Source organism: Acidimicrobiales bacterium (assembly GCA_033344915.1).
Lineage (GTDB): Bacteria > Actinomycetota > Acidimicrobiia > Acidimicrobiales > Aldehydirespiratoraceae > JAJRXC01.
Genome location: JAWPML010000001.1, coordinates 3,204,811 through 3,316,960 on the forward strand (window position 1 = coordinate 3,204,811; position 112,150 = coordinate 3,316,960).

General features: G+C 69.1%; 118 protein-coding genes and 4 tRNA genes (2 of these 122 running past the window's edge). 54 read left to right on the forward strand and 68 right to left on the reverse strand.

What is annotated here, in order from left to right; all coding sequences use genetic code 11:
* Window positions 1-896, forward strand: partial view of an SDR family NAD(P)-dependent oxidoreductase gene (locus R8F63_15355; GenBank protein ID MDW3219990.1) — the 3' portion only. It extends 40 nt beyond the left edge of the window; only the last 896 of its 936 coding nucleotides appear in the window; its start codon lies beyond the left edge, outside the window; it ends in the stop codon at window positions 894-896.
* A gap of 4 nt (window positions 897-900) precedes the next feature.
* Here the strand turns inward: R8F63_15355 and msrA are convergent, their stop codons facing one another.
* Complete coding sequence (gene msrA / locus R8F63_15360) at window positions 901-1,548, reverse strand: peptide-methionine (S)-S-oxide reductase MsrA (protein MDW3219991.1); 648 nt, start codon at window positions 1,546-1,548, stop codon at window positions 901-903.
* A gap of 197 nt (window positions 1,549-1,745) precedes the next feature.
* On the opposite strand from msrA, the gene R8F63_15365 reads away from it, so the two are divergent.
* Together R8F63_15365 and R8F63_15370 are read left to right on the forward strand one after the other, a co-directional pair.
* Window positions 1,746-2,300 (forward strand): hypothetical protein, encoded by a 555-nt coding sequence (locus R8F63_15365; GenBank protein ID MDW3219992.1) that lies wholly within the window; start codon window positions 1,746-1,748, stop codon window positions 2,298-2,300.
* 57 nt (window positions 2,301-2,357) lie between these two features.
* A complete protein-coding gene (locus R8F63_15370; GenBank protein MDW3219993.1) occupies window positions 2,358-3,143 on the forward strand; it encodes a hypothetical protein in 786 nt (261 codons plus the stop codon).
* Between the two features lie 16 nt (window positions 3,144-3,159).
* Here the strand turns inward: R8F63_15370 and R8F63_15375 are convergent, their stop codons facing one another.
* Window positions 3,160-5,688, reverse strand: coding sequence for a glycoside hydrolase family 3 N-terminal domain-containing protein (locus R8F63_15375; GenBank protein MDW3219994.1), 2,529 nt, complete (start codon window positions 5,686-5,688; stop codon window positions 3,160-3,162).
* Between the two features lie 112 nt (window positions 5,689-5,800).
* On the opposite strand from R8F63_15375, the gene R8F63_15380 reads away from it, so the two are divergent.
* On the forward strand, window positions 5,801-7,573 hold the full coding sequence (locus R8F63_15380) for an amidohydrolase family protein (GenBank protein ID MDW3219995.1): 1,773 nt from the start codon (window positions 5,801-5,803) through the stop codon (window positions 7,571-7,573).
* 38 nt (window positions 7,574-7,611) lie between these two features.
* The gene (locus R8F63_15385) at window positions 7,612-8,025 is read left to right on the forward strand and encodes a VOC family protein (GenBank protein ID MDW3219996.1); all 414 of its coding nucleotides are present in this window, start codon (window positions 7,612-7,614) and stop codon (window positions 8,023-8,025) included.
* A 33-nt stretch (window positions 8,026-8,058) separates the two neighbouring features.
* On the opposite strand, the gene R8F63_15390 is transcribed toward R8F63_15385, so the two are convergent.
* Window positions 8,059-8,499, reverse strand: coding sequence for a hypothetical protein (locus tag R8F63_15390; protein ID MDW3219997.1), 441 nt, complete (start codon window positions 8,497-8,499; stop codon window positions 8,059-8,061).
* Window position 8,500: 1 nt separating this feature from the next.
* Window positions 8,501-8,866 carry a nuclear transport factor 2 family protein gene (locus R8F63_15395; protein MDW3219998.1) on the reverse strand — a complete coding sequence of 122 codons (366 nt, stop codon included), beginning with the start codon at window positions 8,864-8,866 and terminating at the stop codon, window positions 8,501-8,503.
* A gap of 203 nt (window positions 8,867-9,069) precedes the next feature.
* On the opposite strand from R8F63_15395, the gene R8F63_15400 reads away from it, so the two are divergent.
* A complete protein-coding gene (locus R8F63_15400; GenBank protein ID MDW3219999.1) occupies window positions 9,070-10,110 on the forward strand; it encodes a hypothetical protein in 1,041 nt (346 codons plus the stop codon).
* A gap of 22 nt (window positions 10,111-10,132) precedes the next feature.
* On the opposite strand, the gene R8F63_15405 is transcribed toward R8F63_15400, so the two are convergent.
* From R8F63_15405 to R8F63_15420, 4 genes are read right to left on the reverse strand one after another with little or no spacing between them, the layout of a single operon-like run.
* Window positions 10,133-11,272, reverse strand: a complete 1,140-nt coding sequence (locus R8F63_15405) for a serine hydrolase domain-containing protein (protein MDW3220000.1) — start codon at window positions 11,270-11,272, stop codon at window positions 10,133-10,135.
* Window positions 11,269-12,099, reverse strand: a complete 831-nt coding sequence (locus tag R8F63_15410; protein MDW3220001.1) for an SDR family oxidoreductase — start codon at window positions 12,097-12,099, stop codon at window positions 11,269-11,271. The genes R8F63_15405 and R8F63_15410 overlap by 4 nt, the downstream gene beginning before the upstream one ends.
* A gap of 22 nt (window positions 12,100-12,121) precedes the next feature.
* Window positions 12,122-13,357 (reverse strand): aspartate kinase, encoded by a 1,236-nt coding sequence (locus R8F63_15415; GenBank protein MDW3220002.1) that lies wholly within the window; start codon window positions 13,355-13,357, stop codon window positions 12,122-12,124.
* A gap of 41 nt (window positions 13,358-13,398) precedes the next feature.
* Window positions 13,399-13,920, reverse strand: coding sequence for a DUF4031 domain-containing protein (locus tag R8F63_15420; GenBank protein MDW3220003.1), 522 nt, complete (start codon window positions 13,918-13,920; stop codon window positions 13,399-13,401).
* 53 nt (window positions 13,921-13,973) lie between these two features.
* On the opposite strand from R8F63_15420, the gene R8F63_15425 reads away from it, so the two are divergent.
* Entirely contained in the window at window positions 13,974-14,378 is a 405-nt protein-coding gene (locus tag R8F63_15425; protein ID MDW3220004.1) for a hypothetical protein, read from the forward strand.
* Window positions 14,379-14,405: 27 nt separating this feature from the next.
* Here R8F63_15425 and dut read toward each other — a convergent pair whose 3' ends face one another.
* A complete protein-coding gene (gene dut, locus R8F63_15430; protein MDW3220005.1) occupies window positions 14,406-14,843 on the reverse strand; it encodes a dUTP diphosphatase in 438 nt (145 codons plus the stop codon).
* 54 nt (window positions 14,844-14,897) lie between these two features.
* Between dut and orn the strand changes: the two genes are divergently transcribed.
* Together orn and R8F63_15440 are read left to right on the forward strand one after the other, a co-directional pair.
* Window positions 14,898-15,446: an oligoribonuclease gene (gene orn, locus R8F63_15435; protein ID MDW3220006.1), complete on the forward strand. Its 549-nt coding sequence runs from the start codon at window positions 14,898-14,900 to the stop codon at window positions 15,444-15,446.
* A gap of 9 nt (window positions 15,447-15,455) precedes the next feature.
* A complete protein-coding gene (locus tag R8F63_15440; GenBank protein ID MDW3220007.1) occupies window positions 15,456-16,535 on the forward strand; it encodes an MBL fold metallo-hydrolase in 1,080 nt (359 codons plus the stop codon).
* Here R8F63_15440 and R8F63_15445 read toward each other — a convergent pair.
* Window positions 16,532-17,278: a thioesterase gene (locus R8F63_15445; protein MDW3220008.1), complete on the reverse strand. Its 747-nt coding sequence runs from the start codon at window positions 17,276-17,278 to the stop codon at window positions 16,532-16,534. The two genes, R8F63_15440 and R8F63_15445, sit on opposite strands and share 4 nt — an antisense overlap.
* A 172-nt stretch (window positions 17,279-17,450) precedes the next feature.
* On the opposite strand from R8F63_15445, the gene R8F63_15450 reads away from it, so the two are divergent.
* The 6 genes from R8F63_15450 to R8F63_15475 all read left to right on the forward strand — a co-directional run bounded on the left by R8F63_15450 (window position 17,451) and on the right by R8F63_15475 (window position 21,698).
* Window positions 17,451-17,606 (forward strand): hypothetical protein, encoded by a 156-nt coding sequence (locus R8F63_15450; GenBank protein MDW3220009.1) that lies wholly within the window; start codon window positions 17,451-17,453, stop codon window positions 17,604-17,606.
* A gap of 167 nt (window positions 17,607-17,773) precedes the next feature.
* Window positions 17,774-18,187: a WhiB family transcriptional regulator gene (locus tag R8F63_15455; protein ID MDW3220010.1), complete on the forward strand. Its 414-nt coding sequence runs from the start codon at window positions 17,774-17,776 to the stop codon at window positions 18,185-18,187.
* 278 nt (window positions 18,188-18,465) lie between these two features.
* Window positions 18,466-19,032: a TlpA disulfide reductase family protein gene (locus tag R8F63_15460; GenBank protein MDW3220011.1), complete on the forward strand. Its 567-nt coding sequence runs from the start codon at window positions 18,466-18,468 to the stop codon at window positions 19,030-19,032.
* Complete coding sequence (locus tag R8F63_15465; protein ID MDW3220012.1) at window positions 19,032-20,150, forward strand: cytochrome c biogenesis CcdA family protein; 1,119 nt, start codon at window positions 19,032-19,034, stop codon at window positions 20,148-20,150. Before R8F63_15460 ends, R8F63_15465 begins: the two co-directional genes overlap by 1 nt.
* Complete coding sequence (locus R8F63_15470; protein MDW3220013.1) at window positions 20,122-20,727, forward strand: poly-gamma-glutamate hydrolase family protein; 606 nt, start codon at window positions 20,122-20,124, stop codon at window positions 20,725-20,727. Before R8F63_15465 ends, R8F63_15470 begins: the two co-directional genes overlap by 29 nt.
* A 38-nt stretch (window positions 20,728-20,765) precedes the next feature.
* A complete protein-coding gene (locus R8F63_15475) occupies window positions 20,766-21,698 on the forward strand; it encodes an LLM class F420-dependent oxidoreductase (GenBank protein MDW3220014.1) in 933 nt (310 codons plus the stop codon).
* On the opposite strand, the gene R8F63_15480 is transcribed toward R8F63_15475, so the two are convergent.
* Both R8F63_15480 and pdxH read right to left on the reverse strand, forming a co-directional pair.
* Entirely contained in the window at window positions 21,695-22,096 is a 402-nt protein-coding gene (locus R8F63_15480; protein ID MDW3220015.1) for a hypothetical protein, read from the reverse strand. The two genes, R8F63_15475 and R8F63_15480, sit on opposite strands and share 4 nt — an antisense overlap.
* A gap of 62 nt (window positions 22,097-22,158) precedes the next feature.
* Window positions 22,159-22,791: a pyridoxamine 5'-phosphate oxidase gene (pdxH, locus tag R8F63_15485; GenBank protein ID MDW3220016.1), complete on the reverse strand. Its 633-nt coding sequence runs from the start codon at window positions 22,789-22,791 to the stop codon at window positions 22,159-22,161.
* 22 nt (window positions 22,792-22,813) lie between these two features.
* On the opposite strand from pdxH, the gene R8F63_15490 reads away from it, so the two are divergent.
* The gene (locus R8F63_15490) at window positions 22,814-23,173 is read left to right on the forward strand and encodes a CrcB family protein (protein MDW3220017.1); all 360 of its coding nucleotides are present in this window, start codon (window positions 22,814-22,816) and stop codon (window positions 23,171-23,173) included.
* A complete protein-coding gene (locus R8F63_15495) occupies window positions 23,170-23,490 on the forward strand; it encodes a CrcB family protein (protein MDW3220018.1) in 321 nt (106 codons plus the stop codon). Before R8F63_15490 ends, R8F63_15495 begins: the two co-directional genes overlap by 4 nt.
* A 52-nt stretch (window positions 23,491-23,542) precedes the next feature.
* Here the strand turns inward: R8F63_15495 and R8F63_15500 are convergent, their stop codons facing one another.
* The 11 genes from R8F63_15500 to R8F63_15550 form a co-directional block, all read right to left on the reverse strand.
* Window positions 23,543-24,181: a methyltransferase domain-containing protein gene (locus R8F63_15500; GenBank protein MDW3220019.1), complete on the reverse strand. Its 639-nt coding sequence runs from the start codon at window positions 24,179-24,181 to the stop codon at window positions 23,543-23,545.
* A 1-nt stretch (window position 24,182) separates the two neighbouring features.
* The gene (gene serS / locus R8F63_15505) at window positions 24,183-25,472 is read right to left on the reverse strand and encodes a serine--tRNA ligase (protein ID MDW3220020.1); all 1,290 of its coding nucleotides are present in this window, start codon (window positions 25,470-25,472) and stop codon (window positions 24,183-24,185) included.
* Window positions 25,473-25,497: 25 nt separating this feature from the next.
* Complete coding sequence (locus tag R8F63_15510) at window positions 25,498-26,400, reverse strand: cytochrome c oxidase assembly protein (GenBank protein MDW3220021.1); 903 nt, start codon at window positions 26,398-26,400, stop codon at window positions 25,498-25,500.
* A 4-nt stretch (window positions 26,401-26,404) separates the two neighbouring features.
* Window positions 26,405-26,743 (reverse strand): cytochrome C oxidase subunit IV family protein, encoded by a 339-nt coding sequence (locus R8F63_15515; protein ID MDW3220022.1) that lies wholly within the window; start codon window positions 26,741-26,743, stop codon window positions 26,405-26,407.
* A 13-nt stretch (window positions 26,744-26,756) separates the two neighbouring features.
* Window positions 26,757-27,383: a heme-copper oxidase subunit III gene (locus tag R8F63_15520; protein ID MDW3220023.1), complete on the reverse strand. Its 627-nt coding sequence runs from the start codon at window positions 27,381-27,383 to the stop codon at window positions 26,757-26,759.
* Window position 27,384: 1 nt separating this feature from the next.
* Window positions 27,385-29,388, reverse strand: a complete 2,004-nt coding sequence (ctaD, locus tag R8F63_15525; protein MDW3220024.1) for a cytochrome c oxidase subunit I — start codon at window positions 29,386-29,388, stop codon at window positions 27,385-27,387.
* Window position 29,389: 1 nt separating this feature from the next.
* A complete protein-coding gene (coxB, locus tag R8F63_15530) occupies window positions 29,390-30,682 on the reverse strand; it encodes a cytochrome c oxidase subunit II (GenBank protein ID MDW3220025.1) in 1,293 nt (430 codons plus the stop codon).
* Window positions 30,682-31,476 (reverse strand): hypothetical protein, encoded by a 795-nt coding sequence (locus tag R8F63_15535; protein MDW3220026.1) that lies wholly within the window; start codon window positions 31,474-31,476, stop codon window positions 30,682-30,684. The genes coxB and R8F63_15535 overlap by 1 nt, the downstream gene beginning before the upstream one ends.
* A gap of 7 nt (window positions 31,477-31,483) precedes the next feature.
* The gene (locus tag R8F63_15540) at window positions 31,484-32,062 is read right to left on the reverse strand and encodes a hypothetical protein (protein MDW3220027.1); all 579 of its coding nucleotides are present in this window, start codon (window positions 32,060-32,062) and stop codon (window positions 31,484-31,486) included.
* Window positions 32,062-33,654, reverse strand: coding sequence for a cbb3-type cytochrome c oxidase subunit I (locus R8F63_15545; GenBank protein ID MDW3220028.1), 1,593 nt, complete (start codon window positions 33,652-33,654; stop codon window positions 32,062-32,064). Before R8F63_15545 ends, R8F63_15540 begins: the two co-directional genes overlap by 1 nt.
* Before the next feature lie 212 nt (window positions 33,655-33,866).
* Window positions 33,867-34,763 (reverse strand): heme o synthase, encoded by an 897-nt coding sequence (locus R8F63_15550; protein ID MDW3220029.1) that lies wholly within the window; start codon window positions 34,761-34,763, stop codon window positions 33,867-33,869.
* A 60-nt stretch (window positions 34,764-34,823) separates the two neighbouring features.
* Here R8F63_15550 and R8F63_15555 point away from each other — a divergent pair, with 60 nt between their 5' ends.
* The 4 genes from R8F63_15555 to R8F63_15570 all read left to right on the forward strand — a co-directional run bounded on the left by R8F63_15555 (window position 34,824) and on the right by R8F63_15570 (window position 37,690).
* Entirely contained in the window at window positions 34,824-35,684 is an 861-nt protein-coding gene (locus R8F63_15555; protein MDW3220030.1) for a COX15/CtaA family protein, read from the forward strand.
* Entirely contained in the window at window positions 35,681-35,968 is a 288-nt protein-coding gene (clpS, locus tag R8F63_15560) for an ATP-dependent Clp protease adapter ClpS (GenBank protein ID MDW3220031.1), read from the forward strand. Before R8F63_15555 ends, clpS begins: the two co-directional genes overlap by 4 nt.
* Complete coding sequence (locus R8F63_15565) at window positions 35,965-36,423, forward strand: DUF2017 family protein (GenBank protein ID MDW3220032.1); 459 nt, start codon at window positions 35,965-35,967, stop codon at window positions 36,421-36,423. The genes clpS and R8F63_15565 overlap by 4 nt, the downstream gene beginning before the upstream one ends.
* A 154-nt stretch (window positions 36,424-36,577) precedes the next feature.
* Window positions 36,578-37,690 carry a thrombospondin type 3 repeat-containing protein gene (locus R8F63_15570; GenBank protein ID MDW3220033.1) on the forward strand — a complete coding sequence of 371 codons (1,113 nt, stop codon included), beginning with the start codon at window positions 36,578-36,580 and terminating at the stop codon, window positions 37,688-37,690.
* A gap of 77 nt (window positions 37,691-37,767) precedes the next feature.
* On the opposite strand, the gene R8F63_15575 is transcribed toward R8F63_15570, so the two are convergent.
* From R8F63_15575 to R8F63_15590, 4 genes are read right to left on the reverse strand one after another with little or no spacing between them, the layout of a single operon-like run.
* Window positions 37,768-39,243 (reverse strand): PH domain-containing protein, encoded by a 1,476-nt coding sequence (locus R8F63_15575; GenBank protein ID MDW3220034.1) that lies wholly within the window; start codon window positions 39,241-39,243, stop codon window positions 37,768-37,770.
* Window positions 39,240-39,683, reverse strand: coding sequence for a PH domain-containing protein (locus tag R8F63_15580; protein ID MDW3220035.1), 444 nt, complete (start codon window positions 39,681-39,683; stop codon window positions 39,240-39,242). Before R8F63_15580 ends, R8F63_15575 begins: the two co-directional genes overlap by 4 nt.
* A 36-nt stretch (window positions 39,684-39,719) precedes the next feature.
* Window positions 39,720-40,553 (reverse strand): DegV family protein, encoded by an 834-nt coding sequence (locus R8F63_15585; GenBank protein ID MDW3220036.1) that lies wholly within the window; start codon window positions 40,551-40,553, stop codon window positions 39,720-39,722.
* Window positions 40,550-41,191, reverse strand: coding sequence for a glycerol-3-phosphate acyltransferase (locus tag R8F63_15590; protein MDW3220037.1), 642 nt, complete (start codon window positions 41,189-41,191; stop codon window positions 40,550-40,552). Before R8F63_15590 ends, R8F63_15585 begins: the two co-directional genes overlap by 4 nt.
* 90 nt (window positions 41,192-41,281) lie before the next feature.
* Here R8F63_15590 and R8F63_15595 point away from each other — a divergent pair.
* From R8F63_15595 to R8F63_15605, 3 genes are all read left to right on the forward strand, one after another.
* Window positions 41,282-41,357 (forward strand) — tRNA-Glu (locus R8F63_15595).
* A gap of 102 nt (window positions 41,358-41,459) precedes the next feature.
* Complete coding sequence (locus R8F63_15600; GenBank protein MDW3220038.1) at window positions 41,460-41,840, forward strand: metalloregulator ArsR/SmtB family transcription factor; 381 nt, start codon at window positions 41,460-41,462, stop codon at window positions 41,838-41,840.
* Window positions 41,837-42,316 carry an SRPBCC domain-containing protein gene (locus R8F63_15605; GenBank protein ID MDW3220039.1) on the forward strand — a complete coding sequence of 160 codons (480 nt, stop codon included), beginning with the start codon at window positions 41,837-41,839 and terminating at the stop codon, window positions 42,314-42,316. Before R8F63_15600 ends, R8F63_15605 begins: the two co-directional genes overlap by 4 nt.
* 3 nt (window positions 42,317-42,319) lie before the next feature.
* Here R8F63_15605 and R8F63_15610 read toward each other — a convergent pair whose 3' ends face one another.
* Both R8F63_15610 and R8F63_15615 read right to left on the reverse strand, forming a co-directional pair.
* Window positions 42,320-42,835 (reverse strand): hypothetical protein, encoded by a 516-nt coding sequence (locus R8F63_15610; protein MDW3220040.1) that lies wholly within the window; start codon window positions 42,833-42,835, stop codon window positions 42,320-42,322.
* Entirely contained in the window at window positions 42,763-43,035 is a 273-nt protein-coding gene (locus R8F63_15615; GenBank protein ID MDW3220041.1) for a hypothetical protein, read from the reverse strand. The genes R8F63_15610 and R8F63_15615 overlap by 73 nt, the downstream gene beginning before the upstream one ends.
* Window positions 43,036-43,164: 129 nt before the next feature.
* Here R8F63_15615 and R8F63_15620 point away from each other — a divergent pair.
* Window positions 43,165-43,242: transfer RNA gene (locus R8F63_15620), tRNA-Asp, on the forward strand.
* A 32-nt stretch (window positions 43,243-43,274) separates the two neighbouring features.
* Window positions 43,275-43,350: transfer RNA gene (locus R8F63_15625), tRNA-Phe, on the forward strand.
* Between the two features lie 53 nt (window positions 43,351-43,403).
* Here the strand turns inward: R8F63_15625 and R8F63_15630 are convergent.
* The 3 genes from R8F63_15630 to pyrE form a co-directional block, all read right to left on the reverse strand.
* On the reverse strand, window positions 43,404-45,563 hold the full coding sequence (locus R8F63_15630) for an FAD-dependent oxidoreductase (protein MDW3220042.1): 2,160 nt from the start codon (window positions 45,561-45,563) through the stop codon (window positions 43,404-43,406).
* A 41-nt stretch (window positions 45,564-45,604) separates the two neighbouring features.
* Entirely contained in the window at window positions 45,605-47,008 is a 1,404-nt protein-coding gene (locus R8F63_15635; protein ID MDW3220043.1) for an NAD-dependent malic enzyme, read from the reverse strand.
* A gap of 157 nt (window positions 47,009-47,165) precedes the next feature.
* Window positions 47,166-47,711 (reverse strand): orotate phosphoribosyltransferase, encoded by a 546-nt coding sequence (gene pyrE, locus R8F63_15640; GenBank protein MDW3220044.1) that lies wholly within the window; start codon window positions 47,709-47,711, stop codon window positions 47,166-47,168.
* A 196-nt stretch (window positions 47,712-47,907) separates the two neighbouring features.
* On the opposite strand from pyrE, the gene R8F63_15645 reads away from it, so the two are divergent.
* Entirely contained in the window at window positions 47,908-48,294 is a 387-nt protein-coding gene (locus R8F63_15645) for a hypothetical protein (GenBank protein ID MDW3220045.1), read from the forward strand.
* A 3-nt stretch (window positions 48,295-48,297) separates the two neighbouring features.
* Here the strand turns inward: R8F63_15645 and purB are convergent, their stop codons facing one another.
* Window positions 48,298-49,719 (reverse strand): adenylosuccinate lyase, encoded by a 1,422-nt coding sequence (gene purB / locus R8F63_15650; GenBank protein MDW3220046.1) that lies wholly within the window; start codon window positions 49,717-49,719, stop codon window positions 48,298-48,300.
* Window positions 49,720-49,806: 87 nt separating this feature from the next.
* Between purB and R8F63_15655 the strand changes: the two genes are divergently transcribed.
* Complete coding sequence (locus tag R8F63_15655; GenBank protein MDW3220047.1) at window positions 49,807-50,298, forward strand: hypothetical protein; 492 nt, start codon at window positions 49,807-49,809, stop codon at window positions 50,296-50,298.
* Between the two features lie 22 nt (window positions 50,299-50,320).
* On the opposite strand, the gene R8F63_15660 is transcribed toward R8F63_15655, so the two are convergent.
* The 5 genes from R8F63_15660 to R8F63_15680 all read right to left on the reverse strand — a co-directional run bounded on the left by R8F63_15660 (window position 50,321) and on the right by R8F63_15680 (window position 57,628).
* Window positions 50,321-51,601, reverse strand: coding sequence for an adenylosuccinate synthase (locus R8F63_15660; protein MDW3220048.1), 1,281 nt, complete (start codon window positions 51,599-51,601; stop codon window positions 50,321-50,323).
* Window positions 51,602-51,762: 161 nt separating this feature from the next.
* Window positions 51,763-52,605, reverse strand: a complete 843-nt coding sequence (locus tag R8F63_15665) for a hypothetical protein (protein MDW3220049.1) — start codon at window positions 52,603-52,605, stop codon at window positions 51,763-51,765.
* A gap of 204 nt (window positions 52,606-52,809) precedes the next feature.
* Entirely contained in the window at window positions 52,810-54,702 is a 1,893-nt protein-coding gene (locus R8F63_15670; GenBank protein MDW3220050.1) for a hypothetical protein, read from the reverse strand.
* A gap of 91 nt (window positions 54,703-54,793) precedes the next feature.
* Entirely contained in the window at window positions 54,794-57,286 is a 2,493-nt protein-coding gene (locus R8F63_15675; GenBank protein MDW3220051.1) for an AAA family ATPase, read from the reverse strand.
* Between the two features lie 111 nt (window positions 57,287-57,397).
* On the reverse strand, window positions 57,398-57,628 hold the full coding sequence (locus R8F63_15680) for a hypothetical protein (protein ID MDW3220052.1): 231 nt from the start codon (window positions 57,626-57,628) through the stop codon (window positions 57,398-57,400).
* Between R8F63_15680 and R8F63_15685 the strand changes: the two genes are divergently transcribed.
* A complete protein-coding gene (locus R8F63_15685; GenBank protein ID MDW3220053.1) occupies window positions 57,618-60,704 on the forward strand; it encodes a tandem-95 repeat protein in 3,087 nt (1,028 codons plus the stop codon). The genes R8F63_15680 and R8F63_15685 overlap by 11 nt on opposite strands.
* Before the next feature lie 115 nt (window positions 60,705-60,819).
* Here R8F63_15685 and R8F63_15690 read toward each other — a convergent pair whose 3' ends face one another.
* The 5 genes from R8F63_15690 to R8F63_15710 all read right to left on the reverse strand — a co-directional run bounded on the left by R8F63_15690 (window position 60,820) and on the right by R8F63_15710 (window position 66,184).
* Window positions 60,820-61,206, reverse strand: a complete 387-nt coding sequence (locus R8F63_15690) for a helix-turn-helix transcriptional regulator (protein MDW3220054.1) — start codon at window positions 61,204-61,206, stop codon at window positions 60,820-60,822.
* A gap of 2 nt (window positions 61,207-61,208) precedes the next feature.
* Window positions 61,209-62,330, reverse strand: a complete 1,122-nt coding sequence (dnaJ, locus tag R8F63_15695; protein MDW3220055.1) for a molecular chaperone DnaJ — start codon at window positions 62,328-62,330, stop codon at window positions 61,209-61,211.
* Between the two features lie 53 nt (window positions 62,331-62,383).
* Window positions 62,384-62,929 (reverse strand): nucleotide exchange factor GrpE, encoded by a 546-nt coding sequence (locus R8F63_15700; GenBank protein MDW3220056.1) that lies wholly within the window; start codon window positions 62,927-62,929, stop codon window positions 62,384-62,386.
* The gene (dnaK, locus tag R8F63_15705) at window positions 62,926-64,761 is read right to left on the reverse strand and encodes a molecular chaperone DnaK (GenBank protein MDW3220057.1); all 1,836 of its coding nucleotides are present in this window, start codon (window positions 64,759-64,761) and stop codon (window positions 62,926-62,928) included. Before dnaK ends, R8F63_15700 begins: the two co-directional genes overlap by 4 nt.
* A 127-nt stretch (window positions 64,762-64,888) precedes the next feature.
* Window positions 64,889-66,184: an NfeD family protein gene (locus R8F63_15710; protein MDW3220058.1), complete on the reverse strand. Its 1,296-nt coding sequence runs from the start codon at window positions 66,182-66,184 to the stop codon at window positions 64,889-64,891.
* A 56-nt stretch (window positions 66,185-66,240) separates the two neighbouring features.
* On the opposite strand from R8F63_15710, the gene R8F63_15715 reads away from it, so the two are divergent.
* Together R8F63_15715 and R8F63_15720 are read left to right on the forward strand one after the other, a co-directional pair.
* Window positions 66,241-67,179 carry an ArsA-related P-loop ATPase gene (locus R8F63_15715; protein ID MDW3220059.1) on the forward strand — a complete coding sequence of 313 codons (939 nt, stop codon included), beginning with the start codon at window positions 66,241-66,243 and terminating at the stop codon, window positions 67,177-67,179.
* The gene (locus tag R8F63_15720; GenBank protein MDW3220060.1) at window positions 67,176-68,258 is read left to right on the forward strand and encodes an ArsA-related P-loop ATPase; all 1,083 of its coding nucleotides are present in this window, start codon (window positions 67,176-67,178) and stop codon (window positions 68,256-68,258) included. The genes R8F63_15715 and R8F63_15720 overlap by 4 nt, the downstream gene beginning before the upstream one ends.
* A 16-nt stretch (window positions 68,259-68,274) precedes the next feature.
* On the opposite strand, the gene R8F63_15725 is transcribed toward R8F63_15720, so the two are convergent.
* Complete coding sequence (locus R8F63_15725; GenBank protein MDW3220061.1) at window positions 68,275-68,628, reverse strand: STAS domain-containing protein; 354 nt, start codon at window positions 68,626-68,628, stop codon at window positions 68,275-68,277.
* A gap of 90 nt (window positions 68,629-68,718) precedes the next feature.
* On the opposite strand from R8F63_15725, the gene R8F63_15730 reads away from it, so the two are divergent.
* On the forward strand, window positions 68,719-69,108 hold the full coding sequence (locus tag R8F63_15730; protein ID MDW3220062.1) for a hypothetical protein: 390 nt from the start codon (window positions 68,719-68,721) through the stop codon (window positions 69,106-69,108).
* A gap of 49 nt (window positions 69,109-69,157) precedes the next feature.
* A tRNA-Pro gene (locus tag R8F63_15735) sits at window positions 69,158-69,234 on the forward strand.
* 148 nt (window positions 69,235-69,382) lie between these two features.
* Here the strand turns inward: R8F63_15735 and R8F63_15740 are convergent.
* Window positions 69,383-69,823 (reverse strand): hypothetical protein, encoded by a 441-nt coding sequence (locus R8F63_15740; GenBank protein ID MDW3220063.1) that lies wholly within the window; start codon window positions 69,821-69,823, stop codon window positions 69,383-69,385.
* Between the two features lie 373 nt (window positions 69,824-70,196).
* Between R8F63_15740 and R8F63_15745 the strand changes: the two genes are divergently transcribed.
* Both R8F63_15745 and R8F63_15750 read left to right on the forward strand, forming a co-directional pair.
* Entirely contained in the window at window positions 70,197-71,135 is a 939-nt protein-coding gene (locus R8F63_15745; protein ID MDW3220064.1) for an alpha/beta hydrolase, read from the forward strand.
* Window positions 71,135-71,581: a GNAT family N-acetyltransferase gene (locus R8F63_15750; GenBank protein MDW3220065.1), complete on the forward strand. Its 447-nt coding sequence runs from the start codon at window positions 71,135-71,137 to the stop codon at window positions 71,579-71,581. Before R8F63_15745 ends, R8F63_15750 begins: the two co-directional genes overlap by 1 nt.
* 6 nt (window positions 71,582-71,587) lie before the next feature.
* On the opposite strand, the gene R8F63_15755 is transcribed toward R8F63_15750, so the two are convergent.
* Window positions 71,588-71,893, reverse strand: a complete 306-nt coding sequence (locus R8F63_15755) for a putative quinol monooxygenase (GenBank protein MDW3220066.1) — start codon at window positions 71,891-71,893, stop codon at window positions 71,588-71,590.
* A gap of 171 nt (window positions 71,894-72,064) precedes the next feature.
* Between R8F63_15755 and R8F63_15760 the strand changes: the two genes are divergently transcribed.
* The 3 genes from R8F63_15760 to R8F63_15770 are packed head-to-tail and all read left to right on the forward strand — an operon-like array spanning window position 72,065 to window position 74,875.
* Window positions 72,065-73,252, forward strand: a complete 1,188-nt coding sequence (locus tag R8F63_15760; GenBank protein ID MDW3220067.1) for a DUF839 domain-containing protein — start codon at window positions 72,065-72,067, stop codon at window positions 73,250-73,252.
* 34 nt (window positions 73,253-73,286) lie between these two features.
* The gene (locus tag R8F63_15765) at window positions 73,287-74,138 is read left to right on the forward strand and encodes an amidohydrolase family protein (protein MDW3220068.1); all 852 of its coding nucleotides are present in this window, start codon (window positions 73,287-73,289) and stop codon (window positions 74,136-74,138) included.
* Entirely contained in the window at window positions 74,135-74,875 is a 741-nt protein-coding gene (locus R8F63_15770) for an SDR family oxidoreductase (GenBank protein MDW3220069.1), read from the forward strand. Before R8F63_15765 ends, R8F63_15770 begins: the two co-directional genes overlap by 4 nt.
* A 19-nt stretch (window positions 74,876-74,894) precedes the next feature.
* Here the strand turns inward: R8F63_15770 and R8F63_15775 are convergent, their stop codons facing one another.
* Window positions 74,895-77,963: a glycoside hydrolase family 2 TIM barrel-domain containing protein gene (locus tag R8F63_15775; protein MDW3220070.1), complete on the reverse strand. Its 3,069-nt coding sequence runs from the start codon at window positions 77,961-77,963 to the stop codon at window positions 74,895-74,897.
* 88 nt (window positions 77,964-78,051) lie between these two features.
* Between R8F63_15775 and R8F63_15780 the strand changes: the two genes are divergently transcribed.
* The 6 genes from R8F63_15780 to R8F63_15805 all read left to right on the forward strand — a co-directional run bounded on the left by R8F63_15780 (window position 78,052) and on the right by R8F63_15805 (window position 84,439).
* Window positions 78,052-79,284, forward strand: a complete 1,233-nt coding sequence (locus R8F63_15780) for a DUF222 domain-containing protein (GenBank protein ID MDW3220071.1) — start codon at window positions 78,052-78,054, stop codon at window positions 79,282-79,284.
* Between the two features lie 104 nt (window positions 79,285-79,388).
* Window positions 79,389-80,300 (forward strand): phytanoyl-CoA dioxygenase family protein, encoded by a 912-nt coding sequence (locus tag R8F63_15785; GenBank protein MDW3220072.1) that lies wholly within the window; start codon window positions 79,389-79,391, stop codon window positions 80,298-80,300.
* On the forward strand, window positions 80,297-80,578 hold the full coding sequence (locus tag R8F63_15790; GenBank protein ID MDW3220073.1) for a hypothetical protein: 282 nt from the start codon (window positions 80,297-80,299) through the stop codon (window positions 80,576-80,578). Before R8F63_15785 ends, R8F63_15790 begins: the two co-directional genes overlap by 4 nt.
* Entirely contained in the window at window positions 80,575-81,495 is a 921-nt protein-coding gene (locus R8F63_15795; GenBank protein ID MDW3220074.1) for a hypothetical protein, read from the forward strand. The genes R8F63_15790 and R8F63_15795 overlap by 4 nt, the downstream gene beginning before the upstream one ends.
* Window positions 81,492-83,108 carry a sulfatase gene (locus R8F63_15800; protein MDW3220075.1) on the forward strand — a complete coding sequence of 539 codons (1,617 nt, stop codon included), beginning with the start codon at window positions 81,492-81,494 and terminating at the stop codon, window positions 83,106-83,108. The genes R8F63_15795 and R8F63_15800 overlap by 4 nt, the downstream gene beginning before the upstream one ends.
* 5 nt (window positions 83,109-83,113) lie before the next feature.
* A complete protein-coding gene (locus R8F63_15805; protein MDW3220076.1) occupies window positions 83,114-84,439 on the forward strand; it encodes a sulfatase-like hydrolase/transferase in 1,326 nt (441 codons plus the stop codon).
* A gap of 2 nt (window positions 84,440-84,441) precedes the next feature.
* On the opposite strand, the gene R8F63_15810 is transcribed toward R8F63_15805, so the two are convergent.
* Together R8F63_15810 and R8F63_15815 are read right to left on the reverse strand one after the other, a co-directional pair.
* Entirely contained in the window at window positions 84,442-85,641 is a 1,200-nt protein-coding gene (locus R8F63_15810; protein ID MDW3220077.1) for a cytochrome P450, read from the reverse strand.
* The gene (locus R8F63_15815) at window positions 85,641-86,633 is read right to left on the reverse strand and encodes an NADPH:quinone oxidoreductase family protein (GenBank protein ID MDW3220078.1); all 993 of its coding nucleotides are present in this window, start codon (window positions 86,631-86,633) and stop codon (window positions 85,641-85,643) included. The genes R8F63_15810 and R8F63_15815 overlap by 1 nt, the downstream gene beginning before the upstream one ends.
* Before the next feature lie 53 nt (window positions 86,634-86,686).
* Here R8F63_15815 and R8F63_15820 point away from each other — a divergent pair, with 53 nt between their 5' ends.
* Genes R8F63_15820 through R8F63_15835 form a run of 4 tightly spaced genes read left to right on the forward strand, consistent with a single transcriptional unit; the run spans window position 86,687 to window position 89,787 of the window.
* Window positions 86,687-87,445, forward strand: coding sequence for an SDR family oxidoreductase (locus tag R8F63_15820; GenBank protein ID MDW3220079.1), 759 nt, complete (start codon window positions 86,687-86,689; stop codon window positions 87,443-87,445).
* 32 nt (window positions 87,446-87,477) lie between these two features.
* The gene (locus tag R8F63_15825; protein MDW3220080.1) at window positions 87,478-88,326 is read left to right on the forward strand and encodes a TauD/TfdA family dioxygenase; all 849 of its coding nucleotides are present in this window, start codon (window positions 87,478-87,480) and stop codon (window positions 88,324-88,326) included.
* Complete coding sequence (locus R8F63_15830; protein ID MDW3220081.1) at window positions 88,323-89,213, forward strand: SMP-30/gluconolactonase/LRE family protein; 891 nt, start codon at window positions 88,323-88,325, stop codon at window positions 89,211-89,213. Before R8F63_15825 ends, R8F63_15830 begins: the two co-directional genes overlap by 4 nt.
* A 34-nt stretch (window positions 89,214-89,247) precedes the next feature.
* Window positions 89,248-89,787 (forward strand): hypothetical protein, encoded by a 540-nt coding sequence (locus tag R8F63_15835; protein MDW3220082.1) that lies wholly within the window; start codon window positions 89,248-89,250, stop codon window positions 89,785-89,787.
* Window positions 89,788-89,793: 6 nt separating this feature from the next.
* Here the strand turns inward: R8F63_15835 and R8F63_15840 are convergent, their stop codons facing one another.
* From R8F63_15840 to R8F63_15850, 3 genes are read right to left on the reverse strand one after another with little or no spacing between them, the layout of a single operon-like run.
* Window positions 89,794-90,291, reverse strand: coding sequence for a flavin reductase family protein (locus R8F63_15840; protein MDW3220083.1), 498 nt, complete (start codon window positions 90,289-90,291; stop codon window positions 89,794-89,796).
* Window positions 90,292-90,306: 15 nt separating this feature from the next.
* Entirely contained in the window at window positions 90,307-91,119 is an 813-nt protein-coding gene (locus R8F63_15845) for a class I SAM-dependent methyltransferase (protein MDW3220084.1), read from the reverse strand.
* 21 nt (window positions 91,120-91,140) lie between these two features.
* On the reverse strand, window positions 91,141-93,144 hold the full coding sequence (locus R8F63_15850) for a hydantoinase/oxoprolinase family protein (GenBank protein ID MDW3220085.1): 2,004 nt from the start codon (window positions 93,142-93,144) through the stop codon (window positions 91,141-91,143).
* A gap of 28 nt (window positions 93,145-93,172) precedes the next feature.
* Here R8F63_15850 and R8F63_15855 point away from each other — a divergent pair, with 28 nt between their 5' ends.
* Window positions 93,173-93,682, forward strand: a complete 510-nt coding sequence (locus tag R8F63_15855) for a pyridoxamine 5'-phosphate oxidase family protein (protein MDW3220086.1) — start codon at window positions 93,173-93,175, stop codon at window positions 93,680-93,682.
* Window positions 93,683-93,686: 4 nt separating this feature from the next.
* Here the strand turns inward: R8F63_15855 and R8F63_15860 are convergent, their stop codons facing one another.
* Window positions 93,687-94,334 (reverse strand): nitroreductase family protein, encoded by a 648-nt coding sequence (locus R8F63_15860; GenBank protein ID MDW3220087.1) that lies wholly within the window; start codon window positions 94,332-94,334, stop codon window positions 93,687-93,689.
* A 104-nt stretch (window positions 94,335-94,438) separates the two neighbouring features.
* Between R8F63_15860 and R8F63_15865 the strand changes: the two genes are divergently transcribed.
* The 3 genes from R8F63_15865 to R8F63_15875 all read left to right on the forward strand — a co-directional run bounded on the left by R8F63_15865 (window position 94,439) and on the right by R8F63_15875 (window position 96,608).
* The gene (locus R8F63_15865; protein MDW3220088.1) at window positions 94,439-95,617 is read left to right on the forward strand and encodes a hypothetical protein; all 1,179 of its coding nucleotides are present in this window, start codon (window positions 94,439-94,441) and stop codon (window positions 95,615-95,617) included.
* Window positions 95,618-95,653: 36 nt separating this feature from the next.
* Entirely contained in the window at window positions 95,654-95,854 is a 201-nt protein-coding gene (locus R8F63_15870) for a hypothetical protein (protein MDW3220089.1), read from the forward strand.
* 502 nt (window positions 95,855-96,356) lie between these two features.
* Entirely contained in the window at window positions 96,357-96,608 is a 252-nt protein-coding gene (locus tag R8F63_15875) for a MazG nucleotide pyrophosphohydrolase domain-containing protein (protein ID MDW3220090.1), read from the forward strand.
* Here R8F63_15875 and R8F63_15880 read toward each other — a convergent pair whose 3' ends face one another.
* Entirely contained in the window at window positions 96,609-97,637 is a 1,029-nt protein-coding gene (locus tag R8F63_15880) for an aspartate-semialdehyde dehydrogenase (GenBank protein ID MDW3220091.1), read from the reverse strand. It lies immediately after the preceding gene.
* 47 nt (window positions 97,638-97,684) lie between these two features.
* Window positions 97,685-98,488, reverse strand: a complete 804-nt coding sequence (locus R8F63_15885; protein ID MDW3220092.1) for an HDIG domain-containing protein — start codon at window positions 98,486-98,488, stop codon at window positions 97,685-97,687.
* Between the two features lie 27 nt (window positions 98,489-98,515).
* Here R8F63_15885 and R8F63_15890 point away from each other — a divergent pair, with 27 nt between their 5' ends.
* Together R8F63_15890 and R8F63_15895 are read left to right on the forward strand one after the other, a co-directional pair.
* Window positions 98,516-99,304, forward strand: a complete 789-nt coding sequence (locus R8F63_15890) for an SDR family oxidoreductase (GenBank protein ID MDW3220093.1) — start codon at window positions 98,516-98,518, stop codon at window positions 99,302-99,304.
* Between the two features lie 20 nt (window positions 99,305-99,324).
* Entirely contained in the window at window positions 99,325-100,062 is a 738-nt protein-coding gene (locus tag R8F63_15895; GenBank protein MDW3220094.1) for a PIG-L deacetylase family protein, read from the forward strand.
* Between the two features lie 26 nt (window positions 100,063-100,088).
* Here the strand turns inward: R8F63_15895 and R8F63_15900 are convergent, their stop codons facing one another.
* The 13 genes in view from R8F63_15900 to R8F63_15960 are tightly spaced (at most 49 nt apart) and all read right to left on the reverse strand, a layout consistent with a single transcriptional unit that may run on beyond the window.
* Window positions 100,089-100,706 carry a TetR family transcriptional regulator gene (locus R8F63_15900; protein ID MDW3220095.1) on the reverse strand — a complete coding sequence of 206 codons (618 nt, stop codon included), beginning with the start codon at window positions 100,704-100,706 and terminating at the stop codon, window positions 100,089-100,091.
* A gap of 35 nt (window positions 100,707-100,741) precedes the next feature.
* Window positions 100,742-101,017 (reverse strand): hypothetical protein, encoded by a 276-nt coding sequence (locus tag R8F63_15905; GenBank protein ID MDW3220096.1) that lies wholly within the window; start codon window positions 101,015-101,017, stop codon window positions 100,742-100,744.
* 49 nt (window positions 101,018-101,066) lie between these two features.
* Entirely contained in the window at window positions 101,067-102,119 is a 1,053-nt protein-coding gene (locus R8F63_15910) for an SAM-dependent methyltransferase (protein ID MDW3220097.1), read from the reverse strand.
* Window positions 102,120-102,126: 7 nt separating this feature from the next.
* Entirely contained in the window at window positions 102,127-103,620 is a 1,494-nt protein-coding gene (locus R8F63_15915; protein ID MDW3220098.1) for an NADH-quinone oxidoreductase subunit N, read from the reverse strand.
* Window positions 103,620-105,191, reverse strand: coding sequence for an NADH-quinone oxidoreductase subunit M (locus tag R8F63_15920; GenBank protein ID MDW3220099.1), 1,572 nt, complete (start codon window positions 105,189-105,191; stop codon window positions 103,620-103,622). Before R8F63_15920 ends, R8F63_15915 begins: the two co-directional genes overlap by 1 nt.
* Before the next feature lie 27 nt (window positions 105,192-105,218).
* Window positions 105,219-107,615 (reverse strand): NADH-quinone oxidoreductase subunit L, encoded by a 2,397-nt coding sequence (locus R8F63_15925; GenBank protein MDW3220100.1) that lies wholly within the window; start codon window positions 107,613-107,615, stop codon window positions 105,219-105,221.
* A 4-nt stretch (window positions 107,616-107,619) separates the two neighbouring features.
* Window positions 107,620-107,919 carry an NADH-quinone oxidoreductase subunit NuoK gene (gene nuoK / locus R8F63_15930; protein MDW3220101.1) on the reverse strand — a complete coding sequence of 100 codons (300 nt, stop codon included), beginning with the start codon at window positions 107,917-107,919 and terminating at the stop codon, window positions 107,620-107,622.
* Between the two features lie 10 nt (window positions 107,920-107,929).
* Entirely contained in the window at window positions 107,930-108,463 is a 534-nt protein-coding gene (locus R8F63_15935; GenBank protein ID MDW3220102.1) for an NADH-quinone oxidoreductase subunit J, read from the reverse strand.
* Window positions 108,460-108,999, reverse strand: coding sequence for a 4Fe-4S binding protein (locus tag R8F63_15940; protein ID MDW3220103.1), 540 nt, complete (start codon window positions 108,997-108,999; stop codon window positions 108,460-108,462). The genes R8F63_15935 and R8F63_15940 overlap by 4 nt, the downstream gene beginning before the upstream one ends.
* A 4-nt stretch (window positions 109,000-109,003) precedes the next feature.
* Complete coding sequence (locus tag R8F63_15945) at window positions 109,004-110,032, reverse strand: complex I subunit 1 family protein (protein ID MDW3220104.1); 1,029 nt, start codon at window positions 110,030-110,032, stop codon at window positions 109,004-109,006.
* Window positions 110,029-111,201 carry an NADH-quinone oxidoreductase subunit D 1 gene (locus tag R8F63_15950; GenBank protein MDW3220105.1) on the reverse strand — a complete coding sequence of 391 codons (1,173 nt, stop codon included), beginning with the start codon at window positions 111,199-111,201 and terminating at the stop codon, window positions 110,029-110,031. The genes R8F63_15945 and R8F63_15950 overlap by 4 nt, the downstream gene beginning before the upstream one ends.
* Entirely contained in the window at window positions 111,198-111,911 is a 714-nt protein-coding gene (locus tag R8F63_15955; protein MDW3220106.1) for an NADH-quinone oxidoreductase subunit C, read from the reverse strand. The genes R8F63_15950 and R8F63_15955 overlap by 4 nt, the downstream gene beginning before the upstream one ends.
* On the reverse strand, window positions 111,898-112,150 hold the 3' portion of the coding sequence (locus tag R8F63_15960; protein ID MDW3220107.1) for an NADH-quinone oxidoreductase subunit B family protein. It continues 248 nt past the right edge of the window; only the last 253 of its 501 coding nucleotides appear in the window; the start codon falls outside the window, past its right edge — the gene reads right to left on this strand; it ends in the stop codon at window positions 111,898-111,900. The genes R8F63_15955 and R8F63_15960 overlap by 14 nt, the downstream gene beginning before the upstream one ends.

Genomic DNA, 112,150 nt, shown 5'->3' on the forward strand with positions numbered 1-112,150 from the left:
GCGCCGGCCGCGGCATCGGCCGCGAACACGCCCTGATGATGGCCGAGCACGGTGCGTCCATCGTCGTCAACGACCTCGGCGGCGACATCCACGGCGAGGGGGGCGACGCCACGCCGGCCCAGGAAGTCGTGGCGGAGATCGAGGCGATGGGCGGCAAGGCCGTCGTCAACGGGGGCAACGTCGCCAAGTTCGACGAGGCCAAGGCCATGATCGACCAGGCCGTCGACTCCTTCGGCGACATCAACATCGTCGTGAACAACGCCGGCATCCTGCGTGACCGCATGCTCTTCTCGATGACCGAAGAGGACTGGGACGCCATCATGGCCGTCCACCTCAAGGGCACCTTCGGCCCCGCCCACCACGCGTCGGTGCACTGGCGGGCCAAGGCCAAGGCCGGCGAAGACGTCTACGGCCGCATCATCAACACCGCATCGCCGTCCGGCATCTACGGCAACGTCGGCCAGACCAACTATGGCGCGGCCAAGGCCGGCATCGCCGCCTTCTCGATCATCGCGGCGCAGGAACTCGTCAAGTACGGCGTCACCGTGAACTGTCTCGCGCCGACCGCCGTGTCGCGTCTCACCATCCCGCTCATGGGCGGCGAGGAGAACCTGTCCGACGAGGTCATGGAGGCCATGTCGCCCCGCTGGATCTCGGTGGTCACCACCTGGCTCGCCTCGCCCGAGGCGGCCAACGTCACCGGTCGCGTCTTCGACGTGCGGGGTCCGAAGCTCGGCATCGCCGAGGGCTGGCACCTCGGCCCGGTCGAGACCCAGACCGACGACCCCCAGGACATGGGGCCGGTCATGGAGAAGCTGATGAAGGCCGCTCGCCTCAACGCCAACATGAACGGCACCGACCACGAGGGTCCGGGCTTCCCCGGTCAGGGAATCTGAGGGCTCAGCCTGCGGGCTCGAGGTCGTAGCGGACCTGGCAGACGCCGTGGTTGCAGTAGCCGCCGGGGTTCCGGTGGAGATACTGCTGGTGGTACTCCTCGGCGAAGTAGAAGGTCGGCGCATCCACGACGGTGGTCTCGATCTCACCGAATCCCGCGTCCTTCAACGCCCCCTGGTACCTGGCCTTGCTCGCCTCGGCCGCGGCTCGCTGCTCCTCGTCGAAGACGTAGATCTCGCTGCGGTACTGGGTGCCGATGTCGTTGCCCTGGCGCATGAACTGGGTCGGATCGTGGACCTCCCAGAACACCTTGAGCAGTTCGTCATAGCTCACGACCTCGGGGTCGTAGACGACGAGCACGACCTCGTTGTGACCCGTGCGCCCGGAGCACACCTCCTCGTAGAGCGGGTTGGGCGTGTGCCCACCGGCATAACCGACGGCGGTGGTGTACACGCCGTCGAGCTGCCAGTAGAAGCGCTCGGCGCCCCAGAAGCAGCCGAGGCCGAACACGGCGGTCTTCATCCCGTCGGGGTAGGGGCCGGCGAGCGGCGTGCCGAGCACGAGATGGGCGTCCGGGACGGGCAACGGATCGGGACGACCCGGCAGGGCATCCTCGGGAGCGGGCATCTGCTGCTTGTCACGTCCGAACAACATGGGGACTCCTCGTGCGACGCGAAGGTCGCGATCAACTGGTCGGGAACGACCTTACGCTGACTCAACGCCGACCACAGCCCGTTCGTTCCCGACCACAGACCGTGACAACTGGTCATCTGTTCGCTACTGTGCGTGGTATCCCGCGAGGCGAGTGGGACCATGTTCCGCACATGCGGACCTGCGTTGGAGGACTGAAAATGCGGCGTTTCCTTGCGACCGTGACGATTGCGGCGATCGGTGTCGGCGCTGTGGGTGCCGGGATGGCGCTGGCGGCGGATCTCGACATCGTGCCGGCCGAACCCGAGATCGGCCTGGCCGAGCTCACGATCACCGTGACCGACTTCGCGCCCGACACGGCGATCTACGCGGTTCCCTGTCAGACACCGGCCGAGGGCGAGGAGCTCGATCTGGGCGCGTCGGGTTGCGACATCGCCGAGGTCGAGGTCGCGGTCACCGATGGCGACGGCAACGCCACCATCGTGGTCGCCTGGGAGATCCCCGAGGACGGGATCACGGTCTATGTCGGTGACGAAGCTCGCGAGCACGAGGTCATGCAGGTGGTGACCCCGAAGATGGACGACAGCGAGACGACCGAACCCGAGGTCGAGGTCCTGGGGACCACGGTCGTCGAAGAGGACCTCGCCGACACCGGCCCCCGTGAGGTGATGCTGGCCACGATGCTCGGCACGCTGCTCATCGGCGTCGGCATGGGGTTCCGCCGCGCCGAACGCTGGCAGACCGTCCGCGCCTGATCGACACCGCCTGACCGACTTCACCGGCGTGGCCCGACGCCGCTAGCTTGCGTCGCCGTGACGGACATCCCGACCGGCCCCCGTTCCCTGCCCTCGCAGATGGGCGCACACATGCGACTCGTCGACGGCGAGCCCGAGTGCTGGCTCGAGGTCACCCCGGAGCGCAGCCATCGCGGCATCGCGCTCGGTGCCTGTCTCGTGATGCTCGCCGACGTCGGTGCGGGCTACGCGGCCGAGCTCGCGTCCGAGGACGACTGGAGCTTCACCGTCGACATCGGCGTCCGACGCTCGCCCGGGACGTCGGCCGAGTTCCGGGGCCGTCCGGTCGTGCAGCGCGCCGGTCGGACCGTCTCGATCGACCTGCCGCTGGTGGACGACACGGGCGGGGCCACGGCGACCGCCGTCTCGACGTTCATCCGCCTCCCCCGTCGGCCCCAGGATCCGCCCCGGCCCGACTTCCCGATCGACTCGATGTCGTGGGCGGCCGCGCCCGAGGCGCCCCTCGCCGAGCTGTTGGGCGCCGAGGAGACGTCGCGGGGGCTGACGGTCGAGCTGGGTCCGCAGCTGCTCAACCCGGCCGGCATCCTCCAGGGTGGCGTGTCCGCCCTGCTCGCCGAACTCGCCGCCCTGCGCATCCTGGAGGCCGAGGCAGGCCCGCTCGTCACGACGGGCTTCGACGTCCGCTACGTGACCATGGGCCGCGTCGGCCCCTTCGACGCCGTCGTCGATCCCGTCGGCCCCCACGCCGCCGCCGTGAAGGTCCTCGACCGCGGCGCCGACGACGCCGTGGTCACCCACAACCTCCTCTCCTTCACCGCTTCACCCGGTTCACCTGGGGTCTGACCCCCGCTTCACGCTGTCAGTTGGGGAGCTTGGCGGCCTCGCCGTCGAGGGTGACGGTCGCGGCACCGGCGAAGTCGCGCGACGACCTGCCGACGCGTAGGACGTAGTCGCCGGCGTCCACCCACCAACCCGGCTCCTGGCGATGGAGGCCGTCGCCGTCGGCCGGAACCGGCATTCCCTCCTGGAGCTCGTCCCAGATCGGGTCGCCGACGTCGTAGTACGCGAACGCCCGCGCCTCGAGCTCGATCGTCACCGTCTCGGTCGCGCCCGGTTCGAGGGTCACCTTCCGGAAGCCCTTCAGCTCGCGGACCGGGCGCGCGATCACCGGATCAACCGGCTCGACGTAGACCTGCACGACCTCGGATCCGGCTCGGTCACCCGTGTTGGTGACATCGACCTCGACCGTGATGGTGTCGCCGGGTGCAGCCTGGGCGGCCGCCCGGGGCGCCGACATCGAGAACGTCGTGTAGCCGAGTCCGTAGCCGAACGGCACCGCCGGCTCGATCGCCATCGCGTCGTGGAACCGATGGCCACTGAACACGCCCTCGCCGTAGCGAACGACGCTGTTGTCGCCCGGGTAGTTCGGGTACGCGCCGAAATGCTCGTAGCGCGCCCCGATCGTGGTGGGCGCCCGGCCGGACGGCTCCACGTCGCCAAGCAGCATGTCGACGACCGCGTCGCCGAGCTCCTGGCCACCGAAGCCGACGCTGAGCACCGCCGCCGGATCGTCGATCCAGCTCATGTCGTGCGGCGCGCCGACGTTGAGCACCACGACCGTCTTCGGGTTGGCCGCGCTCACGCGCCGGATGAGCTCCGGCTGGTCACCTGGCAACTCCCACAGCTCGCGGTCGCGACCTTCGGTCTCCCAGTCGTCGTTCGTGCCGACGACCACCACGGCGATGTCGCTCGTCGCCGCCAGCGCCTCCGCCCGGCCGAGCAGGTCCTCCTCGACCATCGCGATCAGGCCGAGCTTGAACCCGGACAGCAGCATGGAGTCACGGCTCGAGTACTCCACCACGACCTCGACCGGCGTGCCGGCCTCCAGTTCGATCGCCGCCGGGATCTCGACCGTGCCCATCCCGAAGTAGTCGCCGCCGCGCTCGTACTCGCCCTCCGTGGCGTCGAGGACGGCCTCGCCGTCGACGAGCACCCGAGCCCGGCCGCACTGGACGAGACGGAACTCGTGGGGGCCGGTGATCGTCGGGACCACCGTCGCTCGCGCGATGAGGGAGTACGCCTCGGCGGACACGCCGGGGGTCGGCGCGCCGAACGCGAGGATCGACAGGTCCCCCGTCTCCCGCTCCGCGAGCACATCGCCCTGATGGAAGTGGCCGTCGTAGTACTCGAGCCGCGCCGTCCCCCGGAGCAGCGGTCGGGCGATCGACGGTGTGGTGCGATCGATGTCGCTGCCCTTCTCCCAGACGACCTCCGCGTGCGGGAGACGCTCGGTGAACGCCTCGAGCGGTGACGTCGCCCGATAGGCGTTCACCTTCGCCGAACCGCCGCCCATCGTCTTCGCGTTGAACGCGCTCGGCCCGATCAGGGCGACCTTCGAGAGTGAGGCAACATCGAGCGGGAGTGTGCCGTCGTTGCGCAACAGCACCGAACCGGCGGCGGCCGCGGCCCGGATCAGCTCGCGATCCTCGGGGCGATCGAGTGTGCCCTCCGTGAAGTCGCCGTCGCCGTCGAGCGCGCCGGTCCGCTCCATGACTCGCAGGACGTCGAGCACGATCGCGTCGAGCGCGTCCTCGGAGACGTCCCCCGCCTCCACGGCCGCCTTCAGGTGGGGGCCGTAGAACCGGCCCTCGCCGGGCATCTCCAGGCTGAGACCGGCGTTCGCCATCTCGGCCGTCGAGCGGGCCGCGAACCAGTCGGTCACGACGAAGCCGTCGAAGCCCCAGTCGTCGCGCAGCACGGTGGTGAGCAGCCACTCGTGTTCGGAGCAGAACGTGCCGTTCAGGCGGTTGTATGCGCTCATGATCCCCCACGCGCCACCGTCCTTCACCGCGTGCTCGAACGGGACGAGGTACATCTCCCGCAGGGTGCGCTCGTCGACGATGGTGTCGATCGAGTTGCGCTCGAACTCCGAATCGTTGGCCACGAAATGCTTCGCCGTGGTGGCGACGCCCTGCGCCTGCACCCCGCGCACGAACGCGGCGGCCAGCCGGCCGGTCAGGATCGGATCCTCGCTGTAGCACTCGAAGTTGCGGCCACCCTTCGGCGAGCGGTGCAGGTTGATCGTGGGTGCGAGCAGGACGCTGGCCCTCTTGGCCGCCGCCTCCTCGCCGAGCAGCGATCCCAGCTTCTCGACCAGATCCGGATCCCAGGTGGACCCGAGCGCCGCGCCCGACGGGATGCACGCCGTCCTGGCCCCAGTGCCCATCAACCCGTCGCCGCGGGCACCGTTGGGACCGTCGGTGACCTTCATCTTCGGGATGCCGAGCTTCTCGTTGGGCCGGGTGTGCCACATGTCGTGACCGGTGACCGCTGCGACCTTGTCGTCGAGGTCCATGTCGGCCAGGAGGGCGTCGATGCGTTCGCTCATCCGCCGAACGTAGTCCGCACCGTCTCGGCGCGACATCTGGTGTCCGACACCGCAACACCTTCCGCACGGTTCAAACCTGACAACTCGTCAGAAACCGTCGGTGGGTCATACGATGAACGGCAGTTCTGGCAACGGAGGAACCCCGAACATGCTCGACGTCATCATCAAGGGCGGCACCGTGGTCGACGGCACCGGCGCCGCCGGTGTCAAAGCCGACATCGGCGTGCGCGACGGGCGCATCGTCGCCGTCGGCGAGGTCACCGAGGACGCCACGGAGACGATCGACGCCACCGGCATGGTCGTCTGCCCCGGCTTCGTCGACCCCCACACCCACTACGACGCCCAGCTCTTCTGGGACCCCCACGCCACGCCCTCCAACCTGTTCGGGGTGACGTCGATGGTCGCCGGCAACTGCGGCTTCACGCTCGCGCCGCTGGGCGACGAGAGCGACGGCGAGTACCTGAAGCACATGATGACGAAGGTCGAGGGCATGGCCCTCGAGGCGCTCGAGATCGGCGTGCCGTGGAACTGGAACAGCTTCGGCGAGTACCTCGATCGCGTCGCCGACTCCGGCACGGCGATCAACGTGGCGTTCATGGTCGGTCACTGCGCCCTGCGCCGCATGGTCATGAAGGACGATTCGGTCGGCCACGAGGCCACGCCCGAGCAGATCGCGGAGATGCGCCAGCTCCTCAAGGAGTCGATCGAGGCCGGCGGGTTCGGCTTCTCGACGGGCCGTTCGTTCACCCACTCCGACGCCGACGGTCAGCCGGTGCCGAGCCGCTGGGCGGCCTGGGACGAGGTGCTCGAACTCTGCGACGAGACCGCCCAGCACGAGGGGACCACGCTCGAATGGGTTGCCGACGGCTGCCTCAGCGGCTTCGACGACAGCGAGGTCGAGCTGATGACCAAGATGTCGGTGACCGCCGACCGGCCCATCAACTGGAATGTCCTCACCATCGACTCCGCCCGTCCGGAGGCCTACCAGAATCAGATCGCCGCCTGCGAGAAGGCGAACGCCGAGGGCGCCCGGGTCGTCGCCCTCACCATGCCGATCCTCGTCGGCATGAACATGAGCCTGCGAACGTTCTGCGCCCTGTTCCAACTGCCGGGGTGGATGGACTACTTCGACATGTCCATCGAGGACCGGATGGAGAAGTTCCGCGACCCGGAGGTCGTGACCTGGCTGGAGAACCAGGCGGCGCGGCCCGAGGCCGGCGTGTTCTCCCGGCTGACCGGCTGGGACAACTACATGGTCGGCGACACGTTCTCCGAGGCCAACGAGGGGCTCAAGGGCCGCACGGTGGGCGACATCGCCCGCGAGCGGGGCAAGCGCGCCTTCCACACGATGGTGGAGATCGCGCTCGAGGACGACCTGAAGACCGTGTGGTGGCCGCTGCCCACCGACGACGACCCCGAGTCGTGGCGACTCCGGGCGCAGGCCTGGGAGCACGACGCGGTGATGATCGGCGGCTCCGACGCCGGTGCCCATCTGGACCGCATGGCCGGGGCGCCGTACACCACGGCGTGGATCCAGGACTGCCTGCACGGCCGCCAGCTGACCTCGATGGAGAACGCGATCCGCCACATGACCGAGGTGCCCGCCCGTCTGTTCGGCTTCACCGAGCGGGGCCGGATCGCCGAGGGGTGGCACGCGGACATCGTCGTGTTCGATCCGGAGACGATCGGTGCGACGGACGTGGAGCTCGTCTTCGACCTGCCGGGCGACTCCAAGCGACTCTGGAGCACCGCCACCGGCATCAAACGCGTCCTCGTGAACGGCGTGGTCGCCGTCGCCGACGGCGAGGCCACCGGCGCGATCCCCGGCAAGGTCCTCCGCTCCGGCATCGACACCGAAACCGTCACCGCTTCACCTGGGGTCTGACCCCCGCTTCACCTCGGCCGTGTGAGTAGGTTCGCGTCATGAGCGAATCCCTCGAACTCGGCTGCTTCTCCGTCTCGCTGCAGGTCCAGGACCTCGACGCGTCCATCGCCTTCTACGAGAAGCTCGGCTTCACCGCGCTCGGCGGCGATGACAGCTACCGCATGCTGGCCAACGGCACGACGGTCATCGGCCTGTTCGCGGGCCACATCGAGGAGACGATCCTCACGTTCAATCCCGGACTCGGTCAGGACTTCGCCCAGACGTCCATCGACCAAGGCGGCGATGCGATGCCCGAGCCGGTCGCCGACTTCACCGACGTCCGGGTGATCGAGAAGCGCCTCGAAGACGCCGGCGTGGCACTCGAGGCCCGGACGGAGTCGGCCGAGGGCCCGGCCCACATCCTCGTGCGCGATCCCGACGGCAACCTCCTCATGTTCGACCAGTTCTTCTGAGAAAGTATTGGGGTCTGACCCCGGCGTACTTTCTCAGAAGCGTTTGGCGAAATCGCCGGAGAACCAGCGCTCGGGGCGGAGGCGGATGAGGAGTTCGTCGTGGGCGCCCTCGCCGCGGGTGGCCTCGATGTACGCCGCGCCGATCTCGTCACCGAGGTAGCGCACGGCCATGGTGGTCGCCTCGGCGACGGTGCCCTCGTCGCGCGCGACGATCGGGCCCTCCACGGAGACGTACTTCGGTGGCATCGACTCGTCCTGCGCGCACAGCGAGATGCGGGTACCGACGTCGCACAGGCGCCCCTTGCGGGAGTCGGCCGGCGTCAGCATGAGGACGTCGCCGTTGTCGTCGACGCGGTACCAGATGGGCACCGTCACCGGCCCCCGTCCCTCCTCGGGAATGGACACGATGCCGGTGTGGAGATCCGCGAGGAACGTCTCGCGCTCCTCCTTCGTCATCACGATCGAGTCGGCCATGTCAGCCTCCGGTCAGCCCGCTCATGTCGAAGTAGTCGCGCCAGCGGGCGATCTTGCCGTCCCGCAGCTCGAACGTGCCCATCACCTCGATCGGGGTCGGGTTTCCCCCGATCACGAAGGTGTCGACCCGCTCGTTGAGCACCAGATCACCGTCGGACACCTCGTTGCGCGTCTCGAACAGGATCGAATCCGCCATCGCCAGGAAGCCCTCGATCGCCTCCCGCACGGCCTCCCGACCCTCGGCCGGCTCCATCGGCATGTTGTGGTACACGATGTCGTCGGTGAAGTGATCCATGATCGCGTCGATGTCCTGGGCGGCCCAGGCATCGGCGAGCGACTGCACGACGGCTCGGTTCTCGGCGGTCATTCGTGGTCCTTTCGGAGGTGGATCTCGTCCTGGGCACCCTAGGTGGGCCGTTCGACCCAGACCACCGGGGGAAGTTGGGTCCTACGGCCCCCTGTCCGCGGCCACGTTCCGCTACACCTCCGGGCGATCCGGTCCGAAGACATGGGGGCCGACAGGTGTCGTCAGCGAGGCGACCGGCCGGAAAGGGATCGGAGGTGGGCTCGATGCGCCAGCATCTGGACCGGCAGAACACGGGCAGCGTCTACCTCGACCGGCCGATCAGTCGCCCCGATCGACGGCCCACGAAGGGTCGGCGTCTCAGCCGGAGTTTCACCGCCAGCCTCTGCCTGCTCGTCGGGCTCACCTCGCTCGGATTGGCCGGCCTCGTCGCCGGACTCCGCACGTTCGTGTTCGACTCCGACCCGCTCGTGGCCGCGTTGGAGGAGACGCTGGACGACCCGGCGGCCCGGGCGGAACTCGAAGCGCAGGTCGCCGCCGGCATCGAAGAGGGCCTCGTCGGTCAGGACCTCACCGCGATCGCCGCTGTCTACGACCTCGACGTGGTCGCCGAAGCGAACCGCATCGCGCTGACCGTGCTCGACGACCCGACCGTGCGGACCGAGCTGCAGGCCCTCGTCGAGGAAGCCCATGGGCGCGTGCTCATCGAGTCGACCGACGCCGACCTCGACCTCCAACCGATCTCCCTCGCCGTGCTCGCCGTCGTCGAGCGGGAGTCGCCCCGCCTCGGCGCGATCATCCCACCGGATGCGACGCTCTGGATGATCGACGCCTCGGCGTTCCCCGATTTCAGCTGGGCGGCTGCGCTCGCCGACCGTGTCCAGTTCTCACTGCTCCTCGGCACCCTTCTGCTACCGCTCGGCGTCGCCGTGCACCCCCATCGGCATCGCGCCGCCGCGTGGATCGGCCGATCGCTGCTCATCGGCGGCCTCGTGGGCGCACTCATCGCGGTCGGCGGGCCCTACGTCGCCGGCAGTCTGTCCGGCTACCGCACCGTGGAGATCGGCGTGCGGGCGATGACCATCAGGCTTCTCGCCCCGGCCGCGATCGTCGGCCTGGTCGGCATGGGCCTCGTGTCGCTCGCAGCCGTCCTCAAGCATCGCGAGAAGGCCCGGATCGCCGACGAGGGCGCCGCCGCGGCGTTTGGCTACAACGAGCCGCCGCTGTGGCACCAGCCGGCGAAGCCGACGCTCGATCTCGCCCAACGCGGGCTCGTCGACGTGAACCATCCGCTGACGAACATCTGACCGTCGCGTCAGGCGAGCCCCGTCAGGCGCCTCGCCGGGCCTCGGCCGCGGCGTGCGCCGCGAAGATCACCCGGGCGGAACGCGTGCCGCCGACCGTGCCGTCCTGCATCCGGTTCATCACGTAGACGACCGTCATCTCGTTTTCCACGTCGACGACCGCGAACGATCCGCCCCAGCCGGCCCAGAACAGGGTGCGGTCGTTGACGCCCATCGGCATGCCTTCCGACGGCAGCCCGAACCCGATGCCGAACCTCGTCGGCAGCCCGAGGACGAGATCGGTGCCGTCCGCTTGCACCTCGAAGCAGCGCTCGATCGTCGCCGGCGAGAGCAGGCGATGGCCGTCGACCACGCCGCCCCGGGCGAGGCACGACACGATGCGGGCGACGGACCGGGCGTTGCCGTGTCCGTTGCTCGCCGGCTGCTCGAAGCGGCGCCAGCGATCCGAGTTGACCATGGACGCGTGGGACGGCTCCCCGCGGCCGACCCTCGCCGCGAATCCGTCGCCGGCGGGAACGGACACGTCGATCTCGTCCGTACGCATCTCGGCGATCCGGGGGAACGCGGCGTCGGGGGTGCCGATGTGGAAGTCGGCGTCGAGCGGGCCGGCGATCTCGTCGCGAAAGAACGTGCCGAGCGAGCGGCCGTCGACCCGGCGGACGATCTCCCCGAGCAGTGGGCCCTGGGTCGACGAGTGGTACCCGGACGCCGTGCCCGGCTCCCACCAGGGCGCCTGGCCGGCCAGCCGTTCGACACAGAACGGCGTGTCGTAGATCTGCTCCTCGGTGATCGGCTCGTCGTAGCCGGCGACTCCCGCGGTGTGGCTGAGGACGTGCTTCACGAGCACGCCCTCCTTCCCGTTGGCCCCGAACTCGGGCCAATACGTGGCGACGGGTTCGTCCACCGAGAGCCCGCCGCGGTCGTGGAGCACGAGGACGCAGAGCGCCGCCATCATCTTCGTGGTCGACCAGACGTTGACGATCGTGTCGCGTTCCCAGGGTTGCGTCGCCGCGAGGTCACGGTGTCCGCCCCACAGGTCGACGACGATCTCGTCACCGGCGATCACGCACGCAGAGGCACCGAGGTCACCCTCGGCGAAGTTCTTCGCGAAACCGTCGCGCACGCCCGCCCACACCGGATCGCAGTGCCCGTGGATCTCGGTCATGTCGTCTCCTCGTTCGCCAGCAGGTCGCGATCGCGGACCAGTTCCTGCGCGTGGACGGTGCGTCCCCGGAACGCGGCGGCGTCCGGGTGAGTGCACACCCAGGCGATGGCCGCACCGATCCCGGCCGGCGTGCCGGGGGTGAAGTTGTTCTCGTACTGCTTCGCCCGGCCGGACGCGATCTGTCGTTCGGTCGGCACGTGCCCGGGATCGATGTTGAACGCCTGGATGCCGTCGTCGCGGTGCTCGACCTCGAGGAGGGGCGCGACCCGCTCGAAGGCGGCCTTCGTCATCGCGTACCCCATCCCCCATCCGCCCTGACCGATCCGGTTCGTCGGCGTCGCCCGGGCGGTCGCCGAGATGATGTTGACGATCGTGCCGCCACCGGCCTCGACCATGCCGGGGAGCACCGCTCGCACGACGGCGAGCTGGGCGAAGAGGTTGCCCTCGAACAGGTTCGCGAGCATGTCGTCGGTGAGATCGAGGAACTCGATCATCGCGCCGGGACCCTGGTAGATCGCGTTGTTGACGACCACGTCGAGCGGGCCGAGCTCGGCGTGCGCGGTGGCGACCGCGGCGACGACCGAGGACCGGTCGAGCAGGTCCATGAAGACGGGCACGGCTCGCCCGCCGGCCGCCTCGATCGCGGCCGCGGTGGTGTCGAGCCCGCCGGGCACGACCACCGATTCGTCGCCCTCGAGCCGTCGGTCGCCGTCCACCATCGTCCGGGCCGAGATCGCGACGTCGAACCCGGCACCCGCCAGCGCGATGGCCGTGGCCTTGCCGATGCCCCGGCTCGCGCCGGTCACCAGAGCGGTGGGTCGTGTCATCTCGCCCGACGCTAGGCGCGGGTCACACGTCGATGCGATCCTCGGGAGCCTTGTGGAGCTCGTAGGCCGCGTGCAGAGCGGCGACGGCGTCCTCCGCCTGCGCCTCGCGCACCACGCACGAGATGCGGATCGCCGAGGTGGAGATCATCTCGATGTTGATGTCGTGGCCGGACAGCGTCTCGAACATCGTCGCTGCGACACCCGGGTTGGTCTGCATGCCGGCGCCGATGAGGCTCACCCGGGCGATGTCGCCGTCCGCGATCACGGCGTCCGCGCCCAGCTGGTCGGTGATGGAGGTCACCGCGTCCTCGGCGACCTGGACCTGCTCGTGGGGCAGCGTGAAGCTGATGTCGGTACGCCCCTCCGCCGAGACGTTCTGCACGATCATGTCGACGTTGACCTCCGCATCGGCGAGCCGCCGGAAGAGCAGCGCGGCGACGCCGGGGCGATCGCTCACCCCCGAGACGGTCATCTTCGCCTCGGACGTGTCGTGGGTGATCGCCGAGATGATGGCGCGTTCCATGGAGGCCTCCTCGGTGACCCAGGTTCCCGGCACCCAGGAGAACGCACTGCGGACGTGCAGCGTGACTCCGTAGGACCGGGCGAGCTCGACCGACCGCATGGCCGGCTTCGGACAACCGGTGGCGGTCATCTCGAGCAGTTCGTCGAATGAGATGTGATCCATCTTGCGGGCGTCGGGCACGAGCCGGGGATCGGTCGTGAACACGCCGGGCACGTCGGTGTAGAGCTCGCAGGCGTCCGCCCCCAGCGCATGGGCCAGCGCGACCGCCGTGGTGTCCGATCCGCCCCGGCCGAAGAACGTGACGTCGTTGTCGGTCGACACGCCCTGGGATCCGCCGACCACCGGCACCTTGCCGGCGTCGAGCGCGTCGCGGATTCGATACGGGTTGACGTCCAGGATCTTGGCGTTGCGGTGCGAGGTGTCGGTCTTGAATCCGGCCTGGCTGCCCGTGAAGGACGCGCTCTCGATCCCGCGGTCGTGCAAGGCCATCGAGACGAGGGCGCAGGCCTTGCGCTCGCCGCCGGTGATCAGCATGTCCATCTCCCGCCCCGGCTTCGACGTGGACACCTGCTCGGCGAGCAGCAGCAGCTCGTCGGTCTCCTTGCCCATCGCGGACACGACGAGCACGACCTCGTCGCCCCGACGCCGACAGCGCGCGACATGATCGGCCACCTCGCGGATGCGATCCGGATCACCGACCGAGGTGCCACCGAACTTCTGGACGTACAGGGCCACGGCAAAAGGGTACCGGTGCGCCCGCCGGACCCCCGCGGACTTCAGCGAGAAACGAACATCTCGACGCTGCGGGAGCCGTCGACGCGCAGGCCGCCCACGATCAGATCGGGATGGACGTCGTCGACCGCGACTCCGGGAGGAAGATCGACCAGCAGCGCCCGCCGCCGCGGCTCCTCGAACAACGCCACGACCGGTGCGGTGAGGTCGAGTCGGGCCGCGTCGAACGCGTCGCGGAAGTCGAGCGGGAGCTCGTGGACGAGCAGGCGTTCGCCCGCCGGCCACGCCGCGACCCGGACCCACTGCGGCTTGTCCTGCCGATTGCGCAGGCCGGCATCGCGGATCCGGCGTACGAGCGTGCGACTGTCGACCACGACGGCACCGAGATCGACGGCGCGACCCCGGTCGATCACGTCGACGTCGTAGTGGTCTCCCTGGAAACCGAGTCGACGCTTGCCGAGACCACGGGCGAACTCGTGCAGTTCGGCGTAGGACGCATCGCTCACGAGGTGGGCCCAGCGGGTCCCCCGCCAGTGCCATCGCGCCTCGTCCACCAGGATCGCCACACGGGCACCGTACCGGCGCCGTCCGGCGTCGGGTCCGTGAAAGACTCTCGCTCGTGGTCGATGCGGACGCGAGCGAGATCCTGCTGCGGGTGCCGGCGCGCGCGCCCTACGCCCGGATCGTCCGGGTCGGCGCGGCTGCGCTCGCCCTCCGTCAGGGCATGGGATTCGGCGAGATCGACGATCTCCGCCTCGCCATCGACGAGGCGATGATCGTCCTGCTCGACGGGTTGGATGACGACACCGAGTCGCCCGAGGTCGACATCGACGTGGTGTTCCGCGTCGACGACGGCCGGTTCGAGCTCGAGGCCACCCGCGGCACCACGGGCGTCGTCAGCGAGGCGGCCGTGCACCGATTCGATGCGATCGCCGGCGGGCTCGTCGACGACTACGACATCGACCCCGAACACGGCTGGCTGCGGCTCTGCAAGACGCCCACCCCGACCACCGACGACGACTGACGGCGCGGCGGCGCTCACGGCGATCGCCTAGCGGCCGCTGGACCCGAACCCGGTCTCGCCTCGCTCCGTGTCGTCCAGCACCTCGACTTCGACGAAGGCGACATCGGCCACCGCCTGCACGACGAGCTGCGCGATGCGCTCCCCCCGCATGATCTCGAACGGCGTGTCCGGGTCGAGGTTGACCAGGCACACCTTCAGCTCCCCGCGATAGCCGCTGTCGACCAGGCCGGGCGTGTTGAGCACGGTCACCCCGTGCTTCGCGGCGAGACCGCTGCGCGGCTGCACGAACCCGGCGTAGCCCTCCGGCAGCGCGATCGCGATGCCGGTCGGCACGACGGCCCGACCACCGCCGGGGGCGAGCACCACGGTCTCCCGCGCAACCAGATCGACACCGGCGTCGCCGGACTTCGCGTAGGCCGGCAGCGGAAGCTCGGGGTCGAGACGCAGGACGGGCAGGTCGATCACGGCCGCACCCTAGCGAGCCAACGGTCGGGCCGGCTCGCCGTCTACCCTGGCCCGATGCTCGCCTGGATGGATCTCGAGATGACGGGGCTCGACCCCGACCGCCACACGATCGTCGAGATCGCCACGCTGCTGACCGACGACGATCTCGACATCGTCGCGGAGGGCCCCGACCTGATCGTCCACGCGACCGCGGACGAGCTCGCCCACATGGACGACTTCGTCACCGACATGCACACCCGTAGCGGTCTCCTCGAGGAGATCACCGCCTCCACGATCAGCCTCGAAGAAGCCGGGGCGCAGACCCTCGCCTTTCTCCGCGAGCACATCGACGAGCCCCGCAGCGTGCCGCTGTGCGGCAACTCGATCGGCACGGATCGCCGCTTCCTCGCGAAGCAACTCCCCGATGTCGAGGAGTTCCTGCACTACCGGTCCGTCGACGTGTCGACGCTCAAGGAACTCGCCCGGCGCTGGCATCCCGAGGCGTTCGCGTCGGCCCCCAAGAAGGCGGCGGGCCATCGGGCGCTCGACGACATCCGCGAGAGCCTCGACGAGCTCCGTCACTATCGCGCCGCCCTTTTCGTGAGTTCCGCGTCATCCCAATAGGGTGCCCGGGTGCCCGAACCCGTGTACCGCAAACAAGAACAGGAACCCGCCTCCGAGGAGGTGACCGAAGTCGCGCCCGGCATCCTGCGCATGCAGCTGCCGATCTCGATGCCCGGGCTCGGTCACGTCAACACCTACGCCCTGGAGGACGAGCACGGATTCGCCCTGGTCGACCCGGGCCTCCCCGGTCCGGAGTCGTGGGAGGCGCTGATGCGGCGGCTGAAGACGGCGGGGATCCCGCTGGCGCGGGTCCACACGGCGATCGTCACCCACTCGCACCCGGACCACTTCGGGGGCGCGGACCAGCTCCACGAGGACGCCGGCGCCGAGGTGTTGACCCACGAGTCCTTCCGCTCGATGGTCACCGAAGCCAACGACGACATCGACATGGATCTCCTGGACGCCAGCGAGGACGAACTGCTCGAGATCTGGAAGCGTCGCTTCGAGGAGTTCGAGCCGACGCCGTGGGGCACCCGCCGCGAGCCGCCGCCCGACGAGGCGATCCGCCGGTGGATCGTCATGGGCGAGGGGGGCCACAAGCGCTTCCGCGGGCCCGAGCCGACCGTACGCGTCGCGGACGACGAGGCCGTGCGCCTGGCCGGACGGGACTGGTTCGCGGTCCACACCCCGGGTCACACCATCGACCATCTCTGCCTCTGGGACCCGGAGCACGGTGTCCTCCTGGCCGGCGACCACGTCCTGCCGACCATCACGCCCCACATCGCCGGATCGACCGAGGTCGACGACCCGCTCGCCACGTTCTTCGCGTCACTCGACAAGGTCGCGGCGCTGCCGGGGCTCACCTGTGCGCTCCCTGCCCACGGCCATCCGTTCGAGGACCTCGCCGGGCGCTGCACCCACATCCGCGAGCACCACGACGATCGCCTGCAGATCCTGCGCGACGCCGCGGAGGACAACATCGACGCGCCGGTCCAGGCGTGGATGAAGGTGCTGTTCAAGGAGCGGTCGTGGGGGGAGATGGCGGCGTCGGAGACCTACGCCCATCTCGAGCATCTGCGGGTGATCGGCGAGGCGGCCACGCGACGCGACGACGACGGCCTCCTGCGCTTCACGCTCCCTGCTGCCTAGAGGGGGCGGACGCGAGCGACGCTCCCGGCGACACCGTCGGTCGTGAGCCATGTGTCGACACCGCCGTCGACCGGCTGCCAACGCAACCGGACCTCCGTCCCGCGCTCCACCCCCGGGCCGTGTTCGAGTTCGGCACGACACGCCTCCCGATCGACGCCGGCGCGGTCGAGTGCCTCCTCGACCGCCATCCACTGGGCCGCGTTGTTGACGTGGCCGAGGACGTCGAGATCGGCGAAACGGACGGGCCACGGATCGTCGTGCACGCCCTCGGGCCAGGCGGACGGCAGGGTCGTGCGGGCGGAGATCTGGCGTTGACCGGCGCTGGCCCCCCACGTGTCGAAGAACGCCTCGGGCAACTTGGCCGGCCGGCCGGTCTCACCGTCGACGTGGACCCAGACGGTGCACCCCTCGGCATGGGCGCCCTGATCGCCCCGCAGCTGCGTGCGCCGCTCCGCCCAGCGTCCGCCGTAGCCGCTGCACCAGGTGGCCAGGTCCACCCACTCCTCGAACACGGGGGCACGGTGCACCTCGACGAGCGTGCGTCGCACGACCCAGTTGTTCGGATTCGCCATCGTGCTGTCGGCGGCGTCGTCGCGGGCGATGTCCTGGAGATGGCGCACGAGCGCGTCCAGGCGGCACCGGCCGGTGGGGTCGACATCGGCCAGCCGGATCCGGCGACCCGTCTCGAAGACGCGCCCGTTCGTCGGCCGTTCGGTGATTTCTGCCGCACCCGGTTCAGCCATCGCCCGGCACCGTAGTTCCCTGCAATTGGAAGGGAAAACCACCCTGTCGGCGACCGCGGGAACGCGATCGGGTCGAAAAGCCGGAGAAAATGCCGATTAATCAGTTGACGGCCGCGGGATAGTCCGCGACCGTGGCAGCCGCCGGAAGGACCGGCCGCGATCAGGAGTCGTCATGGACACGATCATGTGCAACGAGCATTTCAACGGCATGGCCGTCGATGCGCGCACGCGTGTGTATGCGACGACCGGTCTTGCCATTGCGACCTCGTGGGCCTTTGTCACGAAGCCGTCTGGCAACCAGCGGCCCTCTGGCGCTCCTCCCGGGTGAAACCCACCCCAAAAAGGGAGAACCGCACCGAGGCCGCCAGACATCTGGCGGTCTTTCTGCTTTTCGGCCCGGATGCACACGCCGAGCCCCGACCTGACCGCCGAGACAACAACAACCACCGCCACAACAACAAGACAACAACTGACAACCCGGAAGGAGACGAGGTCATGGGACCCCTCGTCGACATCACGACCACCACCCTCGAGACGACCAGTCTCACCAATGAGGACCTCGCCATGGAACACCACATGCGACACGACACGAACGACTGGGAGGCCCTCGCGGCCTGCCGATCGGTCGACAACGCCGCTGACCTGTTCTTCAGCGAGGACATCGGTGAGATCGCCGCCGCGAAGCGCGTCTGCGCCGAGTGCCCGGTGCTCGCACCGTGCCTCGAGGGGGCCCTGGACCGGCGTGAGCCCTGGGGTGTCTGGGGCGGTCAGCTCTTCATGAACGGCAAGATGCTGACCATCAAGCGTCGTCGGGGCCGGCCGCCGAAGGTGGCTCGTCCCGAGGACCAGATGCCGGTCGTGCCGGTCCCGGCCCACCTGGTCGCCCAGGCCGAGCCGCTGACCGCCTGACCGGGGCCTCCTCCCCCTTCGGTGACCTCCCCCAGGCCCGGGCAACGGCTTCACGCGAGCCCCGGCTTCGTCACCGACACGACGCCCTGGGGTGGGACACGGACTCCGAGTCCCGTCCCACCCCAGGCAACGTCGTGCCCTCGAGGCACCGACGAGGTGGGACGGGACTCTGACCCCGGCGTCTCAGCTTGTGTTCGGTTGTGGGGAAGCACAGGGGCGTTCGGCGGGTTTCTCCGCCGACCGCAGTCCGGCCGTGTCGGGCCGGTACCGTTTTCCCTGTGGAGCTCCCGATGCGATTCCCCCGGATCATCGCCACGTTCATCGCCCTGACGCTGCTCGCCGCGGCTTGCAGCGACGACGGCGACGCCGGCAACACGATCAACCTCGGCGACAACGGGCTCGCGCCGTCGATCGACGACATCCAGGTCGACGTGCGAGACGGCAGCACCCGCGGGCTCGAGTTCGCCACCTTCGACAACGAGCCGGTCGGCTTCGACCAGTACCTCGGCGAGCCTCTCGTCATCAACTTCTTCGCCCAGTGGTGCGTCAACTGTGTTCAGGAGATGCCCGCCTTCGAGCGCATCTCCGCGGAGTTCGCCGACGAGGTCACGTTCCTCGGCATCTCGATCGACGAGGACCCGGCGGACGCCCTGGAGCTCGTTGCCACGACGGGGGTGACCTACGACGTCGGCTGGGATCCGTCCGAGGAGCTCTACGCCCACTTCCAGGGACTCTCGATGCCGACGACCGTGTTCGTCGACGCCGCTGGCAACGTCCAGCGGGTGTGGTCCGGCGTGCTCGACGACGACAGCCTCCGTGACCGGATCGACGAGGATCTCCTCTGATGGGTGAGTTCGCGTGGCCCTTCGGCCTCGGCCTGCTCGCCGCGTTCAACCCGTGCGGCTTCGCGATGCTGCCCGCCTACCTGTCGTACTTCCTCGGGATCGAGAGCAAGCACCACGACCAGTCCCGCCTGACCACCGTGGTCCGCGGCCTCGCCGTCGGCGGGGTGATGTCGCTCGGCTTCGTCGCCGTCTTCGGTTCGTTCGGGCTCCTCACCGCCACCGTCCTCTCGCAGGGCACCGTGCTCGACTACGTGCCCTACGTGATCATCGCGGTCGGCGTGCTCATGGTGCCGATGGGCGTCGCCATGCTGATGGGCCGCGACATCGTCCTGCCGCTGCCGAAGATGAACAAGGGCACCGGCAGCCGGGACCTCGGCTCCGTGTTCATGTTCGGCGTGAGCTACGCCGTGGTGTCGCTCGGCTGCACCGTCGGCATCTTCATCATCAACATCAGCGACTCGTTCACCCGCGACGGCATCGCCCGCGGCACCGGCAACTTCCTGGCCTACGCGGCCGGCATGGGCCTGGTCATCACCTTCCTCACGATGAGCCTCGCGCTCGCGAAGTCGAACGTGGCGGTGAGCATGCGCCGGCTGCTCCCCTACATCGGCCGGGTGTCGGGCGCGCTGCTCGTGCTGGCGGGCATCTACATGATCGACTTCGGCATCTGGGACTATCGGGTGCTGATCGACGGCAACGTGACCGCCGGCAATCTGCTCGTCGACCAGGTCGAGGAGCTCCAGACCGCCACCACCGTCTGGATCGAGACCACCACCACCGAACGCATCGGCGTCCTCTCGTTGATGGGCATCCTCGGGGCGCTCATGGTCGCCTGGCGCGACGACGTGGCGGACGCGGCGAAGCGCCTCGGCATCCTCATCATCTTCTGGGGCACAGTGCTGCTGATCGAGGTCGCCAACGGCTTCGACTTCGTGTTCCTCCCGCTCGTTCGCTTCGTGGCCGGATGGCCGGCTCGCATCGGCCACTGGTTCACCGACCCGGCCCGGGGTGGGGTCCCGTTGGAGATCCTGTTCGTCGCCCTCGTCGCCTGGATCGTGTGGCGCCGCGTCGATCGGTATCGTCCGCAGCATGCTCCGGGAGTTGTTGGCGCGACCTGAGGTCACCGAGATCTGCGAATTGCGTGGGTCGTTCGGGATCATGGCGTTCCACGGCGGCAACCTCGAGCGGTGCACGGACGTCATCGCGGCGGAGATCGCGGCCCGCACCCACAGCTCCCTCTACGCCGTCGTCCAGGCCCCGCCGCTACGCCGGCACGTGCCGTCGACCGCGTTCGACCCCGAGCACTCGACCGCGCTGCGTTCGTTCATCGAACACGTCGACATCGTCATCGCCATCCACGGATACGGCCGCGAGGACCGCTTCTGGGACCTCCTGCTCGGCGGCCGCAACCGCGAGCTCGCGGCGCACGTCGGTGACCATCTGCGCCAGGGCATCGACGACCGGTTCGGGGTGATCGACGATCTCGAGGAGATTCCGCGGGGGCTCCGGGGCCAGCATCCGGCCAACCCGGTCAACCTCCCGATCCAGGCCGGCCTGCAGATCGAGCTCCCGCCGACCACCCGCTGGAACCGCGAGGAGGCCGAGTGGTCGGACTGGCAGGGGACGGGACGGGCCCCGCAGGTGGAGCAGCTCATCGACGTGCTCAGCGGTGCCGTCGACAGCTGGGCGGCATGACGGCGTCGGCGCGAACCGGGTCGCAGTAGCCTCGCCGGATGGACCTCCGCATCTTCGTCGAGCCGCAACAGGGCACCACCTACGCCCGTCTCCGTGCCCTCGCCCAGGAGGCCGAGGCCCTCGGCTTCGACGCGTTCTTCACGTCCGATCACTATCTGAACATGGGCGACGGCGACGGCCTGCCCGGCCCCAACGACGCGTGGACGACTCTCGCCGGCCTGGCCCGCGACACCGAACGGCTCCGGCTCGGCACCCTGGTCACCCCGATCACCTTCCGGCTGCCGGGCCCGCTGGCGATCGCCGTGGCCCAGGTCGACGAGATGTCAGCCGGACGCGTCGAACTCGGGCTCGGTGCCGGCTGGTTCGAGGACGAGCACCGCGCCTACGGCATCCCGTTCCCCGCGATCGGTGACCGCTTCGACCAGCTCGAGGAACAGCTCGCGATCATCACCGGTCTGTGGGAGACGCCGATCGGTGAGACCTTCTCCTTCTCGGGCGAGCACTACACGATCGACGGGTCGCCGGCCCTCGCGGTGCCGACCCAGGCCCCGCGCCCACCGATCGTGATGGGCGGCTACGGGCCGAAACGCACCCCGCGGCTCGCCGCGACCTACGCCCAGGAGTTCAACCTGCCGTTCCCGCCGAGCGGGATCTACGCGGCCTTCGCCGATGTCGTCCGGGCCGCGTGCGAAGCCCAGGATCGTGATCCCGCGTCGATGACCTTCTCCACGGCGCAGGTTCTCTGCTGCGGGGAGGACGAGGGCGAGATCGAACGACGGGCTGCCGCCATCGGGCGCGAGGTCGACGAACTTCGGGAGAACGGCGTCGCCGGCACGCCGGCCGAGTGCGCCGACAAGCTCCGTGGCCTCGCCGCGGAGGGCGCGACCCGGGTCTATCTCCAGGTGCTGGACGACACGGACCTCGACCACATTCGCCTGGTCGCGGCCGCCGTCGCCCCGCTGCTGGACTAGCCGACCGCGGCCTCGATCTCGGCCGTCACGGCGTTGAGCTCGGCCAGCGATCCGGCCCGGTCGTCCGCATAGCCCAGGATCGCCGCAGAGATGCGTTCGCTCCACTCGGGAACGCCGGAGACGTCGCCGCCCATGAGGTCGAGCATCGCGATGAAGGGACGACACACCGCCTCCCGGAAGTCCGGGTCGTCGGGCCACGCCTGACCCTGGCCACAGTCGTCGACCCCGTCGTCGGAATCGACCACGCCGTCATCGGTGCTGACCGTGGGGCCGGTCGTGTCGTCATCGACGGTGTCGGAGGGGCCTACCGAGGCGTCACCGCCGTCGTCTCCGAAACAACCGGTGGCGAGCAGCGTGAACACCGCCACCACCGCGAGCAATCTGGCTACACGACGCATCTGTCGACCTCCTGGTCCGCCGTTTCAGGCTCCATCGACGGATTCGGACGATTCCTGAGCGTCTAGGGTGCGAGGCGCTCGATGATCCAGCCGTCGTCGCGGCGGCGATAACGCAGGCGATCGTGCAGCCGGTTCGGCCGTCCCTGCCAGAACTCCATCGATCGCGGTCGGATCAGGTAGCCGCCCCAGTGGGGCGGTCGGGGAACCGATCCGGGGAACCGGGCCTCGGTCTCGGACCAGCGGGTCTCGAGCTCGTCGCGCGAGGCGAGGACCGCCGACTGATCGCTCGCCCACGCGCCGATCTGGGCGCCGCGCGGCCGCGAGGCGAAGTAGGCGTCCGATTCGATGTCGGGCAGGTGCTCGACATCCCCCACGACGCGGATCTGGCGTTCGATCTCGCGCCACACGAAGGTCAGCGCGGCGCGGCCGGACGCGGCGATCGCCACGCCCTTCGCCGAGTTGCGGTTCGTGTGGAAGACGAGTCCCCGCTCGTCCGCGCCCTTCACCAGCACGGCGCGCGATGACGGCCAGCCGTCGACGCCCACGGTGGCCACGGTCGCCAGGTTCGCATCGAAGGGATTCGTCGACGCCCAGGCATCGAACCACTCCTGGAACTGCGCCATCGGCGTCGCCGCCAGGTCGGATTCGTCGAGGCCGGCGAGGCCGTACTGCTCCCGCATCGCGGCAAGATCCATGTCGGCAGCCTACGGTGCGGCTGTGGACCGGCGAGCGTTCATCGTTGTGGCTGTGGGTGGGGTGGCCGGCGCGTCCGTCCGCTGGCTCGCCGGCGAGATCATCGACGACCGCATCCTCACCCTGCTGATCGTCAACACGATCGGCACCGGCATCCTCGGCGCGGTCACCCAGGGCATCCTCCACAGCAACGCCACGCGGAATCTGCTCCTCGGCGTCGGGTTCTGCGGCGGGCTGACCACCTTCTCGACCTTCGCCGTGGAAGTGGCGATGCGCCTCGACGACGGCAAGGTCGTCGACGGGCTCGGCGTGACCCTCTTCTCCGTTGTCCTCGGGCTCCTCGCCTTCCTGGGCGGCGTCATGACCAGCCGGTGGGCGGCATGATCGTCGTCGGCTTCGTCGTGGCTGCGGGCATCGGCGCCGGGGCCCGCTGGTATCTCGGCGGTGCCCTCGGGCGACTCGGCGGCACGATGGTCGCCAACACGCTCGGCTCGTTCATCCTCGGCCTGCTCGTGGGTCAGTCGACCGGCACGAGCACGGTCGTCGGCGTGGCCGGACTCGGCGCCCTCACCACCTGGTCCACCCTGATGTCACAGATCGCCGAACTCGTGCGCACCGACCGTGAACGGGCCCTGCGCTATGGCGCGGTGTCGATCATCGGGGGCGTCGCCGCCGCGTGGCTCGGCCTGAAGATGGGGTGAAGGGCGCCGAGACGATCGCCCGGCTCCCCGACGCGGACGAGGCCCGGTGCCGTCAGACGCGCCGGGCGACGCACCACGCGCCGGTACCGGCTCGTCCCGCGGTCGCGGTCCAGGACCCGGGCAGGGCGGCCACCACGTCCTGCGCCGGCAGGTGGATCGGCGTCTCCTCCGCGAGGGTGTTCACCCAGATCAGCGGGCCATCGGCGGCGAGTACGCGATCGACCTCGTCGGGGAACAACAGCATGTTGACGAGCAGCAGGGCAGGCGCCGCGCCGGACCGGAACGGCAGCGCCGACGCGTCACCCTGGACCTTCGGCGCGAGGCCGTCCGGCGCGTGGCGCAACATCTCGATCGCGAGGTCCATGACGACCGGGGTCCAGCCGTGGTCAACCAGCTCCTGGGTGCCGACGCCGGAACCCGAGCCCAGCTCCAGGATCGGTCCGGGGATGACCGCGCCGCGCTCCAGGGCGTCGGCGATCGCCGCCCGCCGGGCCGGGGTGTCGTGATCAGCGTGCCAGGCCGGCGCCATCGAGTTGAACATGTCGGCGACCCTCGCCCGCGTCTCCGCGTTCCATTCGCGGTCGAACGCGACGCGGCGGGTGACGTCGCGCATCGGATGGGTCGACCCGAACACGGGCAGGTCACGATCCGTCCCCGGTGCGTCCGGGAGCCATTCGACGGGGCCGGACACGTCAGCCGACTGCCGGGATCTCGGTCATGTCGCCGAGGTAGGGATGCAGCGCTTCGGGCAGACGGATCGAGCCGTCCGGTTGGCGACCGGTCTCGACGATCGCCGCCCAGACCCGGGGAACGGCGAGCCCGGATCCGTTGAGGCTGTGCACGAACTCGGTGCCCTTGCCCTCGGCCGGTCGGTAGCGGACGTTCGCCCGCCGGGCCTGGTAGTCGGTGCACCAGCTGACCGACGAGACCTCGAGCCAGCGGTCGGCGCCGGGCGCGTAGACCTCGATGTCGTAGGTGCGGGCGCCGGCTCCGCTGATGTCGCCGCAGGCCAGATCGAGGACCCGATGGGCGAGCCCGAGGTCGCGGATCGCGCCCTCCGCCCGATCCAGGATCTGCCCGTGCATCGCCTCGGCCTGGTCCGGTGTGCAGAACGCGTAGAGCTCGACCTTGTCGAACTCGTGCACCCGCAGCAGACCCCGCGTGTCCTTGCCCGCCGAACCCGCCTCGCGGCGATAGCACGAGGTGTGGGCCATGAGCCGCAACGGCAGATCGCCCTCGTCGAGGATCTCGCCCGCGACCATCGACGTGAGCGGCACCTCGGCGGTGGGAATGGCCCACAGGTCGTCGCGCTCGAGGTGGTAGGCGTCGTCGGCGAACTTCGGGAGATGGCCCGTGCCGATCATCGTCTCGGTCTTCACCACCGTCGGCGGCCGCACCTCTTCGAACGCATCACGATTGCGGTCGAGCCCGTAGTTGATCAGCGCCCGCAGCAGGCGGGCACCCGCCCCGCGGTACATCGCGAACATCGAGCCGGACATGCGCACGGCGCGGTCGACGTCGAGAATGCCGAGCTCCTCACCGATGTCCCAGTGCGGCACCCGCTGGTGCGGGGCGTAGCTCGCCGGATCGAACCCTTCGACGCGCAGTTCGACATTGTCGTCCTCGGTCAGCCCGTCGGGCGCGTCCGGCGACGGCATGTTGGAGACCGTGAGCAACAGGGAGCGGATCTGCGCCTGGAGCGCGTCGGCCTCGTCGCTGAGCGCCTTCTCCCTCTCACCCAGCTCGCGGCTGGTCGCCTGGAGTTCGCTCGCCTCGTCGGCCCGGCCGTCCTTGTGCAGCGCGCCGACCTGCTTGGAGATCTGCTTGACCTCGGCGCGGATGTCGTCGCGCTCGGTGCCGATGGCCCGCATGCGGGTGTCGAGCCCGATGACCTCGTCGATGGCCGCCGTCGATTCGCCCCGCCGCGCGATGGCCGCTTTCACGGCATCGGGATCGGTGCGGATCAGCTTGATGTCGAGCATGCGAAGACGGTACTGCCCACGATGTTCAGTGCGGTCGGCTTTCGTGGGTCGGCTCGCCGGCCGCGTCGAAGGCGGCCTCGACATCGGAGTACGTGAGCCGGCCCCGGGTGAACTTCTTCTCCTCGTCCTCCCGGCGGATGACCGCGACATGGCGGAAGAACCGGATCGCGATGAGCGTCCACAGATAGAAGCCGCCGACGACCTTCATGATCGCCCCGGCCATCTGCTGGTCGTTGGTGGGGTCGATACCCCAGAGGTTGTAGTCGTGGTCGTAGGCGTCGTAGACGACCCCCTCGGCGAACACGAGCCAGCCCGCCGGCACGGTCGGCACGACCGACATGAGGAAGAGGTAGATCAGCTTCCCGGGCTCGCTGAGGTGGACCTCCTTCAACGGGCCCAGCACCGGGAACCACATCAGCAACGCGGTGAAGAACACCCCGAGGTGCACCATGTAGTGGAACGGGCCGTTCTCGCTGCTGAGGTTGACCACCCCACCCCAGTGGGTGAGCATCTGCAGGAGGTTGAAGAGCACGCCCGCCACGAGCGGCTTCGTCAGCGTCCGGAGGATCCGGGCGGTGACGCCACCGTCGAGCACGAGCAGCCGGGCCAGCCACTCCGGCATGGCCAACAGGAGCAGCGGCGGGACCATGAACGCAATCAGCAGATGCTGGAACATGTGCACCGAGTAGAGGTACTGCTCGGCGATGTCGTGCATCGGATAGTCGGCCGCGACCCACAACAGGATCACGCCGGCCACGAAGTAGCGCTTCTGGACCCGGGTGACGACGGGCTGCCCGGCGGGCACGACCAACGGTCCGATCGCGCGGACCGCGTAGACGCCGAGACCGATGATCCCGCCGATGAGGAGCCAGACCTCGGGATGGGCCTCGAAGGCCCATGCGTTGACGGCGAGCAGGTTCGCCGTCATGTCATCACGCCCAGAACTCGAAGGCCGCCAGCGCGGCCACGTAGACCGCGGTCGCCAGCACCAGACCACCCACGAAGAGCTTCGTGAACAACGGGTTGTCGTGCTTCAGGTGCATGAAGTACATGGCCACCATGTAGAACTTCACGACCATCATGACCATGAGGCTGGCGATGGTGACGGAGTTGTTCTCGAAGACGGTGACGGCCGACTCGAAGTAGGTCAGCACCTCGACCCCCGTGATGGCAGCGAGGAGCAGGGCAATCTTGACGTAGGCCCAGTCCGACGGATGGTCGTGGGCCTGTTCTTCAGCCAGTGTTGTTTCAGCCAGTGTTGTTTCAGCCATGACTCGTTGCCCCTCAGTCGACCGGGATCAAGTAGATGACGGTGAAGATGAAGATCCAGACCACGTCCACGAAGTGCCAGTAGAGCCCGACGATCTCGACGGTCTCGCTGTGCTCCTGGCGGAGTTTGCCCTGTTTGGACGCCACGAAGAGCGACATCAGCATCACGATACCGAGGCTCACGTGGACACCATGGAAGCCGGTCAGGGTGTAGAACGCCGAGCTGGCGGGGTTGTGGGTGTAGCCGACGCCCTCACGCAGGAACGAGGTGAACTCGTAGACCTGACCGCCGATGAAGATCGCGCCCAACATGGAGGTGGTGAGCAGCCACGCCCGGGTCGCGGGATTGTCGCCACGGGTGATCGCCGAGAGGGCGAGCACCATGGTGAGCGACGACATCAACAGGACGAAGGAACTCACCGAGGTGAACGGGATGTCGAAGACATCGGTCGGGATCACCGTGTTGTCCGGACCCGGGCCCCGGCGCGTCTTGTAGAGCAGGTAGGTGGAGATCAGACCACCGAACAGCAGACACTCCGACCCGAGGAAGGCCCACATCGCCAGCTTGGTGTTGGAGATACCCGTGCTGGTCGCGTGGCCGTGATCGGCGGTGTCGACGGCAGCGTCAGTTGCGGTTGCCATCTCAGGCCTCCTCGTCGCCGGCGGTCACCGGTGCTTCCTCGTCGTCGTGATGATCGTCGTGGTGATCATCGTGATCGTGATCGTGGCCGTGGTCCGCGTCGGGATCGTCCACCGGCTCCAGGGCCCAGGCATAGATGCCGATCCCGGTGAGCAGACCGCCCACGACGCAGAGCCACAGGTTGAAGATGAGGCCGTAGCCGATCAGGGGCAGGCCGGCGGCCAGTACGAGCGGCCAGAAGGACGGCGCCGGCAGGTGCACGCCCGTCGCCGAGCCGTCCTGGGCGGCCTCCTCGACCGTCGCGATGCGCACGACGTTGCGGTTCTCGTCGTAGCCGTACTTGCGATGCCACCACTCGTCGTCGCTCTCGATGACGGGCACCTCGTCGAAGTTGTGCTCCGGGGTCGGCGACGGGACCATCCATTCGAGGCTCCGGGCGTCCCACGGGTCAGGCCCCGGGGGCGGCAGGTTGGGGGCATCGCGGCGCGACTTCCACACGTTGAAGAAGAAGAAGAGCACCGACAGGGCGATCACGAACGCACCGATGGTGGCGACCAGGTTCCAGAACTCGAACCCGAATCCCGGTGAGTAGGTGTCGATGCGACGGCTCATGCCCTGCAGGCCCAAGACGTGCATCGGGCCGAAAGTGAGGTTGAAGCCGATCAAGATCGTCCAGAAATGGAGCTTCCCCCAGGTTTCGTTCAGCATGTGCCCGAAGAACTTCGGCCACCAGAAGTACATGCCGCCCATCAGGCCGAGCACGCCACCGCCGAAGATCACATAGTGGAAGTGGGCCACGATGTAGTAGGTGTCGGTCTGCTGGGTGTCGGCGGGGGCCAGGGCGTGGGTGACGCCGGACAGACCACCGATGGTGAACATCGCGACAGCGCCGACCGCGAAGAGCATCGCGGTGGTGAACCGCAACTTGCCGCCCCACATCGTGGCCAGCCAGTTGAGGATCTTCACCCCGGTCGGGACGGCGATGAACATCGTCGACATCGAGAACGCCCAGACCGACAGCGGCCCGATTCCGGACACGAACATGTGGTGGGCCCACACACCGAAGCCCATGAAGCCGATCGCGATGCCCGAGAACACCATGAACGAGTAGCCGAAGATCGGCTTACGGCTGAACGTCGGGATGATCTCCGAGATGATGCCGAAGCTCGGCAGGATGATGATGTACACCTCGGGATGGCCGAAGATCCAGAAGAGATGTTGCCAGAGCAGCGGATCGGCGCCCATCTCCGGATTGAAGAACTGGGCCCCGAAGAGCCGGTCGAAGAGCAGCAGGAAGAGCGCCACCGTGATGACCGGCAGGGCGAACAGCAGCAGGAACTGGGTCACCAGGAGCATCCAGGTGAGCACCGGCATGCGGAACAGCGTCATACCGGGGGCCCGCATGTTGAGCACCGTGACGATCAGGTTCGCCGCCGAGACGAGCGAGGCGATACCGGTGATCAAGAGGCCGATGGCGTAGAAGTCGACGCCATGGCTCGGCGAGAACGCCAGACCGGAGTTCGGGGAGTAGCAGAACCACCCACAGTCGGCACCACCGCCGCCGACGATCCACGACGAGTTCAGGAAGATCGCGCCGCCGATCCAGACCCAGAACGACAGGGCGTTGAGACGGGGGAACGCGACGTCGCGGGCGCCGATCTGCAGCGGGATCAGATAGTTCGCGAAGGCGGCGGCCAGCGGCATGATGAACAGGAAGATCATCGTGACGCCGTGCATCGTGAAGACCTGGTTGTAGATGTCGGCCGACAGCACGCTGCCGTTCGGCGCGGCCAACTGCACCCGGATCAACAGGGCTTCGATGCCGCCCACGATGAAGAAGAACATCGCGGCGACGCCGTACATGATGCCGATCTTCTTGTGATCGACGGTGCTCAACCAGTCCCGCCAGCCGTTGCCGCCCTGGGGGCGGGTCAGCACGCCGAGGGGACGTTCGACGGTGGCGGCCTCGCCGGTCGTCAGCGCCAGGGGATCTTCCGTGACGGCCATCTCACTCCACCTCCGTCGCCTGGATCATCTCGGCGCTGGCATCGGGGCCCAGCGTCGTGAGGAAGGCGATCACATCGTCGATCTGTCGTTCGGTCAGGTTGCGGTCCGGCATGCCCCGGGGCAGTTCGCCATCGGGGAGACCATCGGCGTAGTTGTCCTTCACCTCGGCCGGATCCCGGATCCAGCGGGCCAGGTCGTCGACGTTCACGGATCCGTCCTCGTTGTAGAGGTTCAGGATGCCGCCCGCGAACGTCGTGCGGCTCATGAGGTGGGTGAGGTCCGGCGCCGAGCCGGAGACGACCTCCGCACCGTCGTAGTCGAGGTCGTTGAACCCGTCGACGAGATGACACGAGGCGCACTGGGTGTTGAAGACGTCGAGGCCGCGGAGGGCGGCGCTGGCGTCGTCGCCGACCGAGGCGGTCTCCCCGGCCCGGACGGCGTCGACATAGACCTGGAGCTCGTCGTCGAACGTGGCGGGCGCCATCTGCTCGTCGATCCAGTCCTGGAAGTCGGCGGGGGTCAGGGCGAGCGTCTGCATCCGCATGCGGCTGTGGGACAGGCCGCAGAACTCGGTGCACTGCCCGAAGTAGACGCCGGGTTCGTCGGCTTCGATCTTCCAGGGCGCGAAGCGCCCCGGCACGGCGTCGCGCTTGCCGTTGAGTTGCGGGATCCAGTGTGAGTGGATCACGTCACGCGAGGTGATGATCAGTTCCACTTCCTGGCCCGTCGGGATGGCGAACTGGCCGGAGGTGACGATGTCGGCCGGCGGCAGGTTCATCGGATCGGCGAGTACCTCGTGGGTGATCTGTTCGCCGTCGAGGTAGTAGCGGTACTCCCACCACCACTGCTGGCCGACGACCACGATCGTCGGCTCCCACTCGATCGACTCACCCGCGACGTCGAGGGTCATCGCATTCGCCTCGTCGATGTCGTTGATCGCGAAGTGCACGACGCTGGTGGCGACGGCGACGACCACCATCACGAGCGCGGGGATGGCGGTCCACGCGATCTCGAGCGTGTTGTTGTGGGCGATCTGTTCGGGGAACTCGTCGTCGCCCTCGTAGGTCTTGACGCGGTGCTTGAAGCCGAGCCAGACGACCGCGCCACACACGAAGACCAGCACGACGCCGGCAACGATGAAGACGGGCAGGGCGAGGCCGTAGATCTCGTCGGCGACACCACTGCGAGGCTGCAGCGTGTCGAGCTCGGCATCGCTGGCGCAGCCGGCCAGCAGGAGGCCGAGCGCGAGGACGATGCCGGCCTGGCGACCGCGGCTGTTGAACAGGTGACTCACTATCCGTCTTCTCCGTGGTCGACTTCGGTGCTGCCGTCTTCGCCGTGCGGTTCGTGCTCGTCGAACTCGCGCTCGCCGTCGACCGTGGCCCACACGCCACCGCCGAGAATGGCGACCCCGAGCACCACCGAGAGGCCGGCCACGAGGTTGCGGTTGATCTTCTTGTCGGACGCGGCCAGGAAGCCGATGCCGAGGATGACGACGGCGAGGACGCCGGCGATCAGGACGGCGCCGTTCTTCGAGGCGTTCAGCAGGATCCGCGAGGCGAGCAGCACGATCACGGCGATGACGGCCGCACCGGCAGCCGGGATCTCGATCGGCGCCATGATGCGGTTGCGCAGCGCCCGGTTGGCCTCCGGGTCGCCGGAGGCCCGGTCGGCCCAGGCGTCCATCATCCATTCGATGGCGACCGCGCCGACGATCACGAGTCCGGTGATGAAGACCGCGGTGTTGAGCACGAGGCCGATGGCCATGGTGGCGGCGCCGAACGCGCCCACGACCGGCCAGAAGCTCGCGGTCACCGGCTGGGTCGGCTCGATGTCGTCCACGCCCATGTAGTCGGCCTGGTCGGCCGGGTCGGCGTCCCGGAAGAAGATGAGCGTGCACGCGATGGCCATCGCCACGACGCCCAGCAACACGAGGAGGCCGTAGCCGACGTGTTCGCCCACGCCCTCCTTCCAGCCGAGGGAGATGGGACCGGTCCAGTTGCCACCGCTCGTGTAGCCATAGAGCATGGCCGCGGTGACGAGACCGACCCCGATACCGAAGAAGAACTTGAAGCCCGTTGTGAACATCTGATCCCTACTTCGCGACGTAGACGACGTACCAGGTGATCGACCACATGGCGACCACCGTGTCCCAGTAGAAGGCGGCCGCGGCGACGCCGTCGGCCTTGCGGGGGCCGTATTGGCCGATGAGTGCCCGCAGGAAGGTGAGCGTGAGGAACGCCACCGCACTGATGAGGAAGGCGAGGAACACGCCGTTCACCAACAAGAAGAGGAACTCGGCGTTGCTGCCCGCGAGGGCGAAGCCGGTGTCGTTGATGATGAACCAGAGTTGGTTGAACACCGCGGCACCGAACAGGCCGGTGAGCCCGAGCGCCATGTAGGCGTTGAGGCGGTCGTCGTTGTTGATCGCCTGCACCGCCCACTGGACGGTGAAGACGGACAGGATCATCGTGGCGAAGACGAAGCCCGCCGGACCGAGTTCGATGACACCGGCCGGGAACCATTCGTCCGCCGCGGCCCGCTCGTTGATGTAGATGACGAGCACCCCGGCGAACGCCATGAACGCAGCGGCGGACGCGAACATCGTCGCGACGAGCACGGTGCGGGGTCGGGTGACCTCCGCGGCCGGAAGCGCGTTGGTGGTGACAGCCATCAGGCGTCCTCCCCTTCGTCGTCGAGCAAGGGCGATTCGGACGTCACCAACGCGGGGGGTTCGGCGAAGGCGCCGTCCACCGTTGCCCACTCGAGGGTGTGGCCACCCCACGGGTCGTCGGTCGCGGTCGCGCCGGTGCGCACGGCCTTCGCGATCGCGGCCACCACGCCGAGGGCGCCGAGGCCGATCAGGACCGCGCCGATGAGCGAGACGATGGCGAGCGTGTCCGCGATGTCCTCCGTGGGCACCGCGAGCGGATGGTTCACCGTGTCGAAGAAGCCGCTGACGACCTGGGCGCCGCCCAACAGCACCGCACCGCCGATGAGATCGAGGAGGGCGAGACGTCCGAGCATGGGCGGGAGTTCGTGTCCGCCGATCTTGGCGGCCCAGAACCAGAAACCGCCAACGGCGGCGACGATGGCCGCGAGCAGCACGAGCGACGCGACGCCGGAGACGGCGAGGGTGCCGATGCCCTCGACCTGGTCCGTGGAACCGCCGAGCTCGAGCGGCTCGATGACACGAAGCGCTCCCGCGACCACACCGAGCAGGAGCAGGATGCCGCCGCCGAGCGCACCCACGAGATGGGCCGCCGGCAGGCCGACGATGGCGTCGCCGCCGCGTCGCAGCGTGTCACCTGCCCCACCCATGGCCCCGAGGACCGGCAGGAGGGCGGCGAGACCGAAGGCGATGAAGAGGAACTTCTCGTCGTGGGGAATCGCTCCGTCGTTCTGGAAGTAGGGCTGGCTCCAGGCGCCGAACGCGAGCAGGCCGAAGAGCCCGATCAGACCGGCCGACAGGCCGTGGCGGGCGGCGCGGACGCCGGCCGTCACCGGGACGATCGAACCCAGGATGCCGAGCACCGGAATGGCGAAGGCGTAGACCTGCGGCTGTTCGACGACCCAGGCGATCTGCCCGTAGATCGCGAGGCTGCCGCTGGCGTCGCCGCCGAAGGTGCCCGGACCGTTGTGGAGATCGACGTAGGCGATGAGGAGGTTGGCCAACAGGACCGGCAGCGTGAGGAGCCACACCGAACAGGTGACGAGGATCGACCAGGCGAAGAGCGGTGTCCGCAGCAGGGTCATGCCCTTGACCCGCAGCGAGATCACCGTGGTGGCGAGGCAGAGGGAGGCGAGCAGCAGCGAGACGATCACGAAGCCGAGCCCCACGAGGGTGAGGGCGATCGCGTCGCGCTCGGCATTGGTGACCCGGTCCACGGCGCCGAAGCCGCCGCCGGCGAGCACCGCGACCACCGTGATGCCGGCGCCGAGCATGAAGCCCCAGACCGCGGCGAGCGCGGCACGGGGGAACGCGATGTTGGTCGAGCCGACCTGCATCGGGACCACGACCGTCGCGAGGCCCACGAGCAGCGGCGCGGCGACGAGGAGGGCGAGACCGATGCGGTACAGCGCCCACATCTGGAAGTAGGCGTTGTCGCCACCGAACAGATCCGTGCTCTCGGCGTCGGTCCCCTCGATGCCGAGCAGGACGCCGAGCACCACGGCGCCGATCAGCAGGAGCAGCCCGGAGCGCAGCCAGTACCGGCCGATGCGCTTGTGATCCGTGGTGGTGAGCGCGTCATAGAGCCCAGCCACCGCAGGAGAGGCGACCGCCGGTGCTGTGTCGGTCGCCGGCGGTGAGTCGGTCATCGTCATTGTGGCAGGTGTCCTCCGACAGTTTCCAGGGATGCCGCGGCGCGGCAACACCCGGAGGTGCAGTACCGAGAGCGCAGCCTACAGGGCCGCGTGTGCTCGGATGGAAACCGGGCGGCCCACGATTTTCGGGGAATTTCCGGCCCGGAAAATCGTCAGAAGCCGTTGCGGACGATCTCGTCGGCCGCCATCGCGCCGAACAGCAGCGTCACATAGGTGATCGACCAACCGAAGAGGCGCATGGCCAGCGCCGGTTCGGGCCGACGGAAGACCTGGATGGCGAGGCCGAGGAAGACGCCACCGAGGACCACCGCGGCGACGTAGTACGTGATGCCCATGTCGGCCACCGGACCGAACAGGAGGGTGAGCGCCCACAGCAGCACCGTGTACCAGACGATCCGCGAGGCCGTGGTGCGCAGCGAAGCGACCGCCGGGAGCATCGGCACGTCAGCCGCCTGGTAGTCGTCCTTGTAGCGGATGGCCAGCGCCCAGAAATGCGGCGGCGTCCAGTAGAAGATGATGGCGAAGAGCACGACGGGCGGCCAGTCGAGCTCGTTGGTGACCGAGGACCAGCCGACCAGCACCGGTACGGCGCCCGCCGCACCGCCGATCACGATGTTGCGGGTGGAGGTGCGCTTCAGCCACATCGTGTAGACGAAGACGTAGAAGAGCGTCGCCGACACCGCGAGCACCGCCGACAGCAGGTTCACGAATCCCCACAGCCAGGCGAACGCGGCGATCTCGATCGCGAAGGCGAACACGAGCGCCTCGTTCGGCGTGACCTCGCCGGTCACGAGCGGGCGACCCTTGGTGCGCTCCATCACCCGATCGATGTCGCGGTCGATGTACATGTTGAACGCGTTGGCCCCACCCGCCGCCAGGGTCCCGCCGACCACGGTCGCGACCATCAGCCAGATCGAGGGGAGGCCACCCTCGGCGACCACCATCGTGGGAACCGTGGTGATGAGGAGGAGCTCGATGATCCGCGGCTTCGTCAACGCCACGAAGGCGAGGATGCGCGGGCGCGTGCGAGCGGGGGCGGTGGCGGTCACGAGTCAACAGGCTACGGCCGACGGGCCAGGACCGCCCACTGGGGCCGTAGCCTTTCCCTTGTGAGCCCGGCCCGCTATCTCGAACTCACACGCGTGGCGCTCTGGTCCCTGGTGATCATCGTCTACACCGGAGCCGCGGTGCGTCTCACCGGATCGGGCCTCGGCTGTCACGACTGGCCGAACTGCAACGAGGAAGAACTCGTCCCCGCCGCGAGCTATCACGGCTGGATCGAGTTCGGGAACCGCATGTTCACCGGGGTCGTGGCGCTCGCGGTGGTGGCTGCGGTGCTGGGGTCGCACCGCCGATCCCCCCACCGAACCGACCTCGTCCGGCTGTCGTGGGGTCTCGTCGCCGGCGTGATCGCGCAGATCCTGCTCGGTGCGCTGCTCGTGCGAACGGACCTCGACCCCCGGTTCACGATGGGACACTTCCTTCTCTCGATGGTGCTGCTGTGGAACGCCGCCGTACTCCATCACCGGGCGGGCCTCGACGACGCGCCCACGCGACAGCGCGCCGGGTCGGCTATCCGCCGGCTCACGCAGGTGGTGTTCTGGGCGGGAGGCGTCGTGCTCGTTCTCGGCACGGTCGTGACCGGGTCCGGACCGCACTCGGGCAGCGAGGACGAGTCGGTCGCGAACCGGTTGCCCTTCGACCTGCGCGAGGTCACCCGGATCCATTCGATCTCGGCGCTGGTCCTGATCGCCGCCGTCGGAGGCGTGCTCTGGGTCGCCCACACTCGCGGGATGCTCCAGGTCCGGCGCGCCGCGCAGACGGTCGTCTCCCTGCTCGGCGCCCAGATCGCGCTCGGCTACTGGCAGTACTCTGCCGGCGTGCCCGAGGCGCTGGTCTTCGTCCACATCATCGTGGCGACGATCGCGTGGATCTCGATCGTCCGCCTCGACCTCGAGGCGGCCCGGTGACCGCGCCGCTCACCACCCTCGACCCGGAGGTCGAGGACGTCGTCGATCTCGACAAGCCGTGGAAGGTGCTGGTCTGGGACGATCCGATCAACCTGATGTCGTATGTGGCGTTCGTGTTCCGCAAGCTCTTCGGCTTCTCGGAGGAGAAGGCGCATCGGTTGATGATGCAGGTCCACACCGAGGGCAAGGCGGTGGTGTCGTCGGGGCCGCAGGAGAAGGCGGAGATGGACGTGTTCCGACTTCACGAGCACGGGCTCTGGGCGACCATGGAGAAGGACTCGTGAGTCGGACGGAGCCGTACTTCGTGGCGGACGTCGGTGGGGTGCGGGTGTCGCTCGAGGGCTACGAGCAGGAGTTGCTCGCCAACCTCATCACCGATCTTCGTCATCTGCTGATGGCCGAGGAGCACGAGTTCCTGCGCCGTCTGAAGCCGCCGGCCCATCCGGGCGACGACGAGGCAGAGGAGGCGTACCGGGGCATGGTCGACGACGAACTGCTCCGCGGGCGGCTCGAGGGACTCGACATCCTCGAAGAGACCATGGACGGCGGCATTCTCGACGACGACCGGGTCGCGGCGTGGATGCAGGCCCTCACGAACCTGCGTCTCATCCTGGGCGAACGGCTCGAAGCGGGTGGCGCCGACCTCGCCGCGCACGATCTTCCGGATGACCCCGCGGCCACGATCTTCGAGTGGGTGGGCGAGTTGCTCGAGTGGCTCGTGCGGGCCGCGTCCGCCTGATCCCGACACCTCTCACCCTGTGCGGTCTTGACACCCCGTTCCGTGGTGATCCACAGTTTGTGGACAAGTCTGGCCACCGCGGCCGCTTCGTTGGGGGAGTACAACCATGGACAGGAATCGACGGCACCGCCGTCTTCGAGTCACGTCGCTCGTGATGGCTGTCGCAGCCGGTGTCGGTCTGCTCTTTGCGGGCCCGGCCCTCGCGGCACCGACCGCGAGCGCCACCGGAACGACGGATGTGGTCACCGGATCGGTCATCTCGGTCAGCGTCGACGGCTCGGGCGGATACGACGGGGCGGCGATTCTCGCCGTCTCCGCGTGTGGCAACTCGAGCGACGGCGCCACCGTGTTGCCGGCCGCTCCCGGGAGCACCGGATGCTGGGGCGCCTCTGAGCTCGCCCAGATCCAGTTCCAAGCCGCACCGGTCGACGGCACCAACTACAGCTTCGACTACGTCTGGCAGAACGACGGGATCGGCGAGGACGATCTCACCTGCATCTACTCGACCGTGGTGCCGTGCAGCGTCATCGTCAGCCTCGTCGACGCGACGCTGACGCCGATCCCGGACACGCAGATCGCCATCTCGGTCTTCCCGCCCGAGCCGGACACCGACGGTGACGGCGTGGGCGACGGGACGGACAACTGCGTCGACACGCCCAACGCCGACCAGGCCGACGGCAACAGCGACGGCGAAGGCGACGCCTGTGAGGCGGATGCCGACGGTGACGGCGTGTACGACGACATCGACAACTGCGTCAACACACCCAACGCCGACCAGGCGGACGTGGACAGCAACGGCACGGGCGATGCCTGCGAAGGTGACAGCGACGGCGACGGCGAGGCCGACGACACCGACAACTGTGTCGACACGCCCAACGCCGATCAGACCGACACCGACACCGATGGTGCCGGCGACGCCTGCGACGAGGACGACGACGGCGACGGCGTGGACGACGGCGACGACAACTGTCCGCTGATCGCGAACGCCGACCAGGCCGATCTCGACGGTGACGGCGCGGGCACGCCGTGCGATGAGGACGGCGATGTCGCGCCCACCACGACCATCGCGCCGACCTCGACCGTCGCGCCGACCACCACGATCGAGCCGCCCGCCCAGGAGCAGCAGGACGACGACGACGAGCTGGCCTTCACCGGCCCGAACGACGGCCTGTGGATCCTCGCCCTCGCGCTCGTCGTGATCGGTGGCGGCTTCCTGTTGCTCGGCCACTCGGTGCCCCGCCCGGCACGGACCCGCAACGACAGCTGAACCGGTTCATCTGAGGGATCGGGCCGTCGGGGCAGTGCCCCGGCGGCCCGTTTCGCGTGTGGAGTTCGACGCCTGCGTCAGCCCGCCGCGTCCCAGCTCCGGTCGGCGGCGGTGGCGGCCAGCGACGAGCGCAACGCCGCGGCGCGGTTCGCGGGCAGGTCGGGGACGCGCACGTGGTGCGCCGGCCCGATCCCCGCCGTGGTCACGACGAGATCGGCCACGCCCAGCCGCCGTTGAAAGAAGGACGCGATCGTCTCGACCGCCTGCACGTTTCCGACAGGCAGCTGGGTGAGGTGGTGCTGGAACACGCCGCGTCGCACGACGAGGCGCCGGTCGTCGAGGCTGAAGCCGAGGCGGGCGTGCCGGGCGCGCGCGAACCAGATCGCCACCGACCACCAGAGGGCGACGAGCGCAACGGATCCGACCGGATGCACGAAGCCGACGCCCACCGCCGCAGGGATGCCGACGAGAACGAACGCGACCGCGGTCCGCACGAGCATCCGTCGAACCGTGACCGGGCTCACCGGCTCGAGTTCGACACCGAAGGCCGGGTCGACGTCGACCGACCGATGCACGACGCGCGCCACCTCGTCGGTCGAGGCCACGGGGGCGAGGTGGACGACCGACTGCTGTTTCCCGACCGCCTTGCCGGTCGCGGCGGAGAACCTCACCTCGTGAAGGCCGAGCCGGCGAGCGACGAGCCCGGAGGTCACGGTGACCGTCTGGATGCGGGCGGGCTGCAACTCGACCTGTCGTTTCGACAGCAGGCCCATGTCGGCGGTGAGGACGTCGCCGCGCCGTTCGAGCGTGAACGTGCCGAACGTGAACACCGCGCCGACCGCACTGAGGGCGGCCATCGTGACCATGATGCCGAGCGCGATGAGCGCGACGACTGCGGCCGGGGCCGGCCCCTCCCGCACGGCGACCGCGAGGGCGATGGCGAACCCGATCGCGGCCACGACAGCCAGGGCCGGCGCCGACGAGGCGAGGTGATAGCGGACGAGCGCCCCGACCGGGGCCACATGCAACTGGACGGCAGGTGGCGGTGGCGGAGGCGGCAGACGCGACACCGCGTTCCCGTCCGCGTCGGCGAGCGGCGCGTCGTCCGCCGGCGCGGCAGCCCGGCTCCGGGAGCGGAGGTCGGCGGTGAGGGTGTCGGCATCGGCGGACTGGAGGTAGCGGATCTCGATGTTGCCGTCGGCCGACGCCTCGGCGACCTGCACGACGGCGAGGCCCACCACACGAGCGAGGAACGGCCGGGCCACGGACACCTGCTGGATTCGACCGAGCGGCAGGGACTGAGCCTTGCGATCGAGAATGCCGCGGCGATGCTCGATCGTCTCCTCGGTCACGGCGTAGCCCGTCATCCACCACGAGAGGACGCCGTACCCGACCGTCACCGTGCCGGCCAGCACGGCGATCGTGTCGAACCCGAGGGCGCCGCCGCCGAAACCGATCGCGAGGAGAAGTGGCCAGCCGCTCTGGGCCAGAAACATCGCGATCTGCACGAGAACGGTCAGCGGATGGGGCCGCCGCCAGTCGGGTTCGGTCACCCGCCGAGCTCCGTGCGGAGCCGGTCGGCCGTCGTGCCGTCGAGATGGGGAATGGTGAGGTTGGGGGCGTGGGTCCCGGCGGTGTGGACCACGATCGAGCTCAAGCCGAGCCACCGATCGATCGGCCCGGTTCTCGTCGTCAACGTCTGAATACGGCTTCGGGGCACGACCTGCACGCGGCGAACGATCACGCCGCTTCGTTGCTCGACCCAACGCTCGTCCACGCCCCAGCGCCAGTTCGCGTACTGCCGATCGATCACCCACCAGCGCAGGGCGAACAGGAGGACGGCGCCGCTCGCGCCCCCGATCGTCAGCATCGGCAGGTCGGTCACCAGCCCGCCGACGACGGCACCGACCGCGACGACACCGAAGAACGCGGCGGCACCGATGCGCCACACGGTCCGGATGGTGGGCGGGAGTGGCTCCGTCGCGATCGTCACCGGTCCAGTATCGCCGAGGGCCGCGTCGCCTCGGCGTCAGCCGATCGGGTACCAGAAGCCGCCGGCGGTGCCCGGACCGGTGTGCGCCGCGATCGACGGGCCGACGTCGTAGTGGACGACGTCGACGGCGACCGCGCTGTCACGCAGCCGTGCCTCGATGCCTTCGGTGAACACCAGCGTGGAGGGGTCGGCGAGCGAGACGCCGGCCCGGATCGGCGCGCCGTCTCGAAGCATCGGCTCGACCATCGCGTCGCAGAGCTCGTCGACCGTCGTGCCCGTGCCGAGCACGTCCACCACTCCCCCGACGCCACCGAGCACCGTCACGCCGTCGTGGTCGTGGGGCAGGTGCGGCTCCAGACGCCCGCCCCGGCGGGCGAAGTCGAGGGCTTGGATGATGAAGGTCGTGCCGACCTCGGCGGCGACCTCCTTCGCCCGGGTCGCCGCGTCGCCCGCGGACCCGCCGTCCGCGAGAACGGTGGCCGCCTCCCATACGCAGCAGCTGACCCCGAACGAGGCCGTGCCCGAGTCGACGAGGTGCACGGGCGCGGCGACGAGGTCCGCCGCGAGTCGGGCCGCGTTGACCGTGCCGGAGTGTTCGGCGCCGATGTGGACCGACACGATCTCCGTCGCACCGGCGTCGATCAGTCGCCGGTAGGCGTCGGCGAGTTCGCCGGGACTCGGCGGCGATGTCGTGACCTCGGGGACGGCCCCGTCGTCGAACCGGGCCCAGAACGCCGCGGGCGCGAGGTCGACGCCTTCCCGGAAGCACTCGCCGTCCACCGTGACGAGCACGGGGACCACCTCGACGCCGAGGCGTTCCGCCAACGCCGGTGGCATCTGCGATGCCGAGTCGGTCACGAGCCCGATCACGCCGCGTCCTCCTCGCCGACGAGCGTGAGGTTGTAGGCCTCGACCTTCTCGGCTTCGGCTGCGAACCGGGCCGCGATCACGACGGTGCTGGCCAGGGCCCCGAGCGGTAGCGCGACCGACGCGGGCGAGCCGCCGGGTCCGCGCCATCCACGGCGCCAGGCCACGGTGGCCGCACCGATCCACATCGCGCTCGCGACGGAGGTCGCGGCGCGGGTGCGGTGCCGGCCGACGGGGAGCTTCGTGGTGAGGTAGCCGACGGTGACATCGACCGGCAGGTACGCGGGGAACGTGCCGAGAACCTGGCCGATCGAGGTGGCCACGCCCTTGCCTCCGGTCCGCCCCGGCGGGAAGCAATGGCCGGCGACGGCGGCCGACGCGGCCGCATTGGCGCCGGCGGATCCCGCGAGCGCGGCGCCGACACGGGCGGCGGCGACGCCCTTCCCCCCGTCGCCGACCGTGACGGCCACGCCCCACGACGTGCCGAGTACATGGCTCGCGTTCATCGCGCCGGGGTTGCCCGTGCCCTCGGCCCGGAGGTCGACGCCGTTGAGCCGCGCCGCGATGTCGGCCGACGGCAGCGTGCCGAGGGCGTAGCCGGCCAATCCGGCGAGCGCGACACGAACGGGGAACATGACCATGCGGGAACCAGAGCCGACGGATTGCTATTCCCGTGCCGAGTCTCGGCATCGATCCCCTATCCTGATGGCTCGGTCGGTTCGCCGGCCGGGGCCCCGTTCGTCCAGTGGCCTAGGACGCTGGCCTTTCACGCCGGTAACACGGGTTCGAATCCCGTACGGGGTACCAGCGCGACGCTTCGGCGCGGGCATCGGGCGGTTGACAATCGCAGGTCCCGTCCCTACTGTCGTTATTGGTTAATTAACCGATAATGACACAAAGGGGACCCTGATGCCGGCACCAAGCGCGACGCTCGACGACGAACGGCTCGACGAGACGTTCGCGGCGCTGGCCAACCCGACGCGGCGGGCGATGCTGGCCCGCTTGGCGGAGGGCGAGGCGAGCGTCAACGAACTGGCGAAACCGTTCGATCTGACGCTTCCGGCGATCTCCAAGCACATCAAGGTGCTCGAACGCGCCGGCCTGATCACCCGCGGCCGTCGTGCCCAATCCCGTCCGTGCACCATCGCGGCCGCGCCGCTCGCCGAGATCGCCAGTTGGACCGAACAGTACCGCCACATCTGGGACGACCGCTTCGACCGCATGGACGACTACGTCCGACAGCTCCAACACGGCACCCGAACACCAGACCAGAAAGCAGACCCGCAATGATGGACACCAAAGACGTTCGCATCGACCGCACGTTCGACGCACCGATCGAAGTCATCTGGTCGATGTGGACCGAGCCCGAGCACTTCGCCCAGTGGTACGGCCCGATGGGCGCCAGGATCCCGAACGCCGAGATGGACGTTCAGGTCGGGGGCCGCCGCCACATCGCCATGGAGGTGGACACCCCGAACGGGGCGATGGTGATGTACTTCGTCGGGGAATACCGCGAGGTCGACCCCATGACCCGCCTCGTGTACACCGAGAGCGTGGCCGACGCCGACGGGAACGCGCTGACCGCAGAACAGATGGGCATGCCCGCAGGAAAGCCGATGGAGACCTCGATCGTGGTCGAGCTCGAAGATCTCGGCGACCGCACGAGGATGACCATGACCCACATCGGTGTCCCGGCCGACTCTCCCGGTGGCCAGGGTTGGGCGATGGCGATCGACAAGCTCGAAGCACGGGTGGCCGAAGGCTGATCCTCAGCGAGCGAGCTTCACGAGCGCCTCGTGTTCGATGGCGGCCACCGGTCGACCATCGACGCTGATGCGCACGTCGACCACCGCTCGTTCACCACTACGGCTCTCGAACCGATCGACCTCGAACGCCTCCGCGAGCACCGCGTCGCCCGGCCGGGCCAGGCCGAGATGACGGATCTCACTGCGGGTGTGCACCCACGCACCGTCGACCAGCTGGGAGGCGAAGATCCGGTTGGCGAGGCTGGGCCACACGACCGGGTGCACGATCGATTCGGTGCGGTAGAGCTGGAGGTCCTCACCGGCCCGGGCGGCGTAGCCCACCCAACGGTCGTCCAGTTCGAGGGCGAGTGGGTCGAGGCGGATCCCGACGGGTTCGCCCGGCGGCTCGTGACCGGGAGCGACGGCGCAGGTCGCCGCGACGGTCTCCCCGAGCCGCGCCTCGACCATCACGCCGTCGTCACCGGAGACCGGTACGAGGTCGACGTGCTCGTCCGCGAGAACGGGGCCACGGAACCGCACGGACGCGCTCCCCGACGCGACCCACGCCTCGCCCACGCCGCCGCGGCCGGGCGGGTGAGATACGCGTAGATCGTCGTGCCGGCCACGACGGCACCGTCGTAACCCGCGGCTCGACCGCCGGCCTCGGTGTGCACCGGATTGTCGGCGTGCTCCGCCAGGTTCACGGCGGCGATGGACCAGGGCTCCAGGGGGGCGGCCATGGGCGCCGACGCTAGACGCAACGGGCGGTTACCGGGTTGTGATCGCGACCGTTGGGGCGTACGTTTTGACTCTCCATGAGGCGATCTCACGTCGCCGAGTGGAATCTTCGTCCGGTTCGCCGGGCGGGGGGTCCTGTAGATCAGTTTGGAGTGATCGCCACCCTGTCAAGGTGGAGGCCGCGGGTTCAAATCCCGTCAGGACCGCCACACGGCCACCCGATTCGGGTGGCCGTTCGTGGGGTCGGGTAGCTCAGTTGGCAGAGCGACCGCCTGAAAAGCGGTAGGTCACCGGATCGACGCCGGTCCCGACCACCACACCGGCGGCCCGGCCCGAGCGCCGGGCCGTCACCGTTTTGACGCCGATCGGTTCAGCCGAGGGCGTGGCCGGCGTGGAAACCGTCGGTCATGGCCCCCTCGAGATAGCCGACCCCGGTGCAGTCACCGATGACGACGGGCTCGATTCCCGCGGCGCGGAACCGGTTGGCGACCGTCTCGTCGCCCACGAGGCCCGTGGCGATGACCACGGAGTCGACGTCCACGGACGACGCCGCACCGTCCTCGTCGTCACCGATCATGTAGTGCACGACACCGTCGCCGATCCCGGTGACGGTTGCCTCCCCGATCAGCTCGGCCCCGTGGTCGCGCAGGTCGGTGAGCACCCGCCACCTCCGGGGATGCGCCATCTCGGTCGCCAGCACCGACTCCTCCTCGAGCACCGTGACCGTGCGACCCCGGTCGACGAGGAACTCGGCCAGCTCGATGCCCACCAGCCCGCCACCGATGACCGCGACGCGCGTGCCGATCGGCATGTAGTGCTCGGTCAGCTTCGCGAGACGCTCGGGGTCGTTCAGCAGGCCGAGGCGACGCCCGACCGTCGCCGCGAGGCGGCCCATCCGGGGCAGCTTCTTCATGGCCGCCGCGACATCGCCGCTGCCGGTGAGCATGGCCCGCAGATCATCACCGTCGACGACGAAGTCCTGCGTCGCACCGGGGACCGACGACCGCAGCCGCGCCGCGCCGGTGGCCACGATCACGGCGTCGGGTGACAGGGCGGCGACCATGTCCGGCGTGGCCTCGGTGTCGACCCGGACATCGATCGGCAGCGTCTCCATCTGCCGGGTGAGCCAGCGCAGGAGTCGCAGGTTCGGCTCATAGACGAGCGCCGCGAACCGCAACGCGCCGCCGAGCTGCGACGACGCCTCGAACAGCGTGACGTGGTGACCCCGCAGGGCCGCAACCCGCGCCGCTTCCATGCCCGCCGGCCCACCGCCGACGATCACGACCCGCTTGGCGACGGCCGCCGTCGACCGTTCGACGTCAGCGAGCTCGACCTCGTTCGCCAGCACGGGATTGACCGCGCAGCGCACCCGTTCGTCGAAGAAGGGACGAGCGACGCAGGTGTAGCAGTTGATGCAGGGCCGGATGTCCGCCTCCCGACCCTCGACGAGCTTCTTCGCCGTCTCCGGATCGGCGAGCATCTGGCGTCCCATCGCGATGAGGTCCGCCTTGCCGAAGGCGACCATGTCGTCGCCCACCTCCGGCCGGATCCGGCCGACGCCGATCACCGGCACGTCCACGGCCTTCTTCAGCCGGGCACTCAGCGCGGCGTGCTTCGCCTCGGTGTGGGGCAGCGTCCCCTCGGTGAACGCGGACCCGTCGGTCATGTCGCCGTAGGCACTCAGATGGATCGCATCCGCGCCCGCCTCCACCGCGAGCCGCGCGGTGACCATCGTGTCCTCGAACTCGATGCCGTCGGGGGTGCGGTACTCCCGTGCGTCGAGGCGGCACCACACCGGGAAGTCGGCGCCGCAGCGCTGCTTGGTCTCGGCGATGACCTCGCAGAGGAAGCGGGAGCGGTTCTCGACCGAGCCGCCGTACGCATCGTCGCGATGGTTGAACGCCCGCGACAGGAAGCTCGACAGCAGGTAGCCGTGCGCCCCGTGGATCTCCACGCCGTCGAACCCGGCGGCCTGCGCCCGCACCGCCGCACTCGCGAAATCGTCGGTGGTCCGCGCGATGTCGTCCGCGTCCATCTCCTTGTAGTCGGGTGCCTTCCCGCCGCTCGCCTTGGCCATCTTCATCATCTCGTCGAGCGTGAGGTCGTTGGCCATGGACATCGAGCCCTTGTACTGCTCGAGCGACGGCACGGGCACCGGCCGTCCCTCCATGGTGTCGACCCGCGAGATCTTCCCGTGGTGGACGAGCTGCAGGGCGATCTTCGCACCGTGCGCGTGCACCCGATCCGTGAGCCGGCGCAGGGCGGGGACGAACGCGTCGTCGGAGGCCCCGAGCTGGTGGATCGAGTTGGCGCCGCGGGGATACGCGATGGCCGTCACCTCGGTGATGATGAGACCGACGCCACCGCGGGCGCGCTCCTCGTAGTAGGCCGCGATCGCGTCGTTCGCCATGCCGTCGCTGTCGACGATCTCCACGCCCATCGGCGCCATCACGATGCGGTTGCGCAACTCCATGGTCCCGATCGCGATCGGTGACAGGAGATGGCGATAGACGGGCGCCGGCGCGTTCATCGCGCCGACCCTAGGACTCGCCGGTGGCCGGCGCCGAACCGTCAGCCGCGGATGACGTCGTCGGCGACCGCCGCCACCGCGACGGCCGACGCGACCGCCGGAGCGACCGAACGATCGAACACGCTCGGCACCACGAAGGCCGGGTCGAGCTCGTCCTCCGACACACAGTCGGCGATCGCGGTGGCGGCCGCGACCTTCATGTTCTCGGTGACGCTGTGGGCGTTGGCGTCGAGCGCGCCGCGGAAGATCCCGGGGAAGGCCAGGACGTTGTTGATCTGGTTCGGGAAGTCCGAACGACCCGTCGCCATCACGGCGGCCAGACCGTCGGCCTGCTCCGGACGGATCTCGGGATCCGGGTTCGCCATGGCGAACACGATGGGATCCTTCGCCATCTTGCGCAGGTCCGAGGCGTCGATGAGGTTCGGCGCGCTCACGCCCATGAACACGTCTGCGCCGACGAGCATCTCCTGGAGAGTGCCGGCCTTGCGGTCCTTGTTGGTGTTCTCGGCGAACCAGGTCTTGGCCTCGTTGAGCCGGTCGCGCCCGGAGTAGACGGCCCCCGTGCTGTCGACGCCGACGACCTCGCCGACACCGGCGTCGAGCAGGATCTTGCCGCACGCCACGCCGGCCGCGCCCATGCCGGAGATCACGACGCTGATGTCGCCCATCTTCTTGTCGACCAGCTTCAGCGAGTTGTTCAGCGCGGCCAGCGCGACCACCGCGGTGCCGTGCTGGTCGTCGTGGAACACGGGGATGTCGAGGGCCGCCTTGAGCCGCGCCTCGATCTCGAAGCAGGCCGGCGCCGCGATGTCCTCGAGGTTGATGCCACCGAAGGTCGGGGCGATCCGGATCACCGTCTCGATGATCTCCTCGGTGTCCTGGGTGTCGAGGCAGATGGGGAACCCATCCACGCCCGCGAACTCCTTGAACAGGAGCGCCTTGCCCTCCATGACCGGCATGGCCGCCTTCGCGCCGATGTTGCCGAGCCCGAGCACCGCACTGCCGTCGCTGACGATCGCGACCGTGTTCTTCTTGATCGTGTACTGGTGGGCGAGCGACTCGTCGTCGTGGATGCTCATGCAGACGCGAGCCACGCCGGGTGTGTAGGCCATCGCAAGATCGTCCGCGTCGCCGACCGAGCAGAGCGGCAGCACCTCGATCTTGCCGCCCTCGTGGAGCTTGTAGGTACGGTCGTACCACTCGAGCACGCTGACCCCGTCGAGCGCGTCGACCGCGGCAGCGACCTGCTCGGCGTGTTCCTCCGACCGGCAGTGCACGTCGATCGCCCGCACCACCGTGGGCCCCTTCGCCTCGAACCCGGGAATGGCGGCGATGTTGCCCCCGGCCTCGCCGATCGCGGCGGCGAAGCGCCCGAGCGTGCCCGGCACGTTGTCGAGCGAGATCTTGAGCGTGATCGAATAGGCGGCGGTCGGAGCGTTCTGCACAGATCAAACGCTATCGGCGGCCCCCCTGTCTCGGGATCCCTGTCTCGGTATCTCTGTCTCGGGATCTCTGGTCACGAAAGTGTCGTACGAACCCGGTTCAGAGCCGGCGAAGCGACACTTTCGTGACCAGAGATCCCCCTCTCGGGGAGGTGGACGGTCAGTCGTCGTAGGTGAAGCCGAGGTCCATGGCGGTCACGAGGGGGGAGAAGGGGATCCCGGCCTCGGCGGCCATGGCCGCGCAGGTGCCGCCCCGGTCGACGATGGCGAGGATCAGGATCGGGTCGGCACCCAGTTGGCGGACGACGTCGGCGGCTTCGAGCAGGGAGACACCGCGGCTGACGGTGTCCTCGGTGATGACGACCTTGTCCCCCTCCTGCAGGGCACCGGCGAGCCGGCCGGTGACGCCGTGGTCCTTCGCCTCCTTGCGGATCGAGAACGACCGCAGATCCCGGCCGCGCGTCGCCGCGACCGCGGCGATCCCGAACGCCACGGGGTCGGCGCCCATCGTGAGCCCGCCGATCGCCGTCGCCTCCGGCGGGATGACCATCAATGCGGCATCGGCCACCGCGAGGATTCCGTCCGGTCGACACGCGGTCTGCTTCGAGTCGATGAACCAGCGGCTCTTCCGGCCGGACTTCAGGGTGAAGTCACCCTCGCGGACCGAGTGTTGCCGGAGGTGGGCGACGAGTGCGTCAGATGCCATGCGGCCGACCCTAGCCGCCGGCATCGACGGCGGTTTTCGCCCTCCTCGGCAAATGACAAGCGGTCCGAATCGCACAAATGTCTCCGCTCGATTGGCGCGATATACATCGACCGGTTTTGCCGATATGGTCTCCCCAGTACCGGCGGAAGACCTCTGACCACTCCGACAAGGACATCCGATGGCGTCCCGCAGGGAAATGACCGATGAGCACAAGGCCGCGCTGGCCGAGGGGCGGGCCCAGGGTCGAGCCGTTCGCGCCTATCTCGAAGCCCTCGAGGCCCACAAGCCGAAGCGGGGCCGCAAGCGCACGCCCGAGTCCATGCGGGCCCGGCTGGCCGCGATCGAGACGACGCTCGCCGAAGCCGACCCGATGACCCGGCTCCGGCTGGTCCAGGAGCGACTCGATCTCGAGTCGGCGATCGAAGCGGCCGAGACGACCGTCGACCTGTCCGCACTCGAGGACGGGTTCGTCGCCGCGGCCGCCGGCTACGGGCAGCGCAAAGGCATCTCCTACGCCGCGTGGCGCGAGGTCGGCGTGCCGGCATCGGTTCTGAAGCGGGCCGGGGTCAGCCGGGGCGCCTGAGCGTCAGACCCGCACCTCGGAGCCGGCGGCGGCCGCCTCGGGGTGCTGCGCCACGATCTTGTCGACCCGGGCCACCACCCGGCGCACCTGGTCGATGGCCGTGCCGGTGAACGACGCCGGATCGGCGAGCAGCGCATCGATGGCGGCCCGATCGAGCGGAATCCGTTCGTCGTCGGCCAACCGATCGACCAGCGACGCCGCGTCGCCGGCCTCGCGGCGGGCGAGGGCCGCGGCGACCGCGTGCTCCTTCACCAGCTCGTGGGCTTCCTCCCGTCCGAGGCCGGCGTCCACCGCGGCGGTCAGGACCCGGGTGGTCGCGAGGAACGGCAGGTCCCGGGCGAGCTCGGCATCGATCACCGCGGGGAACACACCGAGCTCCTCGAAGACCACCATCGCGGTCTGGAGGAGGCCGTCCGTCGCGAGGAAGGCATCGGGCAGCATGATCCGGCGTACGGCCGAGCAGCTGACGTCACCCTCGTTCCACTGCCGGCCGGCGAGGCTCGAGGCCATGGTGAGGTGACCATCGAGCACGGTCCGCAGAGCGCCGACGCGTTCCGCGCTGCGGGCGTTCATCTTGTGGGGCATGGCCGTCGACCCGACCTGGCCGGGCCGGAACCCTTCGGTGGCGAGCTCCTGACCGGCCATCAGTCGGAGCGTGATGGTGGCACTCGACGGACCGGAGACGGCCTGCACGAGGGCGGACACGACGTCGAGATCGAGCGACCGTGGGTAGACCTGGCCGACACTGTCGACCACCCGGCTGAACCCGAGATGGTCGGCGACGGCCTGCTCCAGCGCATCCACCTTCGACGAGTCGCCGAGCAGATCGAGCTGGTCGAGGCGGGTCCCCACCGGGCCCTTGATCCCGCGGAGCGGATAACGCTCGAGGAGCCCCTCCACTCGTTCGAGGCCGATCATCATCTCCTCGGCCACGTCGGCGAACCGCTTCCCCACCGTCGTCGCCTGGGCCGACACATTGTGGGTGCGGGCGACGATCACGCGATCGGCGTGGGTCGCGGCGAGGCCGCCGACCCGGGCCAGAACGGCGACGAGCCGGTCCCGGATCAACTCGAGCGCCTCGCGCACCTGGAGCTGCTCGACGTTCTCCGTGAGATCGCGCGAGGTCATCCCCCGGTGGATGTGCTCGTGGCCGGCCAGCGCACAGAACTCCTCGATGCGGGCTTTCACGTCGTGGCGGGTGATCGCCTCCCGTTCGGCGATCGAGGCGAGATCGACCTGATCGATGACCCGCTCGTAGTCGTCGATGACCCCGTCCGGCACGTCGACGCCCAGTTGGGCCTGCGCCCGCAACACCGCCAACCACAGGCGCCGCTCCTGCACGATCTTGCGATCCGGCGACCAGATCGCGTTCATCGCCGCGCTCGCGTAGCGCTCCGAGAGGAGGTTGGGCATGGGATCGCTCACGGATTGACCCTTTCACTGGCCGATCGACTCATCAAGAAAGCCGGGGTCCGTGCCGACGGGAGGAGTTGGAACGGAGGAACTGCGATCGTGACCGTCGAGATCACCGGCCTCTGCCGGGACCATACATTCGAGTCCGCGGAGGACGTGTGCCGCCGCTGCGGCATGGAATTCTGCGAAATGTGCCTGCTCTTCCCGACCGGCCAGCCGCTTTGCAAGGAGTGCGCCATGGTGGCCGGCGGGGTGCGAAACCATGCGTCGCGCGCCGAGATGCCCAAGCGCGAGATGAAGCGCATCGTCAAGGCCTTCGAGGCTCGGCGAGCGACTCCCGCGAACGCTGCCGTTGCCGTCGCCGAGGCCGTCGAGATCACCGATCCGGTGCTCCAGGACCCGCTGGCACCGACCGAGGAGGACCTCGAGCGTGTGCCGGCCGCGGTGCCGGACGACGGCGCCGCGGTGGCGAGCGAACTGGCGGACGTGTTCAACGATCCGCCGCCACCACCTCCGCCCCCGCCGCCGAGCGGGAACGAACCGGCCGACGGTGTGGCACCGCCCATCGACTGGAGCCAGCCTTTCGGCTGACGGCGACAGCCGGTGGAGAGGATCACGCCACCCGGTCGAGGAACTGCTCGCGACCGGGGCCGACGCCGACCAGGCGGATCGGCACGCCGACCTGCGCTTCGAGGAAAGCGATGTAGTCCGCCGCGTTCGCCGGGAGGTCGTCGGGACTCGTGACGCCGGAGATGTCGGTCTGCCACCCCGGCAGCTCCTCGTAGATCGGCGTGGCCGCGTGCAGTTCACTCTGGTGGTACGGCATCTGCTCGACGCGGGTGCCGTGCACGTCGTAGGCGACGCACACCTGCAACGTGTCGAGCGCATCGAGCACGTCCAGCTTCGTCAACGCGATCTCCGACAGTGAGTTGACCCGCACGGCCTGGCGCATCATCACCGCGTCGAACCAACCGGGGCGGCGGCGCCGCCCGGTGTTGGTGCCGTACTCGTGGCCGACATCGACGAGATGATCGCCGATGTCGTCGAAGAGCTCCGTCGGGAACGGGCCGGACCCCACCCGGGTGATGTAGGCCTTGGCGATCCCGATGATCCGATCGATGTCACGCGGCCCGACACCCGCACCGGTGCACGCGCCGCCGGCGACCGGGTTGGACGAGGTCACGAACGGATACGTGCCGTGATCGAGATCGAGGAAGGTTGCCTGCGCGCCTTCGAGCAGGACGCCCTGTCCGGTCTCGAGGGCATTGTGGACCAGCGCGATCGCGTCGGCGATGTGCGGGATGACCCGAGGGGCGCACTCGTCGAGATACTGCGACGCGATCTCGTCGGCATCGACCGGGAGCCGGTTGAACACCTTGGTCAGCACCTGGTTGGTGTGGCCGAGGACGACATCGAGCTTCTGACGGAAGATCTTCGGGTCCTGGAGATCCTGGACGCGGAGCCCGAGCCGCATCGCCTTGTCGGCATAGGCCGGGCCGATGCCGCGCTTGGTGGTGCCGAGCTTGCCGTCGCCGAGATGGCGCTCGTGGAGCGAGTCGAGCTCCTGGTGGTACGGCATGATCAGGTGGGCGTTGCCGGACACCTTGAGAGCGCTGCAGTCGACGCCCTTGGCCTCGAGCGTGTCCATCTCCGCGAGCAGCACACGAGGATCGACGACCACCCCGTTGCCGATCACCGGGGTGATGTGGTCGTAGAGGATTCCACTCGGTACGAGCTGGAGGGCGAAGGTCTCACCGTCGACCACGAGCGTGTGGCCCGCGTTGTGGCCGCCCTGGTAGCGGACGACCATCTCCATCTCTTTGGCGACGAGGTCGGTGAACTTCCCCTTGCCTTCGTCACCCCACTGAGTACCGACGACGACGGTCGCGGGCACGGCGCTCTCCTCTCGAGGAATTGCGTTACCGAACGAGGCTAACCGGATCGCCGTGTATCCGCTCGCCGGAAAACGGCAAGAGGCGAGCCGCTGGGGCTCGCCTCCTGTTGTCCAGGGTGCATTCGATGATCACGGCCCTCGACGTGGTGCCGACGACGAGATCAACCGGTGAAGGTGGGATCCCCGTCGACCGGATCCTCCGGATCCATCGGCTGCGGCGGTGTGGGCGGCAGGATCGTGGTGGTCGTGGTGGGCGGTGCCGTCGTCGTGGTCGTCGGAGCGATCGTGGTGCTGCTCGGCGGCTCGATCGTCGTCGTGCTGACCGGCGGCTCCGTCGTGGTGCTGACCGGCGGCTCCGTGGTGGTGCTGACCGGCGGCTCCGTCGTCGTGGTCGTCGAGGTCGTGGTCGTCGACGTGGTGGTCGTCGTGGTCGTCGACGTGGTGGTGGTCGTCGTCGTCGGCGGCGGCACCAGCGAGAAGCCGACGCAGACCGGCTGCACCGAGTTGGCGCCACCCTCGGCGTTGACGGCGGCGTCGTTGGCGAACGCGTGCCGGGCCCGGATCGCGACGGCCGGGCGGTTGAGCACGACCGTGCCGACCGAGCCGGACCACTGGGCCTCGCTCACCCCGTCGACGAGATCGGCGGTCATGCCGGTGCCGGCGATGACGATGCCGGCGTCGTCGATGAACTGCAGGACGTACTGCTCGTACATCTGCGGGACCGTGTTGACGCGATCGTCGTACCCGTCGTACGCGACGGTGTTGATGATGTACTCGCCGGCCGGGACGTCGGCCGCGACGGTCTTCGACCGGTTGTAGTACGAGTTGCCGGAAACGATCGTCGCCGCGACACCGGCGTTGAAGCCGACGTTCGGGAAGTTCACCGGGGTCAGGGTGTCGCCCCCGCACGTGGCCGGGCCGGACTGGGCGTTGACCGCAGTCGGCACCAGGAAGGGGGCGAGGATCGCAACGGCGATGAGTGCTGTCCTCGTACGGGTGAACATGGAAACCGACCTCTCAAGGTGAGACGCTTGGGTGGGGTCGGTTTCGCTCTGGCTCACCGTCGGACGAAGCGACCAATTGCAGTCCGACGGGTCGTTGCCTCCCCGTGAAGACCAGCGTACGGGCCGCCGATCCGGGTGAACAATAGGCCGGGATACCCAAGTCTCATCAGGCGACCACGAAGCGTGATCGAACCGGCGTTTTGCCTACAACGACGCCAATCTGAGCGGCCACGGCAAGGCGCCGGCAGCGCTGGCGATCACCGCGAGCACGACCAGCGATGCGGCAATGGGTCCTGCGACCCCGTCATCGACGGTGCAGGAGATGCTGCCGACGACGATCGGGGCGGCCGCCATCGAGCGGGAAACGGTGAGTTCGGCACGGGTGTCGCCGAGCGCGACCGGGACGCGACCGGTGCCGGTGCCCTCGAGCGCGAGCACACCCGCGACGGCGCCGTCGACGAGCACGACGAAGCGCTCACGGCCGACACCGGTACGGCGGATACTGACCGCGGCGGAGTCGGACGGACAGTCGGGCTCGACGATCACCTGGACGTCGGCGCATCCGGACGGATCGGGTTCGACCACCTGATCGGGCGAGCGTGCCTTGGGCTCGCTGACGATCACACGCGTCGGGGCACCGGGGAGTACGGGGATCTCGGTGTCGCCGACGGCGCTTCCCTCCAGCACGACCGTGCCGTCCAGCTCGACGACGACCTCGAACCGGTCGGTACCGGTGACCGCCACGGAGTCACAGTCGGTACGCACGACCCGGGGGCCGAGTGGGACGTCGCCCGGCTCGCCGGCCGGCGGGTCATCGCCCGGATCGGGCGGCTCCGGGGCGGGGCACACGTTCTCGATCTCGGTGCGCAGGACGTCGGCGCCCGCGGCGTCCACGACGCGTACCGGCACCGTCGCCGCTCCGGCCAAGGGGATCTCGACCTCGATCGCCTCACCGGCCGCGACCGTGACCTCGGCGACGAGGGCGACCCGCTCGTGGAGCACGGTGAGCGAGGCGGGGTCGCCGGCGTCGTTGCCGAGCCGCACGACGAGGACATCGGCCGTGCAGTCGAGGATCGTGGTGGCCGTCGGTCGGGCCGGATCGGCACAGTCGACCGACAGGTCGGCCCGGGCGAGGGTCTCGCCGGTGATGCTGTCGGAGACGCGGATCTCGCTGGTACCGGCGAGGTCGCCGATCGCCAGTGTGGAGGTGGTGATGGCGCCCGCTTCGACCGTGAGTCCGGAGGTGACGCCGGCGCGGGGCACCGCGACGTCGACGGTGGCGCCGGTGTCGCCCTGGTTGCCGAGCAGGACGATGACCTCGTCGGCCGCGCAGTCCACGACGGCCGACGCGGCGAGGATGACGCCGATCTTCTCGGGGATGGTCGTCGGTGGCGGTGCGGTCGTGGGCGGCGCCGTGGTGGGCGGCGCCGTGGTGGGCGGCGCCGTGGTGGGCGGCGCCGTGGTGGGCGGCACCGTGGTGGGCGGCACCGTCGTCGGCGGCACCGTGGTGGGCGGCACCGTCGTGGACGGCACCGTGCTGGGCGGCACCGTGCTGGGCGGCACCGTCGTGGGCGGCACCGTCGTGGACGGAACCGTCGTGGTGGTGGTCGTCGGCGGGTCGACGAGGCTGAAGGCGACGCACTGGGCGGTGACGGAGTTGGTGCCCTTCGGCGTGGACGGCGCGGCATGACGGACGGTGAAGTGGGAGACGCCGCTCTCGCTCACGAACGTGCCCAGCTGGTCGACGGCGGCCGCGGCGTCGACGCCGTCGGCGAGATCGCTGGTCGGGCCGAGCACCACGTGTCCGGTGATGTCGAGCAGCCACTGCTCCTGATCCTGCGACGTCTCGCTACGGCCCGGGTAGACGTCGAACGAGCTCGCCTGCACCGACCACTCCCCCGCGGGCAGCGGTTCGCTGAGCGTGAACCCGTAGGTGTCGTGTCCCGAACGGGACCAGACCGCGACGTCGAGCGCGACGACATAGTCGCCGGCGCACCCGCCCGTCGTGGCTGCCGCCGGCGACGAGGCGCCGACGAGCAGACCGATGACGAGCAAGGCGGCGCCGGACAGCAGTTTCCACAGCTGTCGCAACGTCACATCGCTCTCCCGTACTCCTGGCCGCGAACGTAGTGGTCGCCGTGCCCACGGAGGGTGATACCCCGGCCGCATCGGGCGCCGACCTCACGGATCAGCGCAGGACCAGCTCCGGGTTGTCCACAGGCCCGTCCACAGCGACGGTCACGGTGTCGCCTTCGGTGTAGCGCCCCTCGAGCAGGGCGATGGCCAACGGATCGCCGATCGAGCGCTGGATCAGCCGCTTCAGGGGCCGGGCGCCGAAAGCCGGTTCGTAGCCCTGGGCCGCCATCAGCTTCTTGGCGTCGTCGGTGACCTCGAGCACGAGGCGTCGCGCCGCCAGGCGCTCGGCGAGGCCGCTCAGCTGGATGTCGACGATGGACACGAGGTCCGCTTCGGTCAGCGCCCGGAAGCGGACGATGTCGTCGATGCGGTTGACGAACTCCGGCCGGAAGAAGTCCTGCGGGTCGCCCGGCAGGTTGGACGTCATGATGAGCACGACGTTGGAGAAGTCCACGGTGCGGCCCTGCCCGTCGGTCAGACGACCGTCGTCGAGCAGCTGGAGCAGCACGTTGAACACGTCGCCGTGCGCCTTCTCGACCTCGTCGAGCAGCACGACCGAATACGGGCGGCGCCGCACGACCTCGGTGAGCTGGCCGCCCTCGTCGTAGCCGACATAGCCGGGCGGGGCGCCGATGAGACGGCTCACGCTGTGCTTCTCCATGTACTCCGACATGTCGATGCGCACCATCGCCCGCTCGTCGTCGAACAGGAACTCGGCGAGGCTGCGCGCCAGCTCGGTCTTGCCGACGCCGGTCGGGCCGAGGAACAGGAAGCTGCCGATGGGGCGGTTCGGGTCGCTCAGGCCGGCCCGGCTGCGACGGATGGCGTTCGCGACCACACCGACCGCATCGTCCTGACCGACGACGCGTTCGTGGAGGTGATCCTCCAACCGCACGAGCTTCTGGATCTCGCCCTCCAGGAGTCGGGACACGGGTACGCCCGTCCACCGGCTCACCACCTCGGCGATGTCCTCCTCGTCGACCTCCTCCTTGAGCATCGACGACTCGGCCTGGATCTTGTCGAGCTCCTCGCGGGCGATGTCGAACTGCCGCTCGAGCTCGGGGATCCGGCCGTAGCGCAGCTCGGCGGCCTTCTCGAGGTCGCTCTCGCGCTCGACGGCGACCCGGAGCTGGTCGAGTTCCTCGTTGAGTTCGCGCAGCTCCGCGATGGCGTCCTTCTCCGCCTGCCAGGTGGCGGTGAGCCCGCTGAGTTCCTCGGTGAGGTCGGCGAGCTCGCGATCGAGATCGTCGAGCCGCTCGGCCGACGGGGCGTCGGTCTCCTTGGCGAGGGCCACCCGCTCGATCTCGAGCTGGCGGATGCGGCGTTCGACGACGTCGATCTCGGTGGGCACCGAGTCGATCTCGATGCGCAGCGACGAGCCGGCCTCGTCGATCAGGTCGATCGCCTTGTCCGGCAGGAAACGGCCGGTCAGGTAGCGATCGCTCAGGACGGCCGCGGCGACGAGGGCGGAGTCCTGGATGCGCACGCCGTGGTGCACCTCGTAGCGCTCCTTGAGACCACGGAGGATCGCGATCGCGGCCTCGACCGACGGCGGTTCGACCAGCACCTGCTGGAAGCGACGTTCGAGGGCCGGGTCCTTCTCGACATACTTGCGGTACTCGTCGAGCGTTGTCGCGCCCACCATGCGGAGCTTGCCGCGGGCGAGCATCGGCTTGAGCATGTTGCCGGCGTCCATGGCGCCGTCGGCACCACCGCCGGCCCCCACGACGGTGTGCATCTCGTCGACGAACGTGATGATCTCGCCATCGGCGTCCTCGATCTCCTTGAGGACGGACTGGAGTCGCTCCTCGAACTCGCCGCGGTACTTCGCGCCGGCGACCATCGACGAGATGTCGAGGCTGATCAGCCGCTTGTTCTTCAGCGAGTCCGGGATGTCGCCCTCCACGATGCGGGCCGCGAGGCCCTCGACGATCGCGGTCTTGCCGACGCCGGGCTCGCCGATGAGGACCGGGTTGTTCTTGGTGCGGCGGGCCAGGACGCGGATGACGCGCCGGATCTCGTCGTCGCGCCCGATGACCGGGTCGAGCTCGCCCTGCGCCGCCGCCTCGGTGAGGTCGCGCCCGAAGCGTTCGAGCGCCTGGTACTGGTTCTCCGGCGTCTGGCTGGTGACCCGATGGCTGCCCCGCACGTCACGCAGGGCGCCGAGCAGCGTCTCGCGATCGACACCGACGGTGTTCGCCAGCGCCATGAGGAGGTGCTCGGTGGAGAGGTACTCGTCCGAGAGGTCCTCACGGACCTGATCGGCGGCCTCCATGACCTCGCGCAGCTCCTTGGAGAGCTGCGGGTCGGAGCCGTAGGCGTTGGGCAGCTTCGCGAGTGCATCCGCCGCGGCATTGCGGGCCGCCGGCACGTCGACGCCCACCTTGTGGAGCATCGGCAGGACGATGCCCTCCTCCTGGCCGAGCAGGGCGCTCAACAGGTGGGCGGGCACCACCTCGGGGTGCGATGCGGCGCGGGCGGCCTCCGTGGCCACCGAGAAGGCCTCGGTGGTCTTGAGCGTCCAGCGGTTGGGATCGAGCGCCATGCGGGGGAACCTCCGGTCGATGATTGTAGCGCAGAAAACCTGAGTGCAATACACTCAACTTTGGCCGCGGTCGATCTATTCCCCCGCCCTCCCCTTCCCTGGGATCTCTGGTCACGAAAGGGTCGCATCGACCGCTGATTTCGCCGGTGGGCCGACCCTTTCGTGACCAGAGATCCCTTCGGGTCGGTGGCGTCCTGAAGATTCGCGTTTCGCTGTCGACAGGGAACCGGAACGTATGTCGTCCGAGACCACCACCCGCGCCTGGGCGAGACGCCCACTGATCGCCGGCTTCTTGAAAGTCGTCGTCTTCGTGGTGCCCATCATCTTGTCGATGGCGTTCATCACGGTCGCCACACGCGTCGTCGCCCGACCGGACACGTGGGTCGCGACGGCCGCCTGGTTCCTCGTCCTGACCGCCGGGGCCACACTCGTGATCGTCCGAGCCGCGAAGGTCATGCGGCGGGTCCTGCCAGTCGCGACGCTGTTCAACATCTCGCTCGTGTTCCCCGACCAGGCACCGTCACGGTTCTCCGTCGCGATGCGGCGCAACACGGTGCGACAACTCCAACGGTCCGTCGATGACGGGACGCTCGACGAACAGACCCCACAGGAGGCCGCCGAGCACCTCCTGCGCCTCGCCGCCGCGCTCAACGATCACGACCGGCTGACCCGCGGCCACACCGAACGGGTGCGGGCCTACTCACTCATGATCGGCGAGGAGCTCGGGTTGCCCGAGGACGAGCTGGCCAAGCTGCACTGGGCGGGGCTCATCCATGACGTCGGCAAGCTCGAGGTGCCGGCCGAGATCCTGACGAAGGACGGCAAGCCGACGGATGAGGAATGGCGGATCCTCCGCTCGCACCCGGCGCGCGGTGGCGAGTTGGTCGACCCGCTCCGGCCCTGGCTCGGCCAGTGGGCCGACGCCGCGAGCCAACATCACGAATGGTTCGACGGCACGGGCTATCCGAACGGTCTCGCCGGAAACGAGATCTCGCTGTCCGGTCGCATCGTCTCCGTTGCCGACGCATTCGACGTCATCACCTCCGCCCGGTCGTACAAGCCTCCACACTCCCCGGAGTTCGGCCGCGAGGAACTCACCAAGGGTGCAGGGACCCAGTTCGATCCCGAGATCGTGCGCGCCTTTCTCAACATCGGCATCGGGAAACTGCGCTTCGTGATGGGTCCGCTTTCCTGGCTCGGCAACCTCGGCGCACTCGGCCAGAGCACGGCGGTGCCCGCCGTGACCAGCGCCGCCACCGCAGCGGCCACCGTCGTCGCCTCCACCGCACTCGGCCTCATCCCGGCGACCGCCGTTCTCGAACCGGAGCTCGCGGCCCCCCGGCCGATCGAGCGCGCCGTCGACGAGCCGACGACCACCACGACAACCACGACCACCATCGTCGAGACCACCACGACAACCACGACGACCGTGCCGTTCGAGGGCGTCGACCTGGTCCTCGAAGCGGTGGCCGGCGCGCCCGCCACCGTGGACGTCGCCGGTGCGTACCCCGGCGAAGAGGTGGTCGTGACGATCCTCGAGCCGCCGACCGAGGGCATCCTGGTGATCGACGAGAACGGCGTGGCGATCTTCCTGGCGCCGCCCGAGTTCGCCGGCACCGTCAACGCCGAGGTGCGCGTCTGTCGCGCCGACGGCGACTGTGTCGACGCCACCATCGAGATCATCGTGAGTCCCTGGGACGGCTCGCCCGTTCCGATGGACGACACCGCGGCCACCGTCGAGGACGTGTCCGTCACCGTCGATGTCACCGCGAACGACGCGTCGCTCGACGGGTCGCCGCTCACCGTGACGGCCATCGAACGGGTCGGCGGGTGGAGTGGCGACTCGGCGTCGATCGTCGCCAACCGGGTCGTCTACGTGCCCGCGCCGAACGCATCCGGCGCGGTGGAACTCGCGTACACCGTGGAGAACGACACCGAGCGCACGGCCGACGGCACGATCTCGATCGACGTCGCCGCGGTGAACGACGCGCCGACGTTCGCAGGCGCCGGCGACGTCATCGTGAATGAGGACAGCGGCCCCTACTCGGCAATCTGGGCCTCGGCCATCAGCGCAGGCCCGACGAACGAGTCGTCCCAGTCCGTCTCGTTCACGGTGTCGGTCGACGACCCCTCGCTCTTCTCCGGCGCGGTCGCCCTCGACGGCAACGGGCGACTGACCTTCACCCCTCGCGCGGAGACGGTGGGATCGAGTCTCGTGCGGGTGACGCTGCGCGACAACGGTGGCACCGCCGACGGCGGCGACGACAGCTCCGCGGAAGTCCGGTTCCGCATCAAGATCGGCGACGTCAACGATCCGCCGGATCCCGGCGACGACCAGATCGAAACGCCCGAGGACACGCAGATCACGTTCGACGTGCTCACCAACGACACCGACATCGACGGCGACCCGATCACGTTCGTGTCGTACTCCGGCGACGGCGGGAGTCTCGGGGTGCTCGCGTCCCTCGGTGGCGGTGACTTCACGTTCAAGCCGGCGCTGAACGCGACCGGCAGCACCACGTTCACCTACGAGGTGTCGGATGGTGCCGGCGGGTCCGGGTCGGCCACGGTGACGCTGACGGTGACGCCGGTGAACGATGCGCCGGTCGCGTCGGACGACGGCTACTCGGGGGACGAGGACGATTCGATCGTCGTCGCCGCCCCGGGCCTGCTCGGCAACGACACCGACGTCGACAGCGCGACCCTGACGGTGCAGACCTCGCCGGTGAGTGGACCGTCGAACGGGACGCTCTCGCTCTCGAGCAACGGCTCGTTCACCTACACCCCTGATCCCGGGTGGGACGGCACGGACAGCTTCGTCTACCGGACGGTCGACGACGGCGGCTTGACCGACACGGCCACGGTCACGCTGCAGATCGACCCGGTCATCACCTCCCTGCAGCTCTACTTCGGTGACGCCGGCTCGTCGGCGAGCGACTACGACCTGGTCTCGTCTCCGCCCGCGGCCGCCAACCCCGAACCCGACGTGGACGGGGACGGCGACGACGGCCTGCGGATCGACAAGACCGACAAGGGCCTGCTCGAGGCCGACGGGGACAAGTACCAGACCTGGAGCTACACGGTTCCCTCCGGCGGCCTCGATCTGCAGGGAACCGCGACCGTGCAACTCTGGTCGGCGCTGAAGGACTTCGACGACGAGAAGGACGTCCACGCCTACGTCTGGCTGCTGGACTGCGCAGGCTCGAGCTGCACGACCATCGCCTCGGCCGACCGCTTCGAGGCCGAGTGGGTCCCCGAGGGCGGCACCTGGGTCTACGACGAACTCACCTTCGCGTCCATCGACTACACGATCGCGGCCGGCCGCGAGCTCCGGCTCCGCCTCCAGTTCGACCACGAGGACATGTGGGTCGCGATGTCGGGCGGACGCCCGAGCGGCCTCTTCCTCAATCTCGGCTGACCTCTCCCGTCCCAAGAAGGATCTCTGGTCACGAAAGGGTCGAAGGCGGGCGCTCGTTCCCCGATGTGGCGACCCCTTCGTGACCAGAGATCCCCCGCAGGGCAGGGCAGGGGGGTCAGCTGCGGCGCTGACGCTTGTAGAGGGTGACGCTGCGGTTCGGGACGGGGACCAGATCGCGGCGGTACTGCCGGTGGACCTGGTCGGCCGCGGTGTCGGCCTGCCGGCGGGCAGCCGAGAGCTGACCCTCGAGTTCGGCGACGCGCGCCTCGAGCGCGAGCACGCGCTTCACCCCGGCCAGGTTGAGTCCGTCGTTCGTGAGCTCCTGGATGCGCTGGAGCAGGGCGATGTCGGCGTCGCTGTAGCGGCGGCTGCCACCACCGGTGCGGGCCGGATCGACCAGTCCCTTGCGTTCGTAGATACGCAGCGTCTGGGGGTGCACGCCGGCGAGCTCCGCGGCGACGGAGATCACGTAGACGGCTCGATGGAAGCGTTCGTTGTCCATGGTCAGACTCCCAGATGGGCTCGGGGCGATTCTCGCGTGGCTTCGGCCAGCGCCTCGACTGCCGCTCGTTGTTCGCTGGTCAGGTTGGACGGGACGGCGACGACGACGGTGGCCAGCAGGTCGCCGTCGCCACCCTTGCCTCGCAGCCGGAAGGTCTTGCCGGTGGCGGTGCCGGGCGGGATCTTGATCGTGACCGGGTCGCCGCCGAGGGTCGGCACCTTCACCTTCGCACCGAGGGCAGCCTCGCTGAAGGTGATGGGGACATCGATGGTGAGGTCCTTGCCGCTGCGGCCGAAGAGCGGATGATCGGCGACGGTCACGTGCACGAAGAGGTCGCCGGGCGGACCGCCGAGACGACCGGGCCCGCCGCGCCCCTTCAGTCGGATCTTCTGGCCGGACTTCACCCCCGCGGGGATGCGGACCTTGACGTCGCGGGGACGTACCTCGACCCCGATGCCCTGACACGTGCGGCACGGATCGGTGATGATCGCGCCGCGCCCACCGCAGGCGGTACAGGGCCGGCTGAAGCTGAACAGACCCTGGTTCTCGTCCTGCACGCCCTTCCCGTTGCAGACGGCACAGGTCTCGGGCGTGGACCCGGGATTCGAACCACTGCCCGAGCAGGTCGAACAGGTCGCCTCACTGGTCAGTGTGATGGTGGTCTCGAGCCCGTTCACGGCATCGTCGAAGTCAAGGGTGAGGTCGGCCTCGAGGTCGACCCCCCGCTCGCCCCTGGTCTGCTGCTGGGCACCGCGACCGCCGCGACCGCCGCGGCCGAAGAGGCCGCCGAGCAGATCGCCGATGTCGTCGAAGCCGACGTTGAAGCCGGGACCTCCGGGGCCGCCGGGCCCGCCGGGGCCCCCGAACCCGCCGGCCATCGGACCCATGCGCCGCACCTCGTCGTAGCGCTTGCGCTTCTCCTCGTCGCCGATGACGTCGTAGGCGGAGGAGACCTCCTTGAAGCGGGTCTCGGCCTTCGCGTCGCCGGGGTTCGCGTCGGGGTGCAGTTCGCGGGCGAGCTTGCGGTACGCCTTGGTGATGTCCTTCGCGGACGCCTTCTCGGAGACACCCAACGTCTTGTAGTAGTCCTTCTCGAACCACTCCTTCTGCGGTTCAGCTGACATGGGTCACCTCCTCTCGGGAGAACGTACGCAGGGGGTCAGACCCCCGTACTTTCTCAGCCCTTCACCTTGACCATGGCGGCCCGAAGCACCCGGCCGTTCCACGCGTAGCCGGTGCGGAGGACCTCCTCGACCACGGCCACGTCCTGACCCTCGTCACCCGGCTCGCTCATCGCGGCCTCGTGGCGATTCGGATCGAAGGGCTCGCCCTCGTCCTCGATCACCTCGAGCCCCGATGTCTGGAGCACGTTCTTCAGCTGCGCCGCGATCGGCTCGACGCCCTCGACGCCCTGTTGGGCCGCCGCGTCACACGCGTCGAGCACCGGCAGGAGTGCCTCCGCCACGCGTGACCCGGCCTGGGCGGCCATGTCGGCGCGGCGCTTCTCGGTCTGCTTGCGGAAGTTCGCGAAGTCGGCACCGGTGCGCTGGAGATCCGCGAGGTGCTGGTCGCGCTCGGCCGTGACGGTCTCGAGCGTGGCGAGCAGACCCTCGACCGACACCTCATCGAAGGACTCGCCGACCGGGGAGGGCGGGGGGGACGCACGCTCCCCGGTCGACTCGTCCAGATCCGGGTCCTCGACGGAGCGACCCTCGTCGGTCACGACGCCTCTTCGGCATCGTCGTCGACGATCTCCGCGTCGACGACCTCGTCGTCATCCGGGGTGCTGGCCTCGGCTTCGGCGGCGCGGTCCTCCGCAGCGGCGGCTTCGTAGAGGCGCTGGCCGAACTCCTGGCTGGCGGACATCAGGCCCTCGGTGGCGTCCTTGATCGCCTCGAGGTCGGTGCCGTCGAGCGCGGTCTTCACGTCCTCGAGCTTCGCCTCGATCGTCGACTTCTCGTCGTCGTTGACGTTGTCGGCCTGGTCCTTGAGCAGCTTCTCGGTCTGGTACACGAGGGTGTCGGCCGTGTTGCGGATCTCCGCTTCCTCCTTGCGGTTGCGGTCCTCCTCGGCGTGGGCCTCGGCGTCCTTCACCATCTGCTCGATGACGTCCTCCGACAGGGAGCTCTGACCGGTGATGGTCATCGACTGCTCCTTGTTGGTCGCCGTGTCCTTGGCGCTCACGTGGACGATGCCGTTGGCGTCGATGTCGAACACGACCTCGATCTGGGGCACGCCCCGGGGAGCCGGCGGCAGGTCGACGAGCTGGAACTTGCCGAGCGTCTTGTTGTATTGCGCCATCTCCCGCTCGCCCTGGAGCACGTGGATCTCGACCGACGGCTGGTTGTCCTCCGCCGTGGTGAAGGTCTCGCTCTTGCGGGTCGGGATGGTGGTGTTGCGCTCGATCAGCGTGGTCATCACGCCGCCCTTGGTCTCGATGCCGAGCGACAGCGGGGTGACGTCGAGCAGGAGCACGTCGGTGACCTCGCCCTTGAGCACGCCGGCCTGGACCGACGCACCGATGGCGACGACCTCGTCGGGGTTGACCGTCTTGTTCGGCTCCTTGCCCGCGATCTCCTGCACGAGGTTGGCGACGGCGGGCATGCGGGTGGAGCCACCCACGAGCACGACATGGTCGATCTCACCCTTGCTGAGCCCGGCATCCTTCAGCGCCTGCTCGAACGGCTTCTTGCAGCGGGCGAGCAGGTCCGCGGTGAGGTCCTGGAACTTGGCCCGGCTCAGCTCGTAGTCGAGGTGCAGCGGGCCGGCGTCGGTGGCCGTGATGAACGGCAGGTTCACCTGGGTCGACTGGGTCTGGCTCAGCTCGATCTTGGCCTTCTCGGCGGCTTCCTTGAGCCGCTGGGCGGCCATCGCATCCTTGCGGAGGTCGACGCCGTGGTCGTTCTTGAACGAATCGGCGAGCCAGTCGATGACGGCATCGTCCCAGTCGTCACCACCGAGCTTCGTGTCGCCCGCCGTGGACTTCACCTCGAAGACACCGTCGCCGAGCTCGAGGACCGACACGTCGAAGGTGCCGCCGCCGAGGTCGAACACGAGGATCGTCTGATCCGTGTCCTCCTTGTCGAGGCCGTAGGCGAGCGCGGCGGCCGTGGGCTCGTTGATGATGCGCAGCACCTCGAGACCGGCGATCTGGCCGGCTTCCTGGGTGGCGGTGCGCTGGGCGTCGTCGAAGTACGCGGGGACGGTGATGACCGCCTGGGTGACGGTGTCGCCCAGGTACTCCTCGGCGTCGCGCTTGAGCTTCATCAGCGTGCGGGCCGAGATCTCCTGGCTCGTGTAGGCCTTGCCGTCGATGTCGACGGTCCAGTTGGTGCCCACATGGCGCTTCACGGAGCGGATCGTGCGATCGGGGTTGGTGATCGCCTGACGCTTGGCGACCTCACCGACGAGGACTTCGCCGTCCTTGGCGAACGCGACGACGGACGGGGTGGTGCGTGATCCCTCTGCATTGGGGATCACGACGGGGTCGCCGCCCTCCAGGACGGAGACGACGGAGTTGGTGGTGCCGAGATCGATACCGACGGCCTTGGGCATGCGAGAGGTGTCCTTCGTGAGGTTTCCGGGGGATGTTCAGGTGTCTGAACCGCACCATAGCGGGGGAAATTCCCATCGACACCGAAAAGTTGAGTGTGAGTGTATCAACTTTCGGCCTTGGGCCGATTCAGCCCCGCATCTCGCGATAGTCGCGAGCACCGCCCTCTTCGGGCTCGATCTCGAGGAAGAGACCCTCGATCGCCACGACCCGGACCGGATCGCCGGCCAGGATCGGCGTGGTGCGGTTCACCATCGCCCGCCAGGGGGCGCCGTCGATCATCACGACGCCGTCCTTCTTCACCTCGGTGACGGCCTCGCCCATCATGCCGACCATCCACTCGCGGCCGATCGTGGGCGTGCCGAAGCGTGTCCGAACCATCGACGGCATGCCGTTCACCATCGAGAGGGCGACGCCGATGATGCCGACCAGCAGCGTGATCCACGAGATGGCGAAGCCGTCGTAGAGGAACAGCGAGCCGACGATCAGACAGCCCGTGGCGATCACGGACCACGCCCGCGGGACCCCCGATTGCACGTCGATCGCGTAGCCGAGCATCGCGATCACGAGCAGCGCCAGCGCCCATCCGCGCGTCGGCAGCACCTCGAGGCCGTAGCAGCCGAGGATGAAACAGACGGCGCCGACGACACCGGCCACACCGATCCCGGCCGTGTAGAACTCGAACACCAGCAGGCTGGCTCCGATCAGGAAGAGCAGGTAGGCCATCGCCGGGCTGGCGACGCTGTGCATCCAGCCCTTGAACAGCGACAGCTTGCGGAGACGCACCGGCGACGCGATCTCGCGGACCGGCTCCTCGCCGGACGTGGTGTCCACGATGCTCTCGAACCCGGGCAGTTCGTCGCCCACCGCGGGACCGAGCGCGAACAGGGCGAGCGTGGGCGACTCGTGGTCGATGAGCCCGAGGTCGATCGCGTCGAGATCGGAGATGGTCGTGTCCTCCAGCCCTTCGAGCAGCTCGGCGCGGCCCGCCGGGAGGTAGTCGGTGACCACCAACTCGCCGGTGTTGCCGAACGACGCGAACGAGGCGATGCCGATCTGGTCCGTGACGGCCATCAGCTGGGCCATCCCGCCCTGCGCGGTCGCATGGCTGGGACCGGCCCATCCGTAGACCGGCACGTCCGCGTCGTGGATGCGCATCGCGAGCTCGACGAGCCGGGCGTCGCTGATCACCGAGGCGGAGCTGTTGACCTGGAGGATGACGCCGCCGGAACCGAGCGACTCCGCGTCGGCGATCGACTGCTCGATGAAGTCGGCGTTGATCTCGTCGAGGAACCCGGACACCTGGACGATGTCGAACACGGCCGCATCGGAGCCGGTGGTCTGGGCGTTGGCCGGGGGCGAGAGCGCGAGAATGCCGAACGCCAGGCCGATGAACGTGAGCGCTAGCGTGATGCGGCGGCGCACACTGCGTGCCCCGACGCGGTGCCGCCGAGCAACGTGCCCATGCTTCGAGGAGGGGAATGGATCCCGGTCAGTTCTTCGCATCGTCGCGGGTCCTCATCGTGGCGGGGAAGGGCGGAGTCGGGAAGAGCACAGCCTCGGCGACCCTCGCCCTGGCTGCGGCACGAACCGGTCTGTCGGTCCTCCTCGTGGAGGTGGCGGGCCGATCCGCGGCGGCACCGATGTTCGGTACCGACGCACAAGGCTACGACGCGACGACCATTTACAACGAGGCGGACGGCGGTTCCGTCGCCACCCGTTCGATCACCCCTGATCGGGCCCTCGTCGAATGGCTGGCGACGCACGGTTTCAAGGCCATCGCGAAGCGCATGGCGAAGAGCGGGATCCTCGAGATCGTCGCCACCGCGACACCGGGCATCAAGGATCTGCTCGTCCTCGGCCGCATCAAGGCGCTCGAGCAGCAGAGCGACGCCGATCTGATCATCGTCGACGCGCCCGCGGCCGGGCACGCGGTGCAGTTCCTCCAAGCGCCCGCCGGGGTGCGCGACGCGGCGCGCACCGGCGTGCTCAACCGGCAGGCGGTCGAGGTACTCGAGATGCTGCAGTATCCGGCCCGGTGCCGGGCGATGCTCGTGAGCATCCCCGAGGAGACGCCGATGAACGAGTTGATCGAGACGTCGTTCGCGATCGAGGAGGACGTCGGTGTCGCCCTGGGCCCAGTCGTGATCAACGGGATCCTGCCCGCCGTCGACGGACTCGACGCGACCCCGCCGGCCTCACTCGGCCCCGCCGAGCAGGACGACCTCCGACGTGCCGCCGACTTCCGGCGTGACCGGATCGCGCTCCAGACCGAACAACTCGACCGGGTCGCGGCCCGGCTTCCGCTCGCCCAGATCCGTCTCCCCCAGCTGTTCGCCGCCTCCCTCGGGCCGGACGAGATCGCCCGGCTGGCGGACGCGGCCGTCGACTCGCTCACCGCACTGGAGGACTGGGCGTGAGCTACCGGGACCTCGTCGAGCAACGCGACGTCATCGTCTGCTGCGGCACCGGTGGCGTCGGCAAGACCACCACCGCGGCCGCGACCGCGATGGCCGCGGCGCAGATGGGGCGGCGGGCGGCCGTCGTCACCATCGACCCGGCCAAGCGGCTCGCCGACGCCCTCGGGATCGGCGCGTTGACGAACGACCCGACCGTGATCGACGGCCCCTGGCCCGGCACCCTCGCCGCGCTGATGCTCGACACGAAGGCCACGTTCGACGACGTCGTCCGCCGTCACGCGGCCGACGACACGCAGGTCGATCGCATCCTCGACAACCGCTTCTACGTCAACGTCTCCACGAGCCTGTCCGGCACGCAGGACTACATGGCGGTGGAGAAGCTCGCCGAGCTGCACGCGTCGGGCGACTGGGACCTCGTGGTCGTCGACACGCCGCCGACCCGCGACGCGCTCGCGTTCCTCGAGGCGCCGAAGCTGCTCACCCGGCTGCTGGACAACGCCATCTACAAGCTGGTGATCAGCCCCCAGCGGGGCGTCCTGCGAGCGGTGAACCGGGCGGCCAGCAGCGTGGTCCGCCAGCTCTCGCGGGTGGTCGGCGCCGATGTCGTGGACGACGCCATCGAGTTCTTCCAGGCGTTCCAGGGGATGGAGGAGGGGTTCAAGGAACGGGCCGACGCGACGCTCTCGTTGCTCGGTGCCGATGCGACCGCCTTCGTCCTCGTGGCGTCACCGCGGGCCGACACGCTGAGCGAGGCCAAGTACTTCCTCGATCGACTCGGCGCGGCGGACATGCGGGCCGCCGCGATCGTGGTGAACCGGATGCTGCCGGCGCTCTCGGTCGACGTCGACCGCGCCGCCGAACTCCGTTCGACGCTGGCCGACACCGACGCGGCCGGGCTCGGCGTCGCCCTCGCCGATCATGCCGCGGCGGCCGCCGGAGACGAGGATCGTGTGGGTGAGCTCCTCGCCACCGCGCCGGACGCCATGCTCGCGCGGGTGCCCCTGCTCCCGAGCGACGTCCACGACGTGGAAACCCTCACCCAGATCGCCGCCATCCTCACCGCTTCAACTGGGGTCTGACCCCAGCTGAAGCGCGTCAGGCGTCGGGGTCTTCGTCGAGGGCGGCCACGGCGTCGGCGTAGACGTCCTTGACGGGGACGATGCGGTCGAAGCCGGTGGTGTGCAGCAGCTTCGTGATGGCCTCGCGGTCACTGAATATGACGACGCGGCCCTCGGCCTCACGGATCCGGCGGATGCCGCCGATCAGGGCGCCGAGGCCGGCCGAGTCCATGAACTGGACGCCGGACAGGTTGACGACCACGCGCTTTTCGTCCGCAAGCTCGGCGAACGCCTCCCGGAACTGGGCCACGGAGTACGCATCGAGCTCGCCCACGGGGGCGAGATCGACCTGGACACCGTCGTCGGAGCGGGAGGCGTTGATCTCGAGCACCGGCGCATCGTAACCCCTTCCGCTCATGGCCCACACGCGGCACCGCCCGGACAGGGGGGCCGTGGCGGCGGCGGTGTACGATTCGCACCCGTGACGGACATTCTTCTCGCCACCGACGCCGACTGGCTCGTCGACGACGTGGAAGCCGCGCTCGGCGGTGTCCACCTGATCCATCGGGTCCGCGCCGGCGTGGACGTCGTCCCCGCCATCGAAGAGGTCGACCCGGCCCTCGTGCTGCTGGATCTCCAGATCGGCAACATGGGCGGCGTCGCCGCGTGCCTCGATGTGAAACAGCGCGTCGAGATGGGCGACTTCGACGACCGGCCCGTCATGTTGCTGCTCGACCGCGAGGTCGACGTCTTCCTCGCGCGCGAAGGCCGAGCCGACGGCTGGCTGATCAAGCCGCTCGATGCGTTCCGCACGCTGCGGGCCGTCGAGGCCGCGCTCGCCGGCCACCCGGTGGCCGAAGCCAGCAGCTGATTTCTCGACCGATCGCCGAACGCGCCCGGTAACCTCGTGGGTCTGCACACGGGCAGTGGCGCAGGTTGGTAGCGCGCCTCGTTCGGGACGAGGAGGTCGTGGGTTCAAATCCCGCCTGCCCGACCAAAATCCGGCCGACCCGGACCGAGCAGAGCAACGGGTCACGGCAACATCTCATCGATCGCGTCGACCCCGAACACCGTTCCGGTTACCAATGCGGCGGCCTTGTTCGAGAACCTTCGTGGAGAGCCCTCTCCGGCGCCTTCGCTGGCCGTCACATGGGCTCCAGGAACCTGAGGGCCAAGTCGACCGACACCTCGACGGACGTGTGCTCGATGCACCAGAGCCCGACTGCAGCCTGCGCACGACGGGCTTCAAGCACCACCGACGCCCACTCGCGGGAGTCACTCGCGTCTCCTTCTGCCCTTGCGGCGGACGCCGCCACAGAGAGTTGCAACAGGGTGGACAACTCGGTGCCCTCCACCGCCTCGACAACCGATCGCAGCGACTCCAAACCCTCCGCCCCGGCGGCCGAATCAAGCAGGTTCCGGGACCTCGCGATGTGCTCGTAAGCGTCGGCGACGAGTCCGCACTGGACATCCGCAGTCTCCATCGACATCGCAGCCGGGTCGTTGCCGCTACTGCATCCGAGTGTGAATAGCGCAACGACAATCGCGATCCCGCAGGTCCGAATCGCACCGACGCGTCCAGACATGTCGTCTTCAGGGGACGGATCGCAGCCGGATGCCCGCTCCCCCGGCGGCGCGGCCTCGAACCCGGTCACGCTGGGTACCAACCGACGACTGCCATGTCTCCATGTCAGAAGTCCCATGTCCGAACGACCTCCCCGAGACCGGCGTCAGAGCCTACGACCCCGAGGGCTCCAGTACACGATCAGCGAAGCGTCCCGCGTGCGCGGACGGTCATAGTGTTCGATGTCGGCGCTGCCAAAGTCGAGAAGATCGGGTTCGTCGAACGACGGAACATGAGGGCTGGCTGGTGCGACCCGGCGTGGGGATCGACCCGCTCGAGCGCGGAGCGGCGAACACAACTGAGCGGCGTCCACTACGGTCGGCGCGGTGACTGCGATGCAGCGTCGGCTCGGTGTGATCGCGACGGTGGTCGCACTGCTCGCCGCAGGCTGTTGGAAGCCCGAACTCACCGTCACCTATCCCCACACCGTGCAGTCCGACATCGTCTACGGGCAAGGCGAGGTGGACGACGGCGGCACGTTCGAGGACCTGCTCCTCGACCTCTACGTCCCCACTGTGCCGGGTCAGACCATCTTCCCCCTCGCCGTCGTGATCCACGGCGGGAGTTTCACCTCCAACAACAAGACGCAACCGCGGGTCGTCAAGTGGGCCGAGGAGCTGGCCGGGCGCGGCTACATCGTGGCGTCGATCGACTATCGGCTGGCCGGCGACAAGCCCGTGCCGTCGGCGCGGGTCCAACCGCTGTTCGACGCGGTGGGTGGCGCCGCGGCCTCGAACCAGACGACGGCGGCGATCGCCGCCATCGACGACCTCATCATGGCGATCGAGTTCCTCCAGGCGCGCCCCGATGTCAGCGAGCACAACACCGCGCTCGTCGGCAACTCCGCCGGGTCGATCGCCGCGCTCTACGTCGGCTACACCCTCGACGACTACGGCATCGCTCGACCGCGCGTACACGCGGTGATCGACAACTGGGGTGGGTTCGAGTGGGCGAACACGCCGCCCGACGCGGCGACGTTCATCGACCGCATCGGCGAGGACGGCTACTACGAGCCGGCGCTGTTCATCGCCCACGGCACCGCCGACACCGTCGTGCCCTACTGGCACACCGAGGAGATCGTCGACCAGGCCGACATCGTCGGGCTTCGCTACGTGCTGTTCGAGAATGTCGGCGTCGGCCACGGCTTCGACCTGTTCACCACCGAGTTCAGCCCGGGCGTGTCCGTCTTCCAGGCCCAGGTGAACTGGCTCGACTCGGTGCTCATCGGCGTTGAGGACACGTCGACGACCACCACTCCCCCGACCGTGCCCTGATGATCCGGCGGATCGACCCCGCAGACGACCAGCTGACCGACCGCATCGTCGAGATCCAGCGAGCCGCCTACACGGTCGAAGCCGAGCTCATCGGGTTCGACCGGATTCCCGTCCTCCAGGAGACGGCAGCGGACGTGCGGCACCAGCGTGGGTTGACCTGGCTCGGCGCGTTCGTGGACGACGCGCTTGCCGGCGTCATCGCCTGGACCCAGGACGGCGACACCGTCGACATCGACCGGCTCGCGATCGACCCGGCGTTCGCCCGTCGCGGGCTCGGTCGCGGCCTCGTCCGCGCGGTACCGGCGGCCCGTGAGACCACGGTGTCGACCGGCGCGGCCAACGCACCCGCCGTCGCCCTCTATGTCGGCGAGGGGTTCACCCGCGGCGAAGACACCGAACTCGCGCCGGGCGTTTTCATGGCGCACTTCCGCCGTCGGCGGACGTAGCGCGGTCTAGACGTCGAGGCCGATGGCCTTGACCGGCCGGGCGGGGGTCATGTTCGGCGGCGCCGCCATCAGCGGCATGAACGCCTGCATGGCCGCCTGCATCGCCTCGCTCTGCCCGTGGCCCTGCATGGAGGACTCGTCGGTCATGATCGCGAAGAAGTGGAACGTGTCATCCGGCGCGCGGAAGTAGGCGTAGACCTCCGTCCCCGGTTCCTCGGTCGCCGCGTCGACCATGGTCGCGAGCACGGCCTCCATCTCGTCGGCCTTGCCGTCCTGCGCGGTCAGCGTGCCGATCATCGCGGTCTTGCTCATGGGCTGTCTCCGATTTTCGCGGCGAGGCCGCGTTCCGATTCGCCGGGGGTGGCGCCGACATCACTAGCACGAACCGCGTCCGCCGATCGTCGCCAGAGATGCGGCATCGACCGATTGCTGCCACTCTGGGTGGGCAATGGCAACCGAGGGGGACCTGTGGATCAGTCAATCGTGAGACGCGACGTGAGCCGGCGCGGGTTCCTGCGGGCGAGCTCGCTCGGGTCGGCCGCCGTGGTGTTCGGTGGCGCCGCGGTGCTCTCGGCGTGCGATCCGGTCGGGCTGCTCGCCGCGAACGCCCACGGACTGAAGCTGCACCCGTTCTTCACCAGCCGGAGCGTGGCCACCACCGGCACGACGGTCGCCGGCACGGCCTACGAGTGGCACATCTGGCCCGATGGGGGCGCCTGCTTCGCGCTCCCGGACGGCGGCTGGTCCTATGTCTCCAACAGCGAACTCAACGGGGGCGTCGGCTTCATCCGCTTCGACGCGGCCGGCAACATCACCGACGCCGGGAACTGCCTGACCGGCACGTTCATCAACTGTGCGGGTGGCAAGACACCGTGGGAGACCTGGCTCAGCTGCGAGGAACACGACAACGGGTTCGTGTGGGAATGCGACCCGCTGGGCGCGGTACCGGGCGTCAAGCGCGAACTGATGGGGCGCTTCCCCCACGAGGCCGCGGCCTGCGATCCGGTCGGCCAGGCGGTCTACATGACCGAGGACCGTTCCGACGGTGGCTTCTACCGATTCATCCCCACGACCTGGGGCGATCTCTCCGCCGGCGTGCTCGAGATCATGACCGAACCGACGGCGGGCACCCTCGTATGGGCGCCCGTCCCCGACCCGCTGGCCGCCACCACGAAGTGTCGTGAGCAGGTGGCCGACACCAAGACCTTCGCGGGCGGCGAGGGCATCGATCTCGCCCACGGAAAGATCGTCTTCACCACCAAGGGCGACAACAAGGTGTGGGAGTACGACCCCGTCGCGAACACGCTCGCGGTCATCCACGACCCGACCATCCACGTCAACAGCATCCTGTCGGGCGTCGACAACCTCGAGGTGTCCGACGACGGCGTGATCTATGTGGCCGAGGACGGTGGCGACATGCAGATCGTGCTCGTGCGGCCCGACGGCACCACCTTTCCGGTGGTGCAGGTCGAGGGTGTCGAGAACTCCGAGATCTGCGGCCCGGCCTTCGACCCGTCCGGCACCCGCCTCTACTTCAGCTCGCAGCGCAATCCGGGCGAGACCTTCGAGGTGACCGGGCCGTGGGCGGCGTTCACCGACCCCGGGCCCTTCGAGTGGCCGCCCGACTCCGGCCGGTCGATCACGCTGGCCGATCTCGAACCCTTCACCTGACGCGGCGCCGCTGGCTCGGTCCTACGATCCGGCGATGGCCTATGTGGACGCCCACGTCCATTTCTGGGACGACGGCATCGAACACGGCTGGCTCGACGGCGAACCCGCGCTGCCGTCGCGGGCCACGCTGGCGGACTATCGCGACACGACAGTCGACGATCCGCCGAGCCGTTTCCTCTTCGTGGAGGCGGACGCGGACGAGGGCATGGGTGCAGCCGAGGCCCGCTGGGTCGCCGACATGTGCGGCGGCGAAGCGGACTTCGCCGGCATGGTCGTGTGGGCACCGGTCCAGGCGGGCGGCGCCGCCGTGGCCCGCCATCTCGACGAGCTCGGCCTCGACGGCATCGTCGGCATCCGCCGACTCGTCCAGGGCGAGGCGGCGGGGTTCGCACGCTCGGCCGGCTTCGTCGACGGGGTGCGGGCCGTGGGCGCAGCCGACCTCGTGTTCGACATCTGCATCACGGCGAACCAGTTCGCCGATGCGATCGCGCTGGCCCGCGCCGCCCCCGACACCCGCCTCGTGCTCGATCACTGCGGCAAGCCACCGATCGCGACGGGGCAGCTCGCCGACTGGCGGCGCGATCTCGCGGCCCTCGCGGCCTCCGAGAACGTGACGTGCAAGCTCAGCGGCCTCGTCACCGAGGCGGACCCGCAACGATGGTCCGAGGACGAGCTCGCGCCGGTGCTCGACCACGCGCTCGAGTGCTTCGGCGCCGAGCGGATCCTGTGGGGCAGCGATTGGCCGGTCGTCGAACGCGCCGCGACCCATCGGTCGTGGCGCGACGCCACCGACATCCTCCTCGCCCCCTTGAGCGACGACGAACGCGACACCATTCGACGGACGACCGCACTGCGGATCTACGACCTGGAGGACGACACCCCATGAGACTCGACGGCAAGACCGCCCTCGTCACCGCGGCGGCTCAGGGGATCGGCCGGGCCGCCGCCGAGCGCTTCGCGGCCGAGGGCGCCGAGGTGATCGCCACCGACATCGACGCGGCGGGCCTGCAGGGGCTCGTCGGCGTGCGCACCGAGCGGCTGGACGTCACCGACGACGACGGGGTCGCCGCGCTCGCGGCCGAGATCGGCGCCGTCGACATCCTGTTCAACGTCGCCGGCTTCGTGCACCACGGGACGATCCTCGACTGTGACGGCGACGCGTGGGCGTTCTCGATGGAGCTCAACGTCACCTCGATGTACCGGGTGACCCGGGCCCTGCTGCCGGCGATGCTGGCGGCCGGCGGTGGCTCGATCATCAACATGTCGTCGGCGGCGAGCAGTATCAAGGGCGCACCGAACCGTTTCGTCTACGGCACGACCAAGGCGGCGATCATCGGCTTCACCAAGGCCGTCGCCGCCGACTTCGTGGGCGACGGGATCCGCTGCAACGCCATCTGCCCCGGCACGATCCAGACGCCGTCGCTCGACGACCGCATCGCCGCCCAGGGGGCCGGCACGCCGGGCGGTGCCGAGCAGGCCCGCGCCGACTTCGTCGGCCGCCAGCCGATGGGCCGCCTCGGGACGGCGGAAGAGATCGCCGCGCTCGCCGTCTACCTGGCCAGCGACGAGTCGACCTTCACGACCGGCACCACCCACCTCATCGACGGCGGCTGGACGCTCTGAGCCGGTCGGCGCCGGCGGCTCACAGACCCGAGACGGACCAGCCGAAGCGGTACGTGCCGGGCCGCACGAGATAGGGCGGCAACGTGTCCGGCCCGCACGCGGCGGTGCCGAGGCCGCGCTGGGCGGCGTCGATGTGCACCTCGGTCGTGTCGGCCCGCACCAGCTCGGCGATCGTGTGGGCCGCGGTCATCGCCGCGTCGTGGTGTCGCCGGGCGGAGAACGACATCGGTTCGTCCAGGTCGATCCGCAGGCCCCGCCGGCGCCCGTCGGTGAGGGCGAACCAGCGCGTCGTCTCGTGCGCTCCGTGTTCCTGCGGCACGACGTATTCGTGGTACTGCTCGTCCACGGTGGACGTCCACCGGCGCACCACACCGCTCGACCGCCGGTCCGGATACGTCTCGTCGGGGCCGGGGCCGAACCACTCGAGTCGCTCGAGTTCGGCCGGGGTCTCGAACCGCACACCCACACGGGGCAGGTCCGTCCACTCCCGGGGCACCTCGATGCGTTCGGCGAAGTGCGCGCCGCGGTCGTCGACCGTCACGACCGTGCGGTGCTTCGCCTCGCCGCGGGGGCCGACCAGACGACGCGAGAGCGTGATCGTCTCGCCGTCGACCGTCGCCCGCCGGGCCACCCGATCGGTGCGGGCATCCAGCCGGTCGAGACCGAGCTTCAGCCAGCGGAGGCGGGTGCCCTGCACGCCGCTCATCCAGCCCTGCTTCACCCCGTCGTTGTCGGTGGGCGCCCGCCACAACGTCGCGGTGACGTCGCCGACGATCACCGGTCGATCACCGAGCCACACCCCCGTGATCCCGTGGTCGCCGGTCTCCACCCGGACGGGCCGCCGGGCGCGGGTTCGCGCCGGCGTGGTCGCCCCGCTTCGCACATCGAGCTGATCCCAGCCGACCACATGACCCCGCTCGGCCCAGTCGGTGGCGCGCCGGGTCACCCACTCGATCAGCAGGCGCGCCTCGACCTCCGGGGGAATCCGGGTCGTCCAGGGGATGAGGATCGTCTTCGACGCGCCGGCCGCGACGTCGACGTCGAGCGTGCCCGACTCCACGGTTCGGCCGTCGACGTCGAGCGACCACCGCAGCCGCAGGTCCGCGGTGGACACGAAGTGCCGACGGTTGGTCACCCGCACGCGGCGCCCGCTGACCGCGGCGGTCGTGACCGGGCGCGTCGCCCACAACAGTTCGCGCATCGCGGGATGGGGTGTGCCGTCCGGGCCGACGAGGCCGTTGATGCAGAAGTTGGCATCGTGGACGTCCTCGCCGAAGTGACCGCCGTACGCCCAGTAGAACCGGCCCTGTTCGTCCGTTTCCGCGAGACCCTGATCCCGCCAGTCCCAGATGAACCCGCCGGCCAGCGCCGGTTCGGTGTGGAAGGCCTCGACGTACGCCGCGAGCGAGCCGTTGGAGTTGCCCATCGCGTGGGAGTACTCGCACAGGATCAACGGCCGGTCGTCGAGCCCGGTCCGCTCGGCCCAGCGGGCCCACCCGACGATCACGTCGATCGGGGTGTACATCGGGCACACCACGTCGGTCACCCGGCGCTCGGCCGCGGTCGGCGGGCGAGCGGTGGCCGAACCGTCGTCGAGCGAGTTGACCGCGAAGCGCCCCTGGATGGCGCCCTCGTACTGGACGAACCGGGTCGGGTCGACGCGACGAACCCAGCCGGCCGCCGCGTCGTGGCCGGGGCCGTGGCCCGACTCGTTGCCCAGCGACCAACCGATCACGCTCGGATGGTTGCGATCGCGCCGCACCATGCGCCGCGTGCGCTCGGCGATCGCATGGGTCCAACGGTCGTCCCTCGACAGTGACGCCAGCCGGGCGTGGCTCTCCACGTTCGCCTCGTCGACCACATACAGGCCGAGCTCGTCGCAGAGATCGAGGAGCCGATGGTCATTGGGATAGTGGGCGGTGCGCACCGCGTTGACGTTGTGCTGCTTCATGGTGACGAGGTCCGCCCGCATCTCGTCGACCGTCAGGGTCTTCCCGGTCACGTGATGGTGATCGTGGCGGTTCACGCCGTGGAGGATCACCGGCCGACCGTTGACCAGCAGGCGACGGTCGCGGATCTCGACCCGCCGGAACCCGGTCCACGTCGCATGGGCCTCGAGGACCCGACCGCCGACATCGAGCAGTTCGGTGACGACCCGGTAGCGGGTCGGCGACTCGGCGCTCCAGGGCTCGATCCTCAGATCCGGCGCCTCGACCCACGCCGTCGGGCCCGGATGGGCATACGCCTGGAGGAGCTGTTCGAAGTGGCCGACGCCTTCCGCGGTTGCCACGGGGGCGACGTGGGGACTCCCGATGCGCCGACCCCGGGCGGTCTCGAGCGACACGCGGATCGACGCCGCCGCGCCCGTTGCCCACGCGCCGACCGTCAAGGCGCCCCGGCCCGTGACCGGATCCAGGTCGGCCTGCACGGTCAGGTCGTCGATGCGGGACCGGCCCCGGGCCTCGAGGAAGCACGAGCGGTGCAGCCCCGCGTGCCACCAGTGGTCCTGGTCCTCGATCCACGTCGCGTCGCAATAGCGCACGACCATCACCGCGAGCAGGTTCTCGCCGTCGACGAGATGGGGCGTCAGGTCGAACTCGGACGGCAGCCGGGAGTCCTTGCCCATCCCGACGAAGTGCCCGTTGCACCAGACGACGGCCATGCTCTCGGCCCCGCCCAGGTGGAGCACGACGTCGCGGCGGCGCCACACAGCAGGCACCGTGAAGGTTGTGCGGTGGAGGCCGGTCGGGTTCTGCGCCGGCACCTCGGGTGGGGCGAGCTCGGGCCACGGCATGACGATGTTCGTGTAGTGCGGGAGATCGCCGACCCCCTGGCGGGTCCAGCATCCGGGCACGGCCACCTCGCGCCAGCGGGAGTCATCGGTCGACGGATGCATCCACCGGGCCGGTGCGGCGGTGGGTCGGTCCACGAGTCGGAAGCGCCACGCGCCATCGAGGGATCGGCGCCACGGCGACCCACCACCGGCGCGGGCGCCGTCCGCGTCGCGGTACGGCTCCAGCGGCGGCCGGGAGGGCAGCCGGTTCAGCTCCGTGAGTTCGGGACGGAACAGATCCTCGATCGCGAGCATGGCTGCACACTAGGAGGCTTCGGATCCCGGCGAAGTTTTTCCTGTTCAGGGGTTGCGAAGGCGAACGTGTGTTCGCTATGGTGATCGTATGTTCACCGCGACGATCACGGCGATGCGACAGGACCGACTCGACGGTCTCCCGCGCGCCGAGCTCGTCGACCGGGTCGAGGAGCTGCGGCGATTCCGCGGCGCGGTCGCCGACTACGAAGCGCGGCTGGTACGGGCGATCGACTCGCTGGACGACAACGGTCTCGACGGGCGCGGTGTGCTGCGCTCCCACGGGCGCGTCTCCGGCAAGACCGCGCATCGGGCGGCGCGGACCGCGCACGGGTTGGCCGACATGCCGCGTGCGGCAGCCGCGCTACGCGACGGGCGCATCACGGTCGAGCACGCCCATTCGCTCACCAAGGCCGGCCGCGAGATCGACCCCGAACTGGCTGACGCCGAGCTCGTGGAGATCGCGGAGGCGTCGCCGGCGGACCTGTTCGCCAAGCGCACCACCGAATGGATCGCGAAGCGGACCCGCAAAGACCCGAAGCCTGATCACGACGCCCAACGACGCGCCCGCACCCTGAAGCGCTGGGACGACAAGGCGACCGGGCTGCGCATGTTCCTCCTCGGCGTCGATCAAACCACCGGGGCACTCCTCGACGCCGACATCAACCGACTCGAACAAACACTCTGGAACGACGACGGCGGCCGCAACGCCGACCCCGCAACCGCCCGCACCCTCGACCAGCGCCTCGCCGACGCCGTCACCCAACTCATCACCGGCGCGCGCCGCGAAGGCGACCGGCCACCGCATCCGAAGTCCAACGTCACTGTCCTCATCGACATCGCCGCCATGACTTCAGACGACGGCAGCCCGCTCGCCTCGTTGGTCCAGGACGGACAACCACTCCCCGCATCGGTCCTCGACCGGCTCCTGTGCGTCTCCACCATCACGCCGATCCTGTTCAACGGGCCCGCCAACCCCATCTGGGTCGGACGCGACCACCGCCACGCCACCCTCACCCAATGGCGCGCCCTCATCGCCCGCGACCGCGGCTGCATCGGCTGCGGCGCCACCCCCGACCGCTGCGAAGCCCACCACATCGAACACTGGGAACACCACGGCGACACCGACATCGACAACCTCGTCCTCGTCTGCACCCGCTGCCACCACAACATCCACGACCGCGGCCACACCCTCCACCGGACAAACGGCCGCTGGACCATCCGACCACCCGGCGCCCCACCCGCCGACAAACAACCGCACTTCCCCACCCACGACTTCCCCACGACACCAGAACCCGCCCACATCACGCCCCACGCGGCATGACCACGGCACGGAACTGACCGTCGTCTCGCACCTTGACAACTGAAGACCCCACGCCGGGGCGAGTGCCTTCGCCCGGAGCGGGTGCGGCCGCGTAGTCTCCGGCCATGGCTGAACCCGTTCTCCTGTCGACGTTGGACATGGCGAGATTCGTCGCCGACGGTTTCCTCCGCTTCGACGGTCTCGTCCCGCCCGAGCTCAACGATGCGGCGATGCTCGAACTCGAGCAGCTGAAGGACTTCGCTCCCTTCGAGGGCAACCCGCTGCGGCCCCGCTCCGGCACACCGCTCGCCGATTGTTGGCCGAACGACAGCGCGATCAGGCAGATCTACGACCTGCCGGTCCTCGCCGGCGCGATCCGGTCACTCGTGGGTGACGATCCGATCTACGACCACCAGTTCTGCCACTACATCCCGTCCGGGTCGCAGGGCTTCCAGGACCTCCACTGTGATGCGGCGATCGACAGCTTCGACCCGACCTTCGACATCCAGGTGTTCTACTTCCCCCGGGCGCTCGCCCCCGGCGCCGGCGGCACCCGATTCGTGCCGGGGAGCCATCTGCGGATGGTCCACGAGAACAGCGTGGCCCGCTATCAGCACATCGTCGGCGAGCAGTTCTACGCCGGTGAAGCCGGCACGGTGCTGATCTTCCATCACGGCCTCTGGCACGCGGGCCAGGCGAACCCGTCCGACGACGACCGCTGGATGTTCAAGGTGCGCATCAACCCGAGCGAGCGTCAGGTCCGCAAGTGGGACACCAGCGACTACGACGCGGCGACGTCGGGCAACTGGGATCACATGTTCGCCACGATGGCGCAGGAGGAGACGGTGGCGAGCCACCTGCGGCGGGCCCACCCGTGGACCGTCGCCGGCCAGGATCGGCTCGACACCATCCAGCGGGTGAGCCTCTGGCGCTATCTGTCGGGCGACGACGAGTTCGATGTCGACTGGTACCACACCCGTACCGAACGCCGCGCCGCACTGCTCGAGGATGCACTGCTCGAGGACGGCAGCCGATGACGGCCCGCCAGCAGCTGCTGCACCTCTACACGAGCAACTCGGCGATCACGAGCCCGGTGATCGCGTGGGCATTCCACGACGGCACGTTGGGCGCCGGGCCCGGCCTGTCCGAGGAGGAGGGCGCGCCGCCGTATCGCACCGGGGTGAAGGCGATCGAGGACGGCTGGCGTCTCATCCAGATGTCCGCCCTGGCCGACCCCGTCGAGGGATCCGAACGCCAGTCCAGCTATCTGCGCTACGAGTGCCTCTTCGAGCGGATGATCGAACTCGACTCGTGACCGGCACGAGGCACCGCATCCTCGATGGCGACACGCCGGGCATGGAGCACTGCCACGGGATGGTCAACATCAACGGGCCGTCGGTGATCCGCCGCCCCGACTGGGTGGATCTTCCCGGTCGCTACCTCCTCTACTTCGCCCACCACTGCGGCAGCCACATTCGCCTCGCCCACGCCGATCACCTCGCCGGGCCGTGGACCCTGCACGAGGGCGGCGTGCTCCACATCGACGACACGCCGGCGGCCGGGCCGATTCCGCATGTCGCGTCACCCGACGTGCACGAGGTCGACGGGCGACTGCGGATGTACTTCCACTGTCTGTTCGACGACGACGCGAACACGGGGCAGCCCTTCTGGGGGAACGCGCGGGGCTACCTCCAGGGAACCCTGATCGCCGAGTCGACCGACGGCGTACGCTTCACCCTCCGCGACGACACGGTGATCACCTCGCCGTATCTGCGCATGATCCGCCGGCCGGATGCCTGGTACGGGATCTCGATGCAGGACTGGCTCTGGCGCTCACCCGACGGACTCACCGGCTGGGAGCACCGACGGGTGCTCAGCGACGACATCGCCCGCCATGTCGGCCTCGACCTGGTTCTCGGTGGCGGGGTCGGGGATCGGCTCGACGTCTACTTCACCTCGTTCGTCGATCCACCGGAGCGGATCAAACGACGATCGATCGAGCTGACCGACGACTGGACGACCTGGACACCGGGCCAGGTGGAGGAGGTGCTCCGTCCCGTCGAGGCGTGGGAGGGCGCCGACCTCGAGGTGACGGACTCGTTCCCCGGCCCCACCCCGGAGCCGCAGCATGCGCTCCGTGACCCCTTCGTGTTCCGGGACGACGACGGGTCGGCCCATCTCTTCTACGCTGCCGCGGGAGAGTTCGCGATGGGGGTGACGGCGCTGTCATGAGTCGACCGAACATCCTGAGCATCTCGTTCGAGGACTGCACCCCCTGGTTCGGCTGCTACGGCCATCCGGTGCGCACGCCCAACGTCGACCGGCTCGCCGCCGAGGGCGGGATGTGGCCCAACGCGTTCACCCCGGCCCCGGTGTGCTCGCCGACCCGCAGCGCGGTGATGACCGGCATGCATCCGGTGAGCCTCGGCACCCACCACATGCGCACGATCACCTACCGCGATCAGGGGATGAACGGCTACGAGGCGGTCATCCCCCACTATGTGCGCTGCTATCCCGAGTATCTGCGGGCGGCCGGCTACTGGTGCACCAACGACGGCAAGCACGACTACCAGTTCACCGCGCCGGTGACGGTCTGGGACGAGACCAGCAACCCCTGGATGGAGGACGGCACCGCCCACTGGCGCCATCGTCCGGACGCCGATCAGCCGTTCCTCGCCCAGTTCAACCTCGGGGCCACCCACGAGAGTCAGAGCTGGGAAGGCACCCAGTTCGACGAGAACGACATCGACCTCGACACGGTCATCGTGCCGCCCTACTTCCCCGACACGGGCAAGGTCCGGGAGTCACTGGCCCGGGTCTACGCGTCGATCGAGCACAACGACCGGATCGTCGGCGAGCTCCTCGACCAGCTCGAGGAGGACGGACTGACCGACTCCACGGCGGTCTTCATCTGGACCGACCACGGCCCGCTCCCCCGCGGCAAGCGCTGGCCCTACGACAGCGGGATCCACAGTCCGATGATCGTCCGCTGGCCGGGCGAGATCGAGCCGGGAACGCGCCACGACGAGCTCCTGAGCGTGATGGACCTGGGGCCGACGTTCCTGTCGATGGCCGGCGTGACGGTGCCGCCCCACCTGCACGGCAAGCCGTTCCTCGGCGCCGCCGCGGACGGGGGCGGCGGGCACGACTATGTGTTCGCCACCCGGGACCGGTTCGACCAGCACTACGACATGGTGCGCGCCAGCCGCGACACCCGCTGGAAGTACATCCGCCACAGCTTCCCGAACGACCCCTACGTCGGGTGGGTCAGCTATCGCAACCACCACCCGATCATGGAGGAGCTGTGGCGGCTCCACGTGGCCGACGAACTCGACGACACCCAGGCCCGGTTCATGGCCTCCACCCGGCCGGCCGAGGAGCTGTACGACACCGAGGCCGACCCCTACGAGATCGACAATCTCGCCGCGGATCCCGCCCACCGCGACGTGCTCGAGCGTCATCGCGCCGCCCTCGACGCGTGGCAGACCGAGGTCGGTGATCTCGGCTTCGTCACCGAGAACGTGATGATCGACATGATGTGGCCCGGCCGCGTGCAACCCATCACCGGCGGGCCGAAGTTCGTCGTCCACAACGAGACCGAGAGCGGGCGCACCGACTCGCCGGACGGCGGCGAGTTCGCCGGTCCGGTGCTGCTCCAACTCCACTGCGACACGCAGGGTGCGTCGATCGGCTGGACCACCGAGTCCGGCGACGAACCCCGCTGGCTCGTGTACCACGAACCGATCCGGCTCGACGCGGGGCAGACGGTCACCGTGCGGTCGCTCGCCCACCGCATCGGCTACGCCCCGAGCGGCGAGTCATCGGCCACGTTCACGATCACATGAGCGGCATGGCCGGAGACCGAGCGGCGCGGCGCAACGTCCTGTTCATCCTGGCGGACCAGCTCCAGGCGTGGGCGCTCGGGTGCACGGGCCACCCCGACATCGCCACACCGAACCTCGACGCCCTGGCCGCGGCGGGCACGATGTTCACCGACGCCTATGTCGAGTTCCCGGTCTGCACCCAGTACCGCGGCGTGCTCAACACGGGCCGCTACGCCTCCGACTCCGGCGTGACCAACTTCGGTATGGGCCCCGCGCCGGGCACCCGCTGCCTGGCCGACGCCCTCGGCGACGCCGGTCTGTGGACGAGCTATGTCGGCAAGTGGCACCTGTACGAGTTCTTCGACATGGCCGTGCTCGCCGAGCAACGCTGCGGCTTCGAGCGCTTCATCGGCTACCAGAGCTACAACAGCTATCGCGAGGGCATCCGGTTCTGGGACGAGAACGGCGGTTGCCGCGAGTTCGTCGGCGGACATCGCACCGTCGCCACCGCGGACCTCGCGATCGAACGGCTCCGGGAGATCCCGACCGACCGGGACTTCGCCATGTTCGTCAGCTTTCTCAATCCCCACTACCCGCTCGAGCCGTTGCCCGAGTACGAGGCGATGTACGCCGGGGTCGACATCTCGCTGCGGCCCAACGTGACTCAACCGGACCAGGTCTTCACACCGACCTACAGCCCGGCGAGTCCGCAGCCCGTCACCGAGGATCCGAACTATCTGCGCTACGGCCGATCGATCGAGGACTTCTGGCGCTTCTACGCCGCGATGGTCACCCAGCTCGACCACGAGGTCGGTCGGCTCCTCGACGAGCTCCGCACCCTCGGCCGCGACGAGGACACCCTCGTGATTTTCACCAGCGACCACGGCGAGATGGGCGGCAGCCACGGCCTGATGAACAAGTACGTGTGGCACGAGGAGTCCGTGCGGGTGCCGTTCCTCGTCCGCAGCCCCGGCTCCCCGGCCGGCACCCGGATCGCGACACCCGTCGCGGCCGGCGTCGACATCTGGCCGACGGTGCTGGACTGGATCGGAGCGGGCGCCGAGCCCGGGCTCCCGGGCGCCTCGATCGTCCCGATGCTCGATGCCGGGGCCGACGGCGCCCACCATCCGGCGTTCGCCGAGGCCGCCGATCCCGAACGCGGCTACGTGATGGTCCGCGACGGCGACTGGAAGTACGTGGCGGCGTACGGGTCCGACGCCACGATCGCCCTGCACCATCTCGGCGACGATCCCTACGAGCAGACGGACGTCGCCGCCGATCATCCCGACGAGGTCGCCCGCCTCGGCGAACTCGTCCGGGCCTGGAAGGCCGAGACGGTTACCGGTACCTGAGCTCAGAGATGCAGGGTGACCGACTTGTAGCCCCGCACGGTGGAGGTGTGGACCCACTCGAGGGCGTCGTGGTCCACGTCCCAGGCGCCGAACCGTCGCACCATCTGCTCGAGGCCGACGCGGCCCTCCAGGCGGGCGAGCGCGCCGCCGATACAGAAGTGGGCGCCGTAGCCGAACGACAGGTGGCGGTCGATGTCACGGGTGATGTCGAACCGGTCGGCGTCGGCGAAGTGGCGCTCGTCGCGGTTGCCGCTGCCGTTGACGAGCAGCAGGTTCGAGCCCGCGGGCACGGTCTCGCCGTGGAACTCGACATCGCGCATGGTCCGCCGCCCCTGCACCGGTGACGGGGCCTCGTAGCGGAGGATCTCCTCCACCGCGTTCGGGATGCGGGCCTCGTCCTCGCCCAGCATCGCGAGCTGCTCCGGGTGATCGGCGAGCAGCACGACGGCCCACCCGAGCATCCGGGCCACCGTCTCGCTGCCCGCGCCGGCGATGAGGGCGACGTAGCCCATGATCTCCTCGTCGGTGAGCGGCCGGGTGGTGCCGTCCAGCAGCTCGCGCTCGTGAGTGGCGAGCACCGTGATGAGGTCGTCCTGGGGCTCCGCCCGCCGCTGCCGGCAGAGGTCGGGGATGAGCTCGTAGACGACGCTGCCGATGTTCTCGCCCTCGATCACCGCCCGGCTCCCGGTCGACACGTTCTCGTCGATCGCCATCGTGTTGTCGACCGACGCCCGCATCTCGGTCTCCAGCCCCTCCGGGAACCCGAGGAGGGCGAGGATCACCGTCGGCGGCACGAGCGAGGAGAACGTCTGGACGAAGTCGAAGGTGGACAGACCCTCCAGTGGGTCCAACAGCCGGGCGCACACCCGCTCGATGCGGGCCTCCAGACCGTCGATCTTGCGCGGCGTGAACGCCCGGCTCACGAGCTTGCGCAGCAGGGTGTGCTCCGGCGGGTCCCGGAAGATGAACATCGGCATCGGGAACACCTGGTCGCTCATCAGGTCGAGGGTCGTGCCGAAGCGGGACACGTAGGTGTCGGCGTCGAGGAGGCACGTCAGCACGTCGTCGTAGCGGGTGAGCGCGTAGAAGTCGTGCTTCTCGTTGCGGTACAGCGGCGCCTCGTCCCGCATGCGGCGCCACACGTCGTGGGCCCGCCGATCGACGTCGAAGTCGAACGGGTCGTAGTACAAGGGCTCGGCCATCAGGTGCCTCCGACGTGAATGATGGCCTTGCCGGTCGCCGACCGGCCAGCCAGCGACGACAGCGCCTCGGGAACGGCGTCGAAGGAATGGGGCCGCACCGGGATCGAACCGAGCGAGCCGTCACGCCGTCGGTCCAGCAGCCGGTCGTAGATCGCCTCCACGTGGGGTCGGTCGTACGCCCCCGCGTAGACGCCCATCGTCGAGAAGTTGCCCGTGACCATCCGCGCCGGATCGATCACCGGCCAGCGCCCCGAGGCGAAGCCGACGAGCAGGAGCCGTCCGTGGTTGGCCATCGCCTTGGCCATCCGTTCGCCGGTCTCCCCGCCGACCGGGTCGAAGACGACGGCCGCGCCCGAGCCATCGGTGACCTCCCGGATGGTGGTCGCCAGATCGTCGATCGTGTGGTGGTCGATCACCTCGTCGGCTCCGAGGCCGGCGCAGAACGATGCCTTGTCGACACCTCCGGCCACGGCGACCACGCGGGCACCGAGGCTCTTCCCGAGCAGTACCGCGGCGGAGCCACTCCCGCCGGCGGCGCCGAGGACGACGAGGTTCTCACCGGGCTGGATCGCGGCCCGGTCGACCAGCGCGTTCCACGCCGTCACGAACGGGATGTGGAATCCCGCCGCAGTCTCGTCGTCGAGGTCGGGCGGCGCCGGGAAGATGGTGTTCGCGGCAGCAAGACACTGCTCGGCGAGTCCGCCGGCACCGAGGTAGAACGCGGTCACGCCCATCTGACGGGTGCCGGTGAGCGCGTCGTCCACGCCCTCCCCGACGGCGTCCACCACGCCGACGACCTCCTGACCCGGCGTGAAGGGCCGGGCCGGCGTGAAGAGATAGGTACCGGCACACATCAGCACGTCGGGGAACCCGACGGCGGCGGCGTCGACGCGCAAGCGGACCATTCCCGGACCGGGCACCGGCGGCTCGATGTCGACGCGGGCGAGCACGTCGTGCGGCTCGCCGGTCGCGGTCACCTGCCATGCGTCCATGACCGAGTCTCGCCGGGAATCGGCCGGCGGTCACGTTGACCTACGCTCCGTCCATGGTCGATCTCTCGGGCAAGGTCTTCGTCATCACCGGCGGCAACGGCGGCATCGGTCTCGGTATGGCCGAGGGCATCGTCGACGCGGGCGGTGCGGTGGCGATCTGGGGCCGCAAACAGGACAAGAACGCCGACGCCGTCGCCGCGCTCGAGGCGCGTGGCGGCACCGCCCGCGCCTATGTGGTCGACGTCGCCGACGAGGAGGAGGTCGTCGACGCGATGAACCGCAGCCGGGAGGACTTCGGCCGGCTCGACGGCTGCTTCGCCAACGCCGGCCACGGCGGCATCGGCGGGTCCATCCTCGACCTCTCCCTCGAGAGCTGGCGCACGGTCATGCGGGTGAACCTGGACGGTGTCTTCCTCACGTTCCGCGAAGCCGCCCGCCATCTCGTCGACCAGGGCGAGGGCGGCAGCCTCGTCGGCGTCTCGTCCACCTCCTCCATCCACGGCGCGGCCAACAACCAGGCCTACGGCACGGCGAAGACGGCGGTGAACGGGCTGGTGCGGGCGCTGGCCGTCGAGCTGGCCCGCCACCAGATCCGGGTGAACTCGCTACTCCCCGGCTGGACGATCACCGAGCTCGCCGCGGCTCCGTACGCGAACGATCGCTTCCGCGAGGTCACCACGCGGCGCACGCCGGTGCGCCGCTGGGCCGAGCCGAGCGAGTTCCGCGAAGTGGGCGCGTGGCTGGCGGACCCGAGCCAGACGTTCCACACCGGCCAGGAGGTCTGTGTGGACGGCGGCTACACGGTTTTCTGAACCGTTCCCGGCGGGGTAGTACCGTCCGCCGCATGGAGATCGTTCCCGTCGCCGGCGCGCTCGGTGCCGAGATTCGTGGCGTCGACCTCGTCGATCCCGACCTCGACATCGAGCCGGTTCGCGCCGCCCTCCTCGAGCACCAGGTCGTGTTCTTCCGGAATGCGTCACTGACGGAGGCGGAGCAACTCGCCCTCGGCCGCAAACTCGGCACGCCGAGCGTGTTTCCCGTCGCCCGGCTCCTCGGTGCCACCGAGCCGACGATGACGGTCATCGAGGACGGCCCCGACAGCCCGAACAAGGCCGACCTGTGGCACACCGACGTCACCTGGACGCCGACACCGCCGGCGTTCGCGATCCTGCACATGGAGGTGAGGCCGGAGCGGGGCGGCGACACCCTGTGGTGCTCGGCGACCGCCGCCTACGAGGCCTTCTCGCCCGTCATGCAGGCGTTCCTGTGCGGCCTCACGGTGACCCACGACAACACGGGATTCGTCCGCCGGATGATCGAGAAGACCGGCGACCCGGACCACCACCTCGTCCACGACCTCCGCCGGGAGTACCCGCCGGTCGTGCATCCGATGGTGCGGACCCACCCGGAGACCGGGAAGCGGGCGCTCGTCTGGGCCCGGAACTTCATCTCCCACATCAACGAACTCTCCGCCGAGGAAGGCCGCACCGTGCTGGACCTGATCGACCACCACGTGACCGACCCTGCGCTGCACTGCCGCTGGTCGTGGACCGAGGGTGACCTGGCGATCTGGGACGAGCGGTCGACGCTGCACCGCGCCGCGGCGGATCACTGGCCCCATCGCCGCGTCATCCGGCGGCTCGAGATCGACGGCGACGCCCCGTTCTTCGATCCCGAGCGCGTTCCGGCATGACCGAGGTCCGCCAGGCCGTCACCGGCGACACGCTGCTCGGCGAGTGCCCGATCTGGAGCGAGGCCGAACAGGTCCTCTACTGGGTCGACATCGACGGGAAGGCGGTGCATCGCTACGACCCGGCGACCGGCGTGGACGAGCAGCGCGACGTCGGCGCCCGTCCGGGCGCGGTGGCGCTGACCGCGGACTCGGGACGGTTGCTCCTCGCGATCGAGCATCGGATCACCTGGCTCGACTGGCCGAGCGGCGAGGTCACCCCGTGGCTCGACGTGGAGGAGCCGGGCCACAACCGGTTCAACGACGGCCGCACCGATCCGGCCGGCCGTCTGGTGATCGGCACGATGTGGCCGAACACCCGGGATCGCCGCCGCACCGGCACCCTCTATTCCATCGAGGGCGACGGCACCGTCACGCCGCTGCTGTCCGAGATCGGCGTACCGAACGGGACGGCGTTCGATCCCGATCGCGGCGTGATGTACTTCGCCGACACGGCCAACCGGATCGTGGTGGTCGCCGACTACGACGTCGAGACGGGCCGCCGGTCGAACGCCCGGGAGTTCCTCGACTACCGCGACCTGCCGGGCAAGCCCGACGGCGCCTGTCTCGACGCCGACGGCTGCTACTGGTCGGCCTCGGTCCACGGTTCGGCCGTGATCCGGGTCACGCCGGACGGCGTCGTCGACCGGCGCATCGAGCTGCCGGTCGCCAAGCCGTCCATGCCGGCGTTCGGCGGACCGGATCTGTCGACGCTCTACATCACGACGATCGGCGATGCGGGCTCGGCGCCGGCGGGTCCGGGGCGCGACGGCTTCACACCCGGAGATCTTCTGGCGGTCGACGTCGACGTGCAGGGACGCCCCGACCCCCTGTTCGCCACGAAGGACTAGCGGCCGGATCGTCGCAGGGCGTACCTTCGGGCGAATGGATCTGCGGTGGCAGGAGGAGCAGCGGGCCTTCCAGGCGCGCGTCCTGATCGACGACGATCCCGATCTCGCGCTGCGCCCCTACCGCACGTTCGTCGGCGCGGCCCGCGTGATCGACGACCGCCACTCGAGCCGCACCGAACGGATCCTGCTCACCGTCATCCTCGGCGCCGTCGTCGTGTCACTGCTGCTGGCGTTCGGCTTCGCTCGGGAGTTCGCCGCGCTGACGGCGAGCGTCACCGGCGGCATCGCCTTGATGATGGCCGTCTCACCCACTCCCCCGGCCCGACGCTCGTCGGGCTGGACACCGCTGCTCGCCGTCTACCGCAGCAGCGTCCTGCGGGGCGAGGCGCCGATCTGTGTGACCCAGATCAGCGTGGACGAGTTCGAACGACTCGGCACCGAAGGGTTCGGCACGGTGGTCGGCCGGCCCCGACCCGGCGCGACGTTCGGCCTGTTCGTCGACGACCATCTCGTGTGGCCCCGCACGCCGCCGCGGGCCGCCATCCCGACCGACCCGGGCTTCGGCACGAACTGACGCGGCTCAGTGGCGCTTGACGCCGCCGTACTTCATCCGCGTGTCGCTCATCGCCGCGGCACGCGTCTCGTCGTCGTTGATCGCCGCGTCCACGAGCTCGCCGATGAACAGCGTGTGGGTGCCGAGGTCGACCGCCTGCCGGACCTCGCAGTCCATCCACGCGATCGCCTCGTCGAAGACCGGTGCGCCCGTCGTGGCCGCCCGGACCGCCCGGCCGTTGAGCGTGTCGCCCTCGTCCACCGCCGGCTTCGAGAACTTCACGAACACCCGGGTGTCGTCGCTGTCCCAGAGGTTGACGGTGAAGCACCCACCGTCGCTGATGAGCCGGTGCGTGACTGCCGTGTTGTCGACGCCGATCCCGATGAGCACGGGCTCCATCGACAGCTGCGTGATCCAGCTGGTGGTCATCGCGTTGCGTTCGTCGCCGGCCCGCGAGCCGACCAACGCCAGCGCGTTGGGGATCTTCCACGTGATGCGGTTGGTCAGTTCGTCGTCGAGCGCCATGGGCGGGACCGTAGCTCAGCGGTGGCGAGGCTCACGGCAGAGGAACACGCCGACGTCCTTCGTGATCTCCACGACGCCACCTCCCGAGACGAACGCGGCGTCGACCAGCGACCGGAGCTCGGCGATCTGGCCGTCGTCACCGTCCTCGACCGGCGGGTAGGAGCACATGTAGGCCATGAGGTCGTCCGCCTCGGTCACCCGGAGCGTGTCGGGGAACCGGATCAGCTCGACGTCGGCGAACGCCGCCTCCAGCATCGGCAGGCCGGAGGCCAGCCCGAACGCCTCCGTGGTGCGATCCACGACCCGACTCGAGAACACCGCGTGCTCGAGCAGCTTGGTCTCACGGAAGTGGCGCTCGCCGTTCGTCGCGACGATCGCGATCCCGTCGGGACGCAGGACCCGGGCGATCTCGGCCACCGCGTCGGGCGGGTGGGGCACGTGGTAGAGCATGTGGTTGGCGATCACGTGCACCGCCGATGCGTCGGTGACGTCGAGCCGTTCGGCCGGCGCGACGTGTCCGTTCACCGTGTAGCCCGCAGCCGATGCCCGGGCGACCGCGGCCTCGACCATGCCCGCGCTCAGGTCGGTGAGCGTGATCGACCCCCGCACCGGCGGCCGGCCTTCCTCCCAGAGATGTCCGGGACCGCAGCCGACCTCCACGACCGGCCCGTCCGCCCACGGCACCTGAGCGACCAGCCACGGGAACCACTTCTGCGGTGCCGTCGAATAGAGGGTGTGCAGCCGCTGGCGATCGGCGAGCTTGTCGGGCGTGCGGTACTGGCTGCCGCGGAGGTACGCCTGGTCGCCCGTGAATCGATCGTCGGTCATGGACGGACGGTACCCGCCTGGTCAGTCGAGCTTCGGTCGACCGCTCCCGATCACGGTCGCCGCGCCCTCGACGAACATCGGCCGACCGTCGATGTCGGCGGACTTCTCCGTCCAGTGGGTCTCCACCTCGAAGTCCGGCGCGCCGGCTGCCGCCATCTCGGCCCGCACGATCTCCTCCCCGACCGCGGTGGCCCGATCCCGCGCCGCCTCCAGGTCGTAGAGCGTCTCGATGTCGCCGCGGCCGTGCACCCGGAAGATGCCGCGGCGAGGAGCGGTGACGGTGATCCGGCGCCGGATGCGCACCTTGCCGACGACCGCGCCGATGGCGTTGGCGACGTCCGCGTGTTCGGGCACGGTGACCGCGGCGCCGAGCAGCGCCCCGATCGCCGGGTAGTAGGTGGCCGCCGGTGCGCCGAGGCCGATGAGCGGGACGGCGAGCCCGACGTCCAGGCGTGCGGTCGACGCGGCACCGTCGAACGCGGCGGCGACGAGCGCGGAGCCGACCGCGTCGGTCGACAGGCCATCGCGGACGAGCGCCGCCTGGAGGAGCGCTTCGGCGGACTGCCGGGTGAGGGCATCGACGACCGCGACCGAGAGCGCCTCCGCCCCCGCGGCGACCGGGTTGCCGTAGCGGTCGCGGCGCTGCGCGAAGAGGTCGGCTGCCATCACCGCGAGCTCCGGAGCGTGGGTCGTCTGGGTGCCCAACGCATGACTCGCATCCGTCGGCGTGAACCCGCTGAGGCGCACGAGCCCGCGCGTGACGAGGCGACGCAGGGCGCGGGCCTGCAGCCTCGTGTCGACCAGCGCGTCGGCGGGTGCCGGACCGTCCTCGATCGCGTCGGCGACGGCCTGCTCGGTGCGGTCGAGCCGCGCCGTCGGCAGCCGGCCGGCGGCGGCGACGAACATGCCGGACCACTCGGTGGGTGGCGTGTCCGCGTTGCGCTGGCGCACCAGGGTGCGCTCGACCAGGTCGGCATCCACCATCGCGGTGTGCACGATCGGGACGAGCCGGCGGGGCCCGATCGTGAGCTCGGCGCCGACGGCGCGCTCGGCGAGTCCGACCTCGCTGTCGCCCCCGATGCCGTGGGTGTGCATGAGCACGGCCTCGACCATCGTCTGGTGACCGCCCACGATCGCCCCCTGCGATCCGAACTCGGGGAGGCCATCGCGCAGGACGGCGATGTCGGTGGTGGTGCCCCCGATGTCGGCGATGATCGCGTCCGGCGTCGCGGCGAGATGGGCGGCGCCGACGAGGCTCGCCGCCGGCCCCGAGAGGATCGTCTCGACCGGCCGGTCCCGCACGAAGGCGCTGGAGACGAGCGAGCCGTTGCCCCGCACGACCATGATCGGCGCGTCGATCGAGCGTTCGGTGAGGATCGCCGTCGTCGTCGACACCAATTCGTCGATCATGGCGATCAGCCTGGCGTTGAGCAGGGCGGTGACGGACCGCTTCGGCCCGTTGAGGCCGTCGCTGAGCTCGTGGCTGCACGTCACCGGCAGCCCGGTGCGTTCCCGGATGATCTCGCGGGCGGCGAGCTCGTGTTCGGGATTGCGCACACCGAACTGGCCCGTGACCGCGAACCCCTCGACGTCGTCGGGGAGCGCGTCGAGACCGGCGACGAGGGCGTCGACATCGAGGTCGGCGACCGCCGTGCCGTGGGGACCGTGGCCCCCGGCGACGGAGATCACCGCGTCGGAACCGATCACGTCGCGCAGGCCGCCCCGATCGAGCGCCTCCTCCTCGAAGCCGATCATGACGAGGCAGGCAGGCCGACCGACGCCTTCGACGAGGGCGTTGGTGGCGAGGGTCGTGGAGAGCGAGACGAGCCCGATGGTGTCCGGCGCGACGGCAGCGGCGGCGAGCGCGCCGTCGAGCGCCTCCCGGATGCCGACGGCGAGATCGTCATGGGTCGTCGGCGCCTTCGCCTTCGCCAGGACGACCCCGGCCCGATCGTCGTAGACCACGGCGTCGGTGTAGGTGCCGCCGGTGTCGACGCCCACGAACACGGTGCGACCCTCGGACATCGGCCCAGTCTGCCCCTACGATCCCTCCATGCCTCGCATCTCCCGCCCCGACATGGCCGACTACGGCGTCCCGACCGAGCTCGACGGCACCCTGCCCTGGTCCTGGGCGGAGGACCGGCTGGCCGCATCGCGCAACTTCTGGCTCGTCACCGTGAGCGCCGCGGGGCGTCCCCATTCGATGCCGGTCTGGGGGGTCTGGATCCCGGAACGGGACCGTTTCGCCTTCAGCTGTTCACCGAACGCCCGCAAGGTCCGCAACCTCGAGGCGAACGACCGGGTCGTCATCACGAACGACGACGCGGTCAACGTCGTGTCGCTCGAGGGCCGGGCCGAGCGGATCACCGGCGCCGCCGTCGACGCCATGTGCGTGCCCTACCAGGCCAAGTACGCGGCGGAGCAGTTCTTCGAAGACGTCGACGTCGTGATCGGGTTCATGCACCAGAACGCCGCCTACGAGGTCGTGCCGGACCGCGCCTTCGGGATCATCGAGACCGCCGAGGACTTCGGCCCCCGCGCCACGCGGTGGGACTGGGACTGAACGCTCAGGGCCAGAGCGGCTCGGGGATGGGATCGATCGCGTTGCCCCACGTGTTCTTGTAGGACACCTCGTGGGCCGGGCTCCGCTTGGCGACGCCCCAGTTGCCGAGCGGGTACCCGAACGGCACGCAGCACGCCATGCGCCAGCCCTCCTCCTTCGGCACGCCGAGCACGTCGAGGGTCTCGTCGTTCTTGAACATGAGCACGCTCGTGAGCGACGAACCCACCCCGTCGGCGCGGGCCTGGAGCATCGCGTTCCAGACCGCCGGGAAGATGGAACCACCGGTGGTGTCGAACTGGTCGAACGCGAACAGCAGCATCGGATACGACCCGAAGTTCTCCTGCGCCCAGGTGACCGAGTTCATGATCGCCCGGAACTGGCGGGCCTCGGCGTCGTCGGACGACTGGGCGTGGGCGACCTTGTCCTTGTAGACGGTGTCCCACAGCATGTCGATGCACTCCGCGTAGATCGCCCCGACCTCGGCGATCCTGTCCGGATCGTCCATCAACAGGAACCGCCAGCCCTGGGCGTTGCCCCCACTGGGAGCGCGGATCGCGGCATCGAGGATGCGGGCCTGCACGTCGGCGGGGATCGGGTCGGGCTTCACCCGCCGCATCGCCCGGGTCGTGTACAGCGCTTCTCTCACATCCATGCTCGACTCCTCATCGCTCGTGCCTGCGGACCACCGACGCAGAGTCGACCACACCCTCCCGCAGATTGCGAGACCGTCGACCCCCGGCTCTAGAGTTCCGGCCCATGCGCCGCCTCCTCGTCATCGGTCTCGCCCTCAGCACCTTCGCGATCGCCTGCGGCGACGCGACGGAGGAGGGCGACGCGCCGACCACGACCACGTCGACGACGAGCACGACTTCGCCATCGACCACGACCACATCGACCACGACGACGACCACGACGACGACCACGACGACCGAGGCTCCGCCCGAGCTCGTCGGCGCCGACCTCGCGGCCACGGGGCCGTATCCGGTGGGCGTCACCACCCGCACGCTCCCGACCGGCAACGAGGTGGAGATCTGGTACCCGGCCGGGCCGGATGCGGAGGGCCAGACCGACACCTACTCGGTGCGCACGTTCACCCCGGAGGCCATGCGGGTGCTCGTCCCCGAGGAGATCAACGATCGGGTGACGGTGGCCGCGGGTCGCGACGCGTCGGTGGCCGAGGACGGACCGTTCCCGCTCGTGATGTTCAGCCACGGCTCGACGAGCTTCCGCTTCCAGTCGACCAACCTCACCCATCACCTGGCGTCGTGGGGCATGGTCGTCGCGTCGACCGACCACCCGACCCGGGCCCTCACCACGATGCTGGCCCGGCCGGAGGACGCGCCGAGCTCGGTGGACGACGTCCTCGCCATGCGCGAGCTGGTGCTCGCCGACGAGATCCTCGGCGCCCATGTCGACGGTGAGCGCGTCGGCATGAGCGGCCACAGTGCCGGCGGCGGCACGACGCTCGCCGTCACCGCCCTCGGCGACATCGACGGCTACGTGAGCTATGCGTCCGGCGGGTTCTCGGACGAGCCGATGCCGGACGTGCCGTCGCTCTTCATGGCCGGCGAGATCGACATGATCGTCGCGCCCGACCGCACCCGGGACGCATTCGAGGCCGCCCCCGCACCGAGCTGGTACATGGAGTTCGCCGAAAGCGGGCACCTCGCCTTCAGCGACCTCTGCGCGGTCGGCGACGGCAACGCGACGTTGATCGACCTCGCCCTCGCCGCCGGGCTGGAGGCCTTCCTCACCGACGGCCTGGTACGCCTCGCCACGGACGGTTGTGAGGAACCGAACCGCCCGGTCACCGAGGTCTGGCCGGCGATCCACCAGGCGACCACCGGCTTCTTCCGGTGGGTCTTCGGCATCGACGAGGACCCGATCGGGCTCGACGAGTTCACCGTCGACGGTGTGACGGTCGACGCTTCCTGAGCCTCACATCGTCCGGGAGGACGCCGATGGAATCGGGTGTCCAGTTTCATCGACGCCCTCTTCGAACCCGAGCGGCACTGCTCGTGCGGCCATCACGAGGGTTCGCACTGCCACGGTTTCAGCAACCAGGCCTGCATGTGGTGTGACTGTCGGGTGTTCGTGGATCCCGACCGCGAGCCGACGAACGTGGGCCGCAACGAGCCCTCGCCCATCCGGCACTTCTTCGCCGGGCGCTGAGCCAACCGGCGAACCCGCGTTAATTCGTTCGACGGACCCGCGCTCGTTTCGTACGGTGCTCGCACGGAGCGGTGATCGACCGCTCGTCACGGGAAGGAGCACCACGATGAAGAACCTGACGTTCGTCAATTGCCTCATCGCCGGCGTGCTCCGCCTGCGCTGACCCGCAGCCCCTCCCGCGACGACGCCACCCCGCATCCACCCGTGACCGCGCGGTCACACCGGATCGGGCCCGCCCGTTCGTCTGTCCCCGAACCCGGACACGCACGAAGGAACCTCACCATGCATGGACTCATCATCCTCGCGCTGTTGCAGGACCGGCGGTCGAACCCGCACGCCCGCCCCCCGGAGCGTCGCGGTCGCCCGACCCACCCGGCTCCCAAGCGACAGCCGCAGCGCTGGACCCGTCCCGGCCGGCGCTGACCGACCCCGGCCCCCGTTCTCACCCGCACCCGTGTGGGAGAGCACGCGGGGGCCGGGGCGCAGGGCCTACGGTCTCGGGATGGATCTCGCCGAGGTACAGCGGTTGATGGACGAGCTCTACGGGGCGGCGGACACCGAGCGGGGCATACCGTCCACGGTCGCCTGGCTCTGCGAGGAGCTGGGCGAACTGGCCCAGGCGGTGCGCAAGGGCACCCGCGAAGAGCAGGTCCACGAGTTCGCCGATGTGTTGGCGTGGCTGGCGTCGCTCGCCAACCAGATGGACATCAGCCTCGACGACGCCATGCAGCGCTTCGTCGAGAACCCGCCCTGATCAGACGATCCCCCGGGCCACGAGCGCCTCGGCGATCTGGATGGTGTTGAGCGCGGCGCCCTTGCGGAGGTTGTCGCTCGACACGAAGAACGACAAGCCGTTCTCGACGGTGGAGTCGACACGGAACCGGCCCACGAACGAGGGGTCGGCGCCGGCCGCTTCGAGCGGCGTGGGCACGTCGGTGACGACGACGCCGGGCGCGTCGCGCAGCACCTCGATCGCTTGTTCGGGGGAGATCGGCCGGGCGAACCGCGCGTTGATCGAGAGCGAGTGGCCGGTGAACACCGGCACCCGCACGCACGTGCCGGACACCGCGAGATCGGGAAGACCGAGGATCTTGCGGTTCTCGTCGCGCAGCTTCTGCTCCTCGCTGGTCTCGTGGAGACCGTCGTCGACGATCGCACCGGCCATCGGCAGGACGTTGCATGCGATCGGCTCGACGAAGTTCTCCCCCGCCTCGAGGGCGACGGCTCGCCCGTCGAAGGTGAGGGCCGGACCATTGGCGCCGACCTTCTGGAGCTGCTCGTCCAGCTCGTCCACCCCACTCAACCCGGCACCGGACACGGCCTGGTAGGTGGAGATCACGAGTGCTTCGAGACCGGCTTCGACGTCGAGCGGCTTGAGCACGGGGATCGCGGCCATCGTCGTGCAATTCGGATTGGCGATGATGCCCTTCGGGATGTCGTCGAGCGCGTCGACGTTCGCCTCGGGGACGACGAGGGGCACCTCGGGATGCATGCGCCACGCCGACGAGTTGTCGATGACGATCGCGCCCTGGGCCGCGACCTTCTCGGCGATGGCGCGGCTCGTGGTGGCTCCCGCGGAGAAGATCGCGATGTCGAGACCGGTGAAGTCGGCCTCGGCCGCGTCCTCGACGACGATGTCGCGTCCCTGCCACTCGATCGTCCTGCCCGCCGAACGGGCCGAGGCGAAAAGGCGCAGCGAGTCGACCGGGAAGTTCCGCTCGGCGAGGAGGGTCTGCACGACCCCGCCCACCTGGCCGGTGGCACCAACGATTCCTACCTGCATACCCATCAGGCTACCGGCCGCGTCGGGAGCCGGGCCGCGGGTTTCGGTCAGAGGTCGTAGCCTGCCCGGTTCTCGGACCACCACGCGTCGAGGCGGGCGTAGAGCTCGTCATCGGACAGCTCACCCTCCGCCCGCTTCACCTCGAGCAGCATCGCCAGGGCGTCGCCGACATGGCGACCGCCGCCGGTGTCGAGATGCGCCATCACGGCCTGCCCGTCGATCTGGGGCCGTTCGGCCGCCCGGCGCTCCTCCTCGGCCAGCTCGGCGATGCGCCTCTCGAGATCGTCGATCGCCGACTGGAGGTCGGCCGCCTTCTGCTTGTTGCGGGTGGTGCAGTCGCTGCGGATGAGCGCGTTCAGGCGCCCGAGCAGCGGACCGGCGTCGCGGGCGTAGCGCCGCACCGCGCTGTCGGACCAGCCGTCGGCGTAACCCTTGAAACGGCCGCTGAGCCGGACGAGCTCACTGACGGCGTCCACCGTCGCGTCGTCGTAGCCGAGCGCTTCCATCCGCTTGCGGGTCATGCGCGAACCGACGACCTCGTGGTGACGGAACGTGACGCCGCCGTGCTCGAAGCTGCGGGTGCGGGGCTTGGCGATGTCGTGGAAGAGCGCGGCGAGGCGCACGATCACATCGTCCGGGGTCTTGGCCACGACGGCGATCGTGTGCGACAGCACGTCCTTGTGCCGGTGGATCGGATCCTGCTCCATGCGCAGCGCCGGGAGTTCGGGTACGAGTTCGTCGATCCGTCCGCTGTCGACCGCGGACCAGAGCGCGCCGGAGACGTCCTCCGCCATCAGGATGGCGGAGAGGGCGTCGGCCCCGGGGGCGTCGGTCGGCGAAGTCGTGTCCACAGCGGGGAAAGTCTACGGTCGCGCCCCATGGGACTGGACCAATTCCGACTCGATGGCAAGGTTGCGGTGGTCACGGGGGCCGGCCGCGGTATCGGCGCGGCGACCGCGACACTGATGGCGGAGGCCGGCGCGGACGTCGTGATCGGGGCGCGAACGGAGGCCCAGCTCGCCGAGGTCGCCGCCACGATCGAGGGCCACGGCCGCGGCGCGGCGGTCGTGGCGGGCGACCTGTCGACCCGGGAGGGGCTCGCCGCGCTCGTCGACACCGCGGTCGACACCTTCGGTGGGATCGACATCGTCGTCAACAATGTGGGCGGCTCGATGCCCACCGCGTTCATGGACACCACGGAGAAGGCGTTCGACGGCGCGATGCGGTGGAACGTGACCACCGCGTTCAACCTCACGCAGCTCGCCGTACCCCACATGATCGAGCGACCGGGCGCGAGTGTCGTCAACATCGCCTCGACCGCCGGACTGTTCGCGAGCCGCGGGTTCGCCGCCTACGGCACGGCGAAGGCCGCGCTCATCCACCTCACTCGCGCCCTCGCCCAGGACCTCGCCCCGAAGATCCGCGTCAACGCCGTCTGCCCCGGCTCCATCGCGACCTCCGCCCTCGAGATCGTGCTCCAGACCCCCGAGCTCGAAGAGGCGATGAACGACGCAACGCCACTCGGCCGGCTCGGCGAGCCCGAGGAGATCGCGGCGGCGGCCGTGTTCCTCGCGAGTCCGGCGTCGGCCTACACCACCGGCCAGTTCCTCGGCGTCGACGGCGGCATCACCGGGTCGAACCTCGACATGGGGATACCCGACGTCTGATCGTTCCCTAGGCTGCCCCGATGGCGCTCGCGGACCTGATCCACACCGATGACGACTTCGTCCCCACCAAGGCCCTCCTGGTCGTGGCCCACCCCGATGACGTCGACTTCGGCGCGGCCGGCACCGTTGCCACCCTGACGGACAACGGCGTCGAGGTCGTCTACGGGTTGGTCACCAGCGGGCAGGCCGGCGAACCGGCCCACCTGACGCCCGACGAGCTCCGCGAGATCCGCCAGAAGGAACAGACCGAGGCGGCGGCCGTCGTCGGCGTCACCGAACTCCACTGGCTGGACTTCCCCGACGGGCATCTCGTCGCCGACCTCGAGCTCCGCAAGGCGATCGCCCGGCTGATCCGGATCGTGAAGCCGGACCTGGTGATCACCCAGACGCCCGTGCGCAATCTCGACCGGGTCTACGCCGCCCACCCCGACCATCTGGCGGCGGGCGAGGCGACGGTGTGCGCCGTCTATCCCGACGCCCGCAACGGCCATTCGTTCCCCGAGTTGCTCGCCGAGGGCCACGAGCCCCACGCCGTGCCCCGCCTGTGGCTGATGGCCGGCACCGATCAGAACCTCCATGTGGACATCACCGACGCGATCGACCGCAAGATCGAGGCGCTGCTCGCCCACCACTCCCAGAACGACGACCGGGCCGAGGTGCTCCCGGGCATGATCCGCGAATGGGCCGAGGCCAACGCCGCGCTCGTCGGGCACGAAGGGCGCGCCATCGAGTCGTTCCGGCTGGTCCACACGGAGTAGCGCGCCGGCGACCCGACCGACGGGCGTCAGCGCGGGAAGTAGCGGGCTTCGAGCCCGGCCAGCACGACCTCGAGCCCCTCGTCGAACTTCTCCTCCGACGAGAGGACGTCGGCGGCGCGCTGGATCTCGCGCTGGTCGTCCTCCCGGTCGGCGGGGTCCGTGGGCGGCCCGGGCACCAGGCCGTGTTCGTTCACGATCGTGCCGATGACCCAGCTGGCCACGGTGACGAACGCGAGCGTGCCGACCCGATCGTCGTCCGTCATCAACTGGGCGGCCTCGACGATGCGGCGATCGAACTGCCGGGCCGCCTCGGAATTGGCGGCCGGGTGGATGAGGAGGTGCACGGCGCGGGGATGGGCGGCGGCGACGTCGACGTAGGCGTGCGACAACGCCCGGGCGTGGACCTTCCAGTCCCCGGTCGGTTCGCCGTAGGCGTCCAGCACGTCCGCGTAGAGGCGGTCCGACACGGCGTCGAGAAGATCGGCCTTGTTCGCCACATGGTTGTAGAGCGACATCGCCTCGACACCGAGTTCGGCGCCGAGCTTGCGCATCGAGAGCGCGTCGAGCCCGTGCGCGTCGATGAACGCCACCGCGGCTGCGGCGACACGTTCACGACTGAGCGGTGGGCGATCCGTCACGGTCACAGGAGCCACACTACGCGCCGGGCCCGCGGTCGTGGTCAGCCGGCCTGGAGGGCGGCGAGCCGGCGAGCGACGTAGGCGCCATCCGCACCCGTGGCGGCGGCGAGCGCCCCGAGGTCACCGGCCGGCGCCGTGATCAGCGCCACGGGTCCTCTCCGGAGGAGTCGCAGCAGGTCGAGATAGCGGCGGTAGACGTCATCGGCCGTGCAGCTCGTGGGCAGACCGACCGAGACCGCGCCGATGCTCAGACCGAAGTGGTCGACGTGCAACGAGTGGTCGCCGCCGATGGCGTCCTGGGTGTCGGTGAAGGCCACGGCCACCCAGGAAACCGCACGGCGGGCACCCCGACCTGAGGCGGTCGACTCATTTGCCGGTCGAGTCGATCCACTCGAGGACCTCGAATCCACCCATGCCAGCCGGATCCGTGAGCGCCTCCGCCTCGCGGACACGGCTGCGGGCCTTCAGCGCGGCGAGGTCGCCGACCGCCGCGGACGCCTCCCAGATGCGCCGACCCTCGTCAACGAGGGTGTCGATGCCATGCACCGCCAGCCAGGCCGCCTGCGTGCGCCGGTCGGTGGGCGCGGGCAGCTGGTCGAACGCCACGTCGGCCGTGATGTCGCACGTTCCGGGGTCGGCGAGCCAGTCGGAACCCCCCTCGTGGCCGTGGTGGGTCCGTAGCCAGCCGTCGCCGCGGGCGGCGAGCTCGACGGTGTCGGCCCCGTAGTCGAGTACGACGACGCGACCGGCCCGGGCGGCCGACCGCTCGACCCAGCGCCGGGCTTCGGTCTGGACCGGGATCCGCCCACCGACCGGCACCGCCGCCGCGACCGCGAGCGCCTCGACACCGTCGAGGATTTCGCCGAGCCGTTCGGTGAACCGCCCGGACGCATCCCGCGCGCCGATGCGGACCGAGCGCCACCCGGTGGAGGTGCGCTCGGCGATGTCGAACGCGAGGTTGTCGAGCAGTTCGTTGGCGAGGATCACATCGACCGGGTCCGTCACGTTCCCGGGCGCGACCGAGGCGAGCTGGGGATGCTCCGGGTGCAACGCCCGTTGGGCGACGGCGCGCTCGACGGCGACCCACCGCAGCGCGCCGGAGGCCAGCACCTCCGGTGCCGCCGCCACGACGGCGCGGGCGAGCGTGCCGGGTCCGGCCCCCCACTCCTCCACCACGAACGACGGCGGACGACCGGCGGCGGCCCACCAGGCGTCGATGGCGCGGGCCACCACCGCGCCGAACAGTGGTCCGACCTCGGGGGCCGTCAGGAAGTCGCCACGCCGACCGGCCCGGCCCCCCGTTGCGTAGAAGCCGGCGTCCTCGTCGTACAGCGCCGCTTCCACGAACGCGGCGACGGGCATCGGCCCCGACCTGGCAATCTCACGATCGAGCCGGTCGGCGAGCGACTCGGCCGGCATGGGCGGATCAGCCGCCGGCGACGAGGCTGACGTCGGTGAAGTCACCGACGACGAAGCCGAGACCGAAGGCGATCGTCACGATCGCGGTGATACCGATCGCGGCGACCAACGAGACCGGCACGTCGACCCTGCTCAGATCATCGTCCGGCGCCTCTTCGCCCCACATGGCGAGTCCGATGCGGGCGTAGTAGTAGAGGGCGATCACGGAGTTGACGGCGACGACGACGCCGAGCACGACACCGGAGGTGTTGTTGGCATCGATGAGCGCCTCGATCACACGGAACTTGGCGAACCAGCCACCGAGCGGCGGGATCCCGGCGAGGGAGAAGAGGAAGATCGTCATGGCCACGGTGAGACCGGGCGCGTAGTTGAACAGACCCCGGTAGTCGCTGATCTCGGCGGAGCGCGTCTTGCGGGCGACCGCCATGACGACCGCGAAGGCGCCGAGGTTCATCGCCGCGTAGATCACGAGATAGGTGACCACGGCGCCGAGCGCCGTCTCGGGCACATCGCCGTAGACGGCGAGCGGCGCGAGCATGTACCCGGCCTGGGCGACGCCCGAGTAGGCGAGCATGCGGACGATGTTGGTCTGGCGGAGGGCGACGAGGTTTCCGACGGTCATCGAGGCCGCGGCGAGCACCCACATCAGCGGTTCGACGACGTCATCGCGCCCGAGCAGACCGACGAACACGATGTTCATCAACGCCACGAAGCCGGCCGCCTTGGACGCGACCGAGAGGAACGCGGTGATGGGGGTCGGCGCGCCCTCGTAGGTGTCGGGCGCCCAGGTGTGGAACGGGAAGGCCGACACCTTGAAGGCGAAGCCGACCGTCACGAACACGATGCCGAGCACCACGACCGACGACGGGTCACCGGCGGCCGACAACGCGACATTGATGTCGGCGAGCAGGGTCGAGCCCGACGAGCCGTAGAGCAGTGACATGCCGTAGAGCATCACGGCGGAGGCGAAGACACCCATGAGGTAGTACTTCATGCCGGCTTCGTTGCTCTTGAGATCCCGCTTGCGCCACGTGGCGAGCATGTAGGCGGGAATCGACAGCAGCTCGAGGGCGACGAAGATCGTGATCAGGTCGCGCGCCGATGCCATGAGCACCATGCCGAGGATCGAGCTCAGCAGGAGCCCGTAGTACTCGTTCTCCCAGTAGTCGCCCTCGGCGATGTAGTTCGTGGAGAGCAGCACGACCACATAGCCGGCCAGCACGAACATGGCCTTCATGATGAGGCTGTAGTTGTCGACGACGAAGGCGCCGCCGAACATCGTGCGATCGGCGCCGTCGACGGCGAGTGTGATGATCGGGATCATCGTCGCCAGCAGGGCCAGCGAGGCGAGAACCGACGCGGCCTTGCGCCCCCGCTCCAGCCAGCCGATGTCCATCATGGTCAGCAGGGCGCCGAACGCGAGCAGGGTGAGTTCGGGCGCGGCCGCATGCCAGTCGATCGGCGGGCGGACGAAGTCCGAGGCGGCGAGAAGGGCAGACATCAGCCGCCCACGACCTCACATCCGGTCTGGATGCAGTTGTTGAGGGACTCGACGACCGCCGGGTCGGTGATCTCGAAGATCAGGCCGGGAGCGACGCCGAAGAGCAGGATGAGGACCAGGAACGGCGTCCACGCGATCCACTCGATGGTGGACACGTCGGTGATCTCGGGATCGTCGGCGAACTCCTCCGACGGCTCGCCCATGGCGGTGCGCTGGAGCAGCCACAGGAGGTAGCCGGCGGCGAGCACGGTGCCGATGGCCGCGACGACCATGTAGCCGCGGAAGGTCTCCTCGGGGATGCCGGCGGCCGGGTTGTAGGCCGAGAGGATCGCCGGGAACTCGCCCCAGAAGCCGGCCAGGCCGGGCAGGCCGAGGGAGGCCATGGCGCAGAAGCCGAGGATCCACCCGAGCTTGGGTGCCTGCACGAGCATGCCGCCGAGGCGGTTGATCTCGAGGGTGTGGTAGCGCTCCTTCACCGACCCGGCGATGAAGAAGAGCATGCCGGTGATGAGACCGTGGGCGACCATGCCGAAGATGGCCGCGTTGATGCCGAAGTCGGTCAGGGTGGCGATGCCGAGCATCACGAAGCCCATGTGGGCCACCGACGAGAAGGCGATCAGGCGCTTCATGTCGGTCTGGGCCAGACAGCCGAGGGCGCCGTAGATGATGCCGATGACGGCGAGGAGACCGATCCAGGGAGCCCACGCCTCGGCGGCTTCGGGGAGCATCGGGATGGCGATGCGGATGAAGCCGTAGGTACCGAGCTTCAGCAGCACGGCGGCCAGGATGACCGAGCCCTGGGTTGGCGCCTGGGTATGGGCGTCCGGCAGCCAGGTGTGGAACGGGAACATCGGCACCTTCACGCCGAAGCCGATGAACATGCCGCCGAAGATGATCAGCTGCGTCGACCGGACGATCCCGTCACCGGCGCTCTCCGACAGCACCAGCATGTTGAACGTGTGCTCGCCCGTCGCCGGGTCGGTGGTCAGGAAGAACAGCGCCAGGAACGACAGCAGCATGAGCGCCGAACCGAAGAGCGTGTAGAGGAAGAACTTCAGCGAGGCGTAGCGGCGATCCTCGCCGCCCCAGACCGCGATCATGAAGAACATCGGGAGCAGGACGACCTCGAAGAAGACGAAGAACAGGATCAGGTCCTGCGCCACGAAGGTGCCGATCATGCCCGTCTCGAGGATGAGCATGAGCATCAGGAACGCCTTGGCGTTGCCCGGCTTCGGGATGTGGTCCCACGAGTAGATGAACACCAGCGGCATCACCAGCACGGTGAGACCGACGAGCGGGAGCGACATGCCGTCGACGCCCATCGTGTAGCCGGCGCCGATGACCTCGATCCAGTCCCAGTCGACGAACTGCTGGAGCGCGCCGGCGTTGTCGTAGTCGAACTCCACGAACAAGAAGACGCCGAGGCCCAGCGTGACGAGTGACGTCAGCAACGCCAGACGCTTGTGGAGCTCCTCCTCATCCTGCGGGAACAACGCCATGACGAGCGCACCGGCGAGCGGCGCGAACACGAGGGCGGTGAGGAGCCAGTCGAGATCAGCGATGGTTTCCATGAGACATGTTTCCTAGAGAGGAGATACCTAGAGGGCGAGGATGACGATGAAGGCGCCGGCGAGGATGGCCGCGCCGGCGAAGAGGATGGCGGCGTAGTTCTGGACCTTGCCGGAGTTGATGCGGCGGAGTTCTTGACCGGTGACGTCGGAGACCCGGCCCGAGCCGTTGATGAAGCCGTCGATGAGGCCCTGGTCGATCTTGTCGTAGACCTGGCGTCCGGTGCGCACCGCGGTCTCGCCGGCGGTGTTGACCACGCCGTCGATGAGGTGGGTGTTGGTCCAGTTCGCCGCCCGGGCGATCGGACCCTTCGTGGCCCCGGCGATGATGCCGGTGTAGAGGTGGTCGAGGTAGTACTTCTCGACGAGCACCCGGTGGCCGGCCCGGGCCCACTTGTTCGTGGTGACGAGACCGTTCGGCAACTCGGTGAGCTTCTGGCCGGTGGACTTCGCGAGGCCGTCGACCTTCACGAAGTAGTACCAGAAGGCCAGGCCGGCCCCGGCGAAGGCGATGAGGCTGGAGATGATCGCGAGCGACCAGCTCGGCGTGCCGTGGCCCACGGCCGGGAAGTAGGACGCCCCGGCCGGCTCCACGAAGTGCAGGAAGCGCTCCTGCCAGGACTCGGGCACCAGTTGGAAGCCGGGCGGGAAGTTGACGAATCCGATGACGATCGAGAAGCCCGAGAGGATGTAGAGCGGGTAGAGGATGCGGGGACCCGATTCGTGCGGGTCGCCGTGGCCGTGGGTGTCGCCGCGGAACTCGCCGTGGAAGGTGAGGTAGATGCAGCGGGTCATGTAGGCCGCCGTCAGCGCGGCGCCGATCATGCCCATGGTCAGGTGGAACGTGTAGCTCCCCGGCCCACCCGTGCCGCCGAAGATGCCCCAGCCGCCGGTGCCGACGAGGATCTCGTCCTTCGACCAGAAGCCGGCGAGCGGGAACACGCCGGCGAGCGCGACGGAGCCGATGATGAACGTCTTGTAGGTCTGCGGCATGAACTTGCGCATACCGCCCATGTCCTTCTTCATGTCGAAGCTGTGGACCGCGTGGGCGACCGAGCCCGAGCCGAGGAACAGGTTCGCCTTGAAGAACGCGTGGGTGAACAGGTGGAAGACGGCGGCGGTCCAGGCACCGACGCCGAGCGCCATCGCCATGTAGCCGAGCTGTGAGACCGTCGAGTAGGCCAGCACCTTCTTGATGTCCGTCTGGACGAAGGCGAGGAGGCCGGCGCCGACGAGGGTGACCGCACCGACCGTGGCGAGCAGATTGATGCTCGAACCCGGGATCTGCATGCCTTCCCAGAAGACCGGGTAGAGCCGGGCGACCATGAAGATGCCGGCGACGACCATGGTCGCGGCGTGGATGAGCGCGGAGACCGGGGTGGGGCCGGCCATGGCGTCGGGCAGCCAGGTGTGGAGGATGAACTGACCCGACTTCGACATGACCGCGGCCATCAGTGCGGCCGCGGCGACGACGAGCGCCGTGTGGCTCACGCCGCCCTGGTTGATCGTGTTGGTGATCGAGAGCGTGTCGAACGTCTGACCGCCACCGGCCGCGAAGAACAGCGTGATCATGCCGACGAGCAGGCCGACGTCGCCCACGCGGTTGGTGAGGAACGCCTTCAGCGCGGCGTCGCTGTTCGGCTTCTCCTCCCACCAGTGGCCGATCAGCGCGAACGAACACACGCCCACGAGCTCCCAGCCCACGATCATCTGGAGGATGTTGTCGCTGAGGACGAAGAACAGCATCGACGCCGTGAACAGCGACAGGAAGGCGAAGAAGTGGGTGTAGCGCCGGTCGCCGCTGACGTAGTCGGTCGAGTAGACGTGGACCAGGAGCGAGATCAGGGTGACGACGAAGAGCATCATCACGGACAGGCCGTCGACGAGGGTTCCGGCGCTGAACTCGATACCGCCGGACTGCAACCACTGGGTGGAGTTCTGGACGGCGACGTAGGCGTGGCCCTCCTCGCCGTGACCGTCGCCCTCGGCTTCCACGGCAAGGGCGACCGCGTCGGCGGAGGTCGAGCCGTCGTCGGTGACCACACCGATGGCGTGCTCGTCGTCGCCCTCGTCCTCGTGACCCTCGTCCTCGTGGCCCTCGTCTTCGGCGTGATCGTCGTGCGCCGGCTCGATGCCGGTCGCCGGCGACTCGGCGAGCGGGCCGTCGAAGTTGTCGCGATGGTCGAGCCAGGCCGCACCGGTGATGAGCGCCAACACGAAGGCGAGCCCCACCGCGGCGATGCCGAACTCGGCGCCCTTCTTGGGCATCCGCTTGCCGAAGAACAGTATGAGCAGGAACGAGATCGCCGGCAGCAGCGGGATGATGAAGGCGTTCTCGAGGAACCAGTTGGCCTCGCGCGTGACCGACGAGACCTCGGACGGTCCCTCGGTGAACACGGGCAGGGCGGCAGCGAGCAGTGCGTTCATGCTGTCAGCCCTTCATGAGATCGGCCTCGGAGAGGTCGATGCTTCGGCGGTTGCGGTACATGAGCAGGACGATGGCGAGGCCGACCCCCACCTCGGCGGCGGCCACGGCGATCGTGAAGAGGGCGAACACCTCGCCCCCGACGTCGTCGGTGAGCGCACCGAAGGCGACGAGGTTGATGTTCACGGCGTTGAGGATGAGTTCGACGGACATCAGCACGAGCATGCCGTTCTTGCGGACGAGCACGCCGTAGACGCCGATGCAGAAGAGGGCGGCGGCGAGGAGGAGGAACTGGTTCAGCAGCATGGGAGGCCCCTCAGTCCTTTCTCGCCACGACGATCGCGCCGATCAGCGCCGCGAGGAGCAGCACCGAGACGGCTTCGAACGGGATGATGTACTGGGAGAAGATCGAGTCGCTGACCTCGGCGACGCCCTGGGGTGCGTCGATGACCAGTTCGTCGTCGCCGTAGGTGTCGACGAGAGCGACCGCCATGACGACGGCGAGCAGCACGCCCACGAGCGCGGCCATCGTCCGCTTCTCCTGGGCGACCGATTCGTCGTCACCCATGGACGCCCGCGTGAGCATCACACCGAAGAGGAACAACACGACCACCGCACCGATGTAGACCAGCACCTGGGTGACGGCGACGAACTCGGAGCCGAGGAAGATGAACTGGGTGGCGACGCCGGCGAGCACGACCACGAGCCACAGGGCGGCGTGGACGACGTTCTTCGTGGTGACGACGCGCAGCGCGGCGACGATCATCACCGCCGCGATGACGCCCCAGAAGGAGTTGACGACCCACTTCTCGGTGTCGGTGAACTCCGCAGCAAGAAGGCTCCCGATCATGTGGGGGGTACCTTCAGCTTCTTCTGTTCGGACCCGGCCTCGTAGTCCTCGAATTCGGGCACCGTCTCCATCCACTCCGACAGACGGGACTTGTCGTGGAGCAGATCGGCGATCCGGGGCTCGGAGTACTCGAACTCCGGGCTCCAGAACAGGGCTTCGAACGGGCAGACCTCGACACAGATGCCGCAGTACATGCACAGCGCGAAGTCGATGTCGAAGCGGTCGAGCTTGTTGCGCTGACGGGGCTTGCCGCCGGCACGACGGGGCGGCGCCTTCTCCTTGTGCCCCTCGATGTAGATGCACCAGTCCGGGCACTCACGCGCGCACAGCATGCACGAGGTGCAGTTCTCCTCGTGGAGCGCGATGACACCGCGGGCCCGGGTGGGCGGCGCTTCCTTCTCGTGGGGGTACTGCACCGTGGCCGCACCCTTGACCGGGTTCGGGATCGGCTTCTTGATGCCGTCGGGGAAGATCGTCCGCAGCATGGTGCCGCCGGTGACGCCGAGGCCCTTGATGAGTCCTGGTACCAAGCCCATGTGATCAGATCCAGACCTTGAAGATCGCCGTGACGACGATGTTGAGCAGCGCGAGGGGGATGAGGAACTTCCAGGCGATCCGCTGGAGCTGGTCCTCGCGGAAACGAGGGAAGGTGAAGCGCACCCAGAACACGACGAATGTGAGGCCGATGACCTTCACGAACATCACGAGCGGGCCGAGGACGTTCATGATGTTGTCGTCCGGGTCGATGCCCGGGACGTACCAACCGCCGAGGAAGAGCACGGCCGCGATCGCCGAGAAAACGCCGGCCGTCGCGAACTCGGCGATGAAGAAGAGCAGGAAGCGCATGCCCGAGTACTCGGTCATGTAGCCCGACACGAGCTCCGATTCGGCGATCGGCATGTCGAAGGGCGTCTGGGTGAGCTCGGCCTGCATCGCCGTGAGGAACAAGAAGAAGGCGACGAACTGGGTGAGGATGTAGGGGTTGCCGAGGCCGTCCCAGCCGAAGATCTCGCCGTTGGCCTGCTGGTAAACGATGCCCTGGAGGTTCATGGTGCCGGCCTGGATGACCACGCCGACGACGGCGAGGATCAGCGGCAGCTCGTAGGCGATCAGCTGACCGGTGGCGCGCAGGCCGCCGAGCAGGGAGTACTTGTTGGCCGAGCCCCAACCGGCCATGAGGATGCCGATGACCGAGACGGACGAGACGGCCATCGCCAGATAGATGCCGAGGTCGTTCTGGATGAACCAGGCGTCCGGGCCGCCCGGCAGGACGACCACGAGCAGGAAGGTCGAGGCGAGCACCACGAAGGGCGCGGCGGCGAAGACGACCTTGTCGGCCTTGCGGGGAACGATGTCCTCCTTCTGGAGGTGCTTGCCGACCTCGGCGAGCAGCTGCAGCGAGCCGAACGGGCCGGCTTCCATCGGACCGAGCCGGCTCTGCATGAACGAGACGAGCTTGAAGAGATGGAGCATCACGAGCGTGCCCGCGACGAGGATGACCGCGACGAGCCCGGCACCGACGCGGATACTGGTCTGCTGCCAGTAGGACAGTTCTGCGAGCAGGCTCACCGGTCGATGTCCCCGAGGATGAAGTAGAGCGACCCGAGGATCGTGATGATGTCGGGCACGTAGACACCCTTGAGCAGCCACGGGGTGATCGACATGTTGTTGAACGACGCCGAGCGGATCTTGACCCGGTACGGGACGAGATCACCCTTCGAAACGACGTAGTAGCCCATCACGCCGAGCGGGTTCTCGGTCTCGACGAAGGCCTCGCCGGCGGGGACCTTGATGATGCGGGGCACCTTGGCCATGATCGGGCCGGCGGGGATCCCGTCGAGCAGTTGGTCGACGATCTTCGTGGCTTCGCGGGTTTCCTGGAGACGGACCCAGAAGCGGCTGAACGAGTCACCGTCGGGGTGGGTCCACACCTTCCAGTCGACCTGGTCGTAGGCGAGGCCGCAGGGGTTGTCGCGGCGGACGTCCCAGTCCACGCCGGATCCACGGATATTCGCGCCGGACAGGCCGTAGCTGAGCCCGACGTCGGCCGGGATCACCCCGATGCCGCGGGTGCGGGCCTGGAAGATCTCGTTGCCCATGACGAGGGTCTCGATCTCGTCACAGAAGGCCCGCATCTTCTTCATGACCTGCTTGGTCTCGGCGACCCAGCCGGCCGGCAGGTCGTCCTTGAGTCCGCCGATGCGGTCGAAGTTCGGGTGGAAGCGGCCGCCGGTCGCTCCCTCGATCTGGTTGAGGATGTGCTCGCGGTCGCGGAAGGCGAAGAACACCGGGGTGACGGCGCCGACCTGCACGGCCATGTCGCCGAGAAACAGCACCACGTTGGCGATGCGGCTCATCTCGAACAGAATCGTGCGGATCCACTGGGCCCGGGGCGGCGCCTCGACCTCCATCAGCCGCTCGGCCGCGAGGATGAACGGCACCTCGTTGGCGAAGCTGCCGAGCCAGTCGATGCGGTTGATGAGGGTGGTCACCTGCGGGTAGGTGCGTACCTCGGAGAGCTTCTCGTAGCCCCGGTGCATGTAGCCCATCACCGGGTCGGCGGCGATGACCTGCTCGCCGTCGAGCTTGGCGACGATCCGCAGAGTGCCGTGGGTGGCCGGGTGCTGGGGACCGATGTTGAGGGTCATGCCCTCGGTCTCGAGCTCCAGGTTCACGCGTGCGTCGGCCGCCTGGGCCGCGATGTAGGACAGCTGCTGGCGATCGGAGATGTCAGTCACGGTTCACCTCCGGCATCCGCGGACGTGGATGCGTCGTCCTCGTCGTCGTCGCCGGGCATGGCCTCGACGTCGACGATGCCGGGCCACGGCTTCACCCGGCGGGCCAGCAGCGGATAGTCCTTGCGCAGCGGGTTCCCCTCGAACTCGCCGGGCAGGTAGATGTGGCGCAGGCCGGGATGCCCGTCGAACGAGATGCCGAACATCTCCCATGCCTCGCGCTCGTGCCAGTTCGCCCCGCCGTAGGTGGCGACCCAGCTGGGAACGGTGAGCGAGTCGTCGGGCACATCGGCCTTCACCGTGACGGCGAGATGGTTGACGATGTCGTTGACGCGGGCGAACACCTGGAACCGGGTGTCGCCCCCGGTGGTGCCGGTCTCAATGGTCGAGTCGATCTCCGACTTCTCGTCGTGCCCGAGCGTGAGGTCGACCTGGGAGTCCATGTCGCGCCCGAACGGCGACGGCATCCAGTCGATGGCGCTGAGGAAGTTGAAGTAGGCGAAGCCCATGCCGGTTCGCAGGAACGCGCCGGTGTCACCCCAGGCCTCGGGCGTCACCCGGACGGTGAGATCGATCCCGGGCTCGAGGTGGCTGGCGACGAACGCGTCGCCGAGTTCGGCCGTGAGCTGCTCGACGACCGCTTCACGAGCGGTGTCGGGCTCCGCTGCCTCTTCCACGACCTCGACGTCGGTCGAGGCATCATTCGACGACAATTGCCTCACCCTTCCAACGCTCGGCCATGTCCTCGTTCTGGATGCGTTCCTGGAGCAGCACGATGCCCTCGAGCAGTGCTTCGGGGCGGGGCGGGCAGCCCGGCACGTAGACGTCGACGGGGATGATCTGGTCGACACCCTTGGTGACGGAGTAGCTGTCCCAGTACGGCCCGCCGCAGTTGGCGCAGGACCCCATCGAGATCACGTACTTCGGCTCCGGCATCTGCTCGTAGAGACGA

Bases quoted from the DNA above. Each gene is read 5' to 3' on its own strand.
- msrA (MDW3219991.1), bottom strand. From the start codon at position 1,548: ATGTTGTTCGGACGTGACAAGCAGCAGATGCCCGCTCCCGAGGATGCC.
- R8F63_15365 (MDW3219992.1), top strand. From the start codon at position 1,746: ATGCGGCGTTTCCTTGCGACCGTGACGATTGCGGCGATCGGTGTCGGC.
- R8F63_15375 (MDW3219994.1), bottom strand. From the start codon at position 5,688: ATGAGCGAACGCATCGACGCCCTCCTGGCCGACATGGACCTCGACGAC.
- R8F63_15380 (MDW3219995.1), top strand. From the start codon at position 5,801: ATGAACGGCAGTTCTGGCAACGGAGGAACCCCGAACATGCTCGACGTC.
- R8F63_15385 (MDW3219996.1), top strand. From the start codon at position 7,612: ATGAGCGAATCCCTCGAACTCGGCTGCTTCTCCGTCTCGCTGCAGGTC.
- R8F63_15390 (MDW3219997.1), bottom strand. From the start codon at position 8,499: ATGGCCGACTCGATCGTGATGACGAAGGAGGAGCGCGAGACGTTCCTC.
- R8F63_15395 (MDW3219998.1), bottom strand. From the start codon at position 8,866: ATGACCGCCGAGAACCGAGCCGTCGTGCAGTCGCTCGCCGATGCCTGG.
- R8F63_15400 (MDW3219999.1), top strand. From the start codon at position 9,070: ATGCGCCAGCATCTGGACCGGCAGAACACGGGCAGCGTCTACCTCGAC.
- R8F63_15405 (MDW3220000.1), bottom strand. From the start codon at position 11,272: ATGACCGAGATCCACGGGCACTGCGATCCGGTGTGGGCGGGCGTGCGC.
- R8F63_15410 (MDW3220001.1), bottom strand. From the start codon at position 12,099: ATGACACGACCCACCGCTCTGGTGACCGGCGCGAGCCGGGGCATCGGC.
- orn (MDW3220006.1), top strand. From the start codon at position 14,898: ATGCTCGCCTGGATGGATCTCGAGATGACGGGGCTCGACCCCGACCGC.
- R8F63_15445 (MDW3220008.1), bottom strand. From the start codon at position 17,278: ATGGCTGAACCGGGTGCGGCAGAAATCACCGAACGGCCGACGAACGGG.
- R8F63_15450 (MDW3220009.1), top strand. From the start codon at position 17,451: ATGGACACGATCATGTGCAACGAGCATTTCAACGGCATGGCCGTCGAT.
- R8F63_15455 (MDW3220010.1), top strand. From the start codon at position 17,774: ATGGGACCCCTCGTCGACATCACGACCACCACCCTCGAGACGACCAGT.
- R8F63_15465 (MDW3220012.1), top strand. From the start codon at position 19,032: ATGGGTGAGTTCGCGTGGCCCTTCGGCCTCGGCCTGCTCGCCGCGTTC.
- R8F63_15470 (MDW3220013.1), top strand. From the start codon at position 20,122: ATGCTCCGGGAGTTGTTGGCGCGACCTGAGGTCACCGAGATCTGCGAA.
- R8F63_15475 (MDW3220014.1), top strand. From the start codon at position 20,766: ATGGACCTCCGCATCTTCGTCGAGCCGCAACAGGGCACCACCTACGCC.
- R8F63_15480 (MDW3220015.1), bottom strand. From the start codon at position 22,096: ATGCGTCGTGTAGCCAGATTGCTCGCGGTGGTGGCGGTGTTCACGCTG.
- pdxH (MDW3220016.1), bottom strand. From the start codon at position 22,791: ATGGATCTTGCCGCGATGCGGGAGCAGTACGGCCTCGCCGGCCTCGAC.
- R8F63_15495 (MDW3220018.1), top strand. From the start codon at position 23,170: ATGATCGTCGTCGGCTTCGTCGTGGCTGCGGGCATCGGCGCCGGGGCC.
- serS (MDW3220020.1), bottom strand. From the start codon at position 25,472: ATGCTCGACATCAAGCTGATCCGCACCGATCCCGATGCCGTGAAAGCG.
- R8F63_15510 (MDW3220021.1), bottom strand. From the start codon at position 26,400: ATGACGGCGAACCTGCTCGCCGTCAACGCATGGGCCTTCGAGGCCCAT.
- R8F63_15515 (MDW3220022.1), bottom strand. From the start codon at position 26,743: ATGGCTGAAACAACACTGGCTGAAACAACACTGGCTGAAGAACAGGCC.
- R8F63_15520 (MDW3220023.1), bottom strand. From the start codon at position 27,383: ATGGCAACCGCAACTGACGCTGCCGTCGACACCGCCGATCACGGCCAC.
- ctaD (MDW3220024.1), bottom strand. From the start codon at position 29,388: ATGGCCGTCACGGAAGATCCCCTGGCGCTGACGACCGGCGAGGCCGCC.
- R8F63_15535 (MDW3220026.1), bottom strand. From the start codon at position 31,476: ATGTTCACAACGGGCTTCAAGTTCTTCTTCGGTATCGGGGTCGGTCTC.
- R8F63_15540 (MDW3220027.1), bottom strand. From the start codon at position 32,062: ATGGCTGTCACCACCAACGCGCTTCCGGCCGCGGAGGTCACCCGACCC.
- R8F63_15570 (MDW3220033.1), top strand. From the start codon at position 36,578: ATGGCTGTCGCAGCCGGTGTCGGTCTGCTCTTTGCGGGCCCGGCCCTC.
- R8F63_15590 (MDW3220037.1), bottom strand. From the start codon at position 41,191: ATGGTCATGTTCCCCGTTCGTGTCGCGCTCGCCGGATTGGCCGGCTAC.
- R8F63_15600 (MDW3220038.1), top strand. From the start codon at position 41,460: ATGCCGGCACCAAGCGCGACGCTCGACGACGAACGGCTCGACGAGACG.
- R8F63_15605 (MDW3220039.1), top strand. From the start codon at position 41,837: ATGATGGACACCAAAGACGTTCGCATCGACCGCACGTTCGACGCACCG.
- R8F63_15615 (MDW3220041.1), bottom strand. From the start codon at position 43,035: ATGGCCGCCCCCCTGGAGCCCTGGTCCATCGCCGCCGTGAACCTGGCG.
- R8F63_15630 (MDW3220042.1), bottom strand. From the start codon at position 45,563: ATGAACGCGCCGGCGCCCGTCTATCGCCATCTCCTGTCACCGATCGCG.
- pyrE (MDW3220044.1), bottom strand. From the start codon at position 47,711: ATGGCATCTGACGCACTCGTCGCCCACCTCCGGCAACACTCGGTCCGC.
- R8F63_15645 (MDW3220045.1), top strand. From the start codon at position 47,908: ATGACCGATGAGCACAAGGCCGCGCTGGCCGAGGGGCGGGCCCAGGGT.
- R8F63_15665 (MDW3220049.1), bottom strand. From the start codon at position 52,605: ATGTTCACCCGTACGAGGACAGCACTCATCGCCGTTGCGATCCTCGCC.
- R8F63_15675 (MDW3220051.1), bottom strand. From the start codon at position 57,286: ATGGCGCTCGATCCCAACCGCTGGACGCTCAAGACCACCGAGGCCTTC.
- R8F63_15685 (MDW3220053.1), top strand. From the start codon at position 57,618: ATGGCGTTCATCACGGTCGCCACACGCGTCGTCGCCCGACCGGACACG.
- R8F63_15680 (MDW3220052.1), bottom strand. From the start codon at position 57,628: ATGAACGCCATCGACAAGATGATGGGCACCACGAAGACGACGACTTTC.
- R8F63_15690 (MDW3220054.1), bottom strand. From the start codon at position 61,206: ATGGACAACGAACGCTTCCATCGAGCCGTCTACGTGATCTCCGTCGCC.
- dnaJ (MDW3220055.1), bottom strand. From the start codon at position 62,330: ATGTCAGCTGAACCGCAGAAGGAGTGGTTCGAGAAGGACTACTACAAG.
- dnaK (MDW3220057.1), bottom strand. From the start codon at position 64,761: ATGCCCAAGGCCGTCGGTATCGATCTCGGCACCACCAACTCCGTCGTC.
- R8F63_15715 (MDW3220059.1), top strand. From the start codon at position 66,241: ATGGATCCCGGTCAGTTCTTCGCATCGTCGCGGGTCCTCATCGTGGCG.
- R8F63_15740 (MDW3220063.1), bottom strand. From the start codon at position 69,823: ATGTCTGGACGCGTCGGTGCGATTCGGACCTGCGGGATCGCGATTGTC.
- R8F63_15745 (MDW3220064.1), top strand. From the start codon at position 70,197: ATGCAGCGTCGGCTCGGTGTGATCGCGACGGTGGTCGCACTGCTCGCC.
- R8F63_15750 (MDW3220065.1), top strand. From the start codon at position 71,135: ATGATCCGGCGGATCGACCCCGCAGACGACCAGCTGACCGACCGCATC.
- R8F63_15755 (MDW3220066.1), bottom strand. From the start codon at position 71,893: ATGAGCAAGACCGCGATGATCGGCACGCTGACCGCGCAGGACGGCAAG.
- R8F63_15765 (MDW3220068.1), top strand. From the start codon at position 73,287: ATGGCCTATGTGGACGCCCACGTCCATTTCTGGGACGACGGCATCGAA.
- R8F63_15770 (MDW3220069.1), top strand. From the start codon at position 74,135: ATGAGACTCGACGGCAAGACCGCCCTCGTCACCGCGGCGGCTCAGGGG.
- R8F63_15775 (MDW3220070.1), bottom strand. From the start codon at position 77,963: ATGCTCGCGATCGAGGATCTGTTCCGTCCCGAACTCACGGAGCTGAAC.
- R8F63_15780 (MDW3220071.1), top strand. From the start codon at position 78,052: ATGTTCACCGCGACGATCACGGCGATGCGACAGGACCGACTCGACGGT.
- R8F63_15785 (MDW3220072.1), top strand. From the start codon at position 79,389: ATGGCTGAACCCGTTCTCCTGTCGACGTTGGACATGGCGAGATTCGTC.
- R8F63_15790 (MDW3220073.1), top strand. From the start codon at position 80,297: ATGACGGCCCGCCAGCAGCTGCTGCACCTCTACACGAGCAACTCGGCG.
- R8F63_15800 (MDW3220075.1), top strand. From the start codon at position 81,492: ATGAGTCGACCGAACATCCTGAGCATCTCGTTCGAGGACTGCACCCCC.
- R8F63_15805 (MDW3220076.1), top strand. From the start codon at position 83,114: ATGGCCGGAGACCGAGCGGCGCGGCGCAACGTCCTGTTCATCCTGGCG.
- R8F63_15810 (MDW3220077.1), bottom strand. From the start codon at position 85,641: ATGGCCGAGCCCTTGTACTACGACCCGTTCGACTTCGACGTCGATCGG.
- R8F63_15815 (MDW3220078.1), bottom strand. From the start codon at position 86,633: ATGGACGCATGGCAGGTGACCGCGACCGGCGAGCCGCACGACGTGCTC.
- R8F63_15820 (MDW3220079.1), top strand. From the start codon at position 86,687: ATGGTCGATCTCTCGGGCAAGGTCTTCGTCATCACCGGCGGCAACGGC.
- R8F63_15825 (MDW3220080.1), top strand. From the start codon at position 87,478: ATGGAGATCGTTCCCGTCGCCGGCGCGCTCGGTGCCGAGATTCGTGGC.
- R8F63_15830 (MDW3220081.1), top strand. From the start codon at position 88,323: ATGACCGAGGTCCGCCAGGCCGTCACCGGCGACACGCTGCTCGGCGAG.
- R8F63_15835 (MDW3220082.1), top strand. From the start codon at position 89,248: ATGGATCTGCGGTGGCAGGAGGAGCAGCGGGCCTTCCAGGCGCGCGTC.
- R8F63_15840 (MDW3220083.1), bottom strand. From the start codon at position 90,291: ATGGCGCTCGACGACGAACTGACCAACCGCATCACGTGGAAGATCCCC.
- R8F63_15845 (MDW3220084.1), bottom strand. From the start codon at position 91,119: ATGACCGACGATCGATTCACGGGCGACCAGGCGTACCTCCGCGGCAGC.
- R8F63_15850 (MDW3220085.1), bottom strand. From the start codon at position 93,144: ATGTCCGAGGGTCGCACCGTGTTCGTGGGCGTCGACACCGGCGGCACC.
- R8F63_15855 (MDW3220086.1), top strand. From the start codon at position 93,173: ATGCCTCGCATCTCCCGCCCCGACATGGCCGACTACGGCGTCCCGACC.
- R8F63_15860 (MDW3220087.1), bottom strand. From the start codon at position 94,334: ATGGATGTGAGAGAAGCGCTGTACACGACCCGGGCGATGCGGCGGGTG.
- R8F63_15865 (MDW3220088.1), top strand. From the start codon at position 94,439: ATGCGCCGCCTCCTCGTCATCGGTCTCGCCCTCAGCACCTTCGCGATC.
- R8F63_15875 (MDW3220090.1), top strand. From the start codon at position 96,357: ATGGATCTCGCCGAGGTACAGCGGTTGATGGACGAGCTCTACGGGGCG.
- R8F63_15880 (MDW3220091.1), bottom strand. From the start codon at position 97,637: ATGCAGGTAGGAATCGTTGGTGCCACCGGCCAGGTGGGCGGGGTCGTG.
- R8F63_15890 (MDW3220093.1), top strand. From the start codon at position 98,516: ATGGGACTGGACCAATTCCGACTCGATGGCAAGGTTGCGGTGGTCACG.
- R8F63_15895 (MDW3220094.1), top strand. From the start codon at position 99,325: ATGGCGCTCGCGGACCTGATCCACACCGATGACGACTTCGTCCCCACC.
- R8F63_15910 (MDW3220097.1), bottom strand. From the start codon at position 102,119: ATGCCGGCCGAGTCGCTCGCCGACCGGCTCGATCGTGAGATTGCCAGG.
- R8F63_15915 (MDW3220098.1), bottom strand. From the start codon at position 103,620: ATGTCTGCCCTTCTCGCCGCCTCGGACTTCGTCCGCCCGCCGATCGAC.
- R8F63_15920 (MDW3220099.1), bottom strand. From the start codon at position 105,191: ATGGAAACCATCGCTGATCTCGACTGGCTCCTCACCGCCCTCGTGTTC.
- R8F63_15925 (MDW3220100.1), bottom strand. From the start codon at position 107,615: ATGAACGCACTGCTCGCTGCCGCCCTGCCCGTGTTCACCGAGGGACCG.
- nuoK (MDW3220101.1), bottom strand. From the start codon at position 107,919: ATGCTGCTGAACCAGTTCCTCCTCCTCGCCGCCGCCCTCTTCTGCATC.
- R8F63_15935 (MDW3220102.1), bottom strand. From the start codon at position 108,463: ATGATCGGGAGCCTTCTTGCTGCGGAGTTCACCGACACCGAGAAGTGG.
- R8F63_15940 (MDW3220103.1), bottom strand. From the start codon at position 108,999: ATGGGCTTGGTACCAGGACTCATCAAGGGCCTCGGCGTCACCGGCGGC.